This is a genomic window from Streptomyces sp. NPDC020965 (genome assembly GCF_044333555.1).
Taxonomy (GTDB): domain Bacteria; phylum Actinomycetota; class Actinomycetes; order Streptomycetales; family Streptomycetaceae; genus Streptomyces.
The window spans coordinates 1-110,081 of record NZ_JBIRRE010000018.1 but is presented as its reverse complement, the minus strand read 5'-3'; the positions used below and the strand labels follow the sequence as shown (position 1 = coordinate 110,081).

Genomic DNA, 110,081 nt, shown 5'->3' with positions numbered 1-110,081 from the left:
AACGCCGCCCCCGGGCGCACCCCAGTGCAGCCTCGCACCCCCGGGCGCACCCCCCCCCCCCCCGCGCCCCCCCCCCCCCCCCCCCACACCCCCCCCCCCCACCCCCCCCCCCCCCCCCCCCCCCCCGCCCCCCCCCCCCCCCCCCCCGGCCCCCCCCCCCCCCCCCCCCCCCCCCCCCGGGCGGGGGGGGGGGGGGGGGGGGGCGCCCGCGCCCCCCCCCCCCCCGACAGGGGGCGGCGATCACGTCACACGGCGCTCACGTCACACGGCCCGGTCAGTGCCGCAGCGTGCCGCACAGATGGTCCAGGGAGAACGCGCCCGCCTCGCTCTGCAACCGCCGCTCGGACTCCAACTGCGCCAACAACCCGTCCAGCAGCCCGGTGTCGCCGGGATCCTGGAGGAACTCCAGTACTGCGCGTTGGAAGGCACCCCGCAACGTCGACGGCATGGCGTCGGACGCGTCGAAACAGATCTTCGCCGCCTGCCGGAAGAGCTTCAGGACCGCCGAGGTGCCCGCCGTATGGGGTTCCGGGCCCGTCGTGCCGTCGGCGAAGAACGGCCGCTCGGCCGGTTTCGCCGCCGCGGCCCAGTCGTTCCGGGTGTCCCGGGAGATGAGCTGCCGCATCAGCTCCCAGGCCGCATCGCTCGGTGTGAACACGGCCGCCATGTCACCGGACACCTCGAACGCCTTCCGGCCGGCGGGCAGCCCCGTGAGGAACGTCGCGGTGGCCGCGGGCAGCACATCGTCGCCGTAGTGCCGTCGGATGAAGGAACCCTGGTGCTCCAGCGTGCAGTCGCCACCGTTCAACAGGCCGTACCGGCCGCCGCCGAGCTGGTCGAACGAGGTGGAAACCGCCGACCGGCCCGCCCCGGGGCCGCCCGCCATGAGCAGCTCCCGCCACTCCAGCCAGGCCCGCCGCACCCGTGGGTCGTCCCAGCGCAACTGACCGGTCGCCCACTCCTCGTACACGGCGGGCCCCTGCCGTTGCAGCAGCAGGTCCTCGATCCAGTCAGTGCCCGGCCAGCCGGAGGTGGCGCCCGAGGCCATACCCAGACACCACCGGGGGCTCCCGGCCGTCTCCGGGGCGTTCGGGCGGCTCCAGACGATGCTCTTCAGATCCACCCGTATCGGCACCCAGTACGCGTGCTGCCGCTGCTCGCCGTCCTTGTCGCGGAGGGTGATCCTGGGCGCCCACGGGCCGATGGCCGCACTCGCCAAGTCGTCCGGCAACGGCTTCGCGTCGCCGTCGCGCGCGTACTCGGCCAACTCGCCCTGACCGTTGAGGATCGCCACATCGGGTGGCGAGTCCGTCCGCAACTGCGCCACCAGCGTCTCGCGCGGGGAGCGCGTGCCCTCGTACACATAGCGGTGCCCCGTCCGCTCGCCGATCTTCGCGAGCGTCGCCTCGAACGGCTTCTCCTCGCCGTCCGTCCAGGGCCCCAGGACCACCAGCGTCCTGCGCTCGTCGGACGAGCAGCCCACCGAGGTGACCGCGGCCACGGCGAGCAGACAGCAGACCAACACGGTGTGGATGAGGGGGCGAGATGTCGTCATGTGGTCCGCCAGTGGATAGCGAGATGTCTGCGGTCGTAGTGGAAGAGGGTGAGGCCACAGGCCAGCGCCCCCGCCGTACCGAGCGCCAGCGCCAGCACGGCGGCCGGCGTCCACGCACGCGGATGGGCACGGCTCAGGTCGGCCGCGAGCGCCTCGGCCTCCGCCTCGATCGCGTCGTCGGTCGCGATCTCGTTCCGGATCTCCTCCCCGATCCCCGTACCCGCCCCGCGCGGCACGACCGAGATCACCCCCAGGCGGTCGGCGGTCTCGCCCACGTGGCGCTGCGCCCGGTGCTGGCCGGCGACGCCGAACCCCAGCACCACGAGCACCAGCAGCACGGGCACCGCGTACACCGTCAGCAGTGGGCTCCGCACCCGGAGCTGTCCCCGGACGAAATCGAGCGTCCCGATCACCGTGAACGCGAAGAACAGCGCCACCAGCAGCGCGGCCGACGCCGTCCCGGCCGCCGGTGCGCTCCAACCCGAGAGGCCCTCGACATCGGCGCGCAACTCCCGCTCCAGCGCCTCCACCCGGTCGAGCACGGCCGTGGAGCCGGCCCCGCCCGTGCCGTCGCCCAGCAGCCCCGCCGCGTACTCCAGACCGGCCCGTCGCAGCCCGTCGCTCTCGTGGTGGCTGTTCGCCCAGTTGATCCAGTTGTCATAGGCCACGACCAGGCCCGACACCACCCGCACCTCCTGTTCCTGGGCCCGGCGCAGGGCCCTGGTCTGCGCGACGTTGTTGAGGCTCTGCGACGCCTCGGTCAGCAGCGAGGGGTACCGCTCGCCGAGTCCGACGAGATCGGTCTGCTTCAGCGGTTTCCTATCGCCCGTGCCGAGCCGCCGCTCGGCCTCGAACCGCGCCAGGGTCAGCGAGACCCGGGCATGGGTCAGTTCGACCAGGGCGGGGGCATAGCGGTCCCGGAGCTGCTCCGTACGGTCGTTGAGGGTGAAGTAGGCGGTGGCCGCGAGGGCGAGGACGGTCAGGGCGACCGCGGGCAGCAGCAGCATCCGGCCCAGCAGGAACTGGGCGGTGGACCGACGCTCACCCGCCCGGGTGAGCCCCGCCGCCCGGCGCCACAGCGCCCGGCCCGCCGCCCGCCAGGCCGCCCGCCGCCCGTACCGCCGCAGTCGGCCGAACGGACGCCCGGCGGCGCCGGGGGACGGCCGCTCCGCCCGCCGCTGCATCACTGCTCCCCGAGCCTGGCGGCGCCGTCCGGACCGCCGGCCCGACCCGGCACCCAGCCGCGGAAGAGGCCGCGGCGGGGCTCGCCGCGGCGATGGCTGAAACCGTAGGGGCGGGTGCGGTACGCGTTGTCGACCAGGGCCTCCGCCAGCGCCCGGTGCTCGGGCCGGGAGGTGAGCGGCACCTGCTCGGAGAGCCGCAGATAGCAGGCCGCGAGCTGTTCGCGGAGCGCGCGTTCGGTGAGCGGGACGGCGATGGTCTCGGGTAGCTCCGCCAACTCCGCATGGAGGGCGGCCAGCGGATCACCTGCCCCCGGCTCCCCTCCGGCGCGGCCGGGACCAGGCGCGCGCACCCCCGGCTCGGTACGGGCGGTGGCGAGCGGCTTCCTCTCCGTTGGGCCGCGGGCCGGGGTGCCCGGCGCCTCCTCCGTACGACCACGGGCAGGAGTGTCCGGCGCCTCCTCCGTACGGGCGCCGGCCGGGATGTCCCGCTGCCTGTCCGGGTTCCGCTCGCCATGGTCCCGGCCCCCGGTGCCCGGCTTCCCGACTGGATTCCCCTTGCCCTGGTTGCCCCCCTTCCCCCGGTCCTGGCTCCCGCTGCCCGGCTTCCGCCGCCGCGCGGTCGTGACCAGCCGGAGCAGCAGCTCCTGAAGATCCGCGCGGAGTCGTTCCTGCGCGTGCCGGTCGGTCAGCCCCTCCTTGAGGGTCAGCCGGTGCAGCGCCACCCATGCCCGTCGGGCCGCCGCCACGGTCGGCGGTGAACCGTCGCCCGGCGGATCGGCGAGGATGCGCACCATGGCCGTCCGGGCGGCCGTGCGGTGCCGTGAGTCCGCGGGGACCGCCCCGAGACAGTCGAGGGCCAGTTGTGGTCTCCGGTCGGCGAGGTGGATACGGGCGAGGCCGAACGCGGCGCCGCCGAGCGCGTGGTTACGGTGCCACACCGCCCCGTACAGCACCATCGCCTCTTTGGGGCGGCCGAGCATCTCGTGGCAGTAGCCGAGCGCCAGCTTGGGCGCGTACTCGCCGGGTATCGCCGCATAGACCAGGTCGAAGCAGTCCAGCGCGGGCTCCACCCGGCCACGGGAGAGGTTGAGCAGGCCCCGGTGCCAGTGGAGCCGCCAGTCGTGCGCGGCCAGGGCGCCCACGGCGGTGCGGGCCCGGGTCAGCTCCCGTTCGGCCGCGGCGTGCTCCGCGGCGGCCTCGCCGGGGTGGTCGCGGGCGATCTCCAGATGGAGCCGACAGCGCAGCAGCGCCCGTTCGGGCGACTCGTCCCAGGCACTGCTCAGTTGGAGCAGCCCGGCCGGGTCGTCGTAGGACGTCCGCTGCAATTCGGTCCAGTTCTCGTCGGCACTGTCCGGTTTGGGCACCGGCAGCCCCCGTGCCACCTCCGCCGGACTCGGCGGCCGGGCCGTCAGCCGGCGCTTGGCGTTGCCACCGTGGCGCCACTGGTCGAGCGGTGGCGCCTTGCCCAGCTCGCCGTCGAGCGCGGCGGGCGCCGCGGCGAAGAGGGGTGACGGTTCGAACGTCTCCTCGCCGAGCCGTAGCGAGCGCAACTCCCGCAGTACGCCCCTGAGCTGGACGGACATCTCCTCCGCGGTGGCGAAGCGCTCCTCGGGACGGGCCGCGCCGGCGCGGCTCAGCACCCGCCGCAGTGAGGTCGGCCCGAGGCCCGACGGGTCCTCGGGAGCCCGGTCGAGCAGCGCCTGGAGGACCGCGCCGACCGTGTACAGATCGGCGGGTACGGTCATGTTGGTGGAGGCCCGCAGCTCGGGGGCCGGATAGGTGACGGGACCCGGGGCGCCGATGCTGCGTACCCCGGCCACATCGATCAGCTTGATGCCGTCACCGCAGTGGATCACATTGGTGAGGGAGAGATCACCGTAGACGAACTCCCGCTCGACATGGAGATAGCTGAGCGCGTCCAGGATGCGCAGCCCGTAGGCGGCGATGAACTCATGCACCCGGTAGTCGTGGAAGGGCTCGATCCGGTGCGCGATCTGGTCGGCGACCCACTGGAGGGGCGCCCCGTCGGCGAACTCCATCACGATGAACTTGGCGTCGACCGCCGGATGGCCCGGATGCCGGGCGTAGTTGAAGACCTTGATGATCGACGGGTGGTTGAGGCTGACCAGCCGGAGCCGCTCCGTCAGGGCGGTCTTGGTGGCACTCGGATCGTCGGGATCACGCACGCCCTTGAGTGCCACCGCCCGCTCTTCGAGCATCTGGTCGCGGGCGAGATAGACCTGACCGTAACTGCCCTGACCCAGCCGGCCGACGACGCGGTACTGCTGGTGCAGCTCCTGGCCGCGTAGCAGACCGGGCCCCGGCGCCGTGCCGGGTGCCGCGCGGGGCGCGGATCCGGGCTCCGGTTCCGGCTCCGGTTCGACGAAGTCGTCGGGGTCCCCGACCGTGACATGGGGAAGATCGGTGAGTCCGTCGCCCGGCGGGAGCACGACATATCCCCGCGAGGCGCGCGGCGGGCCCAGCGACTGGATGGCGTCCTCGGCCGCGGTGCGGAGCCGGAAGAGGGCGTACGCGACGGCCGCGCTGTTGCGCGGGACGCCGTCCCGGCACACCTCGGCCAGCCGCGTGGCGAGCCGTCGCGACACCGGTCCCGGTTCGCCCGGCGCGCTCCGGTCCGGCTCCGTCCCGGACGCCCGGCGGCGCCTGCCCTCCAGCCCGGCGAGCACGGTCAGCCGCGCGGCGATCGCCGCCGCGCGACGCTCCGCCCACCCCTCGTCGAGCAGTTCGTCGGCGACGCGCGCCAGGAGGGGGGAGCGCGGATCGCGGAAGATGAGCAGCAGCCTGCTGTGGCCGGGCCGCAGCAGCGCGCGGAGCAGAGGCAGTACCGCCTCACCGGTCGGGGCGGCCCGGTCGACGGAGAGGAAGGCGGCGGAGAGGGGCGGGCCCTCCTCGGCTATCCGGGCCAGCAGTGCGCTGGTGCCGGTGGCCGATGTCGCCCGGTCGTCCAGACCGGCGCGGGCCGCGGTACGGGCGACGAGCTGATCGACTGTCCAGCCCGTCGCGTCGAGCGCGATATCGATCGAGCCGGCCTGCGGTTCCCGGGCCCCACCGCTCCGTACCGCCCGAGGATTCCGCTCGCGGTCGGCGAGGATGAGCGTCGAGCGGATGGCGGCCAGGGAGTCGAAGTCGTCGTCGTGCGCGAACGCCAGCTCCAGGGGCTCCGCCACTCGGTCGACGCCCGCCTCACCGGCCGCCGCGCCGGCCCGCTGACCGGTGTGGTGTTCCTCGCCGGTGCTGGTGCCGGTGCTGGTGCTGGTACGAGGGTCGGTAGGTGTATGGGTACGGGCACGGTTGCGGCTGGCGGAGTCGGTCGGGGTGCCCGTCCGGGTGCCGGACTTCGCGCCCGCTGACTGGTCGCCGTCACCGAGCCAGCTCGTCAGGGTGTGCCGCAGTCCGAGGGCCCGGTCCGCACTCCGTAGGCCGGGGTCGAGCGCGATGGTGTGCGAGACGGCGCGGGGGCCCGTCACCATCAACTCCATTTCACCCACGGGTAGATGACGCAGAATCGTCTCGGTCGGGATCATGTACGCGTGGCCCAGGGCGACCGGCATCCGCTCCGTGCCGTGCTGATGAACCAGGATGCCGATCACCCCGCCCGTACGGCTGTGGACCACTCCGCTGCCGCTGAAGCCGTGCCGCACCACATAGGGAGCCGACTCGGGGTCGAGCTGCACCCACTCGGGATAGAACCCGGGGCCGCCGCGCCCCATCAGCCGGGCGTTGATGTCCTCGCCGCCGGGCAGATCCTCCGGGTATCCGACGGTGTGCACGCGTTCGTCGCGGGCGGGGATCTGCCGGTGGAGCACGGCCGGGCGCACCGGTGGCTTCTCGACCAGTCGCAGCAGCGCGAGGTCGGCGCTGAAGTGGGAGGTGGGCGGCCGGAGATGCTCGACGAGCACCTCGGCGCGCACGGGTTCGGGCACCGCCGAGCGGGCGCCGGGGAACTCCGCGTAAACCCGCTCCAGCGGGCGGGGCGCGTCGGCGCCGGCGGAACGACGGCGCCTGGCCAGCACGACATGGGCGCAGGTGAGTACCAGACCGCCGGGCAGTAGCACTCCGGCGCCGAGCGGCGCCGCCCCGCGATGCTCCCCCTGGAACAGTCGGACCCGCCAACCGCCTTCTCGTGAACATGAGTTGGAAGTTGTCTCAGCCTCCGTCATACTCCGCAACAATAGCCACGAGGGGTGGCAATCCGCCCCCGTTGTGGAAGAGAGGGGCGCGATGAGCGCGAGTGGCGGGCGGGGCGGGCACGAGGGGGCGGAGACCGCGGGACTGGCCGATGTGATCGGCCGGATCCGCGAGGAACTGGAGACGGCACAGCGCAACGCCGAACGGAGCAGGCTCCAGTTCCTGGTGGAGCGGGTCAATGTCGAGTTCGCCGTGCAGATCCGCCGGGAGGGCAGCGGCAGCGGCGGGGTGCGCATCGGCGTGCTCACGGCCGATGCGGGGGCCGCGGTGTCCCGCGAGAGCACCCACCGCATCGAAATCGAACTGAAACCGCACGACCGGGACGACCGCCCGGAGGGGCCCGGTATCAGCGTGGGCGGGCCCCGGTAGGGCGCGCGGCCGGTTCGTCGCCGGGGGAGCCGATGGCCGGTTCCGTCGCCGTCGGGGGCGGCGAAGGCGGATCCCCCTGGACGGTACGGGGTGTTGCGCGGTGGTACGAGGCGTCGCGCGGCGTGCGCCCGGCCGGGAGCGGCGGGCAGCCGTGCCGGACCCCCGGCCGGCCAGCGGCCCGGTCAAACACCGACGGCTGGTCATAAAGACGTGCGGCGACCCCTGTGCTTCTGTTGCCCTTGCCGTCGCCGTACTCCCTGCTCCCGCCGCGCCGGATCGTGTACGGGCGAGGGCGATGCCGGTGCCGTACGCCGACGGGGGTGGTGGACATCAGCGCTGGGTCCCGGGGCCTTGCCGATGGCTTTTGCTGGGCTCTCGCGGTGTGTGTGGGCGACGGGGGGCACCACATTGGGGCCTGGGGAGGCCCCATGCCTTGGCCCACGGGGCCTGGGGAGGTTCCGCGCCTCGGCCTCTGAGGGCCTGGGCGGGCCCGCGCCTCGGCCTTTGGATGCCTGAGGAGGTTCCGTGCCTCGGCACCGCGGGATGAGGGCAGGCGCCGCGCTTCGACGCCGCGGTCTGGAGGCCCATGCCCAGACCCCCGCCCGCTCGTCCAGCCTGAGCCATCAGAAACGCCCCTGAGCCATCAGAGGACGCCCCTGAGGTGTCAGAGCCCTACTGAGCCATCAGGGACACCCCGGGCGGTCGAAGCCTATCCGGATCGCCGGTCGTACCCACCCCCTGGTGATTTCGCCGATGGGCCAACCCGGGCGTTTCACCGGGGCTACGCTCGCCGCGTGATCGACACCTGGCAGCCCACCACCACGGGAATTCTCCGACTGCCCTCCGGTCGGCTCGTCCGTGGCCGGGGGCTCCGCCGCCCGCTGCCGGAAGGCCCGGTGCCCGCCTTCGCGCTCTATCTGCTCGGTCATGAGCCGCCCGCGGTTGCGTGGGAGAGCCGCTGGCTCCGCTGGCCGGACTTTCGGCTGCCGGCGGACCGCGCCGACGCCGCGGACGCGCTGCGAGAGGCATGGACGCGGTCCGCCACCGAGCGCGTCGAAGTAGCCTGCGGCGGCGGATACGGACGCACCGGTACGGCACTGGCCTGCCTCGCCGTGCTCGACGGGGTGCCCCGCCAGGAGGCGGTGGCCTATGTGCGGGAGCACTACGCCCGGCGAGCCGTGGAGACCCCCTGGCAGCGTCGTTTCGTCGCCCGATTCGCCTAGGTCCTGTCCGGGCGATCTTGTCGGGCCCGCGACGACAGCTACGGCACGTCCCCTCGGCCCTTGGGGGCCTGGGGAGGCCCCACGCCTTGGGGGGACCCCACGCCTCGGCCCGCGGGGCCTGGGGAGGCCCCATGCCTCGGCCCTTGGGGGCCTGGGGAGGCCCCATGCCTCGGCCCTTGCGGGCCTGGGGGACCCCCACGCTGCGTTGTCGGAGTCATCGAAGCCATCGGGGTATGTCCAGTACGAGGACGACCTCCCCCTGGCTTCGCCGGGGGGACCCCCACCGCCTTGCGATTCGTCCCCTCGGCCCTTCCGGGCCTGGGGAGACCCCATGCATCTGACGCCGCGGGCTGACCCTCGAAGATCGCCCGGACAGGACCTAGCGGTCGGCCGCCTCGGAGCCGCTCGGTCGCCCCCGTCCCGCGCCCCCGCGCCCCATGGGGGGCCAGCCTCCCCCCACCGGCGGCCGGTGCGTCGCCGCCCCGCCTCCGTGTGCGGCCGGCCACCTCCGTACAGACTCCGGCCCGTACCCGTACGGTCTCCGTGTCTCCGTATCCCCATGTCTCCGCGGCCGGCCGGACTTCCTGGCGGCCGGGGACTCCGCATCGGCGGTGCCTCCCCGCGGCCGGACGCGCCGGTATCCCGTCAGACGCCTCCGCCAGACGCCTCGGTCAGACGCCTTCGCCGGGTGGCGGTGGGGACGGCCGACGCGCGTCCGGGCCGGTGGCGCGGCTCGCCAGCGCGGTGAGTGCCTTTTCGGCCTGGGCGCCCTCGACCAGACCGAGTCGGCGACAGATCGCCACCGCTTCGTCCAGACAGGCCAGGGCCCGGTCCGACCGCCCCAGCACGGTCCACGCACCGCCGAGGGTGGTGAGCGCGCGCGCCTCGATCCGCGCCAGCCCGATCTCACCGCTGAGAGTCCTGGCCTTCTCCGCCACTGCGACCGCCGCCCGCGCGTCGTCACGGATCAGACAGGTCTCGGCGATCCGGTGCAGCAGACTGGCCTCCAGGAACCGCAGGCCGAGTTCACGGCTCAGCCCCAGGCTCTGGGCGTAGCAGTCCATCGCGGTCTCGGTGTCGCCCATCAGCCGCAGGGCACCGCCCCGCTGGATGAGGATCTGTGCCTCGCCCATCCGGTCGCCGAGGCTCCGGTAGAGCTCCAGCCCGGCGGTGGTGGCGTCCACCGCGAGCGCGGGCTCGCCCAGCGTGATGTAGGAGTGGGCGAGACTGCCCAGCGTGTTCGCCTCCCCCGACGGGTTGCCGATGGTTCGCTGGAACTCCACGGCCTCCCGCAGCAGTCCGACGGTCCGGCCGCTGTGCCCACGGTGCCCGGCTACCAGCAGTGCCCGCACCGTGCGGACCTCGGCGAGCACCAGGGGTTGGTCATGCCGCTCGCACAGCTCCAAGGCCCGCTCGATGTGGTCGGCCCCCTCGGTGAACCTGCTGAGCTGCCAGAACGCGCCACTGAGCAGGTAGCGGGCGATGGCCTCGGCGTGCGGGAGGTCGGCGCTCTTCGCGCGGTCCACCACGTCCTGCCCCAACTCGACGATGTCCCGCCAGGCATAGGCCCGTTCGAGCAGCGGTTCCAGGCCCAGGAGGACGTCGGCGGCGGGTGCCACCAGCGCGGGACTCCGCAGCACGGCCTGTCGCAGGACCGGGAGCACCGTGTCGCGCTCGCGGTCGAACCAGTCGTGCGCCGCCTGCGCGTCGGCGCATTCGACCCCCGCGGTCCCGGCCGGGTTGAGTAGGGCGGCGATCCGGTGGCCGGGGCGGACGGCGCGGTAGGCGTGGTACGTCGTGGCCCGCAGGAAACCCAGCAGGTTCGCCAGGGCCGCCGTCGCCCGGTCCTCCGGGTCGGTCGCGGCGCGGAGACCACGGGCGAAGAGGCGCAGCAGATCGTGGTAGCGGTACCGGGCCGACCGGGGCGACTGCAGCAGGCCGGTGTTGATCAGCTCGTCGAGCACCTGCTCGGTGTCGAACTCGTCGAGGCCGAGGAGAGCCGCGGCGATGGGCAGCGAAATGGTCTCCGTGTCGGGAAGTGCCAACAGGCGGAAGGCGCCGGCCGCTGCGGGGGTGAGCTGCTCGTAACCGAGTCGGAAACACGCCTGCACGTTCAGCTCGCCGGTGCGCAGCCGGTCGAGCCGGCGCCGTTCGTCGGACAGCTCGCGCAGACAGTCGGCGATGGTGGTGCCGGGTCGGGCCAGTACCCGGCAGGCGGCGATCCTGACGGCGAGCGGGAGGTGCCCGCAGGTGGCCACCAGATCCCGGGCCGCGACGGATTCGGCGCGCACCTTCTCCCCGCCGACCACCGCGGCCAGCAGGTCCCGTGCCTCCTCGGGGCCGAAGGAGTCGAGCTCGACGGTGTGCGCGGGGACGGCGGTCAGCCGCGCCCGGCTGGTGACGATCACCGCGCAGCCGGGGTAGCCCGGCAGTAATCGTCTGATCTGTTCGCCGTCGGCGGCGTTGTCCAGGACCACCAGCATCCGCTGCTCCGACAGCATCGTGCGGTAGAGCGCGGCGCGGGCGTCGAGGTCGTCGGGCATACCGGCGTCGGGAACGCCGAGCGCGTGCAGCAGGTGTCCCAGGACGATCCGGGGGACCGCTGGTTTCTCGGTCACGCCCGCCAGATCGACGAAGAGCTGACCGGCGGGGAACCAGGCGCGCAGCCGGTGCGCCACATGGACGGCGAGAGCGGTCTTGCCGGTGCCGCCGATGCCGGAGATCGCGCAGATGCGCACGGCGGTACCGGCCTGGCGGGTGAGTCGCTCGGTGAGGTCGGCCACGAGGTGTTTCCGCCCCGTGAAGTCGGCGATGTCGGCCGGTAGCTGCGCCGGGGGAGGTGCCGAGCGCGGGGGCGTGCCCGGCTCATCGGCCGGGGAGAGGAGCAGGTCCGGGTCGGAGCGGAGGATCCGCTCGTGGAGTTCGCGCAGCCGTGGGTCCGGGTCGATGCCGAGTTCCCGGATGAGCACGGTACGGGTGTCACGGAACACCTGTAGCGCCTCCACCTGCCGTCCGCACTGGTAGAGGGCGCGCATCGACAGCAGCCGCAGGCTCTCCCGCAGCGGATGACCGGTGATCGCCGAGGCCAGATCGGTCACGGCGGACCCGGCGTCGCCGACCGCGAGGTCCAGCTCGACCCTGGCTTCGAGCGCGGTCAGCCACCGCTGGGTGAGCCGCTCCCGCCAGGTGTCGGCGAACGGGCCGGTCAGGCCGGCCAGCGGGATACCGTGCCAGCGGCCCAGTGCCCGGCGCAGTAGTACCTGCGCGCGCGCCGGATCGTCCGCGTTCCGCGCCTGTGCCGCCGCCGTCACCTCCTGTTCGGCGAGCGTCACGTCGACGGAGTCCGCGGGGAGCCGCAGGGCGTACGCCGATGCGCCGGAGACCAGCAGGCCGGGGCCCTCGGCGCCGCGGTGTCCCGGCTCCAGGACGGTGCGGATCCGTGAGACGTAGGTACGGACCGTGGTCGTGGCGGCTTTGGGGCAGTCCGCGCCCCACAGCCCGTCGATCAGTTCTTCGGTGGCGACCGGCTGCCCCTCGGCGAGCAGCAGCATGGCGAGTACCGCTTGCTGCTGCGGGCCGGCCAGGGGGAGTTCCGTTCGCCCGCGCCGGGCGCGTAACGGGCCGAGCAGGGTGAATGCCAGGGGGCCTGTCTCGTCCACGCGCCGAGGTCCTCTCCTTGATCCAAATCTCAAAATGGGCAGTCTGGCACGGTTGTTGATCGATTGTTGACGCTCGTCGGCGCTTCGGCCACGACTTGGCCGGTGCTGTCTCGGGCTTCGCCGCGACGGGGCGGCCGGGGGGTGCGCGTCCCCCTCCCCGGAGGCGGACGGGTCATACGCGTTGACGGGTTGTTGATCGGCTTCCAGCAGAATCGGCGGCCATGGTCCCCGGGCTCACGGCCGTGCGGTCCGGGGGAGGGGTCGCCGCGAGACCTGCGCTTCGGACTCTCCGCCGTACCGCCCCGTTCGCCCGGGACCACCACCAGAACGCGACCACGTGACACTGGAGGAACGAATGACCGTTCGCGGAAATGTCGCCCGATGGGCGGCGGGGCTGCTCGGGGCCGTACTCTTCACCGTGCTCGGCGTGGGGACCGCCTTCGCGGCGATACCCATCGGCCAGTCCCGTACCGGCAAGATGACCTGGTACAACGACGCGGGCTTCGGCGCCTGCGGGACGCCCATCGACGCCTCGACGCAGGATCTGGTCGCGGTCTCCCACCAGTGGTGGACGGCGGCCAATCCCAACAACGACGAGCTGTGCGGCGGTATCTCCGTCGAGGTCACCTACAACGGCCGGACGATCACGGTGCCGGTCAAGGACAAGTGTCCGTCGTGCAGCGCGGAGCACATCGACCTCAGCCGGACCGCGTTCCAGAAGCTGGCCGCGACCGACCTCGGCGTGGTCAACGGGATCACCTGGAAGTTCGTCCGCGCCGGCGGTGGCGGTGCCTGCGCCACGGCGCCGAACTGGGCGCCCGGCACGAACTACCAGGCCGGCACGGTCGTCAAGTACGTCAATGGACGCCACTACATCGCCAAGCATGACAATCCGGGCTACGACCCCGTGATCAGCACCTGGTACTGGGAGCCCTACACCTGCTGACCCCCCGGCCCGACCCACGCCGTCACCCTACGGATGCGTAACGTGACCATCGCCATGATCGCGATGACGCGCGAAAGGACCCGCTCGCCATATGGCGAGCGGGTCCGGTGTCCCGCGATCAGTCTCCCGACATCGCCGCGGCCATCCGCAGATGCGGAGCCGCCTCCTCCGGTCGGCCCTGGCGCTCCAGGGTGCGCCCCAGCATCAGCCGCGCGTAGTGCTCCACGGGGTTCAGCTCCAGCACGGTACGGAGCTCCGACTCGGCCCGGCCGAGCTGGGCGGAGTGGTAGTAGGCGCGAGCGAGCAGCAGCCGCTGCGCGATCTGCTCCGGAGCCTCGGCGACGAGGCCGTCGAGGATGCGGACCACGGTCCGGTACTCCTTGGCTTCGAAGAACAGCTGCGCACGGTCCCACCGCTCGGCGGCGGTGCCGAATTCGAAGTAGGTCTCGCTCACTCGCTCTCTCCTTGTCAAGAGTCCTGTTCGGTCGCTTCTGAGACCGTCAACCGAAGCGGATAGTTTAATATTCCACCAGTGTTTGGGGCGTGGGGCCGACCACGGCCGCCCGTACAGGAATAGGTTGAGCGCCATGAGCAATCTCGATCGTCAGGCCGCCCTCTCCGTCTGCGGCGGTCGCGGATTCGTCGTCGCCGAGCCGGTCCGGGAGCTCCTCAGCCCCCGCCGGGTCAGACTCGGGGAGTCCACCGAGGTCCGCCGACTGCTGCCCAACCTCGGCCGCCGCATGGTCGGCGCCTGGGCCTTCGTCGACCACTACGGTCCGGACGACATCGCCGACGAGCCCGGGATGCAGGTGCCGCCCCACCCGCACATGGGTCTCCAGACCGTCAGTTGGCTCCACGACGGCGAGGTGCTGCACCGCGACAGCACCGGGAGCCTCGCCACCATCCGGCCGCGCGAACTCGGACTGATGACCTCGGGCCGGGCGATCAGCCACTCCGAGGAGAGCCCGAAATCCCATGCGCGCTTCCTCCACGGCGCCCAGCTCTGGGTGGCGCTGCCCGACTCCCACCGCCATGTGGACCCGCACTTCCAGCACCACGCCGACCTCCCTGAGCTCACCGCACCCGGCCTGACCGCCACGGTCCTCCTCGGCTCCCTCGACGGTGCCGTCTCGCCCGGCACCACTTACACCCCGATCGTCGGCGCCGACCTGGCCCTCACCGGTGGTGCGGAACTGAGCCTGCCGCTCGATCCCGACTTCGAGTACGCCGTGCTCGCCATGTCCGGCGAGGCCCACGTGGACGGCGTTCCGGTGCTCCCCGGCTCCATGCTCTACCTCGGCTGCGGTCGCACCGAACTACCCCTGCGCGCCGCGTCCGACGCCGGTCTGATGCTCCTCGGCGGCGAGCCGTTCGAGGAAGAGTTGATCATGTGGTGGAACTTCATCGGCCGTACCCAGGAAGAGATCCAGACGGCCCGTACGGAGTGGATGGAGGGCTCTCGCTTCGGTGAGGTGCGGGGGTACGACGGCGGTCCGCTGCCAGCTCCGGAGCTGCCTCCGGTGCCCCTGAAGGCGCGGGGACGGGTGCGCTGAACTGCGTAAATGTGCCGGCCTGGTTCCCCGACCGGGCCGGCCCGCAGTGTCACAGGCAGGTCGGCGCCGGGCGTCGGGCGGAGCCTCGGGAGGGCTCGCCGAGCTGTGCGGGCTTTCCCGGGTGCGGGCGGCTGTAGGCACCGCCGGTACGGCCGCGAGATCCGAACCAGTACCGGGATCAGGCCGCGACGAGCTTCTGCTCGTGGTCAGGTGTCTTGACCTTGGGCTTCTTGTTCGGCAGCGAGAGCCGGAAGACCTTGCGCCACGCGGAGAACACTTGCTTGGGCAGCGGCCCGGTGACGTATTCCAGCTCGTACTTCTCGAACAGCGCGCGCACCTTCACCGCGACCTCGGCGTACCGGTTGCTCGGCAGGTCCGGGAACAGGTGGTGCTCGATCTGGTGCGACAGGTTGCCGGTCATGAAGTGCATGGCCCTGCTGCCGCTGATGTTCGCCGAGCCCATCATCTGGCGCAGGTACCACTGGCCGCGCGTTTCGCCCTTGATCGATCGGCGCTCGAAGACCTGCACGCCTTCGGGGAAGTGCCCGCACATGATCACCGAGTGGGTCCAGAGGTTGCGGACCAGGTTCGCGGTGAAGGTGGCGGCGAGCGTGGTGAGGAACGACGGGCCCGACAGCAGCGGGTGGATCACGTAGTCCTTGAGTACCTGCTTGCGGATCTTGCGGCCCACGGCCCTGGCCCGCGCGCGGAACTCCGGGTTCTTGCGGCGGCGCTTGTGCAGGTTCTTGCCGAGCTCCAGGTCGTACGCTGCGATGCCGTACTCGAAGAAGCAGGCGTTGATGAAGTTCCACAGCGGCTGACCGAGGTGGAACGGGTGCCACCGCTGGTCCTCGTCGACGCGCATGATGCCGTAGCCGAGGTCGTTGTCCTTGCCGATCACGTTGGTGTACGTGTGGTGCACCTCGTTGTGCGAGTGCTTCCACTGATCGGCCGGGGAGACGTGATCCCACTCCCAGGTGGTGGAGTGGATCTTCGGGTCCCGCATCCAGTCCCACTGGCCGTGCAGGACGTTGTGGCCGATCTCCATGTTGTCCATGATCTTCGCCACGGACAGACAGGCGGTGCCGATCAGCCACGCGGGCGGGAAGATCGAGAACAGCAGCACGCCCCGGCTGGCCAGTTCGAGCTTGCGCTGCACCGAGATGACCTTGCGGATGTAGGCGGCGTCCTTCTCGCCGCGGTCGGCGATCACCTCGTCGCGGATCGCGTCCAGCTCGCGGCCGAGCTCCTCGATCTGCTCCGCGGTCAGGTGGGCGGTGGGGTCGATGGCGGTCACGGTGTTCCTACCGTTCTATGTCGCAGGGGCCCGCCGCAGCGGACACACAGGTCTGGATGAGGACGCCAGGCTCGGCCTCGGTGATCTCGCCGGTGCGCAGGTCGCGGACGGCGCCCGCCTTGAGCGGCGTGACACAGCCGAAGCAGATGCCCATGCGGCACCCGGAGGGCATCAGCACGCCGGCCTCCTCGCCGACGTCCAGCAACGGCGTGGCGCCGTCCGCGTCGACGGTCCTGCCGGTGGTGGTGAACGTGACCTCGCCACCGTCTCCGGTGACGACGATGCCGGGGCGGAAGCGTTCGGTGTGCAGACGCTCTGGTACGCCGTGCTCGGTCCAGTGGTCTTCGGTGGCGTCGAGCAGGCCCGCGGGCCCGCAGGCCCAGGTCTCGCGCTCGGCCCAGTCGGGCACGAGTTCGTCGAGACGGGCGATGTCGAGCATGCCGTCTGTGTCGGTGTGCACCTCGGTGAGACGCAGGTTCTTGTCCGCGACCAGGTCGTGCAGATCATTTCGGAAGATCACGTCCTGCGGCTGTGGCGCGCAGTGGACCATGACGACGTCGTCGAACTCGGTGTCGCGCAGCATGCCCATTACCGGTGTGATGCCGCTGCCGGCCGTCAGGTAGAGGACCTTGGGGGGCTTGGCCTCCGGCAGCACGAAGTCGCCGGTGGCCTGGTCGAGCTGGATCAGCGTGCCCGGTTTCACCCTGCGGACCAGATGGTTGCTGACCCTGCCGCCCGGGATCGCCTTCACGGTGATCGTGACGCGGCCGTCCTGGCGGTTTGTCGGCGAGGTGATGGAGTAGGCACGCCACAGACGCACCCCGTCGACGTCGAGCCCGATCCGCACATATTGACCGGCCTTGTGGCCACGCCAGCCCCGTCCCGGCCTGATCACGATGGTCGCGGCGTCACTCGTCTCGGGGTGCACGGCCTCGATGCGCCCACGCAGGTCGGCGCCCGCACGCAGCGGACTGACCAGGTCGAGGTAGTCCGACGGCAGCAGCGGCGTCGTGACCATCTCCAGCAGTTTCCACGCCCTGCTGCGGAGGGCTGTACTCGTCATGATCCCAGCTTGATACGCCTCAGGGCGTAAAGTCCTACCCGTAGGGCGTGAATCTGGTCGGCTTAATTGTTCGCAGGGAACAAAACATGGGGCATGCAATCCGGAGGGCCACCGAACTGGCCCTGGACGAGACAACGGTCACCGCGCTTCGGGCCGCGCTGAAGAGCACTGCCGACGAGGTCGTCCAGGCGATCATCGACGAGGTCCCTCCCTACGCCAACGCTCTTTCGGGCCGCATGGGTGGCACCATCCGCCGATCCGTCCGCACCGCCCTGGGGCACTACTTGGACCTCGCGAGCGGTGACGCCACCGGCGGTGACGCCGGTGACGCGGCCTATGAGCTGGGCCGCGGCGAGGTGCGCGACGGCCGTTCGATGGACGCCCTTCTCAGCGCCTACCGTGTCGGCGCCCGCGTGGCCTGGCGTTGCCTGGCAGCGGGTGCCGTGCCCGCAGGTCTGCCCGCTGCCGAGGTCGCCAAGTTCGCCGAACTGACCTTCGCCTACATTGACGAGCTCTCCGCCGCGAGTGCCGCGGGCCACGCCGACGAACTGGCCGCCCGGGGCCGGGCCCACGAGCTCCACCTGGAACACCTGGCCCACGATCTCCTCGCCGGCGCGAGCCCGGACGTGCTGCTGGCCTCTGCTCAACGGGCAGGGTGGCAGCCTCCGGTTTCACTGACCGCGGTCCTGCTGCCCGCTGCCCAGGCCCGGCCTGCCTACCGCGCGCTCGACCCGGCCACCCTCGTCCTCGACGACCTGCCGGACGCCACCGGTGTGCTGCTCGTCCCCGATGCCGACCGATCACATCTCTTGAGCCGGCTGGCCGACCGCACCGCCGTGGTCGGCCCGGCCCGACCATGGACTAGAGCGTCCGCCTCGTACGCACGAGCCGTACGCGCGCGCTCCCTCTCCTCTGATGTTCGCGACACCGAGGATCACCTGCCCGAGCTGGTGCTGAGCGCCGACGTGGACGCGTTCGCAGACCTGCGTGCGCGAGCTCTCGCACCATTGCGGACCTTGCCTGTCGCGACGGCACAGCGGCTGGAGGAGACGTTGCGGGCGTGGCTGCTGCACCAGGGCAGACGGGACGAGGTGGCGGCGGCGTTGTTCGTCCATCCCCAGACAGTCCGATACCGGATGTCGCAGCTACGGGAGCTGTTTCCGGACCTCGCATCGCCGCACCGGGTCCTTGAACTGACACTGGCGGTCGGTCTTCGGGTTGGCTGACCCGTACTTCGACCGTCCACGACTGCGTCCCTGAGCGATCCGGGAATCGTGCCTCGGTCTCGGTGCCGCCGGCTTGCTCATGCGGCCCGGGGAAGAGAGCGGTGCTGGCCAGCTGAGACCGTGGGAGTGATGTGAAAACCGGACAAGGCATTGGGAAGCCGGTCGGGGGCGCTGTCTCTGAGGACCGGGGTGGCGGATACGGCTCGACCGGGTGGAGGGCGCTGTCCTGGCGCGAGCTGACCCACGGGCGCGCGGCGGGCTCCAGCTCGGTGACCGGCGGAGTGTGGGTCGCCGCAGGCTGCTCCACGACCATCGAGCAGCCGACAGGGGTGGGCCGACGCCGGCTCTACTGTTCGGACAAAATGCGGCACCCGTCACCGCAAACAGCGCCGGGCGAGCAGCCTCCCGGCCGGCCTCGACGCTGACACCTACGCACTCAAACAGGCATACGCCCTGGAGCGCCGGGTCGCGGAACTGGTGAGCCTCATCCGTCAAGGACGCCCACTCGAAGCCCTCCTGATGCTGCAAACCATGCAGAGCGACCACGCATGCGTACGCGCAGCCGTGGCGTCGACCGCTCCTACCTCTCCCGCATCGTCAGCGGCGAACGCAGCCCCTCCTGGAACGTCACCCGCGAACTCGCCCTCGCCTGCGACGCCGACCCTGTAGAACCACGCCCCCTGTGGGACGCGGCCCGCGGCCTCACCGCAGCACAACCCACCGGATTCCACGCCGCCCTTCGCGGCATGAACCTCGCAGCCGGCCGCCCCACCCCCACCACCCTCCGCACCAGAACCGGCAACGCACTGTCCGAAGCCGACGTCACCGGCCTCCTGAACGGCACCCACGTCACCGAATGGCCCCTCGTCGCCCGCCTCATCACCGCCGTGGGAGCCCACACCGACACCATCCACCCCCAACGAAACCCTCCCGTGACCACCCCAACCCGCCAACCAACCCCACCGCACCCCACCGAGCCCCTCCACCTCCTCATGCCCCCCGCCTTCGAGGCATTCCACACCCTCCACCACCCCCTCTACCTCAGCTACGCCCACGCGCACCTGAACACCAGGGCGGCACAGACAGCCGTCCGTACGGCCTTCGGAGTCATCGCCACGCACTGGCCCTATGTGCTTCCTCCACCTGGAGAAGAGCAACCCGGACATCGACGTCGACCTCGAGAACGGCCGCCGTGAAGAGGTCATCCAGCGTCCTCGTCGGTACCGTCCTGTCCACGGGAGCGGGCGATCCGGCGCAGCCGATGGTGCCGTCCGGGTCCGGCCTCGGAGATCGCCTCGCCTACCATTGCCCGTACCGCATCCCGTACGCCGCGCAGCGCTTGGCCGCGTGCGGGTCCGGCGCCGGGGTCCGCACGCAGTTCCTTGAGCAGCGCCCAGCACAGCAGCAGCATGACCACCGCGAAGGGCAGCGCCACCAGGATCGTCGCGGTCTGGAGCGAGGACAGCCCGCCGGCCACCAGCAGCACGGCCGCCACCGCCGCCATCAGTACGCCCCAGACGACCACGAGCCAGGTCCGCGGCGTCAGCGCGCCTCTGCTGGTCAGCGATCCCATCACCAGTGACGCGGAGTCAGCGCTGGTCACGAAGTACGTCATCACGAGCAGCATCGCCACCCAGGACGTGACCGCCCCCAGTGGCAGCGCGTCCAGCATCGCGAACAGCGACGCCTCTTCCCCCTCCTTGAGCTTCGCCGCCATGTCGACCTCGCCGGTCGCGTCCAGCCGGATGCCGGTGCCGCCCATCACACAGAACCAGACGACGGTGGCCCCGCTCGGGACGAGCAGCACCCCGATCAGGAACTCCCGGATGCTCCGGCCCCGGGAGATGCGCGCGATGAAGGTTCCCACGAACGGTGCCCAGGAGAGCCACCACGCCCAGTAGAAGATCGTCCAGGAACCCAGCCAGGTGCTGTCCGTGAAGGCGCCGGTCCGGGTCGCCATCGTGACCAGCTGGCTGACATAGCCGCCGAGGCTCGCCGGGATCGCGTCCAGGATGTAGACGGTCGGTCCGAGCACGAACACGAAGAGCATCAGACACGCCGCGAGGACGATGTTCATGGTGCTCAGCCACTTCACGCCCTTGTGGAGTCCGGTGAACGCGGAGATCACGAAGGCCGCGGACAGGGAGACGATGATGAGCAGTTGCACTGTCGTCGAGTCCTCCACACCCGCGGTGAGGTTGAGGCCCTTCGCGACCTGGAGGGTGCCCACCCCCAGGCTCGTGGCGGTCCCGAACACGGTCGCGAACACCGCCAGCAGGTCGATCAGCTGACCGGGCCGGCCGTTGGCCCGGCGTTCCCCGAGCAAGGGAACGAACACCGAGCTGAGCCGGTTGCCGCGGCCCTTGCGGAAGCTCGCGTAGGCGAGCGCGAGGCCCGCGATCCCGTAAATCGCCCACGGAGTGAGCGTCCAGTGGAAGAACGAGTACTCCAGCCCTGTTCCCGCCGCCGCGCCGGTGCGCGGCTCCACTCCGCTGCCCGGGGGCGGTGCCAGATAGTGGGTAAGGGGTTCACCGACGCCGTAGAACATCAGGCCGATCCCCATGCCCGCGCTGAACATCATCGCGATCCACGCGAGATTGGTGAACTCCGGCTCGCTGTCGTCCGTGCCGAGCCTGATCCGACCGTAGCGGGAGAAGGCGAGCAGGACGCACAGGACGAGGAAGGCGTCCGCCGCGATCACGAACAGCCAGGCGAAGTTCCCCAGCACCCAGTCCAGGGCTGAGCTGGACGCGCTGTCGAAGGACTCCTTCCCGATGGCCGCCCACGCGACGACGCCGAGGACGACCGCGACGCCGACCACCACGACCACCACGTCGGGGGATGTGTCCCGGCCGTCGGGGCGGTGGGGCTCCTCCGGCCGCTCTGACTCTTCGATCGATTCACTGCTCACCGGGGTCACTATGGCGGGGAAAAAGCCGTCATGTACCCATGGCACGCCGGTTACCCCACCCGTGCGGATTCCCACGTTCCCCGGACCGATACCCATGGTCGCCGTCGCCGTCGCCGTTGCGCGGGTACGCGGTCGCCATCCGTGCCTGTCTCGACAGCGCCCCCGCACCTCACTCGCCCGAAAGGGCTCACCTCGCCCCTCGTGGACGCCATCCCGGGCACCGGCTTCGGCTGGTACTGGCCGTACGAGAACCGCTCCACGGTCACGCACCTCCTCACCGCTCCGCCTTCGTGGGCCGTACGACCACGGCCCGCGCGGTCGTGCCCAGGCGGGTGCTCCATGATCACCCGTGAACTGCCCAGTGCCGGAGTGGCTTCCCGTGCGCCGGGACGTGAACGGCTCACGGAGCAGTAAGGTCCGGGCCGCCAAGGTGGGCCCAAGTGGAGTTGCGTACAAGGAGCGGCTGGCCGCCGAGGAGAAGGCGAACGAGTAACTCGGGGACTTCCGCGCCCAGGCCCTCGCCCGGCTTGCCGCTCAGTACGAGGAAATCGTCCACCTCCGGGCCACAGCCGCCGGAACGGCATCCGTGACACGACTTCCCGCAGCCCGCTCCGCCGTGATCGGCTCCTGCAGTGACCGACATGACGAGAGGAGTCGGGGTGATCTGGATCACGATGTCAGTAGCTCAATGCAACACGCCAGGGAGTCTGCATTGCGAATCCAGCGCTCACTCCGGCCCTGCTCAATCGCAACACGCAGTCCACCGCACACGGTCTCTGCGGACACAAGGCACACTTCCCTGACTCACCTCGGCGAGGCGGGGCCGAGCCTGCTGATGCTGATGGCGAAGTCCCGGCACAAGAAGCCGGAGAATGTACGCCGCTACTTCAAGCCCTCTGCCGAAGCCATCGCTGAAATCACCAGTCTGCTTGCGCCGGGCGACAGCAGACGCTGATGGGACTGTCGCCCCCCACCGGTCGGCGACGTCATCGGTCCACCACCCGAATGCGGCGGGCTTAGCGAGAATCGTAGGCGGTCTCTGTCTCTTCGGTGTCCCGGTCCTCGACACGCGCTGACTCTCCCAGCGCGGGGGCTGTTACCTGTGTCCGCGCGCGACGACCGAAGAGGCAGCCGACCGCGGCGATCACCGCCGCAGTTCCGGCTACCAGCAGCACTGCGCGGTGGTCCACGAGGGCCAGCAGGCCCGCTCCGGCGGCCAGGGCAATGGCATTGGGGGCAAAGAGAAGGGTGTTGGCGGTGGCTGCCACTCTGCCCACGAGCTGGCCCGGCGTCTCGCGTTGGACGGCTGTCATGGCTGCGATCAGCACACAGGGCAGCCCCGCGCCGATCATCGCGCTGGCAAGCAGGACCACTGGCACCGAGGGGACAACGCGCAGAGCAACGCCCACCGCGAACAGCATGATCCCGGCTGCGGCGAAGACCCGTTCGGGCATCCGCCGCAGCAGAGCACCGGCGAACAGCCCGATGACCACGGAGCCGATGCCCTGCACGGCGTAGAGGACCCCGGCGAAGGCGGGCGGACGGTGGAGACCACCATCGACCACTGCATACACCGACGCTCCGTTCAGCCCGGCCACGCCCATAGCCGCGGCCCCGGCCAGCACCAGCCGCCACAGAACCGGGTGATGTCGCAGATAACGGATTCCCTCGACCGCCTGAGTGCTCCATCGTTGGGCCTCAGCCGGGCGGGGCGCGGGTTCCGACACGCGCATGAGGGCGAAAGCTATCGCGGCAAGCACGAAGGTGACCGCATCCAGCAGGGCCACTGCTGTGCCGCCGAACTGGACGAACAGAAGCGCGCCCAGAAGTGGGGCGACCAGTTTCATTCCCTCGTTCGCCGTCATCCGCAGGCCGTTGAAGTCGCCGCGCAGTGTCTCCGGTACAGCGGTCGCTACCAGTGCGGCCTCTGCCGCATCCAGCAGCACCGAGCTGGTGCCGTACACGATCAATACAGCAAACAGAATCCAGATCTGGTCGCTGGAACGGACGGCGAGAAGCGGCAGCAGAACCACGGCCATGCCGAGATTGGTCCAGATCAGCAACGGCCGCCGGCGCACCCGGTCGGCCAGTGTGCCGATCAGCGGGCCGAACAGAATGGGCGCCCATACGCAGAAGGTCGTCAGGGCAGCCAGACTGTCCGACCCGGTGAGTGACTTGGTCCACACACCGGCTGCCAGGGCCATAGCAGAGCTGCCGAAGCCCGAGACCACCACACCGCTCAGGTAAAACACCACATTGCGGTCGCGTAAGACCCGCCCTCCGCCCCAGCCCATCCCCTTACCCCTTCCGCCGCCACGAAGACCCAGGCGTCCCTCGCCCGGCGTACGGAAAGCATTGTGCCCGCAGCACCAGGGCGGAGGCAGGCCGCGCCTGTACCGATGGGATCAGCCGCAACAGCCAACCGCTCTCTTCGTCACTCCTCGCCGGGGGTTGCCGGATCGCGCAGAGGGCGCAGGCCATCCAGCAGCTCGGGGAGCTGAAAAGAGTACCGGCCGAGCATGTTGAGCCCCTTCGCGCCCGGCGACACGGCGGCGACACCGAACAGGGTGCCCGGGGAGGCCGCGGCCTCCGACCTGAGCACCGGGCGGACCAGCGCCCGGAGGATGCCGGCCTCCAGGACCTCCCCCGCCCAGTCCGCGGAATCCGGCACCAAAGCAAAGACGAGTTGAGCGCGTTGCGCGAAATCCGGCGTTGTGTAGTTCTGCGTGATGGACGGGTGGACGAAGCTGACCCGTTTTTCAATCCGGTGCCCCCTGGAAGAACTGCGTTCCGTACGCTCACTGCGGCTGACAGGCGGGGTGGCACAGGCTGAGCGGATCCGGCCACGGCCACCGGGTGGATCAGCCGTTGGCCAGGGTCATGAGGAATTGTGTCTCCGCATCGTCTCGCCCTGAGCACAGTCCGGGGACCGCGTTGGGGGCGGCCAGGGCCCGGCACCAGTTCAGCAGACGGTGAGGAGACAGGTCAGGGACCAGCGCCGCCAGCTTCTCGATCCTCTGCTCCAGCAGGTCCGGATCTGTAACTCCGTCGAGCACCCAGTCCACAGCGTCGAAGTCTGGGTCGCCCCACGTCGGCCTCGGGTCGATCGCCACCATGCGGGCGTCCGGACCCGACAACACGTTGGCCGGATGGAGATCGCCATGCACGAGTCCAACGGGCCCACTGGCGGCAAGTTCCAGGGCCGCTGCTCTGGCCTGACCCAGCGCCGTTCGGATAGGCCGGCCGCTCACGCGGGCGGCCGCCAGCCTGCGATCGGTCAAGTCGAACAGGAAGCCGATCCGGTGTGAGAGAGGCTGCAATACCGAGTGTTCTCGCGGCACGGGAGGCGAGACCCGCAGGTCTCGCAGCAGGGCCGCGACCTCAGGCACGTTCCAAGCGAGCTGCCGCACCGGCACTCCCGGTTCCACGTTCTCCAGCAGCAGGGCCCCCGCAGCGAGGTCCACCGCCAGCAGAGTGACAACCGACGGCGTATCAGCCCAGGCTCGCAGGGCTTCCGCCTCCTCGCGGGCGATCAAGGGCTCCGGCGTGAGCTTCATCCACACCGAGGCGCCCGTGTCTCGCTGCAAGCAGCGGAACACTCGCGAGGTGCCGCCGCCCCCCGCCGCGACAAGATCCAGATTCCAACGAGCAGCGAGTTCATGGACGAGCGTCGGCAGCCCGTCACACCAACCAAGCACGTCAGCGCCGAACCGAACGACGAACCGGTCCCGGACCTCCGGCGCGACGCAGACCAACTCTCTCACCACGTCCCCCCAGATGGCCGATGCAGTTCCTGCGCATCCTATGAGCACGGTCCACGCATGCCCACACATTTCACTGTCACGGAGCGTGAAGAGAAATCGAGCCGAAGCACCAGCGCCCCCGGCCCGGAGCGAACATGCTCCTCACGCACGTCGGCGGCACAGGCGCGGCGCCGTTCTACGGCCTCAGGCCGCTGGAGTGGTGCTCCCTGCTGGTCATGGATCCCCGCGGGGAACCGGGGGAGCCCTGCGGGTTGTACCACGCGGGACCAGCACACGAACGCCGATCTCTTCCTCCACGTCATTGAGATGGGCTACACCGACCTATGCGTCATCGCGGTGACGGCCCCCTCGCTGGTCGCGTCCTCACCGGTAACAGCGACGGGTTCTGGGGTCCCGACGTCTCCTCCGCCATCGGCTTCCTCGACTGGTACGAACGCTGTCTCAACCACATGAACGCCGGGCGCGACAACCAGGCCCCGGAATGCACCTCACCTCAACTCCGCGCCCACCCGAACCGACATCGCACAGCCCCGAAAATCTGACCTCCCGCCATCACTCCGCCGAGCAGGTCACCGCTGTGCCTCAGGATCGCTCCCGGGCCGACCCACAAGCAGAAGTAGCTGCCTGCTGCCAGCACTCTCCCAAGGTGCCGGCAGCATCTGGCCATCGCACCACCGCGCTCAAAGAAGCTGGACCGCCCCCAGCCGGCACGGCACCCCACGACGCCCCTGACCCTGGTGCAAGTGACCGCTGCCACCACCGTGACGTGGCCCGACGGTCGATCGAGGCAAGGCGGTCTGTGACGCCCCTCCGGTCGGTGGTGGCGAATTCTCAGTGGGTGGGCGCAGGGGGCATGCAGCCCGTCTCGGGGTAGTGGCCGTTGACGTTGGCCCAGGTCTGGGAACCGCTGACGACTCCGGTGACACAGGAGGTCCTGCCGATCCAGATGCCGTAGGTACTGCCTTTGGCCCTCTCCATGGAGGTTCCGATCAGCAGCTGCTCGACGGACACCTGGGCGGGGGCGGCGAGCCTTTCGAGTACGGGCCGCACCTGCGAAGGGCTGATCCGGCCGTTTCGGCGCAGCTCCTCCAGTGCCTGTTCGACGTGACCTGCCGTTCGGCGGGCCTGCGTCTCGTCCTGCGGGCTCATCTCGCCGGGCCGCCGCGCCCGGCTGTTGTCGGCGTAGTTCGGTGGGGCGTCGGGCCCCGGCGTGGCCCGGCTGGAGGTACGGGGGTCCGGCTCGACGGATGCGTTGGCGCCGTTGAGGTTGACGAACAGGTCGTCCGTGGATGTCCCGCACCCGGTCACAGCGAGCGCGGTGACCGCGATGGTGATGGTGAACTTCCGTAAAGGCATGGACCCATCCTCGCGCCCTGGCGCTGAGAATCCATGACTGTCGGCGCGCTCACCTTCGTTCCGGGGGAGCGATGAAGTGCACGGGGACCCTCCTCCACACCAGCCCAGGGGCACTTCTCATCACGCACAGAAATCACATGCGCCACAGGGGTTGCTCGCGTCCCAATCACCGTGGTGATATGCCAGCCACCTTTACCGATGCGGGTTCGATGCCAACGGCACACTCCGTCAGATGTAAGGCCCGATGGAGGCCGTTCGCACCCCCACTCAGCCTGCCACCATGAGCGAGGAGTGCGAATGAGACGCAGCCGACGACGGCTCCGCTGGAATGCTCTCGGAGTTCTGGCCGCCTGCCTGATGGCGCTGAGTGTTCTGGCGGGCCAGCTGGCAGCCGCGGACTCGAACACGGCGGTATCCCGCGGAGGCGACCCACCGCGCCTGGGGGAATCCGTGCGCGCGGGCATCGCCCATCAGGCCAGAGAGCCACGACGCGAGGACGCCGCCTCGCCCGACGTCATGGCCCCAGCGGCACCTGTGGCAGGTCCGGTCGCCGCGCTGCCCCGGAAACACGACTTCCGTGCTCTGCCTCCGGGAAACAGGAACAAGGAAGACAAACAGAGCTGCGACAACGTCAGAAAGAACCTGCGATCGTTGTCGGCCCAGGGGAAGAAGAGTGTCACCTGCTTCGAATGGGGAACGGCTGAGAAAAGCGACACGGCCAAGCTCCGCGACACCATCGCACCATCCGGGAACGGACATGTGTGGTGCGAGGACCAGCCGCGTGACATCACCTATGTGACCCGGACATCGATCTGCGAACACCACAACCTGATCATCATGATCGTGAACACCCTCACGGGCATGGTGCTGGGCAGCGTCCACGGCCGGGTCAAGCAGGAGATCAACACCAGCGCCAGCCAGACCCAGTTCGACGACTACTTCTACGTCACGGTCGACGCCGTCACCAGCATCGCTGAGACAGGCATGACCATGAAGGTGGAATCCGAATGCGGACCGGCCAGTCAATGCAGCCAGGGGACGGGCCCCTGGGTCGGTCACCTGCCCATCAGTACCGGCCTCTCCCTCGACGGTATGTGGCTCAGGTCCTGGACCGGAACCACCAACCCCGAAGAACTACTGATTCAGTACCACCTGCATGTGGTCTTTCCCGGCGCTACCTCCGGATCGACAAGCTGGGGTCTGGAGAGCAGAGACTTCACGCTCAGGTGCGACAACATCATCACCAGCTTCGCGGGCTGCGTCGTGCCTCGGTTCACACCGACGTTCACCGTCTCGCACGCGTACCCGGCCGCCCGGGAATACATTGGACGCGTACAGCACTCACTGAGTTCGCACCTCGGCTGGGAAGGGCGCGGAAGCCCTCTGCATCGCGAGGGAGACCCCGCCGTGGCGAACGCGAACCGGAACAAGGTCTGCGACTCCACCTGGGTGAAGGAGGACCGCTTCGGCGGGAAGCCGGCCGGAGACCCCTTGGCTATCGAGTGCGACGAATGGCCCTTCGCCGCCACAAAGGAGAGCGGAGGCCAGATCGGGATCGGCTCCGGCAAAGAATGTCAGCAGTGGACGATATGGCCCGGCGGCACGGGAGAATGGAAGACCGTTGACTTCCCCGCACCGGCGTACGCGGCGCCCCACGGCACAGCGGCGTGCGCCCGTGCCAGCATGCCCAGACGCGACAACGGAGGCGTCGGCGGGGCGCTGAGCAGCTTCTACCAGACAAACCGGGTGCTGAACAACGATCCCTTCTGGGTCGACTCCGGCGCCCAGTACATCAACACGCCCCAGAAGACGCACTCCCCGCAGACGTGCACGGTTCGGACCCCCGCCGTCTCAGCCGTCCAACCGGCCGCGTCCCCGCAGAGCACCTTCTCCAACTACGCGTCATCCACATCATCAGGATGGACCGGCGGTGACTCCACCTACTCCGTCAAACTCCCCGACGGTAGGCTGCTGTGGCTGTTCTCCGACACCTTTCTGGGGCCGCTCAACCCCAATGGGACACGCCCGATCAGCGCACCATTCGTGAACAACTCCTTCGTCATGCAGGACGGATCAAACCTCACCACCATCACGGGCGGATCTGCGGCGAATCCCAAATCGATCATGCCTCCGGAATCAGCCAATCACTGGTTCTGGCTGGGAGGAGGGAAAATCACCACCCGCGGATCTGCAAACTATCTGCAGGTGATCTTCCATGAGTGGCACAAATTCGGCGCTGGCGTCTGGGACTTCGCACACAAACGCAACGTCGTCGCCACCTTCTCGCTCTCGAATCTCACGGCACCCATCTCCGTCGAGCCCCTCCCGTCGACACAAAAAATACAATGGGGATCCGGCATCACCCCATCCACCGTCTCCGGAGACGGCTACACGTACATCTACGGCGTCGACGATGCCGGCTACAAAAAGAAGATGCACATCGCCAGAGTCAAGGGCGGCGACCTCAGCAGCGTATGGGAGTTCTACGACAAACCCAGCAACCGCTGGGTCCTCAGTGAAAATCAGGCAGCACCCATCCTCACCGGAGTCTCCAACGAATACAGTGTCACCCCGTGGAACGGCCAGTTCATCCTGTTCACCCAGAACAGCAATGAAGCCTTCAGCGCCCAGACCCACGCCTTCGCAGCCTGTGACCCGGCCGGTCCCTTCCTGAACCAGACCCTCGTCTACACCATGCCCGAGACCGGGCCGTGGGGAAGCTACCAGGACTCCGACGTCTTCGCGTACAACGCCCACATCCACCCCTCCCTCACCCGCAACGGAAACAACTTCACCTTCAGCTACAACGTGAACAGCATGGACAACAGGGTTGACCCCCTGGGAGCCCACTACCGGGATCCGAGCATCTACAAACCGCGATGGGTGTCCTTCACCCTGAACTAGAAGAAAGCCGCGCTACCCGCTGAGCGACCGTCCGGCCATCGGCGTTGAGAGAAGGCCACGTGCCGGGCAGGGGCCGGGGGCTGCGGTACGCACCCCGGCCCCAGCACAGGTGCCCCCTCACCCCAGCCCTCCGCAGGCCCAACGAGTCACAGACCCTGACACGGCATCGGCCACAGCGGGGACTGCCCACCTGCCACCGGCACAGCGAACGTGAGCCCGAGTCGCACGCCGACTCGCTGCCCGGTGCACAGCGGCCCCGCCCTCGATGCACCGTGGGCCATCCGGGACACAGGCCGCTCCGCCTAGGAGAGTATCGAGGGCGGCGAGACCGATACGGACGCGGGGGCGGGGATCCTGCAGCCCGACGGTGCGCCGGTGACTACCCTCGTCGGCCACGGGACCGTAAAGGGCATGCACGGGCCGACACCAGCGAACAGCCATCGCGCAGGACCATATCGAAAACGCGACCCTCCCACAGGCAGGCAAGCGGAAGAGACCACCCGAAGCGCCGCTCGACGACACTCCCCGCCGCGCCCTACCGCCCAGGTCGGTGAGCATCACGCGCCGGGCGGGTGCGGCGACCGAGGAGGCTCGCACTCCCTTCGGTGAGCGGCTGCGGATGATCACGAGACAGTCCCCGCACCAGTGCTGGTGCGGCGACTCATGGTTCAGGGGCACGTCGTGCTTCGGCGGCGGGAAGGTGATGCCCTCGCCGGTGCACGCGATCGCCTGGAACTCCTCGACGACACCGCCAGCCGGCTTGTGCAGGATCGTCTCGTCGGGCGTCAATCCGAAGCCGGGAACACCCTCTGCGATGGCAAGCATGGTCAGTCCACCTTCTGCTGGCGGCGGTGACTAGTGCCGCATCAGACAACGTTTGCCTGGTCGTGGGAGACTGCGCCGTCGACTGGGGGAGAGTGTGGCCGTGGAGACTGCCAACCGCGTGCTGACGGCGGATGTGATCGCGGCACTGAGGTACTGGCCCGGTGTCATATGGGGAGGTCAGAAGAATCCTCCGGACCCAGTGGACGTGACTGTCCTGCCGCCCTTCTTTAACGAGGTGCTGCAGGACCTTCCGTGGTGGAACCGCGACTGGAAAGTCGACCGGGTCCAGCCGGGACTTCCCGCAGAGACCGGGGATCACCGCTGTGATCCCGCCGTAAGGTTCACAGAGGTGTCGATCCCGGGAACGGTCGCCTCCGGCAACGGCGAGAGCCTGCCGTTCGTCGCGAAAGTCGGGTTCACGGGCGACCGGCTGATCCGCTTCCAGGTCAAGATCGGTGACGTTGTCATCGGCCCGGCTGTTGCCCCTGCCGGGCGGTCAGAGCCGCATCCGTTCGGACGGATGCTTACCGGCTTGATGAACCTGCGCGGGATTCCGGTCAGGGAGATGGCCAGGGCCGCCGGACTGTCGATGTCCACCATCCACATGCTCCGTCGCGGGCACAACCCGAATCTGCTGCAGGCCCGCCTGATCGCCGGGATCCTGGACATGTCCGAAGCGGACGTCAGGGTCGTTGCCGGACTTGACGACGGCAGTACGCAGTAGCTGATAGGTGGCGGCGTCACGATGCGGCCTTGGCGCTGCGTCAAGCGACGTTCGCCTTGGTAACCACTTTGCGTAGGCGCTCGTCCGCGGCGTGCTTGTTCCGCCAGATGATGTAGCGGCGATCATGCTGCCCTGGGCCTTGTGACTGGCATGGTCGGTACCGTCGAGGGCGAAGTAGCGCAGAGCTGTGAACTGGGCCTCGATCCGGTTGAGCCATGAGCTATTGGCCGGGGTGTAGGCGATCTCGACGTTGTTCGCCGCCGCCCACGTGCCGACTCGCCGGCAGCGCTTGGTCGTCAGGTGCGGCGCGTAGTTGTCGCAGACGATCGCGATGCGCACGTCCGCCGGGTGCAGCGAGCGCAGGTAGCGGCAGAACTCCACGAACTTGGACCGGTTCTTGGTCTTCTTGATGTGGCCGTGGAGCTGGTCCTTGGCGAGCTCGTAGGCGGCGAACAGGTGCCTCACCCCGTGCGGGCGGCTGTAGGTCGCCCGTCGGCGGGGCCGGGGTTCACGCCCGGGGTCTTTGTGTCGCCCGCCGCGTTCGGCCCACTGCCAGCCGGGGTGGGGCTGGAGATTGAGCGGCCCGAACTCGTCGAGGCAGATCACGACTTCGGGCTCACCTTCCTCGGGTATGACCTCGCTGTCGGCGATCGCGTAGAGGTGCTCGACACGCGCCTTCTTGGCCGCGTGGTCCGGGTCACGGGAGGTCTTCCAGGTCTTCACGCGTTGTCCCCCGGCGGATGATCCGCAGCAGCCGTCTTCCCTCGTCGTCATCGATCTCACGGACCTGCACATGTTCAGCCACGTGATCATTCTGGCCGCCGGCGCAGCAACCGGGCGACACGTCACGACGGGGCGAACGTTGCCTGATGCGGCACTAGGCCCCAGCAGAAACGGGGTGGGAGGCAGCTCAAGCCGCGCGCCGGTGTCGGGGCCAGCGTATCGGCCTCCGCAGGAGCAGTAGCTGCCCTCATAGACGTAGCAGTGACGGAAGTGCCTGCCGTGCGGATGCCCGGGAAGAGGATGCACATCCACGAATCTCTCCCCTCCGGGCCCACTTGCCGGGGACACAGCCCTTGCCCGCCGTAGGCGGCGCGGGAGTCGGGGTACGGCCATGTTTACGCGTCTTCACCGGGGTCCGGGCGGCGGGATGATGTGATGGTGACGGTCAGGTACGACTCGCCGGGACCCGGCGGACGGATCCACGAGCGGGTGACGAAGCTGTGCAGTGGTCCTTCCATCAGGGCGGTGCGTGGCAGGGTCAGTCCCAGAGCCCGCTCCAGGGCCTCCAGCGCGCCTCGCGCGCCTGGCAACCCCCGGGCCGGGGTGTTCGGTTCGTCCTCCCAGGGGTCCTCATCGCCCCGCCACTGACCGGTCGTCCCGGGGAAGTCGTCGAGGGACAGCCACGGCGGTATCTCCTCGGTCCAGTGCGGGTCGACGTCCCTGGCCGTCACGGAGAACGCGCACACCTCCTCTCCGTCGACCCCGACGGAGAGATGAAAACGAGTCCGGGTCCGGTCAAAGGGGTCGACGCTGTGCCAGACGACCACCGCCCTGGTCCCCGCCGACGCGGCAGCGGCCGGGGAGACGAAACGCCCCTCGACGAAGCCCCCGGGGGCGCCGTCGAAGGCGAAGCTCCACCCCGGGGCCGCCTGCCCGATCCAAGCCAGAGCACGGTCGTCGTACGACGTACTCCCGAGCGCCAGGCCCAACCGGTGGTCCGCGTCCCACCTGCGCAGGGGCGGATACAACCCGTCCGGCCCGGGACTCACCTCCCGCCTTGGCCGGCCGCCGGGCCCGGGGCCGCCCCCGCCGGGATCCTTCAGACGGGCCGGCAGCCCCGCCGGATCAGGGTCCGCGACGAACACGACCCGATACCCCCCGCGGAACCCGTCCGGCACCTCGTCCTCCAGCCAGGAAAGACCCAACGGATCATCCCCCGGCACCTCCCCGACAGGCCCCGGGGCCGTGTCGGGCAGCTCCCGCTCCGGCCGCGCGAACTCCCCCCGCGGCAGGGCCAGCAACAACCGCCCCCGCTCCGGGGTGATCACCGGACCCAGTACCGGATCCGCGAGCAGTCCCAGCGGTGCCAGATGGTCAGAGCCCAGGGGCCGCCAGTGGGGGAGCGCGGCCCATAGCAGCCGCCACGCCTCGTTCCACCGGCCCCAGCGAGCCAACACACGCGCCTCATCGGCCGCCTCCCCGAGCGGCCCTGCTGCCGTAAAGCGGTACGTCCCCTCCCGCGCCGCCCGCAACGCCTCCTCCGCCCTCTCCAGCGCCTCGGGCGTCGTACAGCGGGCGAACAGCGCCCACGAACGGCCGGCATGACCGTCGTCGCCATGCCGCTCGGTGGCGGCGAAGCCCGCCGCGGCCACCGGCAGCAGATCAGGGGCGTACACCGGGTCGACCGCGAGGGCATCGACCGAGAACACTGGGCTATGGGCCGCGAGCAGACAGTCCACCTGCCCCCGCAACAGCGCGGCCCTCGACCGGCCGTACTCCTCGGCTTCCGTCAGCAGGGTCAGGGCCTCCTCGTACTCCCCGCGCAGTGCCGCCCGCCGGGCCCGCTCCACCACCGCGTCCAGGGCCCGCGTCGTGTCGTTGACGAACGGCGGTCCCTCGCCGTGAGCGGCCCGATAGGCGGCCGCACTGTGAAAGGACCGGTAACGCTCCAGCATGTAATGGCGAAAGGACGGAAACCGTTCGGGCGGGGCGGCGCGCCAGGACGCCCACTCGTACACCGCCCACTCACCGTCAACATCCCGGTCCAACGGATCGATCAGGACCATCGTCGCATCCGTCTCCGCGTCCAGATGGAACGCCCGATGCCACATACCCGCCTCCAACAGCTCCTGCGGCGACGCGTCCTCCGCCAGGTCTTCCCCGAAGATCTCGGCGAGGCCGTCGGCGTTCCCGTGCGGACGGATGTCCCGGGTCCCGGCCAGCCGGTAGACGGGGTGATCCGCCGGCAGCCAGCCGTCGCTGATGCGCAGGAAGGTGTCGAGCGACGGCGGCAGCCGATGGCCGATCCGCTCCTCCAGAACTGCGATATCCGTGTTCGACGCAGCGGGACAGCCGAGCCACCGCGTAGCTATCAGCTCCTGGGCCGACTCGTCCTGCTCATCGGGGTCCTGGGCGTCCGCCCACTCCCCGCTCCAGCGGGTGAGGAACTCCCGCCAGTCGAAGGAAGTTTCGATCGTCGTCTCGTCCGTGGAGGTCATATGACGATGGTGACACCCTCCACTGACATGGATCCCGGCGTCGCGGATCAACCGTCGCTGAGTGCGATGGTTGTCACCGTGAGCGCGGATTCTGTCACCAAGACCCTCGGCCGGAGCTGCTGGAAGACGGGTCACGCCGACCAGCACAGTCGGAGCCGTCTCGCTAGATCGGCCGGCTCCCCACCAGGAATCCGGGCAGTGGTTCTCCACCGGCAGCGCGACCACACACCAACCCAGGCGACAACCGCGCACACAGCACCGAGCGAGGACACCAGACACGCTACGCGCAAGAGGGGGGTGCGCGGCGGACCTCGTCGACAGCGTCAGCAGTCCGCGCCTTCGGCCGTCTCGGCCGTGGTCAGTTGCTCTCCGGCGGCGGTCAGCCACAGCCCCAGGCTGGTTCAGTCGGTGGCCTCGCGCCAGGCGCTCGGGCGATGGCGAGGTGTTGCCCCTGGCAGCCGGAGAGGTCGCGGATATCCCAGCCGTTACCGCAAGCGACGCCGTGAGTACGGGTACTCATCCGCGAGTTGCGGGCACCGCGTACCTTCGCACGATGTCTACGAATTCACGGCAGTCTTCTACTCCTGGGAGACGCGGCTGGTGCTGCTGCCTGGTATTCGCCGTTCTGCCCCTCGCCTGGTTCATCACCGCCCCGCTTCTACCGGAGAGGGTGTTCTGGTTCCCGTTCTGGGTGGGAGCCGTGATGTGGAACGGAAGGGAAGGCCAAGGCGGCATCAGCCGCTTGTTCGACTAGCGGTAGCGACGATCAGGGCAACGGGCCACCTCGGGAGGACGGAAGCCCTGGCCCGCTCCGGCGCCGCGAACCAGGCCCCGAATGCGGGCGTGGGCAGCTGTCCCACGAGATCCGCGCCACGCTCGCGGACGTCGGGCGCGCCTGGGCCCTGCCCACCCTGCCCGATGTCGCCGCGCTGGTCCGGCAGCTGAGGCAGCGCCCCTGACAACCGACTTCGCACGATCGCATCGGGTGACCTGCCCCAAGGGTTGCCGGCCAGGGCAGTATGTCGAAGTCGGTGAGAGCGGAGTCGATCGCCCCGAGCGTGCGCCACCTACGGTGAGCCGCGACTGGGCCGACGATCGAGTGTCATCGACTGTCCAGAGATCACGGCCTCCGCGACGATGCCCCGGGCCTCTACGCGGTGGTGATCACTCGCAAGCTGTCGGGAACTGGCCCCACCGCACTGGGAATGGCGAGGACCCATCGTCCGGGTGGATTCGTTCGGGAGCTGCGGGCTGTGGGGTGCACGAACAGTCCATGGACGGCCTGGAGTGGAGTGGCGTCTTCGAGCAGTGATGATCACTCTCAGTTGGCCAGGCGACGCGAGCGGCACGGTGCTGATCCCGGGGAAACGCGGAGATGGATACTGCTGCGTACGAATTCCAGCTTTTGGATCAGGCTGGTCGATCGGAGGTGTACCGGGCGAGGGTGGTCTCCACCGCCTGCTCGACGGCGTAGCGGATGTCAGAGGCTGAGGGGTCCCAGTCGGTCAGCAGCATGCGGGGCCACAGGACGTAGTTGGCGATCATCCCGAGGAACTGGTTGGCGGCGCTCTCGGCGTCCGGGACGTCGGCGTTGCCGGCCTCGTGCTCCGACTCCAAGTAGTGCTGGACCGAGGTGAAGTAGGGCAGCTTGCCGAGCTGGAACTGCATCTGCCCCAGTTCGGGGAAGCGGGGCAGCTCGGCGATGACGATGCGGAACAGGGCCGTCATACCGGGCCGGCCGATGAGGTCGGCGTAGCGGTGGCCGATGGAGGTCAGGCCGCAACGCAGGTCTCCGGCCTGAGGCCGCGCGACAGTGTCCGCGGTGTCACGCTGCCAGGACTCGGTGACGATGGCCTCGAAGAGGGCTGCCTTGGTGGGGAACTGCTTGAACAGGGTGGACTTCGAGACGGCCGCCCCTTGGGCGATGCGGGCGAGGGAGGTTCCGTCGTAGCCGCGGTTCAGGAAGAGGTCCGTGGCTGCGGAGATGATCGCCTCACGCTTCTGCTGGGCGAGACGGCGGTGGTGTGCGGAGAGCTCTGCTGCCATGCGTGCAGTATGCCCCAGATCCGAGGCGAGTCACTTGACTCGCCTCTTTTGGCGTGCCTACGCTGCAATGGAAAGGCGAGTCAACCGACTCGCATCTGATGGCGGTGCCCAATGTCTCTCCGGTGCCCTGCGATGAGGGAGCAGCTGATGACAGCCGACAGGATCGCTTTGGTGACCGGTGCGAACCGTGGCCTGGGCCGGAGTACAGCTCTCGCGCTGGCGGCGCGCGGGGTGCGGGTCGTGGTCACTCATCGCGGTGATGTGGCTGGGGCCGAGGAGACTGCGCGGCAAGTGCACGCCGCGGGTGGGACAGCCGCTGCCGTGCGTCTCGATATCAGCGACATCTCCTCTTTCGGAGCCCTCACTTCCGAGCTGAGCGCACTGCTTGAGCGCTGGGGGGCCTCGCGGCTCGATATCGTGGTCAACAACGCGGGGGTTGGCGTTTTCGGTCCGCTGGAAGCTGTCACGACCGACGACTTCGACACGGTGTTCGGCACGAACGTGCGTGGCACGTTTTTCCTCATCCAGTCGCTTGTGCCGCTGCTGGCGCAGGGCGCCCGGGTCATCAACGTCTCGTCGTCGTTGACTCGCCACACCAGTCCCGCGACGTCGGTCTACTCCGCCTCGAAGGCCGCCGTCGAGGCTCTGAGCCGCACTCTGGCCGCAGAGCTTGGCCCCCGAGGTATCCGGGTCAACTCCATTGCCCCAGGGCCGACCGCCACCGACTTCAACGGCGGTGCCATGCGGGATGACCTCGGTACGCGCCAGGGGCTAGCCGGGCAGACCGCGCTCGGCCGTGTCGGCGAACCCGAAGAGATCGGCGACGCCATCGCCACCCTGGCGTCGGAGGGCATGCGCTGGATGACCGCCCAGCGCATCGAGGTCTCCGGCGGCGTCCTCCTCTGAGCGACCGGGCGAGCCTGTCCCGGGCCGCGCCGGAGTTATTCCGCACCGGTCTCGTCCTCGTCTAGCTCTGGGGCATCCGGGTCGCGCAGCGGGCGCAGAGCACTGGCGGCTGGGGTCGAGGCGGTGAAGCTGTAGCGGCCGAGCAGGTTCAGGTTGCGGTGCTTGAGCGAGACTGCGGTTGCTCGGCACTGAGGCGCCCCGCGCTTGTCCGGAAGTCGGGCATGCCGAGGTGGACGGTAGTGTGCCGAGTGGCAAGGTCGTGCAGGGCGGCGAGTTTCTGTGCGTCGACCTCGGAGGGCTTGTCCGCTCACACCGCGGTAGCTCGCGCGGCCCGGTAGGTGAACGGCTCGGCCGTCGCGTACTCCTCGTTGATCGCCCACCGGTAGAACAGCGACAGGGTGCTCATGTGCTGGCCCCACGTCGTCGCCGCGAACCGGGCCTTCAACGGACCCACCGCTCGGTGCTCGGCGTACCGGCTCAGCCCGGCCTTCAGCCGTACCCGCGAGTCGAACAGCCCCACCCCGTGCTCGGCCAGGAACTCCATCCACTCCTTGAGCACGCGTGCGTAGTTTTCTCACGAGCTCGGCGCCGGGGCCCCGCTGGCCGGGAGTTCACGCAGCCACCGGTTCGCCACCACAGTCGGACGCAGCGCAGCCGGGCCGTCCTCAATGCGCAGGTCGTCGTCGATGAGCACGGGCATCCCCTCGGGGATCAACGGTCGATGCTCGACGTCCCAGGACTGCCAGCCCCGGGACGAGAAGAAGTTCAAAATGTGAGCGCTGACAGTAGAAAACACCACACAGTCGAACGCAAGGCCCAAACGCCCAGGTCAACCGCTCAGCCAGAGTCAATCGCCACACGGAAACTAAGCAGAGGCAAAGTGTCCCAGCAGATTCCGCATCAGGGGGCCCGCCTCGACGGGTGTACACCTGGTCGTAGAGCGATATCAGAGCTTGCGCCGTCCGGTTGGTGAACTGCCACCAGCCCATGAGCGGTCGGACGACATTCTGCTGCTCGTAGGCATACGCACGCCCTGGCTGGTCGCCTGACTGCCGCACGCAGAATCACCGGCACTACCGCCCCACAACGTTGTAGGCACTGCTCGTTGGGGCCGAACTTGTAGACCATGACGCGCAACCGTGTGGGTTGTCTCGGAAGCAGTTGCGGGACGTGCTGTCGTCGCCGCGCCCAGGTAGCCGAGAATGTCTATGTTCTCTTAGCCCGAAGCGGGAATCGCCTCGGCTTTACCGTGACGGAGGGCTACCTTCTTCAACGACGACCTGCCACCGCCTGCCGAGCTCAGTGAGGAGGTTAAAGACCGGCTCGGCGAATCAGTGGTGACAGGCTCTGCGGGATTATGGAAGCGGGCGACGTGTACATCCCGGGCGGGATGGTCAGTTTCATCGGATTAGCCAGAGGTTCCAGCGGTCAATGACCCTTTCGCCAGGGGCGGTAGATGCGCAGCGACTCTGCTTGGCGTGTAAACCGTGCCACCGCTTTGTAGGGAAGAAGCCAATCGGATGTGCGCACTCCGGTGCGAGCCCCGTGCCTGCCCCGAAGCGTGCCTCTGGCCGAAGCCCGCCGACGTGACAGCAGTTTGCACATTGACTACCTCGGAGGGAGGGGGCGAACCTTCCCGTAAGTGGTCGGGACGCTGTCTGTCACCGAACGGTGTGTCGTGACGCGCCGGGAAATCGTCGGAACGATGCTGGGTTTTTGCTGACCTGTGCCTACCTAAAACTACTCTGACCTGCGGTGATGAATGGTGAGGGCGGTATGTGGTGGAACTTCATCGGCCGTACCCAGGACGAGATCCAGACGGCCCGTACGGAGCGGATGGAGGGCTCTCGCTTCGGTGAGGTGCGGGGGTACAACGACGGTCCGCTGCCAGCTCCGGAGCTGCCGCCGGTGCCCCTGAAGGCGCGGGGAGGGGTGCGCTGACCTGCGGGGTCGGGGCGGCGGACGAGGACAGCCGCTCGTCATGGACGCCGGTGGAGTCGTAGCACGAAGGTGACGCGGGAGGCATTGACCCGGGCGCGTACCGGGCCGCGTGCCACGGCTGCCCGCGGCGCCCTACCGTCGCCGGCGGCCGCCGGGCACCCACTGTTCGACGGGACCGCCTGAGTATGCCGGGGCTGCCGCTAGCTAGGCCCGGGGTTGGATGCCGCGCGGGGGCGGGTGCCGAGCGGGTGGCCGGAAGTCGCCGCGGTCTCCTGCTGTGCACGAGCGGGCGAAGGTGCTTTCCGGGCTGCTGGCCGCGACCGTCGCCGTGGGACCGGAAGTGCTGCCGGGACGCCGTCACCTGAAGGTGGGGCCCGTCTGTGGGGCGGGGCGGGCGCGTTGGACAGCGGGTGGCAGGAAGCAAAGTGGACAGGTGTACGAATCCAGCCGTTTCGTAGATCGGGCTGTCAACGGGTGGCCAGAGGCGGAAAGCTTGCGCCGCAGCGCGGGTTCCCCTGCCGGCCTGGAACAGACGAAACGCCCATGCCTAGGTACGTCAATGTCACCGCAGAGATCAGGAGTGTCCGGATGGCTCGCTTACCCATTCCCAGACCCGCAACCCTCGCCGCCGCGGCGGCAACCGCCCTGCTTCTCCTGGGGCCGGCGCCCATGGCGGTGGCCGAACCCTCCGAACTGCAGCCGACCTCACGGCTGCTCCCGATCCCGCCCGGAGGGCTCCACAGTTTCGTCAAGGGGCTGAACAGCGGCGGCACGGTCATCGGCGAGTACTACATGGAGGGCTCCGACGGACCACTCGCGATCCGATGGAACGCCGGCCGCCCCGGCTATACCCGCCTGGCGCCGCTGTCCGGTGAGCGGTTCAGCCGCACGACCGCGCTGAGCGACCGCGGATGGGTGGTCGGCCTGTCCTACACCAGCCTGCCCAGCTCCAACCCGGTCCGCTGGAAACAGGGCGGCACCCCGACGCGTTTGACGCTTCCCGGTGGGTCTCGCGGCGGTAACGCGTCGGCGGTCAACAACTCCGGGGTCGCGGTCGGCGACGCGTCTGAGGAGAACAACCGCTCCCACCCTCTGCGCTGGCAGTCCGACGGCAGCAGAACCGACCTCCCCCTGCTGCCCGGCGACAACAGTGGCACCGCGACGTCGATCAACCATGCGGGCACGGCGGTCGGGTGGACCGAGAGGCGTGACGGCACCGGTGGCCACGCGCACCCCGTGCGCTGGAACGCGGCGGGTGTCGTGAGCGCGCTGCCCCTACCGGCGGGGTTCGTCGGCGCCCGGACGAGCCAGATCACCGACAACGGCGTGGTCCTCGGTCACGGGCGGCTTGCCGGGAGCGCGGAGTACGACCGGGTCCTGGTGTGGGCGGCCGACGGGACTGTCCGCGACGCAGGGCGCGGGCGGGGATACGACGTCAATCGGGCGGCCACCGCCGTGGGGGCCTCGTTGGAGGACAACCCGAACGGCGACACAGCCCGCTGGAACGCGAATGGCACCCGGACAGTGCTCGCCAATCCGGCGGAAGCGGCCGGGGAGGTGCTGGCGATCAACAACCGGGGTACGGCCGTCGGGTATGCGTGGCCGCCGGCCGGTAACCCCGCGTTGGACAAAGCCCTGTTGTGGAAGCCCGACGGTACGGTCGTCCCGTTGGCCCCGTCGCCTCTCGGTCCCTACGCCGCGGCGTTCGCGATCAATGACGCCGGAGTGATCGCCGGATTCGCTGTCGGCACCGACGGCGCCGGCAACGCGACGACCTGGCGTGCGACCGTCTGGAAGCGCTGACGCCCACCGCCTCCTCGACGGCAACTCCGCTCAACAGGGCGGGTGACGGTCCGAACCCCGAACTCGAACGGCTCCGGCTGCGATGGTGCTCATCTGCTGACGGCTGCGGAGTCGAGCGTTCCACGACTCCGCAGCCCCATCAGGCGGAGAGCCTTTGCAGGGGAAGCTCGATGATCGCGTAGGCGAGCAGAGCGCAGGGCACCGCGGCGGCCAGGGTCCAGGCGCGGTCGGCGTTCCGGCGAGCCATGAGCAACGGGATCAGAATGAAGAGGGCGAGGCACGTCCACGCCTGGGCGTCGTAGTGGAGGTCCCAGGCATAGACCATGCCTTCCATGCCGAAGAGTCCGGCGAAGGCGGCCAGCGCGATGACGCGGCGGCGGGCGTCAGGGGCGCCGCGCCACCAATGGCCCGCGATGCCGAACAGTGGGCCCGCGACGCAGGCCAAGCCGAGCCAGACCAGCGGGAAGAAGAGCTGCCCCATGCCCTCTCGCCCGAACTCCGCGTACCCGTAGTACCCGACGACCAGGCCGACTTCGGCGCAGAGGCCGGCTGCCGCCGCCTGTGCAGGAGGGCCGTTCCGGTACAGCAGCGCTCCGGCGATGAACGCGACAGCGGACCATATGGCGCCGGAGTTGGCGAGCTGGTTCCAGGCGCCGGGGAGCCAACCCTGGGCCAGATTCGTCAGCACGCCGAGCAGGAGACCACCGACGGTTGCCGCCGATGCCAGCCGGGCCCAACCATGGATCGGCCTCGGCGGGGGCGCGGTAATCCGGTCGGCGGCTGTGGCGGTCGTCATCATGGTCTCCCCGTGGGCTAGGTCGCGAGATTCGCACTATACACGGCATGTATACACCTCGTGTATAGCTGAGCTGGGTGCAGGCCCGGGCCTTGGAACCGTACGAGAGGGAGCGGGTGCCATCGAGGCTGTGCGCACCGCCGCCGGGACCAGCCGGGGTGATTCCTGTGATCGGCTCTGCTGGTCGATGCGCCGCTGGTCCGGCGTGGCCTTGATGACAATCCGGCGCAGCAGCGGCTGGCCGCTGAACTCGGCGCCGGGCGCGAGGAACTCTCCCGTATCTGGCAGGCGTCGAGGGAGAGCTGGCGCTCCCCGGCTGACCTGCCGACCGACGCGGTGCGGGAGGTGCCGGCGTCACCGAGCCGTGAGGAGCTGGACCAGCCCGCCCGCTTCAACAGCGGCGCCGCGCGACCCCGCTACGAGGAGGACGGATGCCACACGGCCTGGGATGTCGACGACATCGCCGGGATGCGGGCCGAGGAACTGGACGAGTGCACATATCTGTTGACCGACCCCGTCGGCATCCGCGCCGAAGTGACCGTCGACATCCTCGGCGACCAGGCCGTGCTCTGGCTCGTGCCGCACGGCTCACCCGATGTTCAGTGCACGCATGGCCTGCCCGGCCATCTCTGATTCACCGAGGGCGTTGGGGTGCGCCGGGTTGAGCTGGTCGAAGAAGAGAGCCGGTTCCACCCAGCGGGCTCCCCGGGGCCGGCAGGCATCGTGGCCTTCGGTGGCGGCGGTCATGCCGGCGACGCGTGCGTTCGGTGCCTTCGCCCTAGCCTTGTGGAGCGCGGTCTTGACCGCTGGGTAGGTCTTCTCTTCGATCGTCGGCGAGAGTCGCCCCCGGCGACTGTCACCGGGCAAGGATTGCCATGAGTGCATCCGGGCCCCGTTCGGTGACTGCGCCAGAGCGGTCCGGAACCGCGCCCACCGATCGGAACATCCGGCGTGCCGTCCGGGCGCGAGGCCGCCATGAGCAGGCTGCCGCGTGATGAGGTGCTGCCGTACCTCGCCGAAGGGCTGGTCGGCCGGATCGGCGCTGCCAGTCAGGTCGCCACCCTTTCCGGCAGCGCGGTCCTGGTTGCGCGTGTGGAGCGGGAGTTGGCCGCCCTGTGCCTCCGGTCCGGCCCGGGCCGCGCCGCGCCGCTGGCGCCCGGATGCCCGGTCGGCGCGATCCGTTGATGCATGAAATCCAGCACGCCGTCCCCTGGGCGGGCAAGTTCCCTGTAGCTATACACCACGTGTATACGCTGTGTGTATAGTGCGGGTGTGGCTACCGTGACCGTGTCTCATCGCGAAACTCACGTCACCGTCGTTGCCGGGATGACGGCTTACGGATTACTGCTCGTACTGCCTGCACGGAATGACACCCCTGTGGGCGCGTGCGGCCAACTCGGTCACCGCTCGGACCATGTGGAGTGCGGCGGCCGGGGCGTTGATCCGTGCTCGGCCACTTCCCGTCCGGGGCGGGGCGTTGACGAGGTTCGCCACTGCTGGCGGCTACTACGCGGCAGCCGTACTCGGGGGCGCCTTCGGAGTCGGCGGGCTGGGAGTCGCCGCCGCGTGGTCGGCGGCGGGGTTGGCCGGCGAGTCGCTGTTGGGGCGGGCCGGCTGGACGGTGCGGCTCTGGCGGGAAGCTCCCCCAGACGCGGCGGACGCGGAAATCGGTCAGGACACCTCTGCTGCGGTCGAGGGGAAGTGACGGGGTGGGCACGTGCGGCACAACCACGTCCCGCCCCCGCCCTCTTGTGGCTGCGTGAGGAAATGCCCCACGGCCCCACCGGGCCCGCCTCCAGACGGCGGCTCTGCCCGTACCTCTCATGTTTAGGAGAATTGTGCGACATCGCAGAAAAACAGGTCTGGCTCTCGTGGCCACCGCGGTTTCCGTGGTCCTGACGGCGGGATTGACCGGCCCGGCAACTGAGGCCGGTGCGGCGGACGGACCCGCACGGACCACCGGGGCGCAGATGGGCCAGCAGCACCGGATCACCCTCATCACCGGCGATCGTGTCCTGGTCGACCCGAAGGGTCGGGTCACCGGACACGAACAGCCCGAGGACCGCCGGGGGATACCGCTGCGGATCCGTACCCACGGCGGCAGCACCCACGTCATCCCGCTGGACGCCCAGCGGCTGATTGCCACCGGCAGACTCGACCCGAGGCTCTTCGACATCACCGAGCTCAACAAACCCGCGAGCCGCGCGGCCTACCGGAAGGGCGTCAAGGCGATCGTCGGCTACCGGGGACCGTCCGCGGAGCCCGCCCGTGCCCGGGTGCGTGCCGCCCAGGACAGCCCGGTACGCGCGACGTTGACGGCCCTGAACGCGGACGCTGTCACCGCGCCGGCGGACGGCGGCTCCGGTCTGTGGAAGGCGCTGACCCGGCCCGGCCGCGGCGGCACGGCGGCCACCGAGGTGGGCGTCGAGCGCATCTGGCTCGACACCGTGCGCAGCGCGAGCCTGGAGAGCAGCGCCGGACAGATCGGTGCGCCCGCCGCCTGGCAGGCGGGATACGACGGGACCGGCGTGAGCATCGCGGTCCTCGACACCGGCATCGACGCCGCTCATCCCGACCTCGCGGGCCGGGTGCGGTCGGAGCGGAACTTCAGCGACGCGCCCGACGCGAAGGACCGCCAGGGACACGGCACCCACGTGGCCTCCACCGCCGCGGGCACCGGGGCCCGGTCGGACGGAAAGTTCAAGGGCGTGGCCCCCGGCGCCCAGCTGCTCAACGCCAAGGTTCTCAACGACGCCGGCTTCGGCACCGATTCGGGGATCATCCAGGGCATCGACTGGGCGGTGGCCCAGGGCGCGGATATCGTGAACCTCAGCCTCGGCTCGCGGGACACCCCGGGCATCGACCCCTTGGAAGCGCAGATCAACAAGGTGTCGGCGGACACGGGCGTTCTCTTCGCCGTGGCCGCGGGCAACAGTGGTCCCCAGGTCGGCACGGTCGAATCCCCGGGCAGCGCCGACGCCGCTGTGACGGTCGGGTCGGTCGACGACCAGGACCGGCTTGCCAGACTCTCCTCCCGCGGTCCCCGGACGGGGGACGGCGGACTGAAGCCGGATGTCACCGCGCCCGGCGTGGGCATCACCGCCGCCGCGGCCTCGGGTACCGGGCAGCCGGGAGACCCCGCGGGCTACACCTCGCTGGACGGGACATCGATGGCCACCCCGCACGCGGCCGGCACCGCGGCCCTGCTCAAGCAGAAGCACCCGGGCTGGAACGGCGCCCGGCTGAAGGCCGCGCTCACCGGCTCCGCGGTGCCCGGCGCCCACACGGCCTATGAGCAGGGTTCGGGCCGGATCTCCGTCGAGGGGGCCCTGGGCCAGAGCGTGTTCGCCGAACCGGTCTCCTTCGACTTCGGCACCCAGCGGTGGCCGCGCCACGACGACAAGCCGGTCACCCGGAACGTCACCTACCGCAACCTCGGAACCGCGCCCGTCACCCTCGACCTGGCCGTCGAAGCCGCTGACCCGCGAGGACGCCCGGCCCCGGCCGGATTCTTCACCCTCGATACCTCCCGGGTGACCGTGCCGGCCGGGGGCACCACCTCCGTCGGCCTGACCGCCGACACCCGGGCCGGCACCGTCGACGGACACTACTCGGCGGCCGTCATCGCGGCCGGCGGCGGCCGGACCATCCGTACCGTCGCCGCCGTCGACCGGGAGATCGAGTCCTACAACCTGACCCTCCAGCACATTAAGCGGCCCGGAAGTGAGAACTGGGCCACGGATCTGCTCGGAGTGGGCGGACTCGCCGACACGCTGCGCTTCAGCCCGGATCTGTCGGCCGGAACCGTGACCCTCCGCGTTCCCACGGGGGAGTACGTCCTGGAACTGATCGACAGGAACGGTGTCACGAAGGCGCTGGACCAGATGGTCCAGCCGAAGCTGACCGTCGTGAAGGACACCACGGTCACCCTGGACGCCCGGACCACCAAAACGGTCGACATCACCGTGCCCGACTCCCGGGCCGTGCCCGTGCAGTGGGACGTGCAGTACCTGGTGGAGCGGGGCGCTCACGGCGCCGGCAATGCTCTCGCCACAGGCGTGGGGACCGACGAACTGCGGACCGCGCATCTCGGGCCCGAGATCACCGACGGCTCGCTCCGCCAGATGTGGCAGAAGCAGTGGATGCGGGGTACCACGGACCACGGAGCGTTGTTCGGCGGTCCCGTACGGCGGCTCGCATCCGGCCTGACCAAGCACTACACCACAGATGAGATGGCCAAGGTGCAGGTCGGACAGGGCTCCTCCGCACCGGGCAAGAGGAGCGAACTGGTCGTGCGGGGCCACATCCCCGGCAGGGGAGACTGGGTGTGGATGCCCGCCGTGCAGCCCGCGCCCGCCACACGGACGGTGTGGCTGTCCACCGCCGACCATGTCACCTGGGACATGGCGAGTTACCACCTCGGCCCGGATGGCGCCGACGGTTGGCCGACGCTCGAAGGGACCTACGTCTTCCCGGGCCGGAAGACCTACCGGGCGGGGAAAACCTACCGGGAGCAGTTCAACACCGCCGTCCACAGCCCCCTTCTGACCGGAGAGTCAGGCGTCTACCGGGATGGTGACACCCTCCAGGGCACTCTGTCGCTCTTCGCGGACGGCCAGGGCAACCCCGGTTCCACCCCGTTCGCCTCGGTCGACACCGTCCTGCGCCGCGGCAAGACCGTGGTCTCCCGCAACCAGGACCCCCTTGACGGCACCGGCAGCATCATCGTGCCGCCCGGCAAGGGCACATACACCCTGGCGAACACCGTCACACGCGCCCCGGACATCGCCAAAGCGGCGGGCCGGATCGACGCCCGGTGGACCTTCCCGTCCGAAACCACCGCCTCCCGCACCCGGCTGCCCGTCTCCACCGTCCGCTTCGGCGCGGCGGTCGGCCTCGACGGCACCGCGCCGGCGGGTCGCGCCCAGGTGGTCCCCCTGACCGTCCAGGGCGCCGCGGCGAACGGAAACCTCTCCTCACTGGAGGTGACAGCCTCCTACGACGAGGGCGCCACCTGGCAGAAACTGCCCGTGACCGGCGGCGCGGTCACCCTCAGGAACCCCGCCCAGGGCAGAGCGGTCTCCCTCAGGGCAACAGTGGCCGACAAACAGGGCAACCGAGGATCGGTGACCATCCACAACGCGTACCACGGGAAGTAGCCCGACGCCGACCGGCCGTCCGCGCCACGTGACAAGTCGACGGATTACAGAGCCTGCTGGGCACCGTGCTGCGTACCCGGCTCTCTGACCGGTGAACCAGTGAATTCCTCGCTGCCCACCCTGCGGGAACGGGTGTTGAGATCGGAACCGGTCTCAACACCCGCTTCGATCGACCAGCCTTCCGACGGCCCTTCTGGCTCGTCCGTGCCCGGGGACGGCTCCTCTGCGGCCGAGTCGTCTTCGGCCCTGGTGGCAGGTCCGGGCGGGGCGTCAGCCGCAGTTGGAACGGAGTCGTCCGTGGGGACGGAACGGTCGTCAAGGGTGATGGTGATCGGCTCACCGTTGACGGTGAGGTCGGTCAGGCTCTTCGATCCGCTCGTACGAGGTGGTGGCACGCTCCCGGTCACCATCGCTGGCGGTGTGCTTGACGGAGTGCAGGTGATCAGCAGGGCGATCGGTGACAACGCCGCTGTAGGCCGCGGCGCGCAGTCGGGCGACCTCCGCACCACTCTCCTCCATGAGCACCCGGCCATACGGGGGTTGCCGGGAGAGGCGGCTACGATCGGCATGGTGATCATGTCGGGGCTGGTCATGGCCCGACGCCGCTGAGAGGTCGCAGCACACTATCCGGAAGTTATCGGATCAGCCCACAAGTAATGCGTTTGGGCGAATATATTGCGCACGGTGATCGGCTGTCGCGGTATGACTGATATCAATCTTCGTGCGCTCGAATCCGAGCCGAGCACCCTCCTTCCCAGGCCGCGCGTGAAACACGCCCGACCTGTGTCGAGAATGGAGTCCGCGCATGGGAATCACCCTCCGCAAGCCCTTCGCCCTTGTCGCCCTGGCGGCGACGGCTTCTCTCCTGCCGGCCGTTGAGGCCGGGGCGGCACCCACCGCCCAGCAGGCCATGAGCCCCGGCCTGTACTGTCTCGCCAACGCCTGGGGCACTCCGGACGTCTCCAGCCGGCCGTGCGACACCAACGACCCCGGCCAGCGCTGGACCGTCTCGGGCAACCAGATCTCGCTCACCGACGCCCCTGGCTACTGTCTGGCCAACGCCTGGGGCACTCCGGACGTCTCCACCAAGCCGTGCGACCCCAAAGATGAGGGTCAGTACTGGGACGTGACGGGCCAGCGGATCTCGCTGAACTACGCCACCGCCTACTGCCTGGCCAACGCCTGGGGTACCCCGGACGTCTCCAGCCGGCCGTGCGACACCAACGACCCCGGCCAGCACTGGGTGGTGTTCAAGGACCAGATCAGCCTGGCACTCGTCTGATCCGCACCACCGTGCCCGGGGCAGGAACAACCCTCCCCGGGCACAGCCGTGCGCCGGTACCGATGAGGAACCGGACGTTCGGGCGCCGGTCCGCCTTCCGGGCTTCCCCGGCGATCATCCGCTGCGCCGCGGCGACGTCGGTGTACTTGTCGTCCCTGCCCGCGCGGGGGTGTTCCCGCACGGGATGTCGCACAGCGGCGACGGCGCGCGCTGCCGAACCGTACGGTATTCGTGCGACTGTTCACATGGGGCGGTCGGTGGGCGAGGGACGGGGTGGGGACCATGGCAGGGATCAATCGGCGGAGTGTGCTCGGCGGTGGAGCGGTGGTCGGGGTGGCCGTTGTGTCCGGGGGCGTGTACACGGCCGCGCGGGCCGCCGTGGCGGGTGTGAATCCGTCCGTGTCGGGCGAGGCGGCCCACGTACGCACGCTGCGCAAGGCGCTGGACGACGCGGCGGCCGGGATCGCGGGTCCGGACGGTGTCGACAGCGCGGGGCGGATCATCGTGAAGGCCGGGTACACGGGCGTACCGACCTACACGCTCCTCAACACCCTCGTCATCGGAGGCAATACCCTCCTGGACGCGACGGGCGCCCGGTTCGTCGCCAAGTTCGGGACGGCCAGCCAGGAGTACAAGCTGGACGGGACGAACGACCACTCGCCCACGCCCGTGTACCAGGTCGATGGGCAGGGGTTGTTCACGGCGCCCATCGTCGTCGGGGCCAAAGCCGCCACGATGCTGCTCAACCATGTGCCCGCCGCGACCACCAAGGGGTACGCCGCGCCCGGCAACATCAAGATCAGGGGCGGCGAGTGGGACCCCATCTCCGCCTACGTGTGGCAGGACACGGGGGCCGCCCGCGCCCGCGCCGACAAGGCTCCGCCGATGAACGCCCTCACCTTCATCCACACCCAGGACATCGAGATCGAGGGCGTCACGGTCTACAACGTCAAGTGGTGGCACGCGGTCGAACTCAACGCCGTGCGACGGGCCGTGGTCCAGGACTCCTTCTTCAAGGGCTGGGTCGAGAACCCGACCGCGGGGCTCTGGCAGGGCGAGGCCGTCCAACTGGATCTGCCGAGCGCGAGCAGCACCTGGGCGGGTGCGGTCGACGGCACGCCGACCGTGGACGTGCGGGTCGTGCGCAATCACGTGGCAGCCTCCGGCTCCCAGCCCTCCTGGGCGAAACTGATCGGATCGCACACCGGCGGCGCGAAGGCCGGGCAGGTGCACGCGCGCGTGCTGATCGAGGGCAATGTGGTGGACGACGCCAAGTGGGACGCCATCGGCCCCATGAACACCACCGCGCTGGTCATCCGGGGGAACACGGTCAACAGGGGATGCGGCGGCATCTACGTCAGCCCGATGACGGCGAAGACGCCGGGCCGGCCGCCGGTACCCGTCGCCGCGAACCCCCTGAACGGGGTGGAGATCACCGGCAACACGGTGACGGTGGCGCGCAGCGCGGCGGGCGTCACTCGTCACGCGGTGCGGATCAACTCGGTGAGCGAGGGCGGGTTCGACTCGAAGGTGACGGACGTCGTGGTCACCGGCAACACCGCCACCGGCGACAGCGTCAACGGCAAGCGCTACTCCTACGGCCCGCTGGTGGAGTTCCGCGCCGGAGTTCCACCGCAGAACGACTGAGCCCGACCGGCTGCGCGCCGGCGATTACACCGGCGTCACGGTCCTCGACGAGACAGCGACCAGGCCGCCGGACCGTTATGGCCTACCGCATCGCGTACGCATCGCAGGCCGAAACCGCAGCCGGAAACAGCCGGACGACTTCTCCCCGAACAGCGCCGCGCCGCCAGTGTCCAGCCAGCCGCATCACCAACCTGTTGCTCACCAACCCCTTCCGTCTCCGATGGAGGGAGCGGGAATACCTCAACACGGCGACTCAAAAATGCATCAAACGCTCAGCCAGGCAACGGCACACACGAACAATGACCGGCGGGCTGGTCGGTGGGAACGGCGCTGCTCGTCAGGCGGTCCCCCAGTGGGGAGCCGCCACACGTCCGTACGAGCGTGTACGCAGCGCTGAGGAAGATCACAACTCCAGCCGCGAGCCAGAAGACCAACGCCCCAGAACCGTAGTCACGAACGGTAAGACAAGCAGCATCACGCCAGCAAGGGCGCCGAAGGCCGAGATCAGAGCGCTGATGCGGTTTGTCACACGGACATCAGCAACGACAACCTCGGCCCGCTGAAGTGATTCACGCGATAGGTGCGTGCCGAGCCGGTACGGCCCCTTGGCCCCGGCCCACCAGTACGTCCGGGGCGAGCGCGTTTCGCCGAGGGATGTCGTGCAGGTCGACGCGGACGGTCATCAGCTCGGTGGTTCCCATGACGCGTACGACGACGGCGTTGAGGGCGCGCAGGGGGTGGAAGCGGCCGAGTTGCCGTTGCCGCGCGTAGGGGTCGTCGTCGGGGAGCAGTTGGGCTGTCCCGTCTCTCCAGACGAAGCGCCAGCCCTGGCGGAGCCTGACACGGACCTGCGCATTCTTCTGGATGTTGCGCACGTACCCGGCTCGTCGGCCGTGTTCGGCGATGACCCAGAAGGTGTCTCCCTCAAGCCCGTTGCCGACCGGGGTGGTGCGGCGCCGGCCGCTGACGCGTCCGCGGGTTTCCAGCAGGGCGTAGCCCAGCGGCATCAGCCCGATGCGCAGCAACAGGCGGATGGGTGGGTTGAGCAGGTATCGCTGTACGGGGGTGATCAGGGCACGCTTGAACCGTGTGCTGGTCAGTGTCAGGGCGATGTTGGCCGCGAGGGCGACGCTGAGGACGGCGGGCAGTGCGGCGCCCTGTGGTGCGGTGGGGTCGATGAGCCACCAGGCCCACACGAGGCCGGCCGCGATCGTGGTGGCGGTGAGCAGTCCGAATGCTCTAGGCGGATTAAATCGATTATGTCCCATACGACTGTATTGTACTCTCATGAGTAAATCGCGTCAGGTGGAGCTTGCCGATGCTCTGCTGCATATCGCCGCTACGCGCGGGCTCGACCAGGTCAGCGTGCGGGAGGTCGCCTCCGCCGCGGGGGTGTCCATCGGAGCGGTGCAGTACTACTTCTCGACCAAGGACGAGATGCTCGCCTTCGCCTACCGGCAGGTGGTGGACCGCACGCGCGCTCGCATCTCCGGCCTGGAGCCCGTCGCAGGACGCCGGCAGGCGATGGGTGCCGCGCTGCGGCAGCTCCTTCCGCTGGATGCGCAGCGCCTCGCGGAATGTCGTCTCTACCTCGCCTTCGCCGCCCGCGCCACGACCTCGCCCACGCTTGCCGCCATCCAGAACGCGACCCTGACCGCCATCCACGAGGAGCTCCGGCAGACACTCGCCTCACTCCCCACCCCTCCCTCCGGTCACCCCGTGCTCCATCCGGCCCGGGACGCCAAGCTGCTGCTCGCACTGGTCGACGGCCTCATGTTCGACGCGGTCACCGCTCCCGCCGCACTGCCTCCGGCCATCGCGGCCGAAGTCCTGGACATCTATTTGGAACGGCTCCTGCCAGGCAGTCACTGACCACATCCCCCTCCACGCATCACGTCACATGGGACAGGCGGCTCCAGCAGTGGTCCGTACCGGAGAGCCCGTAGTGAAACGCCGCAACCCCCAGCAGCCATCGAGCCTGTGGTCCGGTGAGACCGCTGGGTCGATCGGATTGCGCCCGACGGGAATCCGCGCCAGCACCCTGCTCGTCTCGGCGTCGACCCCTGCGACCTGTTGCCACTCCGGTTGGTCACATACGCCACGGTCGGCCTCGGCAGCCACCTGCGGCTTCGCCGCCACGGGCACGCTCTGCGGTCCGATTGCAGATCGCGGAGTATCCCCCGCCGTAGACTCCTCGCAGCTAGATTCTCCGCCGATAGGGAAAAGCTGTTGCCCGCGGCAGTGGGCGGGACGACCATGACGAGGATGTCGGATCTACTTGAGCGCGTGACCGCCTTCCGTGCCGCCTTTGCCCGCCGCCAGGCTTCGGAGACCGTCGAGCTGCCCGGGGCCTTCGCCGTCCGCGACCCGGACTTTTTCCACTCCCAGGAGCACAACCAACTGATCGTCCACGTGGCTTCGACTTCGGCGAGGGGTCTCATGGTCACCGCTGGGTCGACACCAGGCGTTTCCGGCTGTCGTTCAGGGTTCCGGACGACCGGGATGTGCTGGCCGCCTTGATCGAGCACACTCCGGAGTCGTTGGAGCTCATGTCAAGTGAATCATTCCGTGGAGTCCGATGAGCCTGCACCTGTATTTCTGAGTAGTTTCATGGTCCAGTCTCGTTGCTCGGCGGTGTCCGGGACGGTAAGCCCGCGAGCTCGTTCCAGATGAACCCAGGCGGTGTTGGGTTGGACGCCGTTGAGGACGAGGAGCGCGGCGGCGAGGAGGGACGAGCGTCCGATGCCGGCCGGGCAGTGGGTGACGATGTGTGCGCCGTTGTCCAGTTGGTCGGCGAGTCTGCTCAGAGTGGGCAGGATCGTGGCGAGATCGGGGGTCGGTACGGTCGGGGATGGGTATCGCGATGAACCGAAGTCCAGCGCGGCTTACCTGCCGGACGGCTTCCCCGGCGACGCGACCACGTCGGCCACCACATTGACCGCGACATCGGCCGGGTTCGAGGAGTCGATGCGCCACCCTTCCTGACGTTTGCCGGGCTTCTCGAACCGGACTGCCTAACACGTTGATGCGTGGTGACTGGTCCCCATGCCGCAACGGTGTCAGGGAAAATGTGTCGACAGCCGTTCTCAAGACCGGCAAAGTGGCTGCCCGTGACGAGTAGTGAGCTGTGGACCCGTGAGACCTCCGACCGCTACGACTCTGAGGAGACCGAATCATCCTCGGCTGCCGTTCTCGAACCGACTGTCGCCTTCCTCGCCGAGCTTGCCGGAGATGGCCGGGCCTTGGAGTTTGCCATCGGAACCGGACGAGTGGGTGTCCCGCTCCGGGAGCACGGCGTGCCGGTGGTGGGCATTGAACTGTCCGAGCACATGGCAGGGGTGCTGCGGCGCAAGATCGACGAGGACACGCTCCCGGTAGTCATCGGGGACATGGCCACGACCATCGTCCCCGGCGAGTTCACCCTGGTCTATCTCGTCTACAACACCATCACGAACCTTCTCACGCAGGACGAGCAGGTCGAGTGCTTCCGCAACGCCGCACATCATCTGCAGCCCGGCGGCCGATTCGTCATCGAGCTGGGTGTGCCGCCGTTGCGGATCCTGCCGCCCGGCCAAGTCGCTGTGCCGTTCGACGTCTCCGAGCAGCATCTCGGCTTTGACACGTTCGACCTGGTCGAGCAGATGCTTGTCTCGCACCATTTCACCCGCGACGGCGACGAGGGCCGCTACCGCCGCGACAACTCCCGGCACCGGTATGCCTGGCCGGCAGAGCTCGACCTGATGGCGCGGATCGCCGGGCTCACGCTAGAACGGCGCGTCACGGACTGGGACGGTGCACCGTTCACCCAGGACTCCGCGAAGCACATCTCCGTGTGGCGCAAGCCGGCCTGAGGTCGGCTGCCGTGCTGACGACGTCAGCAGTGCCTGCCCTGCTGACTCGTATTTGGTCAGGGCTCTATGGCCAGGTCGCGGTGTCGGGGTCGATGCCGTGGGCCCGCGCGCTGGCGTCGATGAGTCGACGGAACCACGTGGCGAGGCCGGGCGCGAAATGCCGTCGTAGTGGGCAGCGAATCCTGGATCGGACTCGTACCTGGGACCGAGACAGACCTGCATCTGTCGGGTGCGGGGAAAGTACGAGGCGAAGACTTCACGGTGCCGCTCGACGAGTCGATTCGCTGCTGGGCTGCCGGGTGTGACGCCGGCGTCCATCGCATTCCGGAGGGCGCGGTCGAAGCCGGCGATGTCGTCGGCGATCGGTCAACAACAGGCCGCGCTCGTGGTCGTGAGCGTCGGACCGGGATCGGATATTCGGTGTTCTGCCTGCCCATGAGGACACAAGATGGTGTGCATGACTGTGACTACCCCCGTACTGCACACCGCCCGCCTGCGACTGCGCCCCTTCACTGACGCCGACGCGGACTCCCTCTTCGCGCTGCACAGCAGCACGTACGTGATGCGCTATTGGGACTCCCCGCCCTGGAACGCACAGGACCGCGCCGGGCGCTTCATCGCGAATTGCCGGAAGATGGCGGACGAAGGCACCGGGGCGCGGGTGGCCATTGACCGTGCCTCTGACGGGGCCTTCGTCGGCTGGTGCGGTCTGACCGGGTGGAACCCGGGTTACCGCAGCGCGTCGTTGGGCTACTGCCTCGACGATGCGATGTGGGGCCACGGCTTCGCGACGGAGACCGCGCATGCCGTGCTGGAGTGGGCATTCGACGCACTGGACCTGAATCGAGTTCAGGCTGAGGTCGATACGCGCAACGTGGCGTCTGCCCGGGTCCTGGAGAAGATCGGATTCGTGCGTGAAGGGACATTGCGGGAAGACTGTGTCGTGAACGGTGAGGTATCCGACTCATGGGTGTTCGGGTTGATCAGGCGGGAGTGGCGGCCGTCGGCTGTGCCGATCCCAGTTCACGAAGTGCCGCGATAGTCCGCTTCTGGTATCGGCCGCATCTGGAGTGGTCGAGGGAGCCCCCGACGGACGAGTCGTTCCAGGCGGGAGCGGGCGGCGGCGACCGAGCGGGCGGTCCGGTTGGTCGGGGAGGCCCTGGCCGGGTCAGCGCCCCCCGATGCGGAGGGCCCGCAAGACCTCTCGGGTGGCGTTCCCGATGGGCCGAAGGACTGCCCGGATCGCCCGGCCGATCGGCGCGAGTAGGCGATTCCAGATCGGGAGGAGCACGGCGTGCCACAGCCACGACAGCGGGCGCACGATCAGGAAGTTGAGCACCGTGGTCGACACGCCCCCCGCGAACCACAGCGCCCCAATCAGTGCGAACGCGACCGGGGCCAGCACGTATCGCCCGACCGGGGCCAGCACATATCGGTACAGCAGTGCGCCAGGCTTGATCAAGAGGTATCGCATCAGGAAAACGAACGGTGGCCGCAGTAGCCGCTTCACGACCCAGGCGATCGCGTTGCCGATCGGAACCAGCAGATAGCGGGCGACGAACGTGAGGACCGGGCGTAGGAACCAGTCCCACAGCAGGATCTTCAGGCCCTTGAGGATCGGGCGCAGGAACCAGGTCCAGCACAGGATCCGGATCCCCTCACCGATCAGCTTGAGCAGTTCCCACAGCAGGCGCAGCGGGACCACGACGATCACCGCGATGATCCGGGCCGGCCAGTGGATCACCGCGTACAGGCGGCTTTCATCGGGCTCTGCCCGGCGGGGGCGGTGTTCGGTTGCGTTCACCCGCCCAGATTACTGAGCTCGTAGGCATGGTGTCGGGTAGGGCTGACAGGCTGATCGTCGCGGGTGTGCCTCAAGGATACGGTTCTACGGCGCGAGGGGGCGGACGCGGTCCCTAGAGGCCGTTCGTGGAGCTTTCCCTTGGAGGACCGGGACCGGGACCGAGACCGGTTCGCGGCCTGCTGGCGTGCGAACCTGACCATGCGCCAGCTCGCCCCGTCGTCCGGGGGTTTCAAGTCATGGCAGTTGTACTACGCCACGAAGGTAGGCCAGGGCCCCCTGGCCTACCAGTGCCGCACGAATGTGTGGGCGTCTGCTCGTGGCTGCCATAGGACCGCGTGATGATCTCCATGCCTCACCCAACCGGTGACCGACACGAGATGCCGCGCCCGTGGTCCTGGGCAACACCGCTCAGAGTGTCGAGGGCCGCACTCAGTTGCCGCCTCGGAGGGTACGGAGGAAAATGTCCGTCTTGCCGTTGGTGTCGCCGGGCACGATGTCCTCGGCCACGGACTCGAAGACGATGTGGCGTCCACCGGTGCTGACGGCGTCGATCCCGGCCGAGGCGGGCCGGTCGGTGACGGACTCGTCGGTGCCCGTCTCCAGGTCGCGCAGGGTGAGCGGTGCCGGTCCGGTCGTGCCGGACGGTGTGTGCAGCAGGTAGCGGCCGGTGGGGTCGATGGCCACGCCCCTCACGCCGGGTACCGGCAGGGCGGTACCGGAGACGGTGTCGTGTACGTAGGTGTCGGCGCCCGAGCGGTAGACGACCTTGCTGCCGTCGTCACTGAGCTGGATGAGCTCGGCCGCCTTGCCCGGACCCTCGATGGGGCCAGCGGCGGTGTTGCCGGCCCAGTCCCACAGGAAGACGTCCTGCTCCCCACCGTCCTGGTAGGCGAGACGGGTGCCGTCATTGCTGATGGACGGCCGGACCGGTGCCAAGTTGTGAATGACATCGATGGTCTGCAAGCCGCCGGTGTCCGGTTTGCGGACCTCGATGCGCTGGTTGGTCTCCGGGTGCCTGAAGCTGACACTGAATGCCTGGTGGCGATCGTTCGCACCCATGGCTGCCTCGCAGCTGCGCAGCGCGCACGTGTAGGCCATCGACCACCCCATGCTCAGGTGGTACTGGTAGAGGGCCATGTTGTTGAACCTGGGCCCCAGGAAGGCGACGACCTCCCCGTCACTGCTGAGCATCGGCGGCGCCAGCGGATACGCGCGGAACTGCCGGTTCTGCCCCGTTGCTAGCTCGCGGACGAACACGTCCTCGTTCCTCCCCGTGTCGCCGGGGCTGAGGTTGTTCGCGTACGACGAGAAGACGATGCGATGGCCGGCGGGTGCGATCGACGCATCGGAGGAATCGTCGTTGGCCTGAGTACCGTCGGCCGCGACACTGACCCTCTCGACACCGACCTGGCGGACGCCCCCCGCATCCGCAGGCTCGGCCGAGGCTGCTCCGGGTAAGACCGCTGTGATCGCGCAGACCACGGCCGAGCTCAGGACGGCCCGCCCACGTCTGATGGTGCCCCGGTTCGTGTTACGTCTCATTTTCTCCCCAGGCAGCTTCCGCCCCCGGCACCTCACCGGAGGACCAGCAGCATGCAACCGCGACGGCACCGTGTGGTCAATGCTTCCACGCGGCACGTGATCTGCCAGGGGCGCGGTTTCGGTCATATGCGGAGCGATCCATGCAGGGTCATCCCCGGCCGGCGCGGGGCCAGTCAGGCAGTCTGACGGCAGCGTCCTGACTCGCCGGGGCAGCTCCTCACTGCGGCCGCACCCGACTGCCCGGTCACGCCCACGCGGTGGCGTGCAGAGGGGCCGCCACCTTGAGGGCAGCCCGGGCCAAGCCCGGCGCCGCTCGACGGGCCGGGCTTGGCTCGGGCTTGATGATGTCTTCGGGCTGGTCCCATACGACTGGGGGATGCTGAGGCTGCCCGGTGGCGCAATCCCCAGGCGGCGGGTCGACCCGCGCCGTTGTCGGACCGGATGCGGCCGAGACTGGAGCAGTCCCCGGGTGGGTGGACCCTGGCGGGCCTCGGGCCGCCGGCCGGGCGGCACCACACCGCGAGACGCTCACCCTTCGGATATCAGAAAATCTCGATCCGAATCACCTTGTGGACGTGGCCGGGGTTCCACGAGCCCCACTTTCCGAGGGTGACGTTTTCGAGCACCGGGTTGCTCAGACTCCGCTGAAACTGGAGTTTCACCCTGTTGTTGCCCGACTCGACCCAGTTGACGCCGTAAATGGCGACAGCCATAGACCCGCCGTTGGCGAAGCAGAGAACGCTCTGGCCGTTGTTGTTGTGGATCTCCAAGAAGTCGGTCTGGTTACAGGGCACGCCGCTGATGAGCGTGGAGAAGTCGTCGGTCGGTGCACTCGCGACGGCGGGTACGGCTGCGGTGGCCAGGACTGCCATCGTGGCGGCGGTGATTCCGAGAGTTCGGCGTAAGGACTGCTTCATACTTCCTCCTTCTCTGGTGCGGACATGTGCCCGCGCGTTAGTGGGCACATCCAGCTTTTCGGGAACCCTTCGCGCATTCCGCGCCCATGGTGGCCCCCAAGGTGGTCCGTTCCGAATTGAGTGAACCTCCTGCTTGAATCGGGCGATATGCGGTCTCGGTTGCCGCTCGCGGCGGGGCCACTGTCCCCTCCGAGGGACAACACGCGCCCCCTCATGCGGCACCGTCAGATCCAAGAGCCGTGAGGAATCCGGTGCGGTCGTCCGAGGACGTGCGTCCATGATCGCCGTCGCTGTACCGCCGTCGCATCGGCGAACATCGCCTATCACCAGGAAGACTTACGTAAGGCGGTCCCTGGGGTCAGGGCAGTGACAGGTCGCGTAGCTGACGGCGGGACGTGATGTGGAGCTTGCGGAAGATGTTGCGCAGGTGGGCGTCGATGGTGCGCGGGCTCAGAAACAACTGCGCGCCGGCCTCCTTGGAGGTGACCCCGGTGGCGACCAGCCTCGCGATGTGCAGCTCATGGGCGGTGAGCGCATCGGCCGGTTGGGCGGTCCGCTGGTAAGTCTGCCCACCGGTGGCGCGTAGCTCGCGGGCGGCGCGGGCGGCGAATCCCTCCGCACCCATGTCGGACAGCGCCTGGTGAGCGATACGGAGCTGCTCACGGGCATCCTGACGGCGGCGTTCGCGCCGTAGCCACTCGCCGTAGACGAGGTGGGCGCGCGCGAGATGGGAGATCATTCGGCAGCGGCCGAATCGTTCGATCGCCTCGCTGTACGACTCTTCGGCAGATGGCCCGGTGCTGGTCAGCGCCCGTGAGCGGGCCGCAAGCCCGAGGGCCCACTCGGTTCCGCTGGCTCGGGCTCGCGAATTCAGCAAGGTCACGGCGGTGGTGGCGCGGTCCGGCTGGTTGCTGCGGACAGCCGCCTCGATCAGCTCGGGCAACGCCATGCTGCTGTGGACCAGCTCGTCGGACTCGCACGGCGGTACCGCGGCGGCGAGGGCGGCGTCGTAGTTTCCCTGACCGTTGTGCAGCACCGCCAGGGCGTACTGGGCCAGACCGACCGGCATACCCTCACTTCGCCCGGTGGCCTCCTGGACAATGACGGCGTAGAGCTCCTTGACGGCGGCCTGCTGGCCGCGCCAGGCCGCCAGCACGATGTCGTTGCTGGGCAGCGGCGCGGCACCCGTCGCCCGCATGTACGCGGTGGCCTCGGCGCCCAGCTCGGCGGCTCGGGTGAGTCCGCCGGTGAGCACGAACACGGCGGCGAGGCAGTTGAGAGCGGAGGGTAGCGCGGCCAGCGCCCCGGCCTCCCGGGCGAGGTGGACGCGGCGAGCGGCGAGCGTGTGGAGCGTCTCGTCGTCCCACAGTGCCATCGCGACGCGGCACCCCAGCAGTAGCCAACGGCTGTCCGTACCGTCTCCCTCCGCCTGGCGAGGATCGTGACCGTGGCCGCCGAGTGACGTGAGCGCCCGCCGCAGGATGGGTACGGATGCTTCGTACCCGCGTGTTGCTCTGGCCACCAGCCCTTCGAGGAAGAGGTCCACCACCCGTGGCGGTGTCGCCGATGCCGGCGCGGGCTGGGCGGCTTCGGTCAGCTCCAACACCCGGCGGCCGGACGAGCCGGGCAGATGGGAGGATTCCAGGGCGTGCAGGCAGGTCTCGCGGGCCAGCGTGGCATCCAGCGGAGCGAGCTGCTTCACGACGTCCAGCAGCATCCCGGGTACGTCGTCACTCCCCGTCGTGTGCAACGCGATCTGGGCACCCAACAGCTTCACCCGGACGCGTTCCACCGCGGGCAGCGGGCCGGTCTCCGCGAGGGTCAGCAACTCCAGAGCGGCGTCGGGCGAGCCGGCCTTGTGCTTGGCGTGCGCGGCGCACAGCGCACGGCGCGCACGGTCACCGGGCTCGGGCGTCAGCACGACCGCCCGTTCCAGGAACGCGGCCGCCGCGGCCAGCCCGCCGCGGGCCCGTGCCTGACCGGCTGAGCGCTCCAGATCCGCGGCGATCGTCTCGTCAGCCCTGAGCGTGGCCTGAGCACGGTGCCAAGCGTGGCGGTCGGGCTCGGCCCGGGGGTTGGTCACGGCGGCCAGCGCGAGGTGCACGCGGCGGCGGTCGGAGCGTGCAGCGGTCCGGTAGACCACCGAACGCACCAGCGGATGGTGGAACCGCACCCGGGTGCCGACCTCCAGCAGCCCTGCCGTCTCAGCCGGTGCGGCCGCGTCAACGCCGATGTCGAGCTGCTCGGCCGCGTCCCACAGCAGTGTCGTGTCGCCGAGTGGCTCGGCCGCCGCGACCAGCAGCAGCAACCGTGTATCGGCCGGCAGGTCGCGCGACCGGCGCTGGAAGCACTCCTCGATCTTGCGAGGCACGCTCAGCTCGTTCGGTAACCCGAATCCGCCCGCCAGCTTCGCCGGCTCCGCGCTCAGGGGAAGCTGCGTGAGAACCAGCGGGTTGCCGCCCGCTTCGGCGATGACCCGGTCACAAATCCGCTCATCCAGCGGCGCCCTGACCGCCGTGGTGAGCAACTTCCGTGCGTCCGTCTCACCGAGCCCGGCCAGGTCCAGCTTCGGCAGACCAGCGAACGTGCGTGCGTCGCCGGGGCCGTCGTCGGGGTCGCGCAGCGCGAACACCAGCCCCAGCCGCTCGGCCTCCACCCGCCGCGCCACGAAGGCAAGGATCTGCGCGGATGCCGCATCCAACCACTGCGCGTCATCCACCAGACACAGCAGCGGCCGTTCCTCGGCGACCTCGGCCAACAGACCCAAGGTGGCGAGCGCCACCAGGAACCGGTCCGGGGAGTCGCCGTCGCGCAGCCCGAACGCCACTCCCAAGGCCGTCTGTTGCGGATGGGGCAACGCACCCAGCCGGTCCATCCATGGCGCACACAACCGGTGCAGGCCGGCGAACGCGAACGCCATCTCGGAGTCCACGCCGGCCGTACACTCCACCCGGAACCCCGACGCGACACCGTGGGCATGCTCCAGGAGTGCGGTCTTACCGATACCGATCTCACCGCACACCACCAGCACGCCACTGCGGCCCGCCCGCGCCCCGGCAACTAACCTCTCGATCGCCTTGCACTCTGTGCCTCGGCCCACAAGCATCTCTTGGCTCCCCCCAGGAGGCGACGGCAGACGGTCGGCCGGACTGACGTCCCGTCTGTGTCCGTCTCCCGCCCGGCACCCAAAACTATGCGGCCCCCGTTCCTGTTGGCCGATTGTCGGCCAGCGGGAAGCCACCTTGCCGGGTCTGGTCCCGCAACGACCGTCCGACGCCCGGCCGCCGCCATCCCTCCTGTCATTGACGGCGGTGGGGTGCCGCCCGCAGCCGCCCGGTACGACGGAACCGGATGAGCGCCCGGACCGTCAGACGGCCATGAATCGGAGAACGGTACGGATCCTCCTGGGCCTGGCGCTGTCGGCCGGGCTCCTCAGCGCCTGCACCGGAGCCGACCCGGTGCGGAAGGCCGCCGAGCCGACCGGGTCCGCCCCGCCGTCCCCCGCGACCGCCCGCACGCCCCCTCCGCTCCGATCGGTGCCCTTCACGCTGCGTACGCACTGCGGGGTCACCGAGACCCGTATCGGCGCCGTGTACTACGAGGCGGACCCTCCGCTGACCGACGGCTCGGGCAACCCTCCTGACGGCTGGGACAACCCGGACCAGGAGGGCACGATGACCACCCGGTCCGCCACGGAGGCGGTCTTCACCGACGACGCGGGCCATGAGGTCATCTTCCGCGCCCGCCCGGGGGCGAAGGAATTCAAGACGCCCTGCGTCAAGTAGCCGCCCAGCCCCGCCCAGCCCCTTCCAGTCCCGGGCCTTCCGGCGCGGCCGGTGGCTCGCTCCGGGCGGTGTGCGGATGGCTGCGGAGCTCAACTCGTCGGTCGTGCACTGCGTCTGTGCCCGCATATACCCAGCAGCCGGTCTCCCGGCGGCACGAGCCGCCAGCCGGGGGAGCGCTTTCCGGGTGCCTGGCGACGGGTGTAGACGGCCATCGACGTGACGGAGCACGCATGCGCAAGACGCTCACCGGATTCATCTCACTCGCCCTGCTGCTGGGCACGGCAACGGCGGTCGGAGCCGCCGACGGGGAGGTGGCCGGGCAGGAGCCGGGGGGGGCAGGCGGTGGGCGCCGACATCAAGGACCGGATCTCGGCCATACCGGAGATGCGGCTGATCAAGGAGGAGCCGTACCCGGGATACCGGTACTTCACCTTCAGCTATGAGCAGCCCGTGGACCACCGCGACCCGAACGGCGCCAGGTTCCCACAGCAGTTCACCCTGCTGCACCGGGACACCAGCCGGCCGACCGTGTTCCACACCGGGGGCTATGAACTGAACCCCCAGTTCCTGCGGAGCGAGCCGAACGCCCGACAGATGCTCTTCGTGAACGGTGAGTACGACCCCTGGAGCGCGGAGTCCTTCCGCCCCGGCAGGGACGCACGTGACCGCCATGTCCTCACCGCCCCCCGTACGCACCACGACGCCCAGATCAAGGACCTGACCGTCAGCGACAAGGAGTTCCGTCCAGCCAGACGCGGGCGATGCCGGATGCGGTGGTGCGGGAGCCCTCGGCCCGGGCGTGAGTGAGCGCCTTCCAGAGCCCGGAGAGGTCCGCGTGCGGTGTGGTCAGCGCGTCGGCGTTGAGGGTGCGCAGGGTATGCCGCACCGCGGTGCCGTCCGATCCCCGCACCCGCGCCCGTGTCTCCGCTGTGCTCCGCGCTCCCGTATGCTCCGACGCTCTCCCCGGGGTGGCGCCGTTATAGCCGACGATGACCCGGAGCCCGTCCTCCCGGACGCTTTCGCCGAGTGCGGTGAGGTCGAACAGCCGCTGGTCGAGGCGGCCGTCGGCGAGTGGTTGCCGGGCGTCGATGGGCACCACATAGGTGCGTCCTCCGGCAGACCAGGTGTGCATGGGTATGTGCTCGCGGCCCGCCGCGCGTTCGACGGAGATGACCCGGTGGCGGGCGTCGACGACGACGCGGTCCCCCGTGATCAGGGTGATCCGGCGCTGGGCCGGCCGGCCGGCCGCCACGGTGTCCACCTCGACGGACGCCACTGGGCCGGTGTTCGTACGCTCTTCCGCTGCTGCCACCGGGCTGGTCAGGCCCGAGAGTAGGGCCGCGGCTGTTGCCGTGGCGACGGCGGTCCCCCCGAACGTGCCCCCCCGAGGTTTGGCCCCGATCGGAACATACTGAGTATGTTGGGAACATGCTCAGTATGCAGATCGGTCGAGGAAGGGATCAACTGCTCCCATAAAACAGTTGGCACCGGTCAGGGAGCTGTTGTTAGCCTTGCTGAGCTTCTTCGATCTGCTCTGGCCCCCGCTGTGCCCTGGAGAAATGATTTTTATGTTTCGGCCCGCGCCGAGCGCGCCTCGCCGCACCGGCTAGCCGTCCGTCTCTTTGACGCCGTCCTTCCCCGACGGCGGACCGGACGTGATTCTCCGGTGCCCTGAATCAGCCCACGCCTCCGACTCCGCATGTCTTTCGCGGCTTACGGGTGGGCATCTTCGTCGAGCGGCTCGGCCTGCTCTTGCTGTCCTTACAGACTTCTCAGCAAGGAGCACCCCGAGTGTCCAGCACCAGAAGGACTCTCCCAACTACCCCATGCGCCCTCCTCATCGGTACGTTCACCCGCGCCTGGTACGCCCTGCCGGTGATCGTCGTCCGCGATGGCCGGTGGCGACAGCGCACTGACTGTTGTACGTCCGGCGGTCACACCGGTTCGTTGGGGCGGAGCTCTCAGCCCTGTGCGCACCGGCGATGCACGGTGGGCCGGCGCGCCGGCACCGCAACGCACAGACGTACCTCAACCCGATCTCGATACACGTGGCACGCGTGTGCGATCCGCAGGGAGAAGCCATGCGCCCGATGACCCGGGAAGAGGTGCGCGGCGCGATCGTGAACCTCGACCCGTCCGAGAACAAGGTTCGACTGCCGGCCTGGTTCGATGACGTCCGGTGGGCCCGGATCGACTACCTCGGGTGGCGAGACATGCGCTCCCCGCAGCGCGCCTACCTCGTCACCGAGGCCCAGGACCAGGCGTTGGGAGTGCTGTTGCGGCAGGCCCCGAACGATGCGGCGCACCAATCGCGCGCGACGATGTGCGACCTGTGTCGGTCCGCCCGCCGGTTCAACGAGGTCTCTCTGTTCACCGCTCGACGCCCGTCCCGTGACAAACGCGAACGCCTTAACACGGTCGGCCTTCTGCTGTGCACCGATCTCGACTGTGCGGTGAAGCTGCACAGCAGACCGGTCCGCCAGCCCTTCGACCCTCCGATCGACGAAATCATCGAGTCACGCCGCGTCGGCATGCGTGCCCGCACGATCAGCTTCATACGTGCGGTCTCCGACCCGCAACGAACTAACCGACGACGAAAGGTGAAGTGATCATTCGCGGTCTCTCGGTGGCCTGAGGACGCAGGGCACACCTGGTCAGCTCGCCGGCATCCGGCGAGCTGACCGGCTATGCCGGCGGGGGGTGCCCCTGGTGAAACGGCTCTGCCCGACGCCGGACCGGTGTCCGGTCATTCTCGTGTCAGAGCACCCCCTGTGCACGCCGGCTTGAGCAGCTCGTTGCCCCCGCACAGCAGAGGTGACGGACCGTCACGAACATCGAGAACGCACACAGGACTGATCTACCTGAACCACCCCCCTCCGGGATGCGTAGCGCTACCTTGGCGTTCTGCCCTGTTCTCACACGGGCCTTCGGTGAAGGCCAACTCGTAGGACGGATGCGTATGTTCGAAGTAGCCAGCTCGACATCGCACGATCCCCGGGAGATTGCCCGTCAGGTACGGGCGGGCACGCTCAGCCGACGGAGTCTGCTCCAATTGTTCGGCGTGTCCGCGGCTTCGGCCGGGCTGGTGGCGGCCGGGGAGAAGCCCGGTTCCGCACGGAGCCACCGCTACGACTACGTCATCGTGGGAGCGGGATCGGCCGGATGCACGCTGGCCGCCCGATTGCTGGCGGACTCACATGCGAGGGTGCTGCTGATCGAGGCGGGCGGAACGAATGACCTCCCGGAAGTACGTGATTTCACGAAGGCGGCCTCGCTCAGCGCCCCCGGCTCCCCGCTCAACTGGCCGTTACGGTCGGAGCCGCAGTCCGCCCTCATGAACAGGCCCCAGTCCTTCGTGTGCGGCAAACTCGCGGGCGGCAGCAGCTCCATCAACGGAATGGTGTGGGTCCGTGGCAATCCGGGTGACTACGACCACTGGGCCGCCCAAGGCGCCGCGGGCTGGGACTACACGAGCGTGCGACCCTCGCTGGACGCGTTGACCGGACCGATCCACCCGTCGGACGAGCTGACCCGGCGCAACGCCCTGTCGACTGCCTTCGTGGATGCCGCCGTGGAACTCGGCTATCCGTACAACGCCGACTACAACGGCGTGAGTCAGTTCGGCGCCGCCTACACACAGCTCAACGTGGTCAACGGCATCCGTCAGGACGCGTTCACCACCTTCCTCGCTCCGTACCTCACCGATCCCCGACTGACGGTCGTCACCGACGCGCACGCCACGCGGCTGACGTTCGACCGCCGAAAGGCGATCGACCGCGTCGTTGTCGAGTCAGGCGGACGCGAATACACGGTCACGGCGGAGCGGGAGGTCATCGTCAGCACGGGCACGGTGAACACCGCGCACCTCATGCAACTGTCCGGTATCGGTGCCGCGAAGCACTTGTCACCGCACGGCATCAACGTCGTGATCGATCTGCCCGGTGTCGGTGCGAACCTGCACGATCATCTGATCTCCGTCGTTTCGAGAGCGCTCAGGACTCCGGAGCCGCAATCCCACACCACTTCCATGGACGTCAACGTCTTCACCGGCAGGGGCCAGGTGCCGGGGACGCCTCGGTTCGAGTTCCAGACCTACTATTCGCGCGTCGGATATCCGCCCGCTCCGGACGAGTCCACATCGATCGGGGTGATGAATCTGCACCCGACCAGCCGCGGCTATGTCAAGCTGCGCTCGGCCGACCCCCACACTCCGCCGATGATCCAACCGAACTTCCTGCACACGCGGAAGGACCTTGAGTATTCCCTCGAAGGCTTCGAACTCTCCCTGGAGCTGATGAACGCGAGGCCACTCCGCACGTGGGTGAAGAGCGAGAACGTCGTGCCCGACACACCGGTCCGGACCAGAAGGGAGCGGATCGCCGCCCTGCGTGCCTTCGCCCAGTCCGATTTCCACCCCGTGGGCACGTGCCGGATGGGCACCGACGCCCTCGCCGTCGTCGACCCCCAGTTGCGCGTACGGGGCGTCAGCGGTCTGCGCCTGGCCAGCGCCGCGATCATGCCCAGCATCACCTCGGGCAACACCAACGCCCCGTCCATGATGATCGGCGACCGGTGCGGAAGGCTCATCCTGGGCCTCGCATGACGCGGATGCAGCAGTTCGGCGTCAGCCGCGGCACGGACGGCGACGGCGAGCGGTTACTGCTGTGGAGTCGGATCTACGGGCCCCCGGCCCCGGCCGGTAGCCCGATGCGCGCACCCGATGCCCCGGGGGTGGCATGCTCCGACCGTGCCCACGGGACGGGCCTGGCCCGTACGGTGAACCGTACGGGCCAGGGAGATCGGGTGGCCGGATGGTCCCCGGCCAGGGGGTCAGAGCCCACAGTTACGGTCGCTGCCGTTGTCCCTCAGCATGTCGTCGCGTATCCACCCACGGCGGTCGCGCGCGCTGTCGTTGGTGACGAAGGTCCAGGTGCGGCCGTCCTCCGCCCGGGTGAAGCAGTGGTAGTCCAGGACGTCGTTGGACTCGGCCATGCCGCGGCTGGCGCAGCGGGTGCTGGAGCCCGTGCGCTGGTTGGCATGGTTCACGACGGTCCGCTCCCAGGCTCGGTGGTCCAGGTCCGGCGCCGACCGTCCACAGGGCGCGTGGGCCTGGGCCGGGGTCGCCGTGGCGAGGGGAACGAGCACGGTGGCCGCGAGCAGGGCGGAGGTCACCAGAGCGGTCTTCTTCAGCTTCAGCGGTTTCATGAATGTCTCCCTGCGGGATGTTCTGACGATTCACTGGCTGTGCTGCGCAGTGCCGGTGTGAAGAACCATCTCAAGGGCAGCAACCGGGCTCCATGACATTGCGTGCCAAGCCCTTGACGACGAGTGCCAGGATCGCTCTCGCTGGTGAACGCAGCGGTACGCGCGGACCGTCCCCGCGCTCCTCTGATTACCTCCGGCTTGCGGATGCGGAGGGCGTGATCCGGGGCAGGGCGCTGCGGTAGTCCGCAGGGGGCCGGCCGTAGGCGGCGCGGAAGGCCCTGCTGAAGGATTCGGCGGACGAGAATCCCCACCGCGCGCCGATGTGATGGACGAGTGCCGTGTTGAGAGCAGGATCGTCAAGGTCGGCGCGGGCGCGCTCCAGGCGGCTGCGGCGGATGACGGCGGCCACCGTCGTCTCCTCCTGCCGGAACAGCCGGTGCAGTTGTCTCAGGGAGATGTGGTGCGCCGCGGCGATGTCGGTCGGTGTCAGTTCCGGATCGCTCAGATGCCGCTGGATGAAAGCCTTGACCTGCAGGAGCAGGGTCTGCCGGCGGGTCTCGGGCAGCAGGGCTCGTTCGGCGTCCAGTACGTGTGCGCACATCGCCGCGACCAGATCCGCCACGACCGCCCCCAGACGCGGCCCGTCGGCGGGCCCGTACGACGCGGTGTCCTCCGCGATCCGACACAGACACTGGGCCAGTAACGCGCCGACCCCGTCCCGCCCTGACAGCGGCCGGCCGACCACCCGCTCGGCACGGGGTAACGGGAGCAGCGTCTTCGGCACCTCCACACCGATCATGGTGACCGGCTCGGACCCACTCCAGACGGTGTACGGCTGAGAGGTGAAGCTGCTGTGGAAGTCGTAAGGGCGATAGGACGCCTGCTCACGCTCCCTTATGACTCCCCCAGCCCCTTTCAGTAGCAGCGACAGATGAATGGCTTCCGGGTCGGACTCCTCGATGAGTTTGGGAGTGCGGTCGAATACCAGTGGCTGGAAGGTCGTCGGCCATAACGACACTCCTCCCAGCCTGATCAACCGCTGCCGCGCTGTGAAGTCCGCCGCGTAGTCGCTGGAAAGGGCCATAGGTGCATGCGTTTTGCTCAGCAGCTCACACCAGTAGTCGAATCGTTCCGCCGGGGGTAGGTCTTCGCTGCGGAACTCCTGCACGTCAAGTGACCCCCGCTGAGGTGCATGTGCTGTCAAGCCGTGCCGGAGGGGGAAGTTCGAAATCGACTGCCTGTGCGAGCTGTTCTCATTCCATGTGCCGATCTCGCTCATGGATCACCTCGGTGACGTGGCGACGAAGGTGCCGGCGCTCCTACCATCTCAGAATCACTCAACGGCACAAGTGACATCTGCGCTACATTCCCGTCCCGATAAGGCCGAACCCGGCGTGATTGGGACCGACCGCGGCTCGGGCGGACTCATGCATTCTGTCGGGCCGAAACGTCGGGTAGCAGCGGGGAAAGCGTGTCCACGCGGACTTCTTCGGTTTCCGTCCTGCGCACGATCCTGGCGGCACACCGACTCGTGGGCGGGACGTGTTCCGGTGGGGCTCACACGCCAACTCACCGATCCAGCGGCCGAGGACGGAGATCGGGGCGGTCCTCGTCTCCATCCGACTGTGCTCTCTTCATCGAACTGACGCTCTGATCGGGGACCATGGGACAGCCGGTGATTCCGCCTGCGCTCCGTCGTAAGGCTCTCCTGAGCAGTCGGCCCCGGCTGCCGACGGCGACGGTACGAGGTGAGGGGAGGACGGTCGCACCACCGCACCCCGCGATGTGCCCCGCCCGCTACCGGGGGCGTCACCTGGTGGACGAACCCGACCACGCCCGTCCCGCACCCGCCCTAGGGTGTGGCCCCTCTCTGCCACCCGCGATCCCGAGGAGCCCGGACCATGCCCACCTCGATCCCACCACCTGCCACCGCTCCCGTACCGGAACCGGCCGGCCGGCTCGACGCGCTGCTGGAACGCGCCTACGGCCGCCGCCACGCCCGCCTCCCTCAGCAGCCGTCCAGGCAGAACAGCGTCAACCACCGCGCCACGAGACCGGCACGGCCCGCGGCGACGGTCGGCCGACTCCTCGAAGCCATCGCCGAACACTCCGCGCCGGACGCGTTCGACACCGAGGCGGTCCGGACCCCAGCGGAAGGCCGCGAGCACTTCGTCATCCTGCCCGCACTGGAACGTCCCGCCCGTGGAGCGCGGGAAGGCAGGGGGACGGCTCGTGACCAGTGAAGAACTCCTCGCCGTTCTCGCCGCATTCGGCCATGTGCAGCGACTGCGGATCATCACCGAACTCGCGGCGAGCCGGATGTACGTGAGCGAGCTGGCGCGGCGGCTAGAGATGTCCAGGCCGCTGCTCTACATGCATCTGGAGCGGTTGGAGAAGGCCGGGATCGTGGTCGGCACGCTGGAGCTCTCCGCGGATGGCAAGGCGCTCCGCTACTTCGAACTGGCTCCGTTCGACCTGCGATTGAACGTGGAGACGATCAGCGCCGCCCTGCGGGCCGACGAGACGGATCCGGACGGCCGGGCTCCGGCGTCAGAGGGCGGTCAGCGGCGCGTCAGCGGCTGACGGGAGCATGACCGGGTGGGCCCACCTGGTCCTGATGCTTGTATCCGGAAGCGCCCAGGGGGCTCGTCCCGTAAACAACTCGGAACCCCGAAACCCCGGAACCCCCGAAACTCGGAACCCCGAAACCCCGAAACCCCGGAAACATGGAGCGCGCTACGTGTCGAATCCCTTTGACGCCCCTGATGGAACATTCCTCGTACTCGTGAACGACGAAGGACAGCACTCCCTCTGGCCCGCGTTCGCCGAGCGGCCCGACGGCTGGACGGTGGTCCTCGGCGAGACCACCCGCGACGAGGCACTCGTGTATGTGGAGACACACTGGACGGACATGCGCCCCCGCAGTTTGCGCGAGAGCACCGGCACCGCCTCCTCCTGAGCGGCCCGTCCTCCGTACGGAGCCCCCTCCGCTCCCACCGGCCGCCCGGCCGGGCGGCCCCGGCGGCGGATGCCCCCGACGGACGGCGCAACGGGATCAGACGGCGGGTCCTCTCATTCCGTTCGGGACAACGGGGGGCATCACCATGCAGAGAATTCACTTCACGGTCGCGGACCTGGGGCGGATCCGGTTGAAGAACACGGCGGGACCGCTGGTCGAGACGGCCTTCGCGGCCGGACTCCTCGGCCGTGGCATCGGCTCGCCCTACGCCCGCTGGCGCAAACAGGTGAGCAAACGGATGCCGCGCCGCCCGCCGCAGCTATCGCGGAGCGGCGACCACGGTGAGGTGGACAGAGTCCTCCGGCAGCTCCGTCCGGGCGTCGGCGGTGGACTCCTGACACCGCTCTCCGCTCCGGAGCCGGCTCCGTGGCTGCCCGAGGTCTGGCGAGCGGCGGTGGCACCCTACTGGGACCGGCTGCTCGGCTATCTGGAGGCCGAGTGCGAGGCACGCGGCCGGATCGTGATGACCGGCGGTGTGGAACAGTTGCTGACCACCTTGCACTCCAGGATCGTCTGGACGTCGCCGGTCCTGGAGATCCCAGGCGGCCCCGACGAGGACATCCGGCTCGGCGGACGGGGCCTGGTGCTCACCCCGTCGGTCTTCCTCAACCACCGGCCGGGGCAGCTCGTCGGGGACCATGACGGGAGCGGGCAGCTCACGCTCGTGTTCGCCGCCCCGCCGCGCGCCCACGAGGCGGCGACCCTGTGGGAGCCGTGCGACGACGGCGCCGGGTCGCTCGGCGCGCTCGTCGGCCAGACCAGGGCCGCCGCCCTCCGCGAGCTGCGGGCGACCTGCACCACCAGTCAACTGGCCGACCGGCTCGGGATCTCGGCGGCCGGCGCCAGCCAGCACGCCGCCGTGCTCCGCTCGACGGGACTGATCAGCACCCGCCGGGTGCGCAACACCGTGCTGCACACGGTGACGCCGCTCGGCCTGGCGCTGCTGGACGGCGGTTCCGTCCACCCGGTCCGGGCCCGGAGCGTCGGTCACCGCCCGCCGCTCGCTCCGTGCTCCGCCGTCCGGGAGCGCCGCCCCCAGCAGCTCGTCCGGCACGGGCCCTGACACCGGCGCGGACCGCTCGCGTACGGGAGCCCCGGCACAGTGACTGCGCCGGGGCTCCCGTACACCGACGGGGGAGTGGCCGTCAGATCCGGGACCAGGAGCGGAACTCGCGCAGACCGTAGAGCAGCGGCGGCCGCGGCTGCGGCCGGCTGATCAGCCGGGTCTCGCCGAACACGGCCACATGGTCACCGACCCGCTGGGTCAGCACGACACCACAGTCGGCGACCGTGTGCGCGTCCCGTGTCAGATGCGGTCCGGCTGCGCCGGGCGGTACCTCCCACGGCAGCAGCTCGAAGCGGAGCGGATCGCCCGACGCGAACAGTTCGGCGGTGCCCTGGGCACCCTCGTGCAGCAGATTGACGGCGAACGCGCCGCTCGTCACGATCGCGTCCAGGGTGGGGCTGCCGTCGCGCAGGCAGACCAGGAGGGTCGGGGGCGTGAGCGAGACACTGCACATCGAGGAGCATGTCATTCCGCGCGGGGCACCGTTCCGGTCGGTGCCGGTCACGACGGACACACCGGTCGGGAAGCCGCTCATCATCCCCCGGAATCCCTGGGAAGTCGCCGGGGGAGTGGGTATCGTCGGTGTCGCCGGGTCGGTCATCGCCTGTCGCTTTCTGTCTCGACGGGGACCGCGCCGGGAAGGGTCCGGCCCTCCGCGCGGTCGATGAGGGTCAGGAGCGGGCCCGTCATGGCGGTGGTCACCAGGGCCATCACCACCAGGGCCAGCACCATGGGCGCGGCCAGCAGCCCGGCGCTGTAACCGGCCTGGAGCACGATCAGTTCGGTCAGGCCACGCGTGTTCATCAGCACGGCGACCCGACACGCGGTGGTGTGCGGCCGGCCGCCGAGGCGCGCGCCGGCATAGCCGCCGAGACACTTGCCGGCGCAGCCGAGCACCACCGCGATCAGTATCAGTGGCCAGGACACGACGGAGTCGGCGCCGTCGAGGACCGTGATCCCGGCGACCACGAAGAAGGCGGGGACCAGGGCGCGACCGGTCCGGGAGACCAGGGCGACCGGACGGGCCCAGGCGGCGTGCCCGTCACCCGGGACCGAGAGGCCGACCAGCGCCGCGCCGAGAATGGCCGTCATGCCCAGGTGCTCCATGGTGAGCGCCACCGCCAATGCCACCGAGGCGAGCAGGAGCGCCACCGTGCGCGGCAGCCGCGCGCAGAACTCCCGGGCCGCCCGGGTGCGCAGCCCGTACCGGACTGCGGCCCCGCACACCGCGCCGACCAGGAGCGCCCGCAGACAGTGCAGCAGCCCGGTGAGATCTCCCGCGCCGAGGCTGATCGCGGTGGTGAGCAGCAGCCAGCCCACCGCGTCGATGACGATGGCCGACGTCAGTGCCAGCCGTCCCGCCGCGGATTCGCTCATGCCCCGGTCGGCCAGGATCCGGGCCATCACCGGCACCGCGGTGATGGACATCGCCACCGCCAGCATCAGGACGAAGGCCGCCACCGGCGCGTCGCCCCGCGCCGCCGTGTCGTCCGTGAGCAGGACCCAGCCGGCCAGTAACAGGCCGGTCAGCAACGGGGGGACCAGGGAGCCCGCGGTCACCCAGGCCATCGTGCGGCGCGGTGGCCGATCGGGGCCGATCCGCAGCTTGTGGGCCAGGCCGACGAGGAAGAGCACGAGTCCGGCCTGGGCGACAAGGGCGATGACGTCGAGCACGGGGTCCGGCAGTAGGGTGCCGAAGACGTCGTCACCGAGGAGGGCGAGCAGCGTGGGCCCCACCAGCAGGCCCACCGTGACCTCACCGATGACTTCCGGTTGTTGCAGCCGCCTGGCGATCACCCTGCCGGCGTGGGCGAGCACCAGGATCAGCGCGAGCGCCGCCGCCACGTGGGCGAGTCGCGGCAGCAGAGGGAAGATGTCCATTCGGAGCAGCCCTTCCGGCCCGCGGCTCGCTCAGCCCAGCCGGGTGAAGTAGTCGTAGGCGGGCGGCAGTGTCCGGGTCAGACGCCGTGTCTTCTCCTTGATCTCCTCGAACTCGCGCCGCGCGGCGGCGCCGTCGGCCAGGGCGAGCGCGGGCGACGGCTTCAGCTCGATGCCACCCATGCCCAGCAGCACGCACATGTACGAGTACGGGGGGAGGCCGTGGTAGTACGGGAAGACGGTTTCCGAGTTGGGTAACTGGACCTTCCAGCGCTCGATGCGCTCGGCGAGCGCATCGGGTATCGCCCGGGTCTTGGTGTCGCGCCAGTACTGGGTGTCCGACCGTTTCGCGGCGACGTAGTGGAGCACCAGGAACTCCCGCACCCCGTCCATGACATGGGAGGTCGCGGTGTTGTAGAGATCGCGGTGGGCGGGGTTCCAGTCCGCGCCCGGGAAGTTCTTGACGAGTTGTTCGAGGGCGTGGTGGATGAAGAAGATCCCGGTCGACTCCAGCGGCTCGACGAATCCGCTGGAGAGGCCGACGGCGACGCAGTTCTTGACCCAGGAATTCCGGCTGCGGCCGATCCTCATGCGGATGTGGTTGGCCTCGACGTCCGCCGCGGCCGGGCCCACGAACTCCCGCAGGGTCCGCTCGGCGTCGTCGGGGGAGAGGTAGTCCTTGGCGTAGACGTAGCCCGTGCCGACCCGGCCCGTCAGCGGAATGGTCCAGATCCAGCCGGCGTCCTGGGCCGTGGCGGTGGTGCAGGGGAGAATGCCGCGCCGCTCCATGTCCATCGGCACCTGGAGCGCCACCGCGCTGTCGTTGGGCAGCGTGTCCTGGTACGAGATGAACGGCTCGGACAGCGCCTTGTTCAGCAGCAGTCCACGGAAGCCGGTGCAGTCGATGAAGAGATCGCCGGAGAGGTCGCCGTGCTCCGTGGTGCGCACTCCGGTGATCCAGCCCCGCTCGTCCAGCTCGACCTCCCGGACATCGTCCACGATGTGTCTGACGCCCCGGTCCACCGAGTAGGTCGTGAGGTACTTGGCCAGCAGGGCCGCCTCGAACTGGTAGGCGTAGGGGAACTGGGTCTTGCCCTGGTGCTCGGACATGGTCAGGCCGCGCATTTCGTCCGCCCCCTCGTCGAAGGGCTGGTCGATGAGGCTGCCGTCGAGGTGGCGCGGACTCAGCCCGGCGTCGATGACGGACGCCATGACGAAGCAGTCCTTGTCGAACCGGTCGGTCGGGCCGTCCTTGAGCCACCAGTCGGTGAGCGGGAAGCCGTTGACCGACCGCATCTGCTCGAAGGGGTGGTAGAAGTAATGGCCCTTTTCGCGCCAGTTCTCGAAACGGACGGCGAGCTTGTATGTGGCGTTGCAACTCGGCATCCAATCCTTCTCCTTGAGCCCCAGAAACTCGAAGAAGTGGCGGATGTCGCTGAAGGTGGCCTCCCCGACGCCGATGGTTCCGATCTTGCCGGATTCCACGAGCGTGACGGCGAGCCGATCGCCGAACGCGGCTTTGAGATAGGAGGCCGCCATCCATCCGGCGGTTCCGCCACCCACGATCACGACTTTTTTGAGCATGGTCTACTCCTTTGGCGGATCACGAGGTCCGGGGCCCGAGGTCCGGTATATCGGGTGTCGGCGGCCCCGCTCTGTTCGTGTTATCCGCGCGGTGGCGCCACCGAATCACCACCCTAGGCAGCAGGGGAAGGGTGCACCAGTTCTTTAAGCGTTGAATGAACATTGCAGGTGGGATCGTCTAATTTCGATTCCTGGCCGTGTTCTTCGCGTATTGTCAGCGAAATGTCAGTGGGTCTCAGGAGCATTGCCGGCCGATGTCGGCGCACGATCCGCATGATCGATCGGGTCAGAGGTGGGAGCGACTCCGGTATCGGGCAGAGGTGCCCCTGGACGCCCTTATATTTCACCTGTAGCATTTCTATTACAGGTGAAGGGTCAACGCGACAGCCCCTCTGAACTGGGCTCCATGGGACCCGATCATCCCCTCATGATCGGGTGCCGAATCGAATCCCCCGTCGGTTCGGCGCCCGTCACGTTCGCTGGCATACCAATCGAAACTCTTTCGCGCGCCAGATGGTATTTCCCTCGATCGGGTGTGCTTGGGCAGCATGTGCCATGTCCGGGAGTCGGCATGGGGGGTTTCTGCTGTGGAAATCAATGTGCTCGGTCCGCTCTATCTGTCGCACGACGGTGCGCGGTACACCATGGCGTCGAAACGGGCGAGTGTCGTCCTCACGCTGCTCGCGCTCTCCCCGGGGGCCCCGGTCCCCTTCGATCGGCTGGTGGATGAATTGTGGGCCGATCAGTCCATGGCCAACGCCCGCAACGCCCTCCAGGCCAACGTCGGTCGACTGCGCAAACTCCTCCAGTCGATCACGGGAATTCCGGGGAGCACCCTCCTGCGCACCGTCAGCGGCGGGTATCTCCTGGAGATACCGGAGGGCGCCGTGGACGCACACCGGTTCCTCCGGCTCGCGGACGCCGGCGCCGTCCTGGCGCAGCGGCAGCCGGATCTGGCCATTGCCAAGCTGGAAGCCGCGCTGGAGCTATGGCGCGGACCAGCACTGTTGGACGCCTGCGACGGTCTGCGGTGCCGGAGCCGGGCCGCCCATCTGGAAGAGCGGCGGATCACCGCCTACGAGGACATGATCGCGGCAAAGCTGGCGGTGGACGCCGCGCGTGTCCCGGTCTCCGAACTGAGACAGCTCGCCGACGAGCACTCCGGACGGGAACGCCTCAGTGAGCTGTTGATGCTGGCCCTCTATCGGGACGGCCGGCAGGCCGAGGCGTTGGAGGTATTCCACGGTGCGCGCCGCCGGCTCGCCGGTGACCTGGGGCTTGAGCCCGGCCGGGCACTCCACCGCGCCTATCAGGCGATCCTGCGGCACGACGAAATGCTGGGCGAACCGCGCCGGGTGCTCCTCCACGCAACCAGGGCAGCGGTTTGATTCAGGATTTTCTCGTACATTGCATGGAATAGTTAAAGAAATGCTCACAAGCCTTCGGGATGGCTTATTAATTCCCTTCCCGAAAGGTATGTGGACGCGGTGTCCGCATCCTGTTAGCGTGTCGATTTCCCGGTTCATTACCGGCGGGTGGTACATCGAGGGGGATATCGGCTGCGAGCGGGGGGATGCGTGAACGTCGAGTTACGTCATGCCAAAATTGTGGCAGTCATCGATCGTGTCGGTAGTATATCCAAGGCAGCGGTGGAGTTAAAACTCCCGCAGTCGAGCCTTACCGCACAATTGCGCAGAATTGAAAAGGCAGTGGGCGGTGACCTGTTCATCCGGAGCCGCTCGGGCGTCGTCGCCACCTCGTTGGGGGAACGGCTCATCCCCATGCTCGTCGAACTGGTCCAGCAGGCCGATATGGTCATCGCCGAAGCCGCCGCCTTCTCCTCGGATGTCTTCCGGTTCGGGCACGCCGAATGGACTCCGCCCTCCCTGCGCAGCGCGTTACAGGATGCTCTCCCTGTCGGCGAGGTGCAGACCGAGACCCTCAATCCTGCCGCCGCCGTCGAGGCGGTGCGCCGCGGTGTGCTGAACGCCGCGATGGTCCCCAGCATGGCGCTGATCGCACCCGCCGAGGTGCCCGAACTCGCCCTGGCCAGGACCATCATCGTCCGGGAGCCGGTCTGGCTGGCCGTGCCATGGGGACACCCGCTCTCCGGGTACGAGACCGTCGACACTGCGGACCTCGCCGACCTCACCTGGGTGCGGTTCACCCGCGACCACTGGTTTCACCCCATCGAGCGACATGTGTTCGCCAAGCTCGACGGACGGGCCGACCCCGATGTGCTCCACTATGTCGACGGACATCACGAGGCGATGAGCTGGGTGCGCGACGCCGGCGCCGCCGCCCTGACCACCCCCACCGGCGCCACCCGGGACATCTGTCTGGTGCCGATCACCGGGACCGAGAGCACCGAGATCCTGCTGGTACGGCGGGGGGACGCGCTCTCCCGGGACACTCTGCGCAGCCTGGTGAAGACGATCCGGCTGTACTACTGCGAGTACGCCCGCACCATCCCCCGCTACTGGTGCTGGATCATCGAACACCCGGAGAACTTCACGGAGTTGCGGCGCTTCCTGCCGACCGCCGTCGCTTAGATCCGCTCGTCTGGATCTTGCTGGGCTCGTATGCCCAGGCCGCGGGGACCCCGCTCGCGCGGGCCGGGGACGCCCGCCCCGGAGTGCGGGAGCGGGCGTCCCCGGCGCGGGTGTCAGAGCACGGCGACCGCGTCGGCCGGCCGGCCCCGCAGGGCGTACCGCGTCGGCAGGAGGGTGGCCACCAGGGTCAGCGCACCGACGAAGCCGATGACGGCGGCGTAGATCCAGACGGGCCCCCTGGGCAGCCAGGAATCGTCGAGCGCGAGGGCGAACGGTGTCAGGGTCGCCGCCGCCACCACCGTCCCGAGCAGGATGCCCACCACGGCAATCAGCAGCGACTCGATCGTCATCATCCGCATGATCTGACCGGGGGACGCGCCCACCAGCCGCTGTAGCGCGAACTCCCTGCGCCGCTCGGAAGCCGCCACGATCAAGGTGTTGACCAGGGAGATCGCCGCATAGCCCAGAATGGTCGCGGCGAGCAGGTAGTTGATCCAGGCGCTCGTCCCGGTGTCCTCCGACGCGACATCCTCCGTACCGCCGCCGGACACGCGCAACCCGGGTTGGGTTCCGGCAAGTTCCCGCAGGGAGGCCACCAGCCGGTCGGCGGGCACTCCGTCGTCGGCGGCGACCAAGAGCTGCGGTACCAGGCCGCTGGTGGAGTGCTTCAGCATCAACTCGGCGGGCAGGAAGGCACTGTCGTACCCCTTCTTCGCCTCGTACGAGGCGACCACCTTCGCGGCGATCCGGGCCCCGTTGCCGAGGACCACGGTGACGGTGTCACCCACCCGCTGCCCGGCGCGGTCGGCGAGGGAGGTCGGCAGGGCGATGGACTCACCCCGCAGCTCGGTGAGGGAACCCTGCTTCGCGGAGACCGCGAGCGTCGCGTCGACACCGGTGGCGGTCACCCCCTGGACGGCGAGTTCGGTCGCTTCCTCCTCCTCTCCCTCCTCGGCCGGCTCGACGACGAACGCGGTCCCGGGAAGATAGGCGGAGACCCCGGCCACACCGGGCACCGCGGCGACCCGGTCGATCAGTTCGGGCGGCAACCCCCCGGCAGACGAGGTGAGCACGGCGTCGGCGGAGCTGAGTTCGGCCGCCGCCGACCGGGAAGCCTCGTCCTGGGAGGTCTGGAGGTAGATCAGCGCGGTCGCGAGCCCCGTCGCCAGCATCACCGGGGTGATCGCCCCGGCCATCCGGACGCGGCGCGCGCGGGCGTTGTCCGTGGCCAGCCTGCCCGCGAGACCGGAGATGAGCCGCAGCGGCGGATGCAGCACGGCGTTGAACACCCGGGTGAGCCCGGGGCTGATCAGCGCGATCCCCCCGGCCCACAGCATCGCCGACGGTCCGGCGGTACTCGCCGCGACCGTGCCGTTCATGACCGTAGCCGTGATGATCGCCAGGGCCGTGCCACCGGCGAAGCAGAGCAGGGCGAACACGAGCCGGGGGGTACTGAGCCAGCGCTGCTGGAGGCCGGCCTCGGCGAGCGCGTCGGCCGGCCGGGTGCGCGCCGCCCGGCGCGAGGCGATGAAGGCCGCCGCGGTGGCCGCCAGCAGCGCGGTCCCGACCGCGGTGATCAGCGGGATCCAGCCGGCGCGGTAAGCGAGATGGGGAGTGATGAGCCCGCCGTCCGCGATCTGCTCCAGCAGGAGCCGCCCGGCGTAGTGGCCGGGTACGAGGGCGACCACGGTCGCGAGCGTTCCGACGACGAGGGTCTCGCCCACGACCATGCGCCGGAGCTGGCCGGGCAGCGAACCGATGGCGCGCAGCAGGGCCATCTCGCGCAGCCGCTGCTGGATCAGCAGCGCGAGCGTGGAACCGACGACGAACACGGCGACCATGACGGCGATGCCGCCGAACACGGCGGACATCGAAATGAGTCGGGCCGCTCCCTCCAGCGTCCGCGGGAACTCGGCGGCGCCCCGGTCGTCGCCGGTGAGCGCCACCGCCGAGGAATCCTCCAGCGCCGTCTCGATCCGGTCCGCCAGCGCGCCGGGGGAGACCCCGGGTGCCGGGAAGACGGCGACGGAGTCGGCCTGTCCGGGACGGCCCAGCAGCCGTCCGGCCTCGGTGTCGGTGACATACACGGCATCAGAGGTGCCGGTCGTGGTCCGGACGACCCCGGTCACCCGGAACGTCTCGGTACTGCCACCGGCGGTCAGCCGCAGCTCCGCACCGGTCCGGACGCCCAGCCGGTCGGCGAGGCGGGCATCAAGAGCGGCCTCGCCCGCGCCGCGCGGCGCGGCGCCGTCGGCGAGCGGGGCGCCGGAGATCAACGCGGCGGACCAGCCGCGCCCGCTGAGGCCGGCGCCGCCGGTCGCGGGTCGGTCGCCCTTGAGCACGGCGGCCGGGAAGGTCACATCGGTCACCGCCCGTTCGACGCCGGGCAGACTCCGGATCCGGTCGATCGCGGCTGCGTCCAGACGGGATCGTTCGGTCAGCACCTCACTGTCGAAGGTGGGGTCGCCGGTGACGACGACGGGGGCGTCGGAGAACCGCTGCGGCGGGATGTGGGCGCGGATTCCGGTCTCCATCAGCCCTCCGCAGGCCGTCAGGATCACGGCGGCGAAGAACAGCGCGACGAAGGAGGCGGCGAAGCCGCCCTTGCGGAACCGCAGGGTGGTGAGGGCCAGGCGGAACATCAGACGGCTCCCCCGGCGTAACGGGCATCGGACTGCTCGGCCCAGGCGCCCAGATGGGTCATCCGCTCGGCGACCGTCTCCGCGGACGCGCCGCGCAGCTCGTCGACGATCCGGCCGTCGGCCAGGAAGACGACCCGGTCGGCGTGGGAGGCCACCACGGGGTCATGGGTGACGACGATGGCCGTCTGCCCGGCATCGAGGACGGTCTCCCGTAACAGCCGTAACACCTCCAGTGCGGTGCGGGTGTCGAGGGCGCCGGTCGGTTCGTCGCCGAAGACGACCGCGGGGTCTGTGACCAGGGCCCGTGCAATGGCGACCCGCTGCTGTTGGCCGCCGGAGAGTTCACCGGGACGGTGGGCCGCGCGGTCGGCGAGACCCACCCGCTCCAGCACCCGTTCGACCGCGCCGCGTTCGGGCCGCCGGCCGGCCAGCCGCAGGGGCAGCGCGACATTGTCGGCGACGGTCAGCGCGGGCAGGAGGTTGAACGCCTGGAAGACGAAGCCGATCCGCTCCCGTCGCAGCCGAGTCAGCTTCTTCTCGCTGAGACCGGCGAGTTCAAGACCGTCCAGAATGATCGAGCCGGAGGTGGGCCGGTCCAGCCCGGCGGCGCACTGGAGCAGGGTGCTCTTGCCGGAGCCGGACGGACCCATCACGGCCGTGAAGGTGCCGCGGCGGAAGCCGATCGAGACATCGTCGAGTGCCACCACCCGGTTGTGCTCGGTGCCGTAGGCCCGATGGACCCTGATCAGGCGTACGACGTCGTCCAGGCCATGCCCGGGTGGGGTGTTCATGTGGGTCAACTCCTCGATACAGGGGGTCCCGGCCGCTCTGTTCACGGCCGGCCCTCGCGTACTCAACGTTCATCGACGCTGCGTAAGAGATCCTCCACCGCCAGGACATGACCGCGCAGCTCCTTCAGCTCACGCAGGAGCACTTTCTGTTCCTCGACCACCGCCTCGGCGAGCCCGCGGTAGTGCGACATGGCGGCCGCGTCCGCGCGGTGCCGCTGGAGGCCGAAGTAGGCGACCGTGCTCGCGCTGATGCCGCCGACGACGATCAGGGTGATGACGATGGCGATCGTGCCGCCGCTCATGGGGTACTTCCCTTCCTCTCCGCGCCGGGGACCGCGCCGCCTCCGGGCCGGCTCCCCCCGAGCGCCCCGCCAGGCGGTGGCGGACCCCGGCGCACCCGGTACACATCGACGGGTGCGCCACCCACCCATCGGCCGAGCGCGGCGACGGCGAGCATCACCCGGTGCCCGGCCGGGGGAGCGGCGACGGCCATCGGGTCCCGGCCCGGCAGGGGGCTCAGCCGCGCCGGGTGGCGCACGGACCGGGGCGGCCAGTGGCCCGGGAGCGGGGCCGGCCGCGCCAACCCGCCCCGGGCGAGCCCGGTGCCGTACGCCTTGCCCATGGCCTCCTTGTGGGTCCACAGCCACAGGAAGGCGGCGATCCGCTGCCGCTCCCCCCGGGACCTTAGCCAGTCGGCCTCGTCCTCGGTGAACCAGCGGTCCGCCAGCCGCTGGGCGGGTACCGGGCGCTCGATCTCCACATCGACTCCCACCGGGCCGAGCCCCGTGACCGCCAGCGCGGCGACCCCCCGGCCGTGGCTGAGGCTCAGATGCGTACCGGCGCCCAGCCCGGACAGCACGGGCCGGCCGCCGTCCTCGTGCCGGATCCGGAGCCGTTCCGGGGCCACGCCCAGGACACCGGCCGTGGCGCGCAGGACCGTGGCGCGGGAAGCGGCGTCGTCGAGCCCGGTGGTCGGGGTGAGGACGACGGTGACGCGGTGGGCGGCGAAAGGGGGGCTCAATCCATCTCCAGGCAGGCGAAACGGTGTGACGGACGCCGACGGATCACTCTGGCGGTCCCGCCCGGTGGCCGCCAGGTGATTCAGCGTCCCGTGAATGACGCAGGCCGGAAGGCGGGCTCGCCCCCTTCCAGATGGGGCGTCAACCTCCGTCAGCGACACGTCAGTTGGCCGTCAGTGAGGGCGAGAAGACTTCTCGCCATCCGCCGTATCCACCCTCTGGAGGCGACTATGCCCACCACGGCCGTCATCACCGCCGAACAGCGCGCCGAGATCAAGGACGTCGTCTGCGAGATTCTGGAGATCGAGCCCGCCGACATGACGGACACCAGCCTCTTCAAGGAGGACCACAACGCCGACTCGCTGGGCGCCATCGAGATCCTCTCCTCCCTGGAGCGGACCTTCGGCATCGAGATCGACCAGGCGGAGCTGGTCCGGATGATCCACCTGGACGGGGTGGTCGCCGTCGTCCAGGAGGGGCTGGCCAGGTAGCCGGTCCGGCACCGACGCGGACAGTGGGGAGACAGCCAATGAGCAGTGAGAACCGGTCACCGCGCCGGGTCGTCATCACCGGCCTGGGCGCCGTCACCAGTATCGGGATCGGGCTGCGGCCGTTCCTCTCCGGCCTGCGGACCGGCCGTAGCGGCGTCAAGCCGATCACGTCCTTCGACACGACCGGGTACGCATACGCCAACGGGTGCGAGATCGAGGACTTCGACCCGGTCGACTGGATCGAGCGGGTCGACCCCGGTGAACTGGGCCGGGCCAGCCAGTTCTCGGTCGCCGCGGCCAGGATGGCGGTGACCGACGCGGGCATGGACGAGGACGAACTCCGCAGCCGGCGGGTCCTGGTCTCCGTCGGCACCACCGACGGCGAGTCCCACGATCTCGACGACCTGATGGACAGCCAGCTCCGATCGGGTCCGGAGCGGCTCGACCCGCTGGTGGCCCGCCGCTCTTCGGCCGGCCTGCTCTCCAGCAGCGTGGTGCGCGAACTGGCCCTCACCGACGTCCAGGCCGTCACCATCCCGACGGCCTGCGCGGCGGGCAACTACGCCATCGGCTCGGGCTTCGACGCGATCCGGTCCGGCGAGGTCGACATCGCGCTCTCCGGCGGCGCCGACGCCGTCTGCCGCAAGACCTTCACCGGGTTCTACCGGCTCGGCACCATCGCGCCCGAGGTGTGCCAGCCCTTCGACGTGGACCGTAAGGGCATCCTGACCGGCGAGGGTGCGGGCATCCTCTTCATGGAGAGCCTCGAATCGGCCCTGGCGCGTGACGCCCGGATCTACGCCGAGGTCCTCGGATACGGGCTGAACTGCGACGCCCACCATCCGGTGGCCCCCGACCGGGACAGCCTCGCGGCCTGCATCGAACTGGCCCACCGCAACGCCGGTGTGAAACCCGAGGACATCGACTTCATCTCGGCGCACGGCACCGGGACCCGGGCCAACGACGTCACCGAGGCCGGCGCGATCCGGCAGGTGTTCCCCGAGCCGCCCCCGACGGTCTCCATCAAGTCCATGCTCGGCCACACCATGGGCGCCGCCAGCGCCCTGGCCTCCGCGGCCTGTGCCCTGGCCATCACCGAGGGATTCATCCCGCCGACCATCAACCACCGGGAGACCGACCCGGAGTGCGGTCTCGACCCGGTTCCCAACCGGGCCCGCTCCGCCGATGTGCGGATCGTGCAGAACAACGCGCTGGCGTTCGCGGGCAACAACGCCGTGGTGATCCTCGGCAGGTACGCGGAACGCGCCGCCGGATGAGCGGGGTGACTCCACGGCTGCGCAGACCCGGGACCGGGCACCGGCCGGCGACAGTACTGCTCCTGCACGGGCTGGGCGGCCGGCCCACGGTCTGGGATCCCTTCGCGGCCCGGGTGGATGCCCGGTTCGCACTGTGGGACGCGGAACTTCCCTGGCGGGCGATGGCCGACAGCGAAGGCTGGGGGTCACTGGCCGATCCGGCTCGCTTCCTCGTCGATCTGGTGGACGAGCGGTACGACGCGGTCGTGGCGCACTCCTACGCGGCGAACCTGCTCATCGAGGCCGCCGCGGACGGCCGGATCGCACCCCGGCCCACCGTACTGATCAGCCCCTTCCACCGGTCGAGCCCGCGCGATTTCGACTGGTCGGTCATCTCGTACTACCTGAACGAATTCCACCGGGTCTTCGAGGAGGCGCTGGAGGTCGGGGAGACCGGGCGGTTCCCCAGGGCGCACCGGGACTGGATGGCGCTACGGCTGCGAGACCAGATCGGGCCCTACGGTTGGATGCGGTTCTTCGAGACCTATCTGCGCTCCCCGTTCCTCGATCTCGACGCCGTCCGCGCCCCACTGCTCGTGCTGTCGGGGGAGAAGGACAGGGCCGCCCGGCCGTCCGACGGCCGGGCGCTCGCCGCGGGTGTGCCGGGGGCCCGGTTCGAACTCCTCGCCGGCTGCCGCCACTTCCCGATGGTGGAGGACCCTGGCCTCGTCACCCGCCTGGTGTGCGACTTCCTGGGTCGGGCCGGGCCCGCCGCCCGTACTGCCGCACCTCCTGCTCGTACCGCCGCGCCCGCCGCCCGTACCGCTGCACCTCCTGCTCGTACCGCCGCGGTCGTACCCCGGGCACCTCGCGCGGCGGGACCGCCCCGGGTGCCCCCAACCTCTCGACTGGAGATGTCATGACCCTCGGCGCCACCGGCACGGACCGCACCACCCTGCGGGAGATCCGGCCCCGCTACGAAGGATCGAACATCTGTACCTGGATCGGCTTCAAGCACGTCAACTACCTGGTGGAGGAGGCCGTCCTCGACCACCTGCGGCAGCTCGGCGCACCGGCCGGGAAGCTGTACGAGCGCCATGGCCTCGGCGTCGACATCACCGACATCGACACCAAGATCCTCACCGCCCTCCACATCGACGACATCGCCACGGCGACCGTGCGGGAGGCGCCCGACCGGGGCGACGGACGGCGCCTGACCGTCGAGATGACCGTGGAGCGCGACGGGGAGACCGTCAAGGCCGTCGTCTCCAAGGTCGCCGTGCAGCTCCGGCTCGACCCGCGCGGCCACCCGGTAGCGGAACCGCCCGCCGAACTCGCCGCCCATGTGGTCGACCGGCTCGGCGCCGGTGGGACCCCGATCCCCTTGGCGCCGGGCACGGACCCCCTGGACCACCTGACGGCGGGCGCGAACGCCTTCGGCTGGGCCTGGCGGATGCCGTACTTCTACTGCCACTTCACCGAGCGCGTGCAGATGTCGGGCTATCTGCGGCAGATGGAGGAGATCGTCGACCTTTTCCTCGCCGATCGGGGGGTCTCCATCAAGACCCTGCTGGACGAACAGGACTGGATCCCCGTGGTCCCGCACTCCCGGATCACCATCCTGGACGAAGCTCGGATGGAGGAGACGCTGTACACGGTCATCACCGTGGAGAACGTCTTCAAACGGCTCACCTACACGGCCCGGCTGGACGCCTATGTCCTCCGGGACGGCGTCCTCGTGCCGACGGCCACCGGGCGGATCACCCACGGCTGGGCCGTGATCGAGAACCGGCGCGACTGGAGTCTGGTCGACTTCGACGACCGGCTGATCAACGCCCTCAACGGTAAGGAGGGCAAATCGGAGGGCCGGGGGACGACGCCGTGACCACCGCCCACGCCCCGGCGAGCGGGCGGACCGACGACCGGCCAGCCGCCGGTGGACTCGTCCTCTCCGCCTGGTCGGCGCTCTCCCCGTACGGCACCGGTGCGGAGGTCTACGGGGCCGGGATACGCGACGCCCTCGCGGCCGTCACCCCGCTCGACCCCGAGGAGTACCCCGGGCCGAACCCCGGCCCGTACGACCGCGCGGGCCTGGTCCCCGGCTTCAGCGCCGCGGGCGCCCTGGGCCGGAAGGGCACCCGGACCATGGACCGGGTCACCGCGCTCGCCGTCGCCACCTTCGGACAACTCCTGGAGCACTGCGGCCCCGCCCTGCTGGAGCGGTCCGAACGGGTCGGGCTGGTGCTGGGGACCGGCTCCGGCAGCGTCCAGAGCACCATGGACTTCACCCGCGACTCACTGACCGGGGACCGCCCCTATCTGGTCGACCCGGCGCGGTTCCCCAACACGGTGATGAACCGCGCCGCCGGGCAGAGCGCGATCTGGCACCAGGTCAGGGGCCCCAACACCACCATCGCGGGCGGCTGGCTGACCGGCCTGCTCGCCCTCGGCTACGCCGCCCGACTCCACCGGGGCGGCCACTGCGACCGGGTCCTCTGCGGAGTCGCCGAGGAGTTCTCCGTCCAGCGGGCCTGGCTGGAGTGGCACGCCGCCGAAGGCGCCGCCCGGCCGCCGCTCGGCGAGGGCGGCGCGGCCTGGCTCCTCGAACCGGCCGACGCGGCACGGCGGGCGGGCCGGCCGGCCATCGCCCGGCTGCTCGGCACCGGCTTCCGCGCCTACCACGAACCGGACGGGGCGGGCCCCGCGCTGACGGAGTGCATCCGCTCGGTGCTCGCCGACGCGGGAGTGGCTGCGGGAACCGTCCGGATCGTCGCCCCGCTCGGCACCGACGGTGAGGAGGCCGCGGTACGCGCCGCCCTCCCTGACGGCGCGCGACCGGAGTGGATCCGGTGCCGCCCGCTCCTCGGGGACACCTCGGCCGCGGCGACCGGCTTCCAGACGGCGGCCGTGCTGGCCGCCGCCGGTGCGGGACGGCTGCCCGGCGGCGCGCCGGCCCTGGTCACCGGGATCGACCGGGACGGCACGGTCGGCTGTGCCCTGTTGAGCGGCTGAGGGGGAGTGGTCACGATGTTCGACGGACTGTCGGCCGGCTGCTATGAGGAGGTCCCCGAAGCCACCGCGGACGGCACGGCGCCCGGCGCCCGGCTCGTCCGCGCCCGGGTCACCGTGCAGTTGGACGATCCCTTCCTCGCCGGGCACTATCCGGGCTTCCCGCTGGTACCGGGGTTCGCCCTGGTGCAGTACGCGCACGACCTGCTCGTCGGCGGCGCGGGCGTCGGGCTGGGACTCCCCGTCGTCCTGCGGAAGGCGCGTTTCCGCAGTCCGGTGCGGCCCGGTGAGGAGTTGGTCGTCACGGCGCGGATCACTGACGGTGCGGACGGTGTCCAGGCGGTCGCCTCGGTCTCCGCCGCCGACCGGCCCGCCGCCGAGTTCTCGCTGCACTACCCGGGGGCGCGGACCCTGAACACCGTGCCGGAGAGCCGTGTTCACCCGGTCCGGGAGCCCGCCGACGTCAGGTTGGAGAACGGTGCGGCCACCGGGTCCGAGAGCGGTGGGGACCCGGCCGGAGGGACCGCGCCTGACACCGCCCGCATCACCTCGATCCTCCCGCACCGCCGTCCGGCGCTGCTGGTCGACCGGGTCACGGCCGTGGCACCGGGGAGACGGCTGGTCGCGCTCAAGACGGTCACCGCCGCCGAGCCCACCCACCGGGGGCTCGGCGGCCGGGCGGCCCCGGGGCTGTTGCTGGAGTCCTGGGCCCAGGCCGCCGTACTCCTGGCCTGCTGGGACCGGCCCAACCCGAATGTGCTGAACGGCCTGGTGACCCTGCTCGCCGGGGTACGGGGTGCCCGGGTGCGGGCCCCCGTCCACCCGGGGTCGGTCCTGGTGCACGAGGTCCATCTCGTCCGTGACCTCCGCGACACCGTCATCACCGCGGGCGGCAGCACGGTGGACGGGCGGCCCGTCCTGGAGATCGGACAGCTCACGCTGGCACTGCGCCCAGCGGCCGCGCTGACATCCGCGACGACAAACGACGAAAGGTCATGATGTCCCCAGAGAAACGGCGTGTCGCCCTGGTCACGGGAGGCTCCCGAGGCATCGGGCGTGCCGTGGTGACCCGGCTCGCGGCCGACGGCTACGACGTGGCTTTCTGCTACCACTCGCGCGATGAGGCGGCGCGGGTCACGGCCAAGGAGGCCGAGGCGTCGGGCGCCGCCGTGCTGGCGCGGCGCGTCGACGTCGCCGACCAGTCCGCGGCCGAGGAATTCGTCCGTACGGCCGAACGGGAACTGGGCCCGCTGCACGCGGTGGTTCCGTCCGCCGGCATCGTCCGGGACAACCCCCTGATCATGCTCACTGGCGAGTCCTGGCAGGAGGTGGTGCGGACCAACCTCGACGGCACTTACCACATCTGCCGCGCCGCCGTGTTCGCCATGATGAAACGGCGGGCGGGCACCGTGGTCACCATGTCGTCGGTGGCCGGGGTCCACGGAAACGCCACCCAGACCAATTACGCGGCGTCCAAGGCGGGGATCATCGGCTTCTCCAAATCGCTGGCCAAGGAGGTCGGACCACGCGGCATCCGGGTCAACACCGTGGCCCCCGGGTTCATCGACACCGATATGACCGCGGGTCTCGCCGACGGGACCGGCGGGGCCCTGACCTCGCGCATCCCGCTGGGACGGTTCGGTCGGCCCGACGAGGTCGCCGATCTGGTGTCCTTCCTGGTGTCGGACCGCGCGTCCTACGTGACGGGCCAGGTGTTCGGGGTCGACGGCGGGCTGGTGCTCTGAGATGCCCGCCCGCCGGGGGGCCCGCTGCTACTTCTCGCTGCGCAGCCCGTACTCCTGGCTCGCCCACCGCGAACTCCACGATCGGTATCCGGACGTGGCCGCCGCCGTGGAGTGGCGCCCCTTCTTCGAACCGGATCCGATCAGCGAGCGGATGCTGACCGAGTTGGGCGGATCGTTCCCGTACGCGGCGATGACCCGGGCCAAGCACCTGTACGTGCTCCAGGACGTCGGCCGGATCGCCAAGGCGCGTGGGATCGCACTGCGTTGGCCGGTGGACCGCGCGCCGGTGTGGGAGGTCCCGCATCTGGCCTACCTGGTGGCACTGAGTGAGGGGCGCGGCCCCGCGTACATCGCGGCGGCGTACCGCGCCCGCTGGGAGGAGGGCAGGGACATCTGCGACCGGGGGGTCGTCGCAGAGATCGCTGCCGAAATCGGCCTCGACCCGGAGCTGACGGCGGGTGCGAGCGATGACCCGGCGCTACGGCGGGCGGGCGCGCGGCTGCTGCTCGACATCGACGAGGACGGGGTGTTCGGCGTCCCGTTCTTCGTCCAGGGGTACAGCCGTTTCTGGGGGCTGGACCGGCTCGCCGACTTCGCCGCCCACCTGCGCGCCCGTACGCCGCCCGCGACGGCGCTCCCGGAGGCCGTGCCCGCCGCGGTCGGGCTGGGGGACCGCCGCACGGACGACGGTCACGCGGGCGGCTGCGGCTGACGGGGCGCCCGGCGTTCTCTCCTACCGGAGCGCGCCCGTGGCCGCCACGTGCTCGCCGGCCGGGCGTCAGGACCGGGGCGCGCGGTCCCCGCAGGGCCAACGCCCACGCGGGCGGACGCCTCCGCCCCTACGTCGCCGCCCGACCTGGGTGCTCGGGGCCCCCGGCCGGGCGGCGACCCGCGGGCGATAGGTTGACCTCTGTGAACCCCGTGACTGCCGTGACTCCTGTGCACCCCGCGCGTGTCGCCGGCCGGACCGCCGCCTCGGCCCTGGCCGTACTCGCGGGTCTGCATGTCGCCTGGGGGGTGGGGTCGACCTGGCCACTGCCCGACCGGGAGACCTTCTCCGAGCTGGTGGTCGGGGGCTCGGAACTGCCCGGTCCGGCCGCGTGCTTCGCGGTCGCGGGGGCGTTGGGGACGGCCGCCGCCTTGGTGGCCGGGTACCCCCGGTGATATCCGATGGTCTCCCGGTCGGGTGCGGCCGGTGTCGCCGCCGCCCTGGGCACGCGCGCCGTCGCCGGGCTCGTGGGACGGACCGATCTGCTGTCCCCGGGGTCCACGTCCCCCCGCTTCCGGCGCCTCGATCGCGTCGCCTACTCACCCCTGTGCCTCGCGCTCGCCGCGTCGGCGGCGATCTCGGCCACGGCACGCGGACGGTAGGACGCCGCGTCGCCGACGGTGCGCGCGCCCCGCGCTCAGCGTGGCCGCGACAGCGGCAGGGGTACGGATGCGGGAGCCGGCACCGGTGTGGCGAGTGTCCGTGCGGCGTACAGCCGGTCGACGCACGCGCGGGACAGGGCGCGCAGACTGGAGACCATCGACTCCGGGGGGAGCGGGGTGGCCCGGTAGGCCAGGGGCAGTTCGGTGCAGGCCGCCACCACCGGCAGGGCGCGCTGCCGCCAGAGCCCCTCCACCACATCCCCGTAGAGGCGGCCGGCCCGTTCGATCCGTTCCGCCTTCACCTGAACGGCGGTCTCATGGATCAGTTTCTGGGTCGTGGCGTCCGGGACGTACAAGCGGTAACCGCGGGCGGCGGCCCGATCCTGGTAGATGCCGCTGACCACGGTTCCGGTGGTGGCCGTCAGCCAGCCTCCCTCGGGACTCAGCCGGACCGCCTCGTCCAGCGTGGCGTCGACGATGTCGACGATCGGGGCGGACAGCGCGGCGGGCAGCGCGCCGAGGAACACATGGGCCGTGTTGCAGGGAATCGCCAGCAGGTCCGCGCCCCATCCGACGAGGGTGGCCAGACACTCCCGCAGCAGGCGCGCCGCCCGAGGGTCGTTGCGGAGAATCGCCACCGTCCGGTCGGGAATGGCGGGTTCGGAGAGCATCACGATCCGCGGGTGGTGTCCGTCCTCGGTGGCCGGGGCGTCGGACGCGAGCAGCCGGAGGAACTCCGCGGTCGCCGCGGGGCCCATTCCGCCGAGGACACCGAGCGTCCTGTCCGGGGGGCGCGTCGTCGCCGCTGTCATGGACCGACTCTGACCCAGCGCGCTGACATCCTGCTGATGCCCGGCTGACCGCGGGCCGGGACGCCGTCACGGTGACCGTGGTGGTGATCGGAAGATCGTTCGGGGGTGAGGACAGCCCGCGCCCCGAACCGGGGGTTTGCCCCATGGTCGTCATCCCGGCGGCTGCGATAACTTCGGGTACAGCGACACAAGAGGGCTTGACCAGCCCTGACTTCTGACACTTCCTTCAGGACCGGGGGACCCCATGCGCCAGCAGCAGCGCCGCTATCTCGCCATCTACGCGGCGGCATCCATCTCCGTCGGCGGGCTGAGCGCCTGCAACTTAACCAAGGGAGAGACCTTCGAGGACGACACCACCCTCTCGGGGAAGGTCACCTCCGTCCGTATCGAGAACGGCTCCGGCGGCGTCACGCTGCGGGGGACGGAGGGCGGCGGGGCGCTCGCCCTGGAGCGCTCGATCGAGTACAAGGACGACAAGCCGTCGGGCGAGACCCACCGGGTCGAGGACGGCGTGCTGGTGCTCGGCGGCTGTGGCAGCCGCTGTTCGGTGCGGTACACCGTCGACGTGCCCGTGGGTGTCGGCGTCAGCGGCAAGACGTCGAGCGGCGCGGTCCGCCTCTCCAAGGTGGGCGCGGTGAAGGTGAGCACCAACTCCGGCCGGATCGAGATGGACGGCGTCTCCGGCTCCGTCGATGTGCGCACCAGCAACGGCCGGATCACCGGCCGGGGTCTAGCGGGCCGGGAAATCGAGGCGGAGACCTCCAACGGAGCGATTGAACTGACACCGAAGACCCCGCAGAGCATCCGGGCGAAGACCTCCAACGGTGACATCACCCTCACCCTGCCGGCCGCTCAGTACCAGGTGTCGGCGGACTCCAACAACGGTGACAAGAACATCGGCATCACGCATGACCCGGGGGGCGAGTTCCGGTTGGGACTGACCAGTGGCAACGGTGACATCACCGTCAAGACCGCCTGACCCGGTGGCAGGCGGTGAGCACGAGGCGAGCGAGGCGCGACAGGCCCGGTGAGCCGGTGCGAGCGACGGCCGTCCGCTCCCGCGCGGGAGGCCCACCGCGCGGCGGCTGACGGCGCCGCTGGCGCGCTGCTCCATGCCCCGGGTGATGGCGCCGCCCATACGGTGGGCGATGCCATGGACCTGGTGTGGCGCGGGGCGCGCCCGACCGTTCGGTGACGATCCCCGCCATGCGGTGACGGGCCGGGCCGGTGGTGTCGTCCGACCGTTCGGTGACGAGCCCGGCTGTGACGAGTCTCTGTCCGGTGACGAGCCCGACCGGTGGCGTGTCACCGGCCTGACCTGGCGGGGCGTACCCCGATCAGCCGCCTGTCAGCACACTGTCAGTGGCCTTGGCGAATCTTGAGTGGCTCCGACCACTCAAGGAGGCCCGGCGCATGACCTCGTTGGAAGCGGTGTCGAGTTACCTCCCGCCCACCATCTCCGTCGAACAGCTCCGGGACCCGTTGGGACTGACGGACCAGCAGGTGCGCAGATTCACCCGGCTCTATGGGCTGGACCGGATCTGTCAGGCGCCCGACCGGTCCGAGACCGATCTGCTGTTGGCCGCGGTCGGGAAGCTCGATGCCCTCACCGGGCGGGAGGACCGCGTGCGGTACGTGGTGCGCGCCAAGGGCCTGCGCACCACCGCACCGTACCCCGTCAGCCCCGTCCAGCAGGTGCGCGAGGCGCTGGGCCTGCACGCGGCGACCGTGTTCTCGGTGGCCGACCACGGGTGCGCGACCGGTCTGCTCGCCGTCGACGTCGCGGGTACGCTCCTCGCCGCCGACGACGATCCGGAGGCACTCGCCCTGGTGCTCGCGGGTGACAAGACGTTCACCCCCTTCTCGCAGTGGGTCGAGGACGTCTGTGTCATGGGCGAGGGGATGACCGCGCTGCTCGTCGGCCGGAACGGCCCGCGGGACCGGGTGCTCGGCTATGACGCCCGTATCCACGGCCGGGCCGACGGCGTGATCGACCTCGACCCGGAGGGCGCGCGCGAGGCCAAGCGGATCTATCAGGACGCCATGGGCGAGGTCATCACCGGAGCGCTCGACATCGCGGGCCTCACCATCGCCGATATCGACCTCGTACTGCCGCACAACGTCAACCGGGTCTCCTGGACGGTGGCGGCCAACGCGCTCGGCATCGACCGGGACCGTGTCTTCCTGGACAACATCGCGCGGACCGGCCACTGCTTCTGCGCGGACCCGTTCATCAACTACCAGTCCGCGCGCGAGCTCGGCCTGCTCCGGCCCGGGGACCGCTATCTGATGACCTCCGCCGGGCTGGGCCAGTCGTTCGCGGCCATGGTGCTCGAACACTGAGGGGGTACGACGATGCCCGGTAGCTTCCCCGACGGTCACCGCGACGTCCACGACCATCACCGGGACAGGCCGCCCGAAGAGTCCTCGGCCCTCCCGCGGGAGGCCGCCCCGCAGGAAGCCGTCCGGTACGAGGTACCGCGGGGAGCACCGCGGGGTGGGGACCGCCACGGCGACTTCCGCACACGGCTGGCGGCGGCCGTCACCGGATCGTCGGACACCCCGCTCGTCCTCCTCGGCAACTTCGAGGTGGAGCGGCAGTGGGCCCGCGGTGAGCACACCCTGCCCCGCCTCTCCGCCCTGTCGGCCAACGCCGTCGTCAACCGTATGGACGAGTTCACCCTGCTCCTCGCGGGTGAACACGACCATGTGGTGCTCAAGACTCAGCCGGACGGCGCCTATCTGGCCTACCTCAGCGGGCTCGGGATGCTGCTCCCCACCGTCCACACGGTGGGCGGCCAAGACCCCCAGCGCACCGTCACCGAGGACGCCCTGGCGGATCCGGTACTCCTGCGCACGCTGGCCGGGCTGGCCGCAGCCGGCGCCCACCTCGTCCCGCACGGGGTGTCCGAACCGGAGGAGCGGCTCGCCGCCACGACCGGAATGCCGGTGGCAGGACCCGGCGCGGCACTGTGCAAGTCGGTCAACAGCAAGGTGTACAGCCGTCGGGTCGCCGACGAGCTGGGCCTGCGCCAGCCGCGCGGCTGGACCTGCGAGACCGTGGCCGAACTCGGAGCGGCCCTCGCCGCGGCCGTGTCCGTGCCGACCGCACCGTTCGTGGTCAAAGAGGCGTTCGGCGTCTCCGGCAAGGGGATCGCGACACTGGACGGCCCGCGCCGCGCGGACCGTGTCCACCGTATGGTCGCCCGGCAGGCCGAGCGCTCCGGCCGGGACGCCGTCGCCTTCGTCGTCGAGGAGTGGGTGGCGAAGCGCGCCGACCTCAACTACCAGTTCACGGTCGGTCGGGACGGCTCGACCCGGTTCGACTTCGTCAAGGAACTGCTCACCGAGGGCGGTGTCCACCGGGGGCACCGGATGCCGGCCGGTCTGTCGGCCGCCCAGTTCCACGAGGTGGTCACCACGGCGGAACTCCTCGGCAAACGCCTCGCGGCCGACGGCTACTTCGGCGTGGTCGGCGTGGACGCCATGGTGGATGAGGCGGGTGGGCTCTACCCCGTCGTGGAGATCAACGCGCGGCACAACATGTCCACCTACCAGGCGCGGCTCCAGGAACAATTCGTCTGCGACGACCGGATCGCGCTGGCCCGCCACTATCCGGTGCACCTCGACGCCCCGCTGCCGTTCGACCGGCTCCAGGTACTCCTGGAAGGGCTCCTCCTCGACGGCTGCGGCGGCAACGGCCTGCTGGTGAACAACTTCGCCACCGTCAATGCCGGATTCCCCCCCGACACCGGACCACGTACGGATCGGACCACCCCCGGAGGGCCCGTCGACGGCCGGCTGTACGGAATCCTCGTCGCGGACTCCGACGACGAACTGACGGCTCTCGACGCCGAGATCACTGCTTGCCTCCCGTCGCGAAGGGGCCACGGATCATGACCACGCACGCCGAAGTCCAGGGCATCCCCGTCGCCGAGCTCGCGCGGACCTACGGCACCCCCCTCTATCTCTACGACGGCGACGTCCTGACGGAGCGGATGCGCGAGCTGCGCGAGCGGCTGCACCCCCGGCTCCAGATCTTCTTCTCGCTCAAGTCCAACCCGAACGTCTCGATCTGCGCACTGCTGCACGCCCACGGGGCCCGCGCAGAGGTCTCCTCCGTCACGGAGCTGCTCACCGCGCGACGGGCCGGCGTCGACCCCGGGGACATCCTCTTCCTCGGACCGGGCAAGAGCCGTGAAGAGTTGTCGGCCTGCCTCGACCAGGGCATCGCCGCGGTCGTCTGCGAATCGTTCCAGGAGCTCGCGGCGATCGATGAACTCGCCGGTGAGCGCGGGCTGCGGGCCCCGGTCGCCCTGCGCGTCAACCCCGGGTTCGCCGTGAAGGGCTCCGGTCTCACCATGGGGGGTAAACCGCGCCAGTTCGGCATCGACGAGGCCCAGCTCCTCGCCGACACCGGGCTGGCCCGGCGCTTCCCCCGGGTGCGGCTGATGGGGGTGCAGGTCTACATGGGCACCCGCATCCTGACCGAGGACGCCATCGTCGAGAACACGGCGCGCATCTTCGACCTGGCCGAGCGCCTCGCCGCCGACCTCGGATTCCCGCTGGAACTGGTGGACATCGGCGGCGGCCTCGGCGTGGCCTACTTCGAGGGCGAACGGGACCTTGACCTGCCGGTCCTCGCCGACCGGCTCAACCCTGTCGTCGGAGCGTTCGCCGACCGCCATCCCGACACCCGGCTGGTGCTGGAACTCGGCCGATACCTGACCGCGATGGCCGGCACCTATGTCGTCGGCGTCCGCTATGTGAAGACCTCGATGGGGGAGCGGTTCGCGGTCACCGACGGCGGTACCCACCACCACATGGCGGCCGTCGGTATCGGCTCCTTCGCCAGACGGAACTTCCCGATGCGCCTGCTCAACCGGGCCGGCGCGGCTCCGGGCGAGGACTGGAACATCACCGGACCGCTCTGTACGCCGAACGACACCCTGGCCAAAAAGATCAAACTCCCGCCGCTGCGCCAGGGCGATCTGATCGGTGTCGACCGTTCGGGTGCCTACGGTCCCACCGCATCGCCCGTGCACTTCCTCAGCCACGGCTATCCGGCCGAGGTGCTCGTCCTCGACGGCCGGGCCCATCTGATCCGAGAGCCCGACCGCCCCGACGACCTGCTCCGCAAGCAACGGCTGCTCGCCCCCGGGACGCTGACCCCGACGAGCACCCCGCGCTGACCGAGCACCCCGTGCCGAACGCGACCACCACCGGAAGGACCGCACACCATGCCCGAAACGACCGGCACCCACCGCGAGCGGATCGTCGTCCAGATTTCCGCCGCGCTCGGCGATGTCCTCGACCACGAGCTGCCCGCGCTGTCGGAGGGCTCCCGGCTCTTCGACGAACTCGGCCTCGACTCGACGGGCGTCTTCGAGCTGCTGATGCGGCTGGAGGAGTCGCTGGACATCGAGTTCGACACGGACTCGCTGGAGATGGCGCACTTCGCCAGCGTCGGATCGCTGGCCGACTTCGTTGCCGCGGAGGCTACGGAGGCTACGGAGGCTACGGAAGCCACGGAAGTCACGGAGGCCACGAAAGCGACAGAAGCTGTGCGGGTCACAGGCGCCACGGGAGCCGTGGTGGAAGCCGCGGGAGCGACAGAAGCGGACGGCTGAGCATGTGCCCCCGGTCCGTGCCCGCGGACAACACGACGGACAACACGGTGGACCGTACCGTGTTCCCGCTCCGGCTCGCCGGGATCGCGCACCGGGTGTTCCCGGCTGGCCGCTCCCGGATCGACGACCCCTTCTCGCTCCGGCACTTCACCGATCTGACCGCGCTGTACGGGGTCGAGCGGCGGCCCGATGCGGCCGAGCGGGGGACCGGCAACACCTTCGCCACCATGGCCCGCGCGCTGCTGGACGACCTCCCGCCGGAAGCACACCGCGCCGACATCGCGGTCGTCGCGCACGCCACCCCCGATCTGGACTGCCGGCTGGCCGCCGTCACCTCGCTGGCGGCGGTGATCGAGGGCGGGCCGCAGGTGTTCACGGTCACCGACTGCGGTTCGGCGGCGCCGTTCGCCGCGCTGCGGGTGGCCGGCGAGTACGTCAGGCGGCACGGATACCGGCGCGCCGTCGTGTTCGCGCTCGACCAGTCGACCCTGCCGTACGAGACCGGGCGGCCGCTCGCCGGAGACGCGGGCGTCGCGCTGCTGCTGACCGACACGGGCACCCGGGGCGGTCTCACCGTACGCCGGACGCCCGGTGTGAGCGTCGCCGGTATGGCCGCCGCCGTCCGCGCGGAGCTGGCGGTCCTGGGCGCCGATCCGTCACTGCCGGTGGTCCTGGGGCCGGCTGTCGAGCCGGCGCGCGATCTTCCCCGGTACGGCGGGCGCATCGTGCGCGCCGCCCCGGGCGGACCGGCCTCCGGCGTACTGGCTGCGCTCGCCATGGACCGGTGGTGGCAGGCGGGCCGTGCCGGGGCGGCCGGACTGGTCATCGTCGACCACGAGCCGGACACCGGGGACCTGAGCGTCTGCCTCGTCGAACGGAATCCGTCATGACCAGCACCGGAGTCCGCGGCACCGACCTGGCGGCGCGCTGCCACGGCGTGGCCCGGTACGAGGGCGTCGCGCCCGCGCTGACCGTGCTCATGACGTCCGTCCTGCCCGACCTGCTGCCGTGCGGTCCGAGTGGCCACGCCGTGGTCCCCGACCCGGTCGCAGCCGGGGCCCGTGGAGTGTGGGTCCACGGGGCGACCGGCGTCCGCGTCAGCAGCCGGGAGACCACCCTCTCCGCCTTCGAACCGCCCGGCGGACGCGTCCGGGCGCTGGCCACCGGGGGGACGACCGCGGGCGACGACGGACGGCGGGCCGCCTTCGCCCTCGGGCTGGTGTGGTTGCGGCTCGGGCTCTCGGAGGCCCTGCGCGCCGACTGCGTCGACCATCTCGGCCGCCGTCGCACCGGGGACTCGTACGTGCTCCAGCAGCAGTTGGTGAAGGGCATCATCGCGGGCGTACTGGCGGAACAACTGGAGGTCCGTGCGGTGCTCACCGATGCCGGGCCCGGCGATATCGCCGCCGCGGCGCTGGACGACCTCCAACGGCGGATCACCCTGGCTGACCGCGAGCAGATCCGGCTCCTCGGTGCCAGCGGATTCCTCACCGGCAGTCCCGGCACGACCGTCCAGGTCTCCGAACTGCTGGCCGACGTCTACCCGGCACACCCGCCCGGGACCGAACCGACGCGGGCGGAGCCGACCTACCCGGAGCCGACGTACGCGGACTCGACGTACGCGGACCCGACTCCCGTCCTGACAGCGCCGGGCCCGACGGTCGACGCGAGAGACGGGAAGGCGGCGGACGTGTCATGACAGGACCGGACCGGCGCCTCGCCGCGCTCCGTGGCCAGATGCGCGAATGGGCTGCCGATCTGCGCCCGCTCGCCCTGGAGATCGACCGTGACCCCGAGGCCGTCCGACGCCACCTCGACCTGCCCGCCCTCCGCCATCTGGCGACCATGGGCATCCCCGCCGAGTACGGCCACGAGCCCGAGAGGATCGACGGCCACCGCTTCCACGGAGTGTCCGCACGGGAACGCGTGGTCGTCATGGAGGAGTTGGCCCGCGCCGACGCGGGCACGCTCGTCGCCGCGCCGGGACCACTCCTCGCCGGGGTCGCGGTGGGCCTCGTCGCCGACCAGCGGCAGAAGGAGTGGTTCTACGGACGGATGCTGAGCGAACCGCTCTGGACCTGCTTCGCCCTCACCGAACCCGACCGGGGCTCGGACGCGGGCGCCCTCACCACCACCCTGACGCCCACTCCGCGCGGAGCCCTGCTGAACGGCGAGAAACGCTATGTGGGCAACGCCTCGCGCGCCCGCATCGGTGTGGTCTTCGCCCGCGGCCGTCGGGGGCCACTGGGCATCACGGCGGTCCTGGTCGACACCGACACCCCCGGATTCCGCGCCGAGCCCCTGGACATGATCGGCCTGCGCGGCGCCCGGATCGGCTCGATCGTCCTGGACGATGTGGAGATCCCGGAGGAGCACTTCCTCGGCCGGCACCTCCCCGCTACCCGACGCGGCGTCTGGGCCTTCGTCCAGACCTTCAATCTGCTGCGCCCGGGAGTGGCCGCCATCGCCGTCGGCATCGCCCGCGCCGCACACGACTATGTGACCGCCCACCGCCGCGTCCTGCGGGCCGCGGACCGGGACCGGCTCGACACGCTGGACCGGCGCATCGACGCCACCAGCCGGCTGGTATGGCAGGCGGCGGCGGCCGTCGACGCCCGCGGCACCGACGGCCATCTGGCGTCCGCCGCCAAACTGCGCGCCGCCCGGCTCGCCGAGGACATGACGCTGGCGGCCGGTGAACTACTCGGGCCCGGTGCCCGGCTGACCCATCCCCTGCTCGACAAACTCACGCGCGACGCCAGGGCGATGGAATTCCTCGAAGGCACCGAGAACATGCAGAAACTCAATCTCTTTCAGGGACTCCTCGGAGGAAAGGTCGAACGGGACGCCCGGCGGCACGTCGGTACGCAGTAACGGGCCTGGTCCGTCAGTTGCGAATCAGCCCGGTGTCAGGGCATTCGGCAAGGATGGAATCCGGAAAGGGCGGCCCCGGCGTTCCCAGGCGGGGGGTGGCCGCTGTTCGCAGGGTGGAACGTCTGTGGTTGCCGTCTCCGGAGGGTACGGAGGCGTCCCGCGCGTCGGCGCACGCACCGTCGCGGCCCGGGAGGGATCGACCGTCATCGAGGACTTCTCCGAGGAACCGGACCGTCACGGACGGCGGGAGAACCGCAGCCGGGAGACCGGCCGGTGGGAATCGGGTGGGAGCAGAAGAATGCCAGTGATCACGACGCCGCAGGAATTCGACGTGGACGATCTGTTCGTCGACCTCCGGCGAATCTTCGGACGTCCGCTGTATCTCAAGTGTGAGGGTTTCAATTTCGCGGGCTCGATCAAACTGCGGGCCGCGCGCGAGATGGTGGATTCCGCAGAGCGCGCCGGACTGCTGCGACCGGGCATGACCCTGGTCGAGAGCTCCTCGGGAAATCTGGGCGTGGCCCTCACCCTCGTCGCCGCGAGCCGCGGTTACGGATTCGTCTGTGTCACGGACTCCCGGTGCACCCACGCCTCCCAGCGGCTGATGCGACGCCTCGGGGCCGAGGTCCAGGTGGTCACCGAACCCCATCCGGAGCGCGGCCTCCTCGGAGCGCGCCTGGAGCGGGTGGCCCGGCTCTGCGCCGCACACGCGGACTTCCACTGGCTGAACCAGTACACCAACCCGGGCAACTGGCAGGCCCACTACCGCACGACCGGACCGCAGATCGCCAAGGCGTTCCCCGATCTGGACGTCCTCTTCGTCGGCGCCGGCACCACCGGCACCCTCATGGGCTGCGCCCGCTTCTTCAAGGAGACCAACGCGGCGGTGACGGTCGTCGGCATCGACGCCGTGGGCTCGGTCAACTTCGGCGGCGAGCCGGGGACCCGTATGATCCCCGGCCTCGGCACCAGTGTGCGCCCCGCGATCCTGGACGAGTCCGTCGTGGACGACACGGTGCTCGTCTCCGAGACCGACACCGTACGGACCTGTCACGCGCTGCTGCGGCACGGTTTCCTGCTCGGCGGTTCCACCGGCAGCGTCGTCAGCGGTGCGCTGCGTTGGCTGGCCGGGAACCGGCCCGGCACGGAGGTCACCGCCGTCGCCGTCGCCCCCGATCTCGGCGAGCGCTATCTCGACACCGTCTACCACGACGCCTGGGTGCGGGACGTCTACGGCCCCGATGTCCTCGACCACGCCCCGGATCCGGTCGACCACGGCCCTGATGGCCTCGACCAGGGTCCGGATCTGCTCGACCACGACCCCGATGTCCACGACCACGGCACCGGCCCGGTCACCTCCGCCGGACCGGTTCCGGTCGGCCCGAACGCCCCTTGGAGTCTGTGATGACGTCAACTCTGGTGACCGCGCTGCCGCTCACGGCCGGCCAGGTGGAGATCTGGCTCGACGCGCGGGGCGCCGAGGGGAGCAACGCCTTCAACTCGGCCGCCTACCTGGACATCCGAGGGCCGCTCGACACCGCACGCTTCCGTGTCGCGCTGCGCGGCCTCGTCGCCGAGGCGGAGTGCCTGCGCGCCCGGTTCCTCGACCACGACGGCGAACCGGTGCAACGGGTGGAGCCCCTGCTCGTGCCACCGCTGACCGAGCACGATATGAGCGGCGCGGCCGATCCCGAGGCGGCGGCAATCGCCCGGATGCGGGCGGACCTGACCGTCCCCTTCTCGCTCGCCGACTTCCCGCTGTTCCGGACCGCGCTGTTCGATGTGGGCCCGGGCCGTGTCTTTTTCTACCTCTGCGTCCACCACCTGCTCTGCGACGGATTCAGCCAGGTGATCCTCTGGCGCCGGCTCGCGGAGCTGTACCGCGCGGCCGGCACGGACGACGGCCGCGCGCTGCCCGCCCTGAGCGACCTCGTCGCCACCGACACCGCCTACGCCCGGTCCCGGCGAGCCGGCCGGGACGCGGAGTTCTGGCAGCGCCGCTTCCCCGAGCCGCCCGAGCTGGTCAGCCTCTCCCGGCAGGAGCCGTCCGACTCCCCGCCACAGGGCTTTCTGCGCGCGTCCGCCACTCTGCCGCCCGCGGTCGCCGCACAGGTGCGCGCGACCGCGACCGCGGCCGACATCACCTGGCCCACCGTGGTCATGGCCGCGGTCGCCGTGTACACCCAGCGGATGACCGGCGCCGAGGACGTCCTGCTCACCCTGCCGGCGACGGGCCGGCTGAGCGCCGGCCAGCGAGCCGTCCCCGGGATGCTCGCCAACTACCTGCCCCTGCCGGTGCCCGTCCGGCCCACCCTGACCAAGGCGGAACTGCTGCGCCTGACCTCGCGCGAACTCGCCCGGACCCTCGGCCACCAGCGCCACCGGATCAGCGCCATCCGCCGTGACATGGGGTTGCGCGCCGGTGACCGCAGACCGTTCGGGCCGTTCGTCAACCTGCTGCCGCAACAGGCCGCACTGGACATCGGCCCCTGCGCGGCCCGGGTCAACAATCTGTCCACGGGGCTCGTCGACGACATCATGATCACCCTGGTGGAGACGGGCGACGGCGGCATCGGGATCCATCTGAACGGAAACCCCGGCCGGTACACCGGGCCCGAGATCGAGGCTCACCTCACCCGGCTCGCGGCGTTCCTCGAACGGTTCGCGACCGCCGACGCCGGTCAGCACGTCGGCGCGCTGGAGGTCGGGACGGCGGGGCGCGCGGACTGGCTCCGGGCGGCGGGCGGACCCGAACTCCCCTCCCCTTTCGACTGCGTGGTGCGGCGCGTCCGCGATCACGCCGCCCGACATCCGGAGGCGGTGGCCGTCGCGGAGGACGGCGCGACCACCACGTACGCCGCACTCGTCGGCCGGGCGAGTGCCGTATCCCGGACCCTCTCCGGTACGGACGGCCTCCGCAACGGCACCCCCGATGACCCCAGCGGGGCCGGTCTCGTCGGTGTGCTCGCCGCCCCCGGCGCCGGATTCATCGCCTCGGCCCTCGGAATCATCGGCGCCGGAGCGGCCTGGGTCCCGCTGGACACCCGTGCGCCCGTCGCCCGGACCGCCGCACTCCTCGCCGACAACGGCATCCGGATCCTGCTCACCGACGACGCCCACCGCGCCCGCGCCCAGGAGATCGCCACGGCCAGCGGCCGGGAGATCAGGATCGTGCTGCCCGACGGGACCGAGGACTCGGTAGACGCGCTCGCGCCCATCGCCGGAACCCCGCGCGACCTGGCCTATGTGATCTTCACATCCGGTTCCACCGGGAAGCCCAAAGGCGCCATGGTGGAGCGGTCCGGCATGATCAACCATCTGCTGTCCAAGGTCGACCGGCTCGAACTGACCGAGCGGGACGTCCTCGTCCAGAACGCCCCCCTCACCTTCGACGTCTCGGTCTGGCAGATGCTCGCGCCGCTCGTCGTCGGCGGCCGGGTCCGGGTCGTCGACCGGGACACCGCCGCCGACCCGGACCTGCTCTTCCCGCTGGCCGCCGCCGACGGCGTCACCGAACTGGAGATCGTCCCCTCCCTGCTGCGCGCGGCGCTCGACGCGTGGGACCTGGCCGACGGGGCCGTACCGCTGCCCCTCCTGCGCCATCTGATGGTCACCGGCGAGGCACTCCCCGCCGAGCTGTGCCACCGCTGGCTGGCGCGGTATCCGGACATCCCCCTGGTGAACGCCTACGGCCCCACGGAGTGCTCGGACGACGTCACCCACGCGTACATCGGTCCCACCACTCTGGCGCCCGGCGAACGGGCGCCCATCGGCGACCCCATACGCAACACCCGCCTCTATGTGCTCGGCGACGATCTACGCCCCGCGCCCCCCGGAGTCCCCGGTGAGCTGTACGTGGCCGGGGCCGGTGTCGGTCGCGGCTATCTGGCCGCTCCGGGCCGGTCGGCCACCGCCTTCGTGGGGGACCCGTTCGGGCCGCCGGGCACCCGGATGTACCGCAGCGGCGACCGCGTCGTCCGGAACGACCACGGCCAGCTCGTCTTCCTCGATCGCCGTGACCACCAGGTCAAGGTGCGCGGACACCGCGTCGAACTCGGCGAGATCGAAGTCGCGCTGCGCGCGCTCGACACCGTCGCCGACGCCGTGGTGCAGGTCGCCGTGGACGCCTCGGGACACCGCCATCTCGTCGGCCACTGCGTCCCGCGCGGCACCCCCGCGCCCGCTCCCGGCGAGATCCGCGCCCGGCTGGCCGAGACACTGCCCGGGTACATGGTGCCGGGGACCGTGCTCCTCATCGACGCCCTCCCGCTGACCGCCCACGGCAAGGTCGACCGCGCGGCCCTGTCCCCGCCGGCGGCCGAAGCCGGTGCCCTACCCCGGGCCGGTGCGGGGGCACGTCCGGACGCGCCGCGCACCCCGGGCGAGGAGATCCTCTGCACCGTCTTCGCCGCCGTCCTCGGCGTGCCGGCGGTCGGGATCCACGACAACTTCTTCGAGCTGGGCGGGGACAGCATCGGCTCCATCCAGGCGGTCAGCCACGCCCGCGCCGCCGGCCTGGTGATCACCCCGACCCAGATCCGCCGGCACCGTACGCCCGCCGCCGTCGCTGCTATCGCCGTCCCCCACCAGCGGACCGTACGCCCGGCCGGTCCGCTGGTGGGGGACGATGACACCGGGGAGGTCGAACTCGCCCCCATCGCACACCAGTTGCGCGAGGACCTCGCGGTACTCGACGAGCGGGCCCGGCAGTACAGCCAGTACATCACCCTCGTCACCCCGGCCGGCCTCGATCTCGACCGGCTCACCACCGCCGTACAGACCGTCCTCGACCACCACGCCGCCCTGCGCGCCCGGCTCACCGTGCCCGCCGAGGGCCTCTGGTCCCTCGAAACCCTCCCGCAGGGCGCCGTCCCCGCAGCCGACGTCGTACGGCGCGTCGATGTCTCGGCCGTCGCCGATGACCCGGAGGCCCTGGCCGCCGCCGTACGCGAACAGGCCGATGCGGCCCGCACCCGTCTCGCGCCCGAGGACGGTCGGGTGACCGAGTTGGTCCTGCTCGACACCGGACCCGGCCGGCGCGGCCGGCTGCTGTGGCTCACCCACCACCTCTGCGTGGACGGCGTCTCCTGGCGCATCCTGGCGCCCGACCTCGCCGCCGCCTACGCGGGCCGGGCACCCGCCCCCGGCGGAACCTCCTACCGCCACTGGACCCGGCTCGCCGGGGAACGGTCCCGCACCGCCGACCGGGTGCGCGAGTACCCGCTCTGGGCCGAGCAGCTCACCGGCGACGACCGGCCCGTCGGCGACCGGCCCCTCGACCCGGCCCGCGACCTGTACGGCTCCGCGCGCCGCCGCCGCCTCGAACTGTCCGCCGAGGACACGGCGGCCCTGCTGGCCGCCGCCCACACCGCCGCCGACGGCGAGATCAACGACGTACTGCTGACCGCGCTCGCCGTTGCCGTCGCCGACTGGCGCCGCCGCCGGGGCGGGCCCGCCGTGGACGGCGTCACGATCGAGCTGGAGGGCCACGGCCGCGAACAGATCACCGACGACCTCGACCTCTCCCGTACCGTCGGCTGGTTCACCAGCGTCTTCCCCGTACGGCTCGGTCTCGGCACGGTGGACTGGGACGACCTCTGGGCCGCGGGCGACGGCGCGGGCACCGCGCTGCGCCGGATCCGGGAACAACTGCGCCGCCTCCCCGACCACGGCATCGGCTTCGGACTGCTGCGCCACCTCAACCCGCAGACCATCGCCGGACTCGCCCGGCACGGCGTACCCGGGATCGGCTTCAACTACCTCGGCCGCTTCCGCGCGGACACCTCGGGCGCCGACTGGTCGTTCGTGGCGGGGGACGGCGTCATCGGCACCGGCACCCATCCGCGGATGCCCCTGCGCCACGCCCTCGCGGCCACCCCGGTCACCGAGGACCGCCCCGACGGGCCCCATCTGGTGGCGGAGTGGATCTGGGCGCCAGAACTCCTTCCCGACGCCGACGCCGAGGACATCGCGCGAACCTGGTTCCGCGCGCTGCGCACCCTGGCGGCGCACACCGCACGGCCCCCCGGCACGGTCCGCCGGGCCGAGACACTGCCCCTCTCACCGCTCCAGCGGGGCCTCCTCTTCCAGGCCGAACTCGACCGCCAGGGCACCGACTCCTACCTCCTACAGGCCGTGATCGACATCGAAGGACCCTTCGACGCGGCCGTGCTGCGCGCCGCCGCCGAAGCCCTGCTGGCCCGCCACGACGGCCTGCGCGTCTGCTTCCCCGACCCCGGTGACGCCGAGCCCACGCAGACCGTGGTCCCCACGGCCGTCCTCCCCTGGGCGGAGGCCGATCTCCGCGGACTCCCCGACGACGCGGCCCGTGCGGCCGGGACGGTGCGGCTGGCCGACGCCGACTGGGCGCGCGGTTTCGATCCGGCCACCCCGCCCCTGCTGCGGTTCACCGTGATCCGGCTCGCGGACGACCGGGTACGGCTGCTGTGGACCCTCCACCACCTCGTGGTCGACGGCTGGTCGATGGGAGTGCTCGCCCGGGAGCTGTTCACCCTGTACGCGGCCGGGGGAGACCCCACCGCGCTGCCCCCGCCCCCGGTCTACCGGGACTACTTCTCCTGGCTCGCCGAGCAGGACACCGACGCGGCACGGACCGCCTGGCGCGCGGCCCTGGACGGCGTCAGCGACCCGACGCTCCTCGCCACCACCGAGCCGTCGGGCGATGCCCGACCGCCGGAGACCTTCGAACGGGACCTGACACAGGACCTCACGGACCGGCTGACCGCCTGGAGCCGAGGGCAGGGCCTGACCGTCGGCGCCGTGCTCCAGGCATGCTGGGCCGTCGCCCTCGCCCGCCTGACCGGCCGCCAGGACGTCGTCTTCGGCGCCGTCGGCTCGGTCCGGCCGCCACAGCTCCCCGGCGTCGAGCGACTCGTCGGCCTCTTCCTGAACATGCTCCCCGTGCGGGTCAACGTCGATCCGGCCACCCCCCTGGTGGACCTCGTCCATCAGGTCGAGGCCCGCCAGACCGATCTGCTCGACCATCAGCACATCGGCCTCTCCGAAGTCAGACAACTCGTCGACGCGGGGCAGCTGTTCGACACCGTCTTCAGCTTCCTCAACCAGCCCGGCGGCGACCTCGCCGCCCTCAACGCCGTCGTCCCCGAGCTGCGGCTGAGCAACGGCACCACCCGGCTGGCTGCCGAGCGCGGCCTCGCCGTTCTCGTCCACCCGGGACCCCGGCTCACCATCGGCGCCCAGTACCGGCCCGATGTGTATGAGCGGGCGGCGGCCGAGGAGGCGGTGAACCAACTGGTGGGCGTGGTGGAGGCGCTACTCACGGCCCCCGCCACCCCGGTCGGTCGGCTCCCCCTGCTCACCCCCGGTGAGCACCAGCGGGTGGTGGTCGCATGGGGCGGCACTGCCGCCCCGGCCCCAGCGACCGTGATTCCCGAGCTGTTCGCGGCCCGGGTCGCCGAGCACCCCGGAGCCGTGGCCGTGGTCTCGGGCGACACCGAGGTCACCTACGCCGAACTCGCCACGCGCGCCCACCGACTGGCCCGGCTGCTGCTCGCGCACGGCGCCGGGCCCGAGCGGATCGTCGCCCTCGCGCTCCCCGACCCGGTCGATATGACGGCCGCCGTTCTCGCCGTGCTCGGCTCCGGAGCCGCCTATCTGCCGATCGACCCCGGGTACCCGGCCGACCGGATCGAGGTCATGCTGACGGACAGCCGGCCCGCGCTGCTGGTCACCACCACCCCGCTGGCCGAGCGGCTGCCGTGGACCGGTGACACCCCGGTGCTCATCGACGACCCGGCGACGATCGCCCGTCTCGCGGCCCTCCCGGACCACGCCCCGGACGACGCCGACCGGCCCACCCCGCTGCTGCCCCGGCACCCGGCCTATGTCATCTACACCTCGGGCTCCACCGGCCGGCCCAAGGGAGTCGTGGTCGACCACGCGGGCTTCGCCGCCATGGTGGCGAGCCTGATCGAGCGGTTCGGCGCCGGCCGGGACACCCGGGTGCTGAAGTTCGCCTCGTTCAGCTTCGACGCCTCTGTCTGGGAGCTGAGCCTCTCCCTCCTCGCCGGCGGCGGCCTTGTCGTCGCCGACGAGGAGTGCCGGGTGCCCGGACGGCCCCTGGTCGACCTGCTGCGCGAGCGGCGGGTGAATCTGGCCGGGCTGCCGCCGGTCGTCGTCGCCGCGCTCCCCGAAGGCAGCGAACTGCCCGCCGACCTGACCCTGGTGGTCGCCGGTGAGGCATGCCCGCCGCATGTCGTGGAGCGCTGGTCGGACCGGGTGGAGCTGGTCAACGGCTACGGTCCGACCGAGGCGGTGCTCGCCTCCACGGTGAGTGGACGGCTCACCGGCGCAGCCCGTCCGCCAATCGGCCGGCCGACCGCCGCGCACCGGGCCTATGTGCTCGACCCCGCGCTACGGCCGGTCCGCGTCGGCACGGTCGGCGAACTCTATGTCGGTGGCAATCTGGCCCGCGGCTATCTGCACCGACCCGGGCTGACGGCGGCACGGTTCGTCGCCGACCCGTTCGCCCCCGGCGGGGAACGGATGTACCGGACCGGCGATCTGGCGCGCTGGCTCCCGGACGGACAGCTCGACTACGCGGGCCGGGTCGACGACCAGGTCCAGTTGCGCGGCTTCCGGATCGAACTGGGCGAGATCGAGTCCGTGCTGGCCGCCCAGCCGGAGGTGCGGCAGGCCGCCGCCGTGGTGCGCGGCGCGGCCAGCGGACCGGAGGCGCGTCTGGTGGCCTACGTCGTCCCCGGGCCCGAGGCAGTCGATCTCGCCCTGCTCCGGGAGCGGCTCGCCGGAGCGCTGCCCGACTACATGGTGCCCTCGGCGATCGTCGCCCTCACGGAACTCCCGCTCACCCCGCAGGGGAAGCTGGACCGCGCGGCACTGCCCGATCCGGAGAGCGCCCCGGCCCGGCGCCGCGGGGACGCGCCGCGCACCCCGGTTGAGGAGATTCTCTGCGGGATCTTCGCGGATGTCCTCGGGGCGCCGGAGGTCGGCGTGGACGAGGACTTCTTCGAGCTGGGCGGTCACTCCCTGCTGGCCACCCGGGTGGTGAGCAGGGCCCGGTCGGCACTCGCGACGGAGGTTCCGATCCGGGCCCTGTTCGAGGAGCGGACGGTCCGCCGGGTCGCCCGCCGCCTCGGCGGTGACGGACCGGCCCGTCCCGCACTGCTCCCCGCACTCCGTCCCGCTGTTGTGCCGCTCTCGTCGGCTCAGCACCGGCTCTGGTTCCTGAATCGGCTCGATCCTGGTTCCGCCGCGTACAACGTCTCGTTCGCGGTGCGGTTGTCGGGTGGGTTGGATGTGGTGGCGTTGGATGGGGCGTTGGCGGATGTGGTGGGGCGGCACGAGAGCCTGCGGACGGTGTTTCCGGAGTCGGACGGTGAGCCGCGGCAGGTGGTGCGGGCGGCGGGTGAGGTGTGGCCGGGTCTGCGGGTGCGGCGGGTCGCGGCCCATGAGTTGTCGGGGGCCCTGGCGGGTGAGGCGGGCCGCGGTTTCGATCTGACCGTGGACATCCCCGTACGGGGCACGCTGTTCCGCACCGCCGAGCGGGAGCACCTACTCCTCCTGGTCGTGCACCACATCGCCTGGGACGGCTGGTCCGTCGCCCCGCTGGCCCGGGACATCTCGCGGGCGTATGGGGCGCGGTGTGGGGGTGGGGTGCCGGTGTGGGAGGGGTTGCCGGTGCAGTACGTGGATTATGCGTTGTGGCAGCGGGGGTTGTTGGGGGAGGAGTCGGATGCGGGGAGTGTGGTGGCGCGTCAGTTGGAGTATTGGCGTGCGCGGTTGGCGGGTGTGCCGGAGGAGTTGGTGTTGCCGTTTGACCGGGTGCGTCCGGTGGTGTCGTCGCATCGGGGTGGGGTGGTGCCGTTTGGGTTGGGTGGGGTGGCGCATGGGGGTTTGGTGAGGTTGGGGCGGGAGTCGGGTGCGTCGTTGTTCATGGTGTTGCAGGCGGGGTTGGCGGCGTTGTTGTCGCGGTTGGGTGCGGGGGTGGATGTGCCGGTGGGTTCGCCGATTGCGGGGCGGACGGACGGTGCGTTGGATGAGTTGGTGGGTTGTTTTATGAATACGTTGGTGTTGCGGATGGATGTGTCGGGTGATCCGGTGTTTCGGGAGTTGGTGGGTCGGGCGCGGGAGACGGCGTTGGGTGCGTTCGAGCATCAGGATGTGCCGTTTGAGCGGTTGGTCGAGGTGTTGGATCCGGTGCGTTCGATGGGGCGCAACCCGCTCTTCCAGGTGATGCTCGTCCTACAGAACAACGAACGCCCCACCCTCCGACTGCCGGGTGTCGAAACGTCCTTCGAACCGCCCGCCGCCGACACGGTGAAGTTCGATCTGAACTTCTTCCTGATCGAGGAGCACGACGACCAGGGCAACCCGGCCGGGCTGGCCGGATTCCTGGAGTACAGCGCGGACGTCTTCGACGCGTCGACGGCGCGGTCGTTGGCGGACCGGTTGGTCCGGCTGTTGGAGCAGGTGGCGGACGATCCGGATCGTACGGTGGGGGAGCTGGACATCCTCACTGACGCCGAGCGGCACCTGACCCTCACCGAGTGGAACGACACCGCAGGCGGCGACCCCCACACCACCGTGCCCACCCTGTTCGAGACCCGGGCCGCCCTGTCACCGGGCGCGGTGGCGGTGGTGTCGGGTGGTGTGGAGCTGACGTACGGGGAGTTGAACGCGCGGGCGAATCGGTTGGCGCGGCGGTTGATCGGGCTGGGTGCGGGTCCTGAGCGGTTGGTGGCGCTGGCGTTGCCGCGTTCGGCGGAGATGGTGGTCGCGCTGCTCGCCGTGCTCAAGTCAGGCGCCGCCTATCTGCCGATCGATCTCGCCTACCCGGCCCAGCGCATCGGGCTGATGCTGGCGGATGCCACGCCCGCGCTGCTGCTCACCGACACGCCGACGGCCCGGGACCTCCCCGGCGCCGACATCCCCCGGCTCCTGCTGGACGACCCCGACGACCTGGGTGATCAGGCCGACACCATCACCACGGCCGGCACCGCCGGTCCTGACCGCGATGTCACCGACGCCGATCGTGCCCACCCACTCCGGCCCGACCACCCGGCCTTCGTCATCTACACCTCGGGCTCGACCGGCCGGCCCAAGGGCGTCTGCGGGCTCCACCGGGCCCTGGTGAACCGGCTGACCTGGTTCGCGGCCGAATTCCCGGAGCAGCGGGAGGCCGCGATCCTCGCCAAGTCCCCGGTCAGTGTGATCGACGGCATCACCGAACTGCTCGCCCCGCTGCTGTCCGGAGGCTCGACCGTCCTGGTCGACGCCGACACGGCCCGCAGCGTCCCCGACCTGGCGGCGGCGGTGGTCCGGCACGACATCCGGCGCCTGACGGTCGTGCCCAGCCTGCTCACCGCGTTCCTCGACAGCGGTGAGCTGCCCCGGATGGCGGGGTGCACGGTCTGGATCTGCAGCGGTGAACAGCTCCCGGTGGCCACCGTCGCCCGCTTCCGGGAGGCCCTGCCATCGGCACGGCTGGTCAACTTCTACGGTGCCTCGGAGATCGGCGCCGTCGCGACCCACGGGGCGAACGACTCCGTCGTCGCCGGCTCCGACACCCTGATCGGTCGGCCGATTTGGAATACGCGGGTGTTTGTGTTGGATGGGGGTTTGCGTCCGGTGGTGCCGGGTGTGGTGGGTGAGTTGTATGTGTCGGGTGT

Annotated in this window: 85 protein-coding genes and 5 pseudogenes; 53 read left to right on the top strand and 37 right to left on the bottom strand. The window is 70.1% G+C overall.

Going from position 1 to position 110,081, the window contains the following annotated elements; translation table 11 throughout:
- Nucleotides 1-274: 274 nt before the first annotated feature.
- The 3 genes from ACH4S7_RS35295 to ACH4S7_RS35285 are packed head-to-tail and all read right to left on the bottom strand — an operon-like array spanning nt 275 to nt 6,815.
- The gene (locus ACH4S7_RS35295; RefSeq protein WP_398525502.1) at nt 275-1,555 is read right to left on the bottom strand and encodes a hypothetical protein; all 1,281 of its coding nucleotides are present in this window, start codon (nt 1,553-1,555) and stop codon (nt 275-277) included.
- Nucleotides 1,552-2,739: a hypothetical protein gene (locus ACH4S7_RS35290; RefSeq protein WP_398525501.1), complete on the bottom strand. Its 1,188-nt coding sequence runs from the start codon at nt 2,737-2,739 to the stop codon at nt 1,552-1,554. The genes ACH4S7_RS35295 and ACH4S7_RS35290 overlap by 4 nt, the downstream gene beginning before the upstream one ends.
- Complete coding sequence (locus tag ACH4S7_RS35285; protein WP_398525500.1) at nt 2,739-6,815, bottom strand: tetratricopeptide repeat protein; 4,077 nt, start codon at nt 6,813-6,815, stop codon at nt 2,739-2,741. The genes ACH4S7_RS35290 and ACH4S7_RS35285 overlap by 1 nt, the downstream gene beginning before the upstream one ends.
- A 166-nt stretch (nt 6,816-6,981) precedes the next feature.
- Between ACH4S7_RS35285 and ACH4S7_RS35280 the strand changes: the two genes are divergently transcribed.
- Both ACH4S7_RS35280 and ACH4S7_RS35275 read left to right on the top strand, forming a co-directional pair.
- Nucleotides 6,982-7,317: a trypco2 family protein gene (locus tag ACH4S7_RS35280; protein ID WP_398525499.1), complete on the top strand. Its 336-nt coding sequence runs from the start codon at nt 6,982-6,984 to the stop codon at nt 7,315-7,317.
- 794 nt (nt 7,318-8,111) lie between these two features.
- On the top strand, nt 8,112-8,540 hold the full coding sequence (locus ACH4S7_RS35275; RefSeq protein ID WP_398525498.1) for a protein-tyrosine phosphatase family protein: 429 nt from the start codon (nt 8,112-8,114) through the stop codon (nt 8,538-8,540).
- Between the two features lie 671 nt (nt 8,541-9,211).
- Here the strand turns inward: ACH4S7_RS35275 and ACH4S7_RS35270 are convergent.
- The gene (locus tag ACH4S7_RS35270; protein WP_398525497.1) at nt 9,212-12,199 is read right to left on the bottom strand and encodes a BTAD domain-containing putative transcriptional regulator; all 2,988 of its coding nucleotides are present in this window, start codon (nt 12,197-12,199) and stop codon (nt 9,212-9,214) included.
- Between the two features lie 355 nt (nt 12,200-12,554).
- Here ACH4S7_RS35270 and ACH4S7_RS35265 point away from each other — a divergent pair, with 355 nt between their 5' ends.
- A complete protein-coding gene (locus tag ACH4S7_RS35265) occupies nt 12,555-13,145 on the top strand; it encodes a cysteine/serine endopeptidase inhibitor (protein ID WP_398525496.1) in 591 nt (196 codons plus the stop codon).
- Between the two features lie 118 nt (nt 13,146-13,263).
- Here ACH4S7_RS35265 and ACH4S7_RS35260 read toward each other — a convergent pair whose 3' ends face one another.
- The gene (locus ACH4S7_RS35260; RefSeq protein ID WP_398525495.1) at nt 13,264-13,599 is read right to left on the bottom strand and encodes a tetratricopeptide repeat protein; all 336 of its coding nucleotides are present in this window, start codon (nt 13,597-13,599) and stop codon (nt 13,264-13,266) included.
- Nucleotides 13,600-13,732: 133 nt separating this feature from the next.
- Between ACH4S7_RS35260 and ACH4S7_RS35255 the strand changes: the two genes are divergently transcribed.
- On the top strand, nt 13,733-14,698 hold the full coding sequence (locus ACH4S7_RS35255; RefSeq protein ID WP_398525494.1) for a pirin family protein: 966 nt from the start codon (nt 13,733-13,735) through the stop codon (nt 14,696-14,698).
- A gap of 178 nt (nt 14,699-14,876) precedes the next feature.
- Here ACH4S7_RS35255 and ACH4S7_RS35250 read toward each other — a convergent pair whose 3' ends face one another.
- Nucleotides 14,877-15,995: a fatty acid desaturase family protein gene (locus tag ACH4S7_RS35250; RefSeq protein WP_398525493.1), complete on the bottom strand. Its 1,119-nt coding sequence runs from the start codon at nt 15,993-15,995 to the stop codon at nt 14,877-14,879.
- A 7-nt stretch (nt 15,996-16,002) separates the two neighbouring features.
- The gene (locus tag ACH4S7_RS35245) at nt 16,003-17,058 is read right to left on the bottom strand and encodes a ferredoxin reductase (protein WP_398525492.1); all 1,056 of its coding nucleotides are present in this window, start codon (nt 17,056-17,058) and stop codon (nt 16,003-16,005) included.
- Between the two features lie 86 nt (nt 17,059-17,144).
- Here ACH4S7_RS35245 and ACH4S7_RS35240 point away from each other — a divergent pair, with 86 nt between their 5' ends.
- Both ACH4S7_RS35240 and ACH4S7_RS35235 read left to right on the top strand, forming a co-directional pair.
- Nucleotides 17,145-18,284, top strand: a complete 1,140-nt coding sequence (locus ACH4S7_RS35240) for a PucR family transcriptional regulator (RefSeq protein WP_398525491.1) — start codon at nt 17,145-17,147, stop codon at nt 18,282-18,284.
- A gap of 548 nt (nt 18,285-18,832) precedes the next feature.
- Complete coding sequence (locus tag ACH4S7_RS35235) at nt 18,833-19,480, top strand: helix-turn-helix domain-containing protein (RefSeq protein ID WP_398525490.1); 648 nt, start codon at nt 18,833-18,835, stop codon at nt 19,478-19,480.
- 5 nt (nt 19,481-19,485) lie between these two features.
- Here ACH4S7_RS35235 and ACH4S7_RS35230 read toward each other — a convergent pair whose 3' ends face one another.
- Nucleotides 19,486-21,195: a BCCT family transporter gene (locus tag ACH4S7_RS35230; RefSeq protein ID WP_398525489.1), complete on the bottom strand. Its 1,710-nt coding sequence runs from the start codon at nt 21,193-21,195 to the stop codon at nt 19,486-19,488.
- Between the two features lie 787 nt (nt 21,196-21,982).
- On the opposite strand from ACH4S7_RS35230, the pseudogene ACH4S7_RS35225 reads away from it, so the two are divergent.
- A pseudogene (locus tag ACH4S7_RS35225) lies at nt 21,983-22,150 on the top strand (site-specific integrase); the annotation flags it as partial.
- 61 nt (nt 22,151-22,211) lie between these two features.
- On the opposite strand, the gene ACH4S7_RS35220 reads toward ACH4S7_RS35225, so the two are convergent.
- The 4 genes from ACH4S7_RS35220 to ACH4S7_RS35205 form a co-directional block, all read right to left on the bottom strand.
- Entirely contained in the window at nt 22,212-23,489 is a 1,278-nt protein-coding gene (locus ACH4S7_RS35220; RefSeq protein ID WP_398525488.1) for an MFS transporter, read from the bottom strand.
- Between the two features lie 140 nt (nt 23,490-23,629).
- Nucleotides 23,630-23,866, bottom strand: coding sequence for a hypothetical protein (locus ACH4S7_RS35215; protein ID WP_398525487.1), 237 nt, complete (start codon nt 23,864-23,866; stop codon nt 23,630-23,632).
- Nucleotides 23,867-24,056: 190 nt separating this feature from the next.
- Nucleotides 24,057-24,959 (bottom strand): aminoglycoside phosphotransferase family protein, encoded by a 903-nt coding sequence (locus tag ACH4S7_RS35210; RefSeq protein ID WP_398525486.1) that lies wholly within the window; start codon nt 24,957-24,959, stop codon nt 24,057-24,059.
- Nucleotides 24,960-25,790: 831 nt separating this feature from the next.
- Nucleotides 25,791-26,315, bottom strand: a complete 525-nt coding sequence (locus tag ACH4S7_RS35205; protein WP_398525485.1) for a hypothetical protein — start codon at nt 26,313-26,315, stop codon at nt 25,791-25,793.
- 297 nt (nt 26,316-26,612) lie between these two features.
- On the opposite strand from ACH4S7_RS35205, the gene ACH4S7_RS35200 reads away from it, so the two are divergent.
- Nucleotides 26,613-29,219 carry a hypothetical protein gene (locus tag ACH4S7_RS35200; RefSeq protein ID WP_398525484.1) on the top strand — a complete coding sequence of 869 codons (2,607 nt, stop codon included), beginning with the start codon at nt 26,613-26,615 and terminating at the stop codon, nt 29,217-29,219.
- A gap of 925 nt (nt 29,220-30,144) precedes the next feature.
- Nucleotides 30,145-30,768 carry a multiprotein-bridging factor 1 family protein gene (locus ACH4S7_RS35195; RefSeq protein WP_398525483.1) on the top strand — a complete coding sequence of 208 codons (624 nt, stop codon included), beginning with the start codon at nt 30,145-30,147 and terminating at the stop codon, nt 30,766-30,768.
- A gap of 40 nt (nt 30,769-30,808) precedes the next feature.
- On the opposite strand, the pseudogene ACH4S7_RS35190 reads toward ACH4S7_RS35195, so the two are convergent.
- The 3 genes and pseudogenes from ACH4S7_RS35190 to ACH4S7_RS35180 all read right to left on the bottom strand — a co-directional run.
- Nucleotides 30,809-31,497 (bottom strand): annotated as a pseudogene (locus tag ACH4S7_RS35190) (transposase); the annotation flags it as partial.
- Between the two features lie 389 nt (nt 31,498-31,886).
- Entirely contained in the window at nt 31,887-33,989 is a 2,103-nt protein-coding gene (locus tag ACH4S7_RS35185) for an SMI1/KNR4 family protein (protein ID WP_398525482.1), read from the bottom strand.
- Between the two features lie 1,410 nt (nt 33,990-35,399).
- Nucleotides 35,400-36,035, bottom strand: coding sequence for a TetR/AcrR family transcriptional regulator (locus ACH4S7_RS35180; RefSeq protein ID WP_398525481.1), 636 nt, complete (start codon nt 36,033-36,035; stop codon nt 35,400-35,402).
- Nucleotides 36,036-36,182: 147 nt separating this feature from the next.
- On the opposite strand from ACH4S7_RS35180, the gene ACH4S7_RS35175 reads away from it, so the two are divergent.
- Nucleotides 36,183-36,941: an SDR family NAD(P)-dependent oxidoreductase gene (locus tag ACH4S7_RS35175; RefSeq protein ID WP_398525480.1), complete on the top strand. Its 759-nt coding sequence runs from the start codon at nt 36,183-36,185 to the stop codon at nt 36,939-36,941.
- A 307-nt stretch (nt 36,942-37,248) separates the two neighbouring features.
- On the opposite strand, the gene ACH4S7_RS35170 is transcribed toward ACH4S7_RS35175, so the two are convergent.
- Nucleotides 37,249-37,500: a hypothetical protein gene (locus tag ACH4S7_RS35170; RefSeq protein WP_398525479.1), complete on the bottom strand. Its 252-nt coding sequence runs from the start codon at nt 37,498-37,500 to the stop codon at nt 37,249-37,251.
- A 15-nt stretch (nt 37,501-37,515) separates the two neighbouring features.
- The gene (locus tag ACH4S7_RS35165; RefSeq protein ID WP_398525478.1) at nt 37,516-37,710 is read right to left on the bottom strand and encodes a hypothetical protein; all 195 of its coding nucleotides are present in this window, start codon (nt 37,708-37,710) and stop codon (nt 37,516-37,518) included.
- 1,007 nt (nt 37,711-38,717) lie between these two features.
- On the opposite strand from ACH4S7_RS35165, the pseudogene ACH4S7_RS35160 reads away from it, so the two are divergent.
- Together ACH4S7_RS35160 and ACH4S7_RS35155 are read left to right on the top strand one after the other, a co-directional pair.
- Nucleotides 38,718-38,882 (top strand): annotated as a pseudogene (locus ACH4S7_RS35160) (pirin family protein); the annotation flags it as partial.
- Nucleotides 38,883-39,470: 588 nt separating this feature from the next.
- Nucleotides 39,471-40,685, top strand: coding sequence for a hypothetical protein (locus ACH4S7_RS35155; protein WP_398525477.1), 1,215 nt, complete (start codon nt 39,471-39,473; stop codon nt 40,683-40,685).
- Nucleotides 40,686-40,824: 139 nt separating this feature from the next.
- Here ACH4S7_RS35155 and ACH4S7_RS35150 read toward each other — a convergent pair whose 3' ends face one another.
- Nucleotides 40,825-41,481: a DUF6518 family protein gene (locus tag ACH4S7_RS35150; RefSeq protein WP_398525476.1), complete on the bottom strand. Its 657-nt coding sequence runs from the start codon at nt 41,479-41,481 to the stop codon at nt 40,825-40,827.
- A 345-nt stretch (nt 41,482-41,826) separates the two neighbouring features.
- Between ACH4S7_RS35150 and ACH4S7_RS35145 the strand changes: the two genes are divergently transcribed.
- Nucleotides 41,827-42,114, top strand: coding sequence for a hypothetical protein (locus tag ACH4S7_RS35145; RefSeq protein ID WP_398525475.1), 288 nt, complete (start codon nt 41,827-41,829; stop codon nt 42,112-42,114).
- Here ACH4S7_RS35145 and ACH4S7_RS35140 read toward each other — a convergent pair.
- Nucleotides 42,070-42,366 carry a hypothetical protein gene (locus ACH4S7_RS35140; RefSeq protein ID WP_398525474.1) on the bottom strand — a complete coding sequence of 99 codons (297 nt, stop codon included), beginning with the start codon at nt 42,364-42,366 and terminating at the stop codon, nt 42,070-42,072. The genes ACH4S7_RS35145 and ACH4S7_RS35140 overlap by 45 nt on opposite strands.
- Nucleotides 42,367-42,456: 90 nt before the next feature.
- On the opposite strand from ACH4S7_RS35140, the gene ACH4S7_RS35135 reads away from it, so the two are divergent.
- From ACH4S7_RS35135 to ACH4S7_RS35110, 6 genes are all read left to right on the top strand, one after another.
- The gene (locus ACH4S7_RS35135) at nt 42,457-42,666 is read left to right on the top strand and encodes a hypothetical protein (protein ID WP_398525473.1); all 210 of its coding nucleotides are present in this window, start codon (nt 42,457-42,459) and stop codon (nt 42,664-42,666) included.
- 292 nt (nt 42,667-42,958) lie between these two features.
- Nucleotides 42,959-43,186 carry a hypothetical protein gene (locus tag ACH4S7_RS35130; protein ID WP_398525472.1) on the top strand — a complete coding sequence of 76 codons (228 nt, stop codon included), beginning with the start codon at nt 42,959-42,961 and terminating at the stop codon, nt 43,184-43,186.
- Nucleotides 43,187-43,352: 166 nt separating this feature from the next.
- Nucleotides 43,353-46,640 carry a S8 family serine peptidase gene (locus tag ACH4S7_RS35125; RefSeq protein ID WP_398525471.1) on the top strand — a complete coding sequence of 1,096 codons (3,288 nt, stop codon included), beginning with the start codon at nt 43,353-43,355 and terminating at the stop codon, nt 46,638-46,640.
- A 297-nt stretch (nt 46,641-46,937) separates the two neighbouring features.
- The gene (locus tag ACH4S7_RS35120) at nt 46,938-47,249 is read left to right on the top strand and encodes a hypothetical protein (protein WP_398525470.1); all 312 of its coding nucleotides are present in this window, start codon (nt 46,938-46,940) and stop codon (nt 47,247-47,249) included.
- Between the two features lie 196 nt (nt 47,250-47,445).
- Nucleotides 47,446-47,922: a ricin-type beta-trefoil lectin domain protein gene (locus ACH4S7_RS35115; protein WP_398525469.1), complete on the top strand. Its 477-nt coding sequence runs from the start codon at nt 47,446-47,448 to the stop codon at nt 47,920-47,922.
- Nucleotides 47,923-48,204: 282 nt separating this feature from the next.
- Nucleotides 48,205-49,569: a hypothetical protein gene (locus ACH4S7_RS35110; RefSeq protein ID WP_398525468.1), complete on the top strand. Its 1,365-nt coding sequence runs from the start codon at nt 48,205-48,207 to the stop codon at nt 49,567-49,569.
- Between the two features lie 569 nt (nt 49,570-50,138).
- Here the strand turns inward: ACH4S7_RS35110 and ACH4S7_RS35105 are convergent.
- Entirely contained in the window at nt 50,139-50,837 is a 699-nt protein-coding gene (locus ACH4S7_RS35105) for a nitroreductase/quinone reductase family protein (RefSeq protein ID WP_398525467.1), read from the bottom strand.
- A 19-nt stretch (nt 50,838-50,856) separates the two neighbouring features.
- Here ACH4S7_RS35105 and ACH4S7_RS35100 point away from each other — a divergent pair, with 19 nt between their 5' ends.
- Nucleotides 50,857-51,441, top strand: a complete 585-nt coding sequence (locus ACH4S7_RS35100; protein WP_398525466.1) for a TetR/AcrR family transcriptional regulator — start codon at nt 50,857-50,859, stop codon at nt 51,439-51,441.
- 689 nt (nt 51,442-52,130) lie between these two features.
- Here ACH4S7_RS35100 and ACH4S7_RS35095 read toward each other — a convergent pair.
- Entirely contained in the window at nt 52,131-52,376 is a 246-nt protein-coding gene (locus ACH4S7_RS35095; protein ID WP_398525505.1) for a hypothetical protein, read from the bottom strand.
- 303 nt (nt 52,377-52,679) lie between these two features.
- Between ACH4S7_RS35095 and ACH4S7_RS35090 the strand changes: the two genes are divergently transcribed.
- Nucleotides 52,680-53,420: a class I SAM-dependent DNA methyltransferase gene (locus ACH4S7_RS35090; protein WP_398525465.1), complete on the top strand. Its 741-nt coding sequence runs from the start codon at nt 52,680-52,682 to the stop codon at nt 53,418-53,420.
- A gap of 64 nt (nt 53,421-53,484) precedes the next feature.
- Here the strand turns inward: ACH4S7_RS35090 and ACH4S7_RS35085 are convergent.
- Nucleotides 53,485-53,783: pseudogene (locus ACH4S7_RS35085) on the bottom strand (TipAS antibiotic-recognition domain-containing protein); the annotation flags it as partial.
- Between the two features lie 94 nt (nt 53,784-53,877).
- On the opposite strand from ACH4S7_RS35085, the gene ACH4S7_RS35080 reads away from it, so the two are divergent.
- Nucleotides 53,878-54,462, top strand: a complete 585-nt coding sequence (locus ACH4S7_RS35080; protein ID WP_398525464.1) for a GNAT family N-acetyltransferase — start codon at nt 53,878-53,880, stop codon at nt 54,460-54,462.
- Between the two features lie 126 nt (nt 54,463-54,588).
- Here the strand turns inward: ACH4S7_RS35080 and ACH4S7_RS35075 are convergent, their stop codons facing one another.
- Nucleotides 54,589-55,224: a hypothetical protein gene (locus ACH4S7_RS35075; protein ID WP_398525463.1), complete on the bottom strand. Its 636-nt coding sequence runs from the start codon at nt 55,222-55,224 to the stop codon at nt 54,589-54,591.
- Nucleotides 55,225-55,302: 78 nt separating this feature from the next.
- Between ACH4S7_RS35075 and ACH4S7_RS35070 the strand changes: the two are divergent.
- Nucleotides 55,303-55,461 (top strand): annotated as a pseudogene (locus ACH4S7_RS35070) (IS5/IS1182 family transposase); the annotation flags it as partial.
- 192 nt (nt 55,462-55,653) lie between these two features.
- On the opposite strand, the gene ACH4S7_RS35065 reads toward ACH4S7_RS35070, so the two are convergent.
- From ACH4S7_RS35065 to ACH4S7_RS35055, 3 genes are all read right to left on the bottom strand, one after another.
- On the bottom strand, nt 55,654-56,766 hold the full coding sequence (locus ACH4S7_RS35065; RefSeq protein ID WP_398525462.1) for a hypothetical protein: 1,113 nt from the start codon (nt 56,764-56,766) through the stop codon (nt 55,654-55,656).
- Nucleotides 56,767-57,308: 542 nt separating this feature from the next.
- Entirely contained in the window at nt 57,309-57,683 is a 375-nt protein-coding gene (locus tag ACH4S7_RS35060) for a beta/gamma crystallin domain-containing protein (protein WP_398525461.1), read from the bottom strand.
- 358 nt (nt 57,684-58,041) lie between these two features.
- Nucleotides 58,042-60,789, bottom strand: a complete 2,748-nt coding sequence (locus ACH4S7_RS35055) for an AAA family ATPase (protein WP_398525460.1) — start codon at nt 60,787-60,789, stop codon at nt 58,042-58,044.
- Nucleotides 60,790-61,060: 271 nt separating this feature from the next.
- Between ACH4S7_RS35055 and ACH4S7_RS35050 the strand changes: the two genes are divergently transcribed.
- Both ACH4S7_RS35050 and ACH4S7_RS35045 read left to right on the top strand, forming a co-directional pair.
- On the top strand, nt 61,061-61,468 hold the full coding sequence (locus tag ACH4S7_RS35050) for a hypothetical protein (RefSeq protein ID WP_398525459.1): 408 nt from the start codon (nt 61,061-61,063) through the stop codon (nt 61,466-61,468).
- A 342-nt stretch (nt 61,469-61,810) separates the two neighbouring features.
- On the top strand, nt 61,811-62,275 hold the full coding sequence (locus tag ACH4S7_RS35045; RefSeq protein WP_398525458.1) for a hypothetical protein: 465 nt from the start codon (nt 61,811-61,813) through the stop codon (nt 62,273-62,275).
- Here the strand turns inward: ACH4S7_RS35045 and ACH4S7_RS35040 are convergent.
- The gene (locus ACH4S7_RS35040; RefSeq protein ID WP_398525457.1) at nt 62,193-62,744 is read right to left on the bottom strand and encodes a hypothetical protein; all 552 of its coding nucleotides are present in this window, start codon (nt 62,742-62,744) and stop codon (nt 62,193-62,195) included. The two genes, ACH4S7_RS35045 and ACH4S7_RS35040, sit on opposite strands and share 83 nt — an antisense overlap.
- A gap of 805 nt (nt 62,745-63,549) precedes the next feature.
- On the opposite strand from ACH4S7_RS35040, the gene ACH4S7_RS35035 reads away from it, so the two are divergent.
- Entirely contained in the window at nt 63,550-64,077 is a 528-nt protein-coding gene (locus ACH4S7_RS35035; RefSeq protein WP_398525456.1) for an FBP domain-containing protein, read from the top strand.
- A gap of 350 nt (nt 64,078-64,427) precedes the next feature.
- Nucleotides 64,428-66,071, top strand: coding sequence for a GMC family oxidoreductase (locus ACH4S7_RS35030; protein ID WP_398525455.1), 1,644 nt, complete (start codon nt 64,428-64,430; stop codon nt 66,069-66,071).
- A gap of 227 nt (nt 66,072-66,298) precedes the next feature.
- Here the strand turns inward: ACH4S7_RS35030 and ACH4S7_RS35025 are convergent, their stop codons facing one another.
- Entirely contained in the window at nt 66,299-66,673 is a 375-nt protein-coding gene (locus ACH4S7_RS35025; protein WP_398525454.1) for an SH3 domain-containing protein, read from the bottom strand.
- Nucleotides 66,674-66,860: 187 nt separating this feature from the next.
- Nucleotides 66,861-67,841 carry a helix-turn-helix domain-containing protein gene (locus ACH4S7_RS35020; RefSeq protein ID WP_398525504.1) on the bottom strand — a complete coding sequence of 327 codons (981 nt, stop codon included), beginning with the start codon at nt 67,839-67,841 and terminating at the stop codon, nt 66,861-66,863.
- A 733-nt stretch (nt 67,842-68,574) separates the two neighbouring features.
- Between ACH4S7_RS35020 and ACH4S7_RS35015 the strand changes: the two genes are divergently transcribed.
- From ACH4S7_RS35015 to ACH4S7_RS35000, 4 genes are all read left to right on the top strand, one after another.
- Complete coding sequence (locus ACH4S7_RS35015; RefSeq protein WP_398525453.1) at nt 68,575-68,916, top strand: hypothetical protein; 342 nt, start codon at nt 68,575-68,577, stop codon at nt 68,914-68,916.
- Entirely contained in the window at nt 68,906-69,256 is a 351-nt protein-coding gene (locus tag ACH4S7_RS35010) for an ArsR/SmtB family transcription factor (RefSeq protein WP_398525452.1), read from the top strand. Before ACH4S7_RS35015 ends, ACH4S7_RS35010 begins: the two co-directional genes overlap by 11 nt.
- A gap of 157 nt (nt 69,257-69,413) precedes the next feature.
- Nucleotides 69,414-69,632, top strand: coding sequence for an MbtH family protein (locus tag ACH4S7_RS35005; protein ID WP_398525451.1), 219 nt, complete (start codon nt 69,414-69,416; stop codon nt 69,630-69,632).
- A 145-nt stretch (nt 69,633-69,777) separates the two neighbouring features.
- Nucleotides 69,778-70,755 carry an ArsR/SmtB family transcription factor gene (locus ACH4S7_RS35000; RefSeq protein WP_398525450.1) on the top strand — a complete coding sequence of 326 codons (978 nt, stop codon included), beginning with the start codon at nt 69,778-69,780 and terminating at the stop codon, nt 70,753-70,755.
- A gap of 82 nt (nt 70,756-70,837) precedes the next feature.
- Here the strand turns inward: ACH4S7_RS35000 and ACH4S7_RS34995 are convergent, their stop codons facing one another.
- The 3 genes from ACH4S7_RS34995 to ACH4S7_RS34985 form a co-directional block, all read right to left on the bottom strand.
- Entirely contained in the window at nt 70,838-71,293 is a 456-nt protein-coding gene (locus tag ACH4S7_RS34995) for a flavin reductase family protein (protein WP_398525449.1), read from the bottom strand.
- A 62-nt stretch (nt 71,294-71,355) separates the two neighbouring features.
- Entirely contained in the window at nt 71,356-72,639 is a 1,284-nt protein-coding gene (locus ACH4S7_RS34990; protein WP_398525448.1) for a cation:proton antiporter, read from the bottom strand.
- A 30-nt stretch (nt 72,640-72,669) separates the two neighbouring features.
- Nucleotides 72,670-74,220 carry a tryptophan halogenase family protein gene (locus ACH4S7_RS34985; RefSeq protein ID WP_398525447.1) on the bottom strand — a complete coding sequence of 517 codons (1,551 nt, stop codon included), beginning with the start codon at nt 74,218-74,220 and terminating at the stop codon, nt 72,670-72,672.
- A gap of 587 nt (nt 74,221-74,807) precedes the next feature.
- Between ACH4S7_RS34985 and ACH4S7_RS34980 the strand changes: the two genes are divergently transcribed.
- Together ACH4S7_RS34980 and ACH4S7_RS34975 are read left to right on the top strand one after the other, a co-directional pair.
- Nucleotides 74,808-75,608: a BTAD domain-containing putative transcriptional regulator gene (locus ACH4S7_RS34980; protein ID WP_398525446.1), complete on the top strand. Its 801-nt coding sequence runs from the start codon at nt 74,808-74,810 to the stop codon at nt 75,606-75,608.
- Nucleotides 75,609-75,755: 147 nt separating this feature from the next.
- Nucleotides 75,756-76,772, top strand: coding sequence for a LysR family transcriptional regulator (locus ACH4S7_RS34975; RefSeq protein WP_398525445.1), 1,017 nt, complete (start codon nt 75,756-75,758; stop codon nt 76,770-76,772).
- Nucleotides 76,773-76,885: 113 nt separating this feature from the next.
- Here the strand turns inward: ACH4S7_RS34975 and ACH4S7_RS34970 are convergent, their stop codons facing one another.
- The 4 genes from ACH4S7_RS34970 to ACH4S7_RS34955 form a co-directional block, all read right to left on the bottom strand.
- Nucleotides 76,886-79,414, bottom strand: a complete 2,529-nt coding sequence (locus ACH4S7_RS34970; protein ID WP_398525444.1) for an FtsX-like permease family protein — start codon at nt 79,412-79,414, stop codon at nt 76,886-76,888.
- Nucleotides 79,414-80,205: an ABC transporter ATP-binding protein gene (locus ACH4S7_RS34965; protein WP_398525443.1), complete on the bottom strand. Its 792-nt coding sequence runs from the start codon at nt 80,203-80,205 to the stop codon at nt 79,414-79,416. The genes ACH4S7_RS34970 and ACH4S7_RS34965 overlap by 1 nt, the downstream gene beginning before the upstream one ends.
- Nucleotides 80,206-80,267: 62 nt before the next feature.
- Nucleotides 80,268-80,507 (bottom strand): hypothetical protein, encoded by a 240-nt coding sequence (locus ACH4S7_RS34960; protein ID WP_398525442.1) that lies wholly within the window; start codon nt 80,505-80,507, stop codon nt 80,268-80,270.
- Nucleotides 80,504-81,226: a 4'-phosphopantetheinyl transferase family protein gene (locus ACH4S7_RS34955; protein ID WP_398525441.1), complete on the bottom strand. Its 723-nt coding sequence runs from the start codon at nt 81,224-81,226 to the stop codon at nt 80,504-80,506. The genes ACH4S7_RS34960 and ACH4S7_RS34955 overlap by 4 nt, the downstream gene beginning before the upstream one ends.
- Before the next feature lie 228 nt (nt 81,227-81,454).
- Between ACH4S7_RS34955 and ACH4S7_RS34950 the strand changes: the two genes are divergently transcribed.
- The 10 genes from ACH4S7_RS34950 to ACH4S7_RS34905 all read left to right on the top strand — a co-directional run bounded on the left by ACH4S7_RS34950 (nt 81,455) and on the right by ACH4S7_RS34905 (nt 89,096).
- Nucleotides 81,455-81,715 carry an acyl carrier protein gene (locus ACH4S7_RS34950; RefSeq protein WP_398525440.1) on the top strand — a complete coding sequence of 87 codons (261 nt, stop codon included), beginning with the start codon at nt 81,455-81,457 and terminating at the stop codon, nt 81,713-81,715.
- Between the two features lie 38 nt (nt 81,716-81,753).
- A complete protein-coding gene (locus ACH4S7_RS34945) occupies nt 81,754-82,992 on the top strand; it encodes a beta-ketoacyl-[acyl-carrier-protein] synthase family protein (RefSeq protein WP_398525439.1) in 1,239 nt (412 codons plus the stop codon).
- Nucleotides 82,989-83,894 carry an alpha/beta fold hydrolase gene (locus ACH4S7_RS34940; protein ID WP_398525438.1) on the top strand — a complete coding sequence of 302 codons (906 nt, stop codon included), beginning with the start codon at nt 82,989-82,991 and terminating at the stop codon, nt 83,892-83,894. The genes ACH4S7_RS34945 and ACH4S7_RS34940 overlap by 4 nt, the downstream gene beginning before the upstream one ends.
- Nucleotides 83,891-84,856, top strand: coding sequence for a hypothetical protein (locus ACH4S7_RS34935; RefSeq protein WP_398525437.1), 966 nt, complete (start codon nt 83,891-83,893; stop codon nt 84,854-84,856). The genes ACH4S7_RS34940 and ACH4S7_RS34935 overlap by 4 nt, the downstream gene beginning before the upstream one ends.
- Nucleotides 84,853-85,983 (top strand): beta-ketoacyl synthase N-terminal-like domain-containing protein, encoded by a 1,131-nt coding sequence (locus ACH4S7_RS34930; RefSeq protein ID WP_398525436.1) that lies wholly within the window; start codon nt 84,853-84,855, stop codon nt 85,981-85,983. The genes ACH4S7_RS34935 and ACH4S7_RS34930 overlap by 4 nt, the downstream gene beginning before the upstream one ends.
- Before the next feature lie 15 nt (nt 85,984-85,998).
- Complete coding sequence (locus ACH4S7_RS34925) at nt 85,999-86,979, top strand: hypothetical protein (RefSeq protein WP_398525435.1); 981 nt, start codon at nt 85,999-86,001, stop codon at nt 86,977-86,979.
- Complete coding sequence (fabG, locus tag ACH4S7_RS34920; RefSeq protein WP_398525503.1) at nt 86,979-87,725, top strand: 3-oxoacyl-[acyl-carrier-protein] reductase; 747 nt, start codon at nt 86,979-86,981, stop codon at nt 87,723-87,725. Before ACH4S7_RS34925 ends, fabG begins: the two co-directional genes overlap by 1 nt.
- 1 nt (nt 87,726) lies before the next feature.
- A complete protein-coding gene (locus ACH4S7_RS34915; protein WP_398525434.1) occupies nt 87,727-88,437 on the top strand; it encodes a 2-hydroxychromene-2-carboxylate isomerase in 711 nt (236 codons plus the stop codon).
- Nucleotides 88,438-88,664: 227 nt separating this feature from the next.
- Nucleotides 88,665-88,889: a DUF3995 domain-containing protein gene (locus ACH4S7_RS34910; RefSeq protein ID WP_398525433.1), complete on the top strand. Its 225-nt coding sequence runs from the start codon at nt 88,665-88,667 to the stop codon at nt 88,887-88,889.
- A 6-nt stretch (nt 88,890-88,895) separates the two neighbouring features.
- Nucleotides 88,896-89,096, top strand: coding sequence for a hypothetical protein (locus tag ACH4S7_RS34905; protein WP_398525432.1), 201 nt, complete (start codon nt 88,896-88,898; stop codon nt 89,094-89,096).
- A 35-nt stretch (nt 89,097-89,131) separates the two neighbouring features.
- On the opposite strand, the gene ACH4S7_RS34900 is transcribed toward ACH4S7_RS34905, so the two are convergent.
- The gene (locus ACH4S7_RS34900; RefSeq protein ID WP_398525431.1) at nt 89,132-89,908 is read right to left on the bottom strand and encodes an aspartate/glutamate racemase family protein; all 777 of its coding nucleotides are present in this window, start codon (nt 89,906-89,908) and stop codon (nt 89,132-89,134) included.
- 244 nt (nt 89,909-90,152) lie between these two features.
- On the opposite strand from ACH4S7_RS34900, the gene ACH4S7_RS34895 reads away from it, so the two are divergent.
- From ACH4S7_RS34895 to ACH4S7_RS34850, 10 genes are all read left to right on the top strand, one after another.
- Nucleotides 90,153-90,887 (top strand): DUF4097 family beta strand repeat-containing protein, encoded by a 735-nt coding sequence (locus tag ACH4S7_RS34895; RefSeq protein ID WP_398525430.1) that lies wholly within the window; start codon nt 90,153-90,155, stop codon nt 90,885-90,887.
- Between the two features lie 434 nt (nt 90,888-91,321).
- Nucleotides 91,322-92,251: a 3-oxoacyl-[acyl-carrier-protein] synthase III C-terminal domain-containing protein gene (locus ACH4S7_RS34890; RefSeq protein WP_398525429.1), complete on the top strand. Its 930-nt coding sequence runs from the start codon at nt 91,322-91,324 to the stop codon at nt 92,249-92,251.
- A gap of 12 nt (nt 92,252-92,263) precedes the next feature.
- Nucleotides 92,264-93,808, top strand: a complete 1,545-nt coding sequence (locus ACH4S7_RS34885) for an ATP-grasp domain-containing protein (protein ID WP_398525428.1) — start codon at nt 92,264-92,266, stop codon at nt 93,806-93,808.
- Nucleotides 93,805-95,100 carry a type III PLP-dependent enzyme gene (locus tag ACH4S7_RS34880; RefSeq protein ID WP_398525427.1) on the top strand — a complete coding sequence of 432 codons (1,296 nt, stop codon included), beginning with the start codon at nt 93,805-93,807 and terminating at the stop codon, nt 95,098-95,100. The genes ACH4S7_RS34885 and ACH4S7_RS34880 overlap by 4 nt, the downstream gene beginning before the upstream one ends.
- A gap of 48 nt (nt 95,101-95,148) precedes the next feature.
- Nucleotides 95,149-95,538, top strand: coding sequence for an acyl carrier protein (locus ACH4S7_RS34875; RefSeq protein WP_398525426.1), 390 nt, complete (start codon nt 95,149-95,151; stop codon nt 95,536-95,538).
- Between the two features lie 17 nt (nt 95,539-95,555).
- Complete coding sequence (locus ACH4S7_RS34870) at nt 95,556-96,428, top strand: hypothetical protein (RefSeq protein ID WP_398525425.1); 873 nt, start codon at nt 95,556-95,558, stop codon at nt 96,426-96,428.
- Nucleotides 96,425-97,237 carry a hypothetical protein gene (locus tag ACH4S7_RS34865; protein WP_398525424.1) on the top strand — a complete coding sequence of 271 codons (813 nt, stop codon included), beginning with the start codon at nt 96,425-96,427 and terminating at the stop codon, nt 97,235-97,237. Before ACH4S7_RS34870 ends, ACH4S7_RS34865 begins: the two co-directional genes overlap by 4 nt.
- On the top strand, nt 97,234-98,412 hold the full coding sequence (locus tag ACH4S7_RS34860) for an acyl-CoA dehydrogenase family protein (protein ID WP_398525423.1): 1,179 nt from the start codon (nt 97,234-97,236) through the stop codon (nt 98,410-98,412). The genes ACH4S7_RS34865 and ACH4S7_RS34860 overlap by 4 nt, the downstream gene beginning before the upstream one ends.
- Before the next feature lie 298 nt (nt 98,413-98,710).
- Entirely contained in the window at nt 98,711-99,817 is a 1,107-nt protein-coding gene (sbnA, locus tag ACH4S7_RS34855) for a 2,3-diaminopropionate biosynthesis protein SbnA (protein ID WP_398525422.1), read from the top strand.
- Nucleotides 99,817-110,081: amino acid adenylation domain-containing protein (locus tag ACH4S7_RS34850; protein ID WP_398525421.1), on the top strand; the 10,265-nt coding region annotated here is incomplete at its 3' end. The genes sbnA and ACH4S7_RS34850, both read left to right, overlap by 1 nt.

Coding starts and splice junctions, on each gene's coding strand:
- ACH4S7_RS34895 (WP_398525430.1), top strand. CDS start 90,153: ATGCGCCAGCAGCAGCGCCGCTATCTCGCCATCTACGCGGCGGCATCC.
- ACH4S7_RS35180 (WP_398525481.1), bottom strand. CDS start 36,035: ATGGCAGCAGAGCTCTCCGCACACCACCGCCGTCTCGCCCAGCAGAAG.
- ACH4S7_RS35105 (WP_398525467.1), bottom strand. CDS start 50,837: ATGGGACATAATCGATTTAATCCGCCTAGAGCATTCGGACTGCTCACC.
- sbnA (WP_398525422.1), top strand. CDS start 98,711: ATGCCAGTGATCACGACGCCGCAGGAATTCGACGTGGACGATCTGTTC.
- ACH4S7_RS35015 (WP_398525453.1), top strand. CDS start 68,575: ATGCCCACCTCGATCCCACCACCTGCCACCGCTCCCGTACCGGAACCG.
- ACH4S7_RS35280 (WP_398525499.1), top strand. CDS start 6,982: ATGAGCGCGAGTGGCGGGCGGGGCGGGCACGAGGGGGCGGAGACCGCG.
- ACH4S7_RS34865 (WP_398525424.1), top strand. CDS start 96,425: ATGACCAGCACCGGAGTCCGCGGCACCGACCTGGCGGCGCGCTGCCAC.
- ACH4S7_RS34950 (WP_398525440.1), top strand. CDS start 81,455: ATGCCCACCACGGCCGTCATCACCGCCGAACAGCGCGCCGAGATCAAG.
- ACH4S7_RS34940 (WP_398525438.1), top strand. CDS start 82,989: ATGAGCGGGGTGACTCCACGGCTGCGCAGACCCGGGACCGGGCACCGG.
- ACH4S7_RS35035 (WP_398525456.1), top strand. CDS start 63,550: ATGCGCCCGATGACCCGGGAAGAGGTGCGCGGCGCGATCGTGAACCTC.
- ACH4S7_RS34860 (WP_398525423.1), top strand. CDS start 97,234: ATGACAGGACCGGACCGGCGCCTCGCCGCGCTCCGTGGCCAGATGCGC.
- ACH4S7_RS34905 (WP_398525432.1), top strand. CDS start 88,896: ATGGTCTCCCGGTCGGGTGCGGCCGGTGTCGCCGCCGCCCTGGGCACG.
- ACH4S7_RS35100 (WP_398525466.1), top strand. CDS start 50,857: ATGAGTAAATCGCGTCAGGTGGAGCTTGCCGATGCTCTGCTGCATATC.
- ACH4S7_RS35060 (WP_398525461.1), bottom strand. CDS start 57,683: ATGAAGCAGTCCTTACGCCGAACTCTCGGAATCACCGCCGCCACGATG.
- fabG (WP_398525503.1), top strand. CDS start 86,979: ATGTCCCCAGAGAAACGGCGTGTCGCCCTGGTCACGGGAGGCTCCCGA.
- ACH4S7_RS35185 (WP_398525482.1), bottom strand. CDS start 33,989: ATGACCTCCACGGACGAGACGACGATCGAAACTTCCTTCGACTGGCGG.
- ACH4S7_RS35135 (WP_398525473.1), top strand. CDS start 42,457: ATGAGCAGGCTGCCGCGTGATGAGGTGCTGCCGTACCTCGCCGAAGGG.
- ACH4S7_RS35115 (WP_398525469.1), top strand. CDS start 47,446: ATGGGAATCACCCTCCGCAAGCCCTTCGCCCTTGTCGCCCTGGCGGCG.
- ACH4S7_RS34935 (WP_398525437.1), top strand. CDS start 83,891: ATGACCCTCGGCGCCACCGGCACGGACCGCACCACCCTGCGGGAGATC.
- ACH4S7_RS34990 (WP_398525448.1), bottom strand. CDS start 72,639: ATGGACATCTTCCCTCTGCTGCCGCGACTCGCCCACGTGGCGGCGGCG.
- ACH4S7_RS35065 (WP_398525462.1), bottom strand. CDS start 56,766: ATGAGACGTAACACGAACCGGGGCACCATCAGACGTGGGCGGGCCGTC.
- ACH4S7_RS35235 (WP_398525490.1), top strand. CDS start 18,833: ATGCGTACGCGCAGCCGTGGCGTCGACCGCTCCTACCTCTCCCGCATC.
- ACH4S7_RS35155 (WP_398525477.1), top strand. CDS start 39,471: ATGGCTCGCTTACCCATTCCCAGACCCGCAACCCTCGCCGCCGCGGCG.
- ACH4S7_RS34965 (WP_398525443.1), bottom strand. CDS start 80,205: ATGAACACCCCACCCGGGCATGGCCTGGACGACGTCGTACGCCTGATC.
- ACH4S7_RS35265 (WP_398525496.1), top strand. CDS start 12,555: ATGACCGTTCGCGGAAATGTCGCCCGATGGGCGGCGGGGCTGCTCGGG.
- ACH4S7_RS35110 (WP_398525468.1), top strand. CDS start 48,205: ATGGCAGGGATCAATCGGCGGAGTGTGCTCGGCGGTGGAGCGGTGGTC.
- ACH4S7_RS35245 (WP_398525492.1), bottom strand. CDS start 17,058: ATGACGAGTACAGCCCTCCGCAGCAGGGCGTGGAAACTGCTGGAGATG.
- ACH4S7_RS35025 (WP_398525454.1), bottom strand. CDS start 66,673: ATGAAACCGCTGAAGCTGAAGAAGACCGCTCTGGTGACCTCCGCCCTG.
- ACH4S7_RS34985 (WP_398525447.1), bottom strand. CDS start 74,220: ATGCTCAAAAAAGTCGTGATCGTGGGTGGCGGAACCGCCGGATGGATG.
- ACH4S7_RS34915 (WP_398525434.1), top strand. CDS start 87,727: ATGCCCGCCCGCCGGGGGGCCCGCTGCTACTTCTCGCTGCGCAGCCCG.
- ACH4S7_RS35220 (WP_398525488.1), bottom strand. CDS start 23,489: ATGGGCTGGGGCGGAGGGCGGGTCTTACGCGACCGCAATGTGGTGTTT.
- ACH4S7_RS35050 (WP_398525459.1), top strand. CDS start 61,061: ATGAATCGGAGAACGGTACGGATCCTCCTGGGCCTGGCGCTGTCGGCC.
- ACH4S7_RS34945 (WP_398525439.1), top strand. CDS start 81,754: ATGAGCAGTGAGAACCGGTCACCGCGCCGGGTCGTCATCACCGGCCTG.
- ACH4S7_RS35080 (WP_398525464.1), top strand. CDS start 53,878: ATGACTGTGACTACCCCCGTACTGCACACCGCCCGCCTGCGACTGCGC.
- ACH4S7_RS35000 (WP_398525450.1), top strand. CDS start 69,778: ATGCAGAGAATTCACTTCACGGTCGCGGACCTGGGGCGGATCCGGTTG.
- ACH4S7_RS35240 (WP_398525491.1), top strand. CDS start 17,145: ATGGGGCATGCAATCCGGAGGGCCACCGAACTGGCCCTGGACGAGACA.
- ACH4S7_RS34875 (WP_398525426.1), top strand. CDS start 95,149: ATGCCCGAAACGACCGGCACCCACCGCGAGCGGATCGTCGTCCAGATT.
- ACH4S7_RS35150 (WP_398525476.1), bottom strand. CDS start 41,481: ATGACGACCGCCACAGCCGCCGACCGGATTACCGCGCCCCCGCCGAGG.
- ACH4S7_RS34995 (WP_398525449.1), bottom strand. CDS start 71,293: ATGAGCGGCTTCCCGACCGGTGTGTCCGTCGTGACCGGCACCGACCGG.
- ACH4S7_RS35140 (WP_398525474.1), bottom strand. CDS start 42,366: ATGCACTCATGGCAATCCTTGCCCGGTGACAGTCGCCGGGGGCGACTC.
- ACH4S7_RS35200 (WP_398525484.1), top strand. CDS start 26,613: ATGAGACGCAGCCGACGACGGCTCCGCTGGAATGCTCTCGGAGTTCTG.
- ACH4S7_RS34900 (WP_398525431.1), bottom strand. CDS start 89,908: ATGACAGCGGCGACGACGCGCCCCCCGGACAGGACGCTCGGTGTCCTC.
- ACH4S7_RS34970 (WP_398525444.1), bottom strand. CDS start 79,414: ATGTTCCGCCTGGCCCTCACCACCCTGCGGTTCCGCAAGGGCGGCTTC.
- ACH4S7_RS35175 (WP_398525480.1), top strand. CDS start 36,183: ATGACAGCCGACAGGATCGCTTTGGTGACCGGTGCGAACCGTGGCCTG.
- ACH4S7_RS34885 (WP_398525428.1), top strand. CDS start 92,264: ATGCCCGGTAGCTTCCCCGACGGTCACCGCGACGTCCACGACCATCAC.
- ACH4S7_RS35055 (WP_398525460.1), bottom strand. CDS start 60,789: ATGCTTGTGGGCCGAGGCACAGAGTGCAAGGCGATCGAGAGGTTAGTT.
- ACH4S7_RS35295 (WP_398525502.1), bottom strand. CDS start 1,555: ATGACGACATCTCGCCCCCTCATCCACACCGTGTTGGTCTGCTGTCTG.
- ACH4S7_RS35290 (WP_398525501.1), bottom strand. CDS start 2,739: ATGCAGCGGCGGGCGGAGCGGCCGTCCCCCGGCGCCGCCGGGCGTCCG.
- ACH4S7_RS34880 (WP_398525427.1), top strand. CDS start 93,805: ATGACCACGCACGCCGAAGTCCAGGGCATCCCCGTCGCCGAGCTCGCG.
- ACH4S7_RS35205 (WP_398525485.1), bottom strand. CDS start 26,315: ATGCCTTTACGGAAGTTCACCATCACCATCGCGGTCACCGCGCTCGCT.
- ACH4S7_RS34960 (WP_398525442.1), bottom strand. CDS start 80,507: ATGAGCGGCGGCACGATCGCCATCGTCATCACCCTGATCGTCGTCGGC.
- ACH4S7_RS34925 (WP_398525435.1), top strand. CDS start 85,999: ATGTTCGACGGACTGTCGGCCGGCTGCTATGAGGAGGTCCCCGAAGCC.
- ACH4S7_RS35030 (WP_398525455.1), top strand. CDS start 64,428: ATGTTCGAAGTAGCCAGCTCGACATCGCACGATCCCCGGGAGATTGCC.
- ACH4S7_RS35255 (WP_398525494.1), top strand. CDS start 13,733: ATGAGCAATCTCGATCGTCAGGCCGCCCTCTCCGTCTGCGGCGGTCGC.
- ACH4S7_RS34890 (WP_398525429.1), top strand. CDS start 91,322: ATGACCTCGTTGGAAGCGGTGTCGAGTTACCTCCCGCCCACCATCTCC.